This window comes from Paenibacillus sp. MMS20-IR301 (assembly GCF_032302195.1).
Classification (GTDB): Bacteria; Bacillota; Bacilli; order Paenibacillales; family Paenibacillaceae; genus Paenibacillus_AQ.
Window position 1 is genome coordinate 1,787,817 of sequence record NZ_CP135275.1, and the last position, 115,343, is coordinate 1,903,159.

88 protein-coding genes (2 of these 88 cut by a window edge) are annotated in these 115,343 nt (G+C 50.2%); 19 read left to right on the forward strand and 69 right to left on the reverse strand.

The window, feature by feature from the left end; all coding sequences use genetic code 11:
• A protein-coding gene (locus tag LOS79_RS07940) for an ATP-binding protein (RefSeq protein ID WP_315417849.1) crosses the window boundary here: on the forward strand, nucleotides 1–859 show its 3' portion. 2,249 nt of this gene lie to the left of the window's left edge; 859 of the gene's 3,108 nt are visible here — the last part of the coding sequence; its start codon lies off the left edge, out of view; its stop codon occupies nucleotides 857–859.
• Nucleotides 860–1,070: 211 nt separating this feature from the next.
• On the opposite strand, the gene LOS79_RS07945 is transcribed toward LOS79_RS07940, so the two are convergent.
• The 20 genes from LOS79_RS07945 to LOS79_RS08040 all read right to left on the reverse strand — a co-directional run bounded on the left by LOS79_RS07945 (nucleotide 1,071) and on the right by LOS79_RS08040 (nucleotide 24,082).
• Nucleotides 1,071–2,567: a serine hydrolase domain-containing protein gene (locus LOS79_RS07945; RefSeq protein ID WP_315417853.1), complete on the reverse strand. Its 1,497-nt coding sequence runs from the start codon at nucleotides 2,565–2,567 to the stop codon at nucleotides 1,071–1,073.
• Nucleotides 2,568–2,703: 136 nt separating this feature from the next.
• Nucleotides 2,704–3,390: a hypothetical protein gene (locus LOS79_RS07950; protein ID WP_315417856.1), complete on the reverse strand. Its 687-nt coding sequence runs from the start codon at nucleotides 3,388–3,390 to the stop codon at nucleotides 2,704–2,706.
• A complete protein-coding gene (locus LOS79_RS07955) occupies nucleotides 3,387–4,238 on the reverse strand; it encodes an ATP-binding cassette domain-containing protein (protein ID WP_315417860.1) in 852 nt (283 codons plus the stop codon). Before LOS79_RS07955 ends, LOS79_RS07950 begins: the two co-directional genes overlap by 4 nt.
• On the reverse strand, nucleotides 4,231–4,587 hold the full coding sequence (locus tag LOS79_RS07960) for a GntR family transcriptional regulator (protein WP_315417863.1): 357 nt from the start codon (nucleotides 4,585–4,587) through the stop codon (nucleotides 4,231–4,233). The genes LOS79_RS07955 and LOS79_RS07960 overlap by 8 nt, the downstream gene beginning before the upstream one ends.
• Before the next feature lie 383 nt (nucleotides 4,588–4,970).
• On the reverse strand, nucleotides 4,971–5,669 hold the full coding sequence (locus LOS79_RS07965) for an ABC transporter permease subunit (protein ID WP_315417866.1): 699 nt from the start codon (nucleotides 5,667–5,669) through the stop codon (nucleotides 4,971–4,973).
• Nucleotides 5,669–6,517, reverse strand: coding sequence for an ABC transporter ATP-binding protein (locus LOS79_RS07970; protein WP_315417868.1), 849 nt, complete (start codon nucleotides 6,515–6,517; stop codon nucleotides 5,669–5,671). The genes LOS79_RS07965 and LOS79_RS07970 overlap by 1 nt, the downstream gene beginning before the upstream one ends.
• 102 nt (nucleotides 6,518–6,619) lie before the next feature.
• On the reverse strand, nucleotides 6,620–7,564 hold the full coding sequence (locus tag LOS79_RS07975) for a LytTR family transcriptional regulator DNA-binding domain-containing protein (protein ID WP_315417871.1): 945 nt from the start codon (nucleotides 7,562–7,564) through the stop codon (nucleotides 6,620–6,622).
• Nucleotides 7,565–7,714: 150 nt separating this feature from the next.
• Nucleotides 7,715–9,742, reverse strand: coding sequence for a M13 family metallopeptidase (locus LOS79_RS07980; RefSeq protein WP_315417874.1), 2,028 nt, complete (start codon nucleotides 9,740–9,742; stop codon nucleotides 7,715–7,717).
• A gap of 272 nt (nucleotides 9,743–10,014) precedes the next feature.
• Nucleotides 10,015–10,998 (reverse strand): alpha/beta fold hydrolase, encoded by a 984-nt coding sequence (locus tag LOS79_RS07985; RefSeq protein WP_315417877.1) that lies wholly within the window; start codon nucleotides 10,996–10,998, stop codon nucleotides 10,015–10,017.
• Nucleotides 10,999–11,025: 27 nt separating this feature from the next.
• Nucleotides 11,026–12,006: an alpha/beta fold hydrolase gene (locus LOS79_RS07990; protein WP_315417879.1), complete on the reverse strand. Its 981-nt coding sequence runs from the start codon at nucleotides 12,004–12,006 to the stop codon at nucleotides 11,026–11,028.
• A gap of 194 nt (nucleotides 12,007–12,200) precedes the next feature.
• Nucleotides 12,201–13,898: an ABC transporter ATP-binding protein gene (locus LOS79_RS07995; RefSeq protein ID WP_315417881.1), complete on the reverse strand. Its 1,698-nt coding sequence runs from the start codon at nucleotides 13,896–13,898 to the stop codon at nucleotides 12,201–12,203.
• Between the two features lie 74 nt (nucleotides 13,899–13,972).
• Nucleotides 13,973–15,154 carry an ATP-binding cassette domain-containing protein gene (locus LOS79_RS08000; RefSeq protein WP_315417883.1) on the reverse strand — a complete coding sequence of 394 codons (1,182 nt, stop codon included), beginning with the start codon at nucleotides 15,152–15,154 and terminating at the stop codon, nucleotides 13,973–13,975.
• Between the two features lie 32 nt (nucleotides 15,155–15,186).
• Complete coding sequence (locus tag LOS79_RS08005; protein WP_315417887.1) at nucleotides 15,187–15,744, reverse strand: ABC transporter ATP-binding protein; 558 nt, start codon at nucleotides 15,742–15,744, stop codon at nucleotides 15,187–15,189.
• A gap of 399 nt (nucleotides 15,745–16,143) precedes the next feature.
• Nucleotides 16,144–16,791: a nitroreductase family protein gene (locus tag LOS79_RS08010; RefSeq protein WP_315417889.1), complete on the reverse strand. Its 648-nt coding sequence runs from the start codon at nucleotides 16,789–16,791 to the stop codon at nucleotides 16,144–16,146.
• A 155-nt stretch (nucleotides 16,792–16,946) separates the two neighbouring features.
• Entirely contained in the window at nucleotides 16,947–17,384 is a 438-nt protein-coding gene (locus LOS79_RS08015) for an RrF2 family transcriptional regulator (RefSeq protein ID WP_315417892.1), read from the reverse strand.
• Between the two features lie 115 nt (nucleotides 17,385–17,499).
• Nucleotides 17,500–18,120 (reverse strand): NAD(P)-dependent oxidoreductase, encoded by a 621-nt coding sequence (locus LOS79_RS08020; RefSeq protein ID WP_315417894.1) that lies wholly within the window; start codon nucleotides 18,118–18,120, stop codon nucleotides 17,500–17,502.
• 103 nt (nucleotides 18,121–18,223) lie between these two features.
• Complete coding sequence (locus tag LOS79_RS08025; protein ID WP_315417897.1) at nucleotides 18,224–19,396, reverse strand: MFS transporter; 1,173 nt, start codon at nucleotides 19,394–19,396, stop codon at nucleotides 18,224–18,226.
• 457 nt (nucleotides 19,397–19,853) lie between these two features.
• Nucleotides 19,854–21,107 (reverse strand): ABC transporter permease, encoded by a 1,254-nt coding sequence (locus LOS79_RS08030; protein ID WP_315417900.1) that lies wholly within the window; start codon nucleotides 21,105–21,107, stop codon nucleotides 19,854–19,856.
• Complete coding sequence (locus LOS79_RS08035; RefSeq protein ID WP_315417902.1) at nucleotides 21,104–21,808, reverse strand: ABC transporter ATP-binding protein; 705 nt, start codon at nucleotides 21,806–21,808, stop codon at nucleotides 21,104–21,106. The genes LOS79_RS08030 and LOS79_RS08035 overlap by 4 nt, the downstream gene beginning before the upstream one ends.
• Before the next feature lie 3 nt (nucleotides 21,809–21,811).
• Nucleotides 21,812–24,082: an HlyD family efflux transporter periplasmic adaptor subunit gene (locus LOS79_RS08040; RefSeq protein ID WP_315417905.1), complete on the reverse strand. Its 2,271-nt coding sequence runs from the start codon at nucleotides 24,080–24,082 to the stop codon at nucleotides 21,812–21,814.
• Nucleotides 24,083–24,251: 169 nt separating this feature from the next.
• Between LOS79_RS08040 and LOS79_RS08045 the strand changes: the two genes are divergently transcribed.
• Together LOS79_RS08045 and LOS79_RS08050 are read left to right on the forward strand one after the other, a co-directional pair.
• Nucleotides 24,252–24,950, forward strand: a complete 699-nt coding sequence (locus LOS79_RS08045) for a response regulator transcription factor (protein WP_315417907.1) — start codon at nucleotides 24,252–24,254, stop codon at nucleotides 24,948–24,950.
• Nucleotides 24,943–26,268 (forward strand): HAMP domain-containing sensor histidine kinase, encoded by a 1,326-nt coding sequence (locus LOS79_RS08050; RefSeq protein WP_315417910.1) that lies wholly within the window; start codon nucleotides 24,943–24,945, stop codon nucleotides 26,266–26,268. The genes LOS79_RS08045 and LOS79_RS08050 overlap by 8 nt, the downstream gene beginning before the upstream one ends.
• Here LOS79_RS08050 and LOS79_RS08055 read toward each other — a convergent pair.
• Complete coding sequence (locus tag LOS79_RS08055) at nucleotides 26,265–26,996, reverse strand: TVP38/TMEM64 family protein (protein WP_315417913.1); 732 nt, start codon at nucleotides 26,994–26,996, stop codon at nucleotides 26,265–26,267. The two genes, LOS79_RS08050 and LOS79_RS08055, sit on opposite strands and share 4 nt — an antisense overlap.
• 181 nt (nucleotides 26,997–27,177) lie before the next feature.
• Between LOS79_RS08055 and LOS79_RS08060 the strand changes: the two genes are divergently transcribed.
• The 4 genes from LOS79_RS08060 to LOS79_RS08075 are packed head-to-tail and all read left to right on the forward strand — an operon-like array spanning nucleotide 27,178 to nucleotide 32,125.
• Complete coding sequence (locus tag LOS79_RS08060) at nucleotides 27,178–27,645, forward strand: MarR family winged helix-turn-helix transcriptional regulator (RefSeq protein WP_315417916.1); 468 nt, start codon at nucleotides 27,178–27,180, stop codon at nucleotides 27,643–27,645.
• A 27-nt stretch (nucleotides 27,646–27,672) separates the two neighbouring features.
• Nucleotides 27,673–29,412 (forward strand): ABC transporter ATP-binding protein, encoded by a 1,740-nt coding sequence (locus LOS79_RS08065; RefSeq protein ID WP_315417919.1) that lies wholly within the window; start codon nucleotides 27,673–27,675, stop codon nucleotides 29,410–29,412.
• The gene (locus tag LOS79_RS08070; RefSeq protein ID WP_315417921.1) at nucleotides 29,409–31,253 is read left to right on the forward strand and encodes an ABC transporter ATP-binding protein; all 1,845 of its coding nucleotides are present in this window, start codon (nucleotides 29,409–29,411) and stop codon (nucleotides 31,251–31,253) included. Before LOS79_RS08065 ends, LOS79_RS08070 begins: the two co-directional genes overlap by 4 nt.
• A 35-nt stretch (nucleotides 31,254–31,288) precedes the next feature.
• On the forward strand, nucleotides 31,289–32,125 hold the full coding sequence (locus LOS79_RS08075; RefSeq protein ID WP_315417924.1) for a helix-turn-helix transcriptional regulator: 837 nt from the start codon (nucleotides 31,289–31,291) through the stop codon (nucleotides 32,123–32,125).
• Here LOS79_RS08075 and LOS79_RS08080 read toward each other — a convergent pair.
• The 8 genes from LOS79_RS08080 to LOS79_RS08115 form a co-directional block, all read right to left on the reverse strand.
• Nucleotides 32,073–33,743: a beta-L-arabinofuranosidase domain-containing protein gene (locus LOS79_RS08080; RefSeq protein WP_315417927.1), complete on the reverse strand. Its 1,671-nt coding sequence runs from the start codon at nucleotides 33,741–33,743 to the stop codon at nucleotides 32,073–32,075. The genes LOS79_RS08075 and LOS79_RS08080 overlap by 53 nt on opposite strands.
• 112 nt (nucleotides 33,744–33,855) lie before the next feature.
• Entirely contained in the window at nucleotides 33,856–34,800 is a 945-nt protein-coding gene (locus LOS79_RS08085; RefSeq protein ID WP_315417930.1) for a hypothetical protein, read from the reverse strand.
• Between the two features lie 678 nt (nucleotides 34,801–35,478).
• Complete coding sequence (locus LOS79_RS08090; RefSeq protein ID WP_315417933.1) at nucleotides 35,479–37,926, reverse strand: EAL domain-containing protein; 2,448 nt, start codon at nucleotides 37,924–37,926, stop codon at nucleotides 35,479–35,481.
• 232 nt (nucleotides 37,927–38,158) lie between these two features.
• Complete coding sequence (locus LOS79_RS08095) at nucleotides 38,159–40,087, reverse strand: ABC transporter substrate-binding protein (protein ID WP_315417936.1); 1,929 nt, start codon at nucleotides 40,085–40,087, stop codon at nucleotides 38,159–38,161.
• A 133-nt stretch (nucleotides 40,088–40,220) separates the two neighbouring features.
• Nucleotides 40,221–41,921 (reverse strand): ABC transporter substrate-binding protein, encoded by a 1,701-nt coding sequence (locus tag LOS79_RS08100; protein ID WP_315422066.1) that lies wholly within the window; start codon nucleotides 41,919–41,921, stop codon nucleotides 40,221–40,223.
• A 77-nt stretch (nucleotides 41,922–41,998) separates the two neighbouring features.
• Nucleotides 41,999–42,898, reverse strand: coding sequence for a carbohydrate ABC transporter permease (locus tag LOS79_RS08105; RefSeq protein ID WP_315422069.1), 900 nt, complete (start codon nucleotides 42,896–42,898; stop codon nucleotides 41,999–42,001).
• A gap of 21 nt (nucleotides 42,899–42,919) precedes the next feature.
• Complete coding sequence (locus LOS79_RS08110) at nucleotides 42,920–43,783, reverse strand: ABC transporter permease (RefSeq protein WP_315422072.1); 864 nt, start codon at nucleotides 43,781–43,783, stop codon at nucleotides 42,920–42,922.
• 307 nt (nucleotides 43,784–44,090) lie between these two features.
• Nucleotides 44,091–45,623: a glycoside hydrolase family 43 protein gene (locus tag LOS79_RS08115; RefSeq protein ID WP_315417937.1), complete on the reverse strand. Its 1,533-nt coding sequence runs from the start codon at nucleotides 45,621–45,623 to the stop codon at nucleotides 44,091–44,093.
• A 234-nt stretch (nucleotides 45,624–45,857) separates the two neighbouring features.
• Between LOS79_RS08115 and LOS79_RS08120 the strand changes: the two genes are divergently transcribed.
• Together LOS79_RS08120 and LOS79_RS08125 are read left to right on the forward strand one after the other, a co-directional pair.
• A complete protein-coding gene (locus LOS79_RS08120; protein WP_315417939.1) occupies nucleotides 45,858–46,805 on the forward strand; it encodes a hypothetical protein in 948 nt (315 codons plus the stop codon).
• Nucleotides 46,802–53,425, forward strand: coding sequence for an Ig-like domain-containing protein (locus LOS79_RS08125; RefSeq protein ID WP_315417942.1), 6,624 nt, complete (start codon nucleotides 46,802–46,804; stop codon nucleotides 53,423–53,425). Before LOS79_RS08120 ends, LOS79_RS08125 begins: the two co-directional genes overlap by 4 nt.
• Before the next feature lie 125 nt (nucleotides 53,426–53,550).
• On the opposite strand, the gene LOS79_RS08130 is transcribed toward LOS79_RS08125, so the two are convergent.
• The 4 genes from LOS79_RS08130 to LOS79_RS08145 form a co-directional block, all read right to left on the reverse strand.
• Nucleotides 53,551–54,423 carry a methyltransferase domain-containing protein gene (locus LOS79_RS08130; protein WP_315417945.1) on the reverse strand — a complete coding sequence of 291 codons (873 nt, stop codon included), beginning with the start codon at nucleotides 54,421–54,423 and terminating at the stop codon, nucleotides 53,551–53,553.
• Between the two features lie 188 nt (nucleotides 54,424–54,611).
• Nucleotides 54,612–54,800 carry a hypothetical protein gene (locus LOS79_RS08135; RefSeq protein WP_315417947.1) on the reverse strand — a complete coding sequence of 63 codons (189 nt, stop codon included), beginning with the start codon at nucleotides 54,798–54,800 and terminating at the stop codon, nucleotides 54,612–54,614.
• A 204-nt stretch (nucleotides 54,801–55,004) separates the two neighbouring features.
• On the reverse strand, nucleotides 55,005–55,946 hold the full coding sequence (locus LOS79_RS08140; protein ID WP_315417950.1) for a carbohydrate kinase family protein: 942 nt from the start codon (nucleotides 55,944–55,946) through the stop codon (nucleotides 55,005–55,007).
• A 152-nt stretch (nucleotides 55,947–56,098) separates the two neighbouring features.
• Entirely contained in the window at nucleotides 56,099–56,965 is an 867-nt protein-coding gene (locus tag LOS79_RS08145; RefSeq protein ID WP_315417953.1) for an AraC family transcriptional regulator, read from the reverse strand.
• A 172-nt stretch (nucleotides 56,966–57,137) separates the two neighbouring features.
• Between LOS79_RS08145 and LOS79_RS08150 the strand changes: the two genes are divergently transcribed.
• Entirely contained in the window at nucleotides 57,138–58,436 is a 1,299-nt protein-coding gene (locus tag LOS79_RS08150) for an alpha-glucosidase/alpha-galactosidase (RefSeq protein ID WP_315417956.1), read from the forward strand.
• A gap of 407 nt (nucleotides 58,437–58,843) precedes the next feature.
• On the opposite strand, the gene LOS79_RS08155 is transcribed toward LOS79_RS08150, so the two are convergent.
• The 5 genes from LOS79_RS08155 to LOS79_RS08175 all read right to left on the reverse strand — a co-directional run bounded on the left by LOS79_RS08155 (nucleotide 58,844) and on the right by LOS79_RS08175 (nucleotide 69,742).
• Nucleotides 58,844–65,230 carry a rhamnogalacturonan lyase family protein gene (locus tag LOS79_RS08155; protein ID WP_315417959.1) on the reverse strand — a complete coding sequence of 2,129 codons (6,387 nt, stop codon included), beginning with the start codon at nucleotides 65,228–65,230 and terminating at the stop codon, nucleotides 58,844–58,846.
• A 312-nt stretch (nucleotides 65,231–65,542) separates the two neighbouring features.
• The gene (locus tag LOS79_RS08160) at nucleotides 65,543–65,827 is read right to left on the reverse strand and encodes a metal-sensing transcriptional repressor (RefSeq protein ID WP_315417962.1); all 285 of its coding nucleotides are present in this window, start codon (nucleotides 65,825–65,827) and stop codon (nucleotides 65,543–65,545) included.
• Nucleotides 65,828–65,921: 94 nt separating this feature from the next.
• A complete protein-coding gene (gene ppsA, locus LOS79_RS08165) occupies nucleotides 65,922–68,528 on the reverse strand; it encodes a phosphoenolpyruvate synthase (RefSeq protein ID WP_315417965.1) in 2,607 nt (868 codons plus the stop codon).
• 247 nt (nucleotides 68,529–68,775) lie between these two features.
• Nucleotides 68,776–69,240 (reverse strand): DUF8821 family protein, encoded by a 465-nt coding sequence (locus LOS79_RS08170; RefSeq protein ID WP_315417969.1) that lies wholly within the window; start codon nucleotides 69,238–69,240, stop codon nucleotides 68,776–68,778.
• A gap of 22 nt (nucleotides 69,241–69,262) precedes the next feature.
• Nucleotides 69,263–69,742, reverse strand: coding sequence for a GyrI-like domain-containing protein (locus LOS79_RS08175; RefSeq protein WP_315417971.1), 480 nt, complete (start codon nucleotides 69,740–69,742; stop codon nucleotides 69,263–69,265).
• Between the two features lie 97 nt (nucleotides 69,743–69,839).
• Between LOS79_RS08175 and LOS79_RS08180 the strand changes: the two genes are divergently transcribed.
• The 3 genes from LOS79_RS08180 (at nucleotide 69,840) to LOS79_RS08190 (ending at nucleotide 72,993) form a co-directional block, all read left to right on the forward strand.
• A complete protein-coding gene (locus LOS79_RS08180; RefSeq protein WP_315417974.1) occupies nucleotides 69,840–70,802 on the forward strand; it encodes a helix-turn-helix transcriptional regulator in 963 nt (320 codons plus the stop codon).
• Between the two features lie 145 nt (nucleotides 70,803–70,947).
• Entirely contained in the window at nucleotides 70,948–71,733 is a 786-nt protein-coding gene (locus LOS79_RS08185) for a TrmB family transcriptional regulator (protein WP_315417976.1), read from the forward strand.
• 33 nt (nucleotides 71,734–71,766) lie between these two features.
• Nucleotides 71,767–72,993, forward strand: a complete 1,227-nt coding sequence (locus LOS79_RS08190; protein WP_315417978.1) for an MFS transporter — start codon at nucleotides 71,767–71,769, stop codon at nucleotides 72,991–72,993.
• Nucleotides 72,994–73,023: 30 nt separating this feature from the next.
• Here LOS79_RS08190 and LOS79_RS08195 read toward each other — a convergent pair whose 3' ends face one another.
• From LOS79_RS08195 to LOS79_RS08250, 12 genes are all read right to left on the reverse strand, one after another.
• Nucleotides 73,024–73,554 (reverse strand): flavodoxin family protein, encoded by a 531-nt coding sequence (locus LOS79_RS08195; protein WP_315417980.1) that lies wholly within the window; start codon nucleotides 73,552–73,554, stop codon nucleotides 73,024–73,026.
• 15 nt (nucleotides 73,555–73,569) lie between these two features.
• Nucleotides 73,570–74,061: an FMN-binding protein gene (locus tag LOS79_RS08200; RefSeq protein ID WP_315417982.1), complete on the reverse strand. Its 492-nt coding sequence runs from the start codon at nucleotides 74,059–74,061 to the stop codon at nucleotides 73,570–73,572.
• A gap of 89 nt (nucleotides 74,062–74,150) precedes the next feature.
• Nucleotides 74,151–74,729 (reverse strand): TetR/AcrR family transcriptional regulator, encoded by a 579-nt coding sequence (locus tag LOS79_RS08205; protein WP_315417984.1) that lies wholly within the window; start codon nucleotides 74,727–74,729, stop codon nucleotides 74,151–74,153.
• 517 nt (nucleotides 74,730–75,246) lie between these two features.
• Nucleotides 75,247–76,782 (reverse strand): ABC transporter substrate-binding protein, encoded by a 1,536-nt coding sequence (locus LOS79_RS08210; RefSeq protein ID WP_315417987.1) that lies wholly within the window; start codon nucleotides 76,780–76,782, stop codon nucleotides 75,247–75,249.
• 56 nt (nucleotides 76,783–76,838) lie between these two features.
• Nucleotides 76,839–77,774 (reverse strand): carbohydrate ABC transporter permease, encoded by a 936-nt coding sequence (locus tag LOS79_RS08215; protein ID WP_315417990.1) that lies wholly within the window; start codon nucleotides 77,772–77,774, stop codon nucleotides 76,839–76,841.
• A 13-nt stretch (nucleotides 77,775–77,787) separates the two neighbouring features.
• Nucleotides 77,788–78,747, reverse strand: a complete 960-nt coding sequence (locus LOS79_RS08220; protein WP_397386743.1) for an ABC transporter permease — start codon at nucleotides 78,745–78,747, stop codon at nucleotides 77,788–77,790.
• A 118-nt stretch (nucleotides 78,748–78,865) separates the two neighbouring features.
• Nucleotides 78,866–82,213 carry a glycoside hydrolase family 9 protein gene (locus LOS79_RS08225; protein ID WP_315417995.1) on the reverse strand — a complete coding sequence of 1,116 codons (3,348 nt, stop codon included), beginning with the start codon at nucleotides 82,211–82,213 and terminating at the stop codon, nucleotides 78,866–78,868.
• A 119-nt stretch (nucleotides 82,214–82,332) separates the two neighbouring features.
• On the reverse strand, nucleotides 82,333–84,057 hold the full coding sequence (locus LOS79_RS08230) for an extracellular solute-binding protein (protein ID WP_315417998.1): 1,725 nt from the start codon (nucleotides 84,055–84,057) through the stop codon (nucleotides 82,333–82,335).
• Between the two features lie 8 nt (nucleotides 84,058–84,065).
• Complete coding sequence (locus tag LOS79_RS08235) at nucleotides 84,066–85,649, reverse strand: response regulator transcription factor (RefSeq protein WP_315418000.1); 1,584 nt, start codon at nucleotides 85,647–85,649, stop codon at nucleotides 84,066–84,068.
• A gap of 2 nt (nucleotides 85,650–85,651) precedes the next feature.
• Entirely contained in the window at nucleotides 85,652–87,388 is a 1,737-nt protein-coding gene (locus LOS79_RS08240) for a sensor histidine kinase (RefSeq protein WP_315418002.1), read from the reverse strand.
• Between the two features lie 88 nt (nucleotides 87,389–87,476).
• A complete protein-coding gene (locus tag LOS79_RS08245; protein ID WP_315418006.1) occupies nucleotides 87,477–87,992 on the reverse strand; it encodes a spermidine/spermine N(1)-acetyltransferase in 516 nt (171 codons plus the stop codon).
• Nucleotides 87,993–88,016: 24 nt separating this feature from the next.
• Nucleotides 88,017–88,469: a MarR family winged helix-turn-helix transcriptional regulator gene (locus LOS79_RS08250; RefSeq protein ID WP_315418008.1), complete on the reverse strand. Its 453-nt coding sequence runs from the start codon at nucleotides 88,467–88,469 to the stop codon at nucleotides 88,017–88,019.
• A 302-nt stretch (nucleotides 88,470–88,771) separates the two neighbouring features.
• On the opposite strand from LOS79_RS08250, the gene LOS79_RS08255 reads away from it, so the two are divergent.
• Nucleotides 88,772–89,656, forward strand: coding sequence for a MerR family transcriptional regulator (locus tag LOS79_RS08255; RefSeq protein ID WP_315418010.1), 885 nt, complete (start codon nucleotides 88,772–88,774; stop codon nucleotides 89,654–89,656).
• Nucleotides 89,657–89,731: 75 nt separating this feature from the next.
• On the opposite strand, the gene LOS79_RS08260 is transcribed toward LOS79_RS08255, so the two are convergent.
• Together LOS79_RS08260 and LOS79_RS08265 are read right to left on the reverse strand one after the other, a co-directional pair.
• Nucleotides 89,732–90,586 carry an aldo/keto reductase gene (locus LOS79_RS08260; RefSeq protein ID WP_315418013.1) on the reverse strand — a complete coding sequence of 285 codons (855 nt, stop codon included), beginning with the start codon at nucleotides 90,584–90,586 and terminating at the stop codon, nucleotides 89,732–89,734.
• A 195-nt stretch (nucleotides 90,587–90,781) separates the two neighbouring features.
• A complete protein-coding gene (locus LOS79_RS08265; RefSeq protein ID WP_315418015.1) occupies nucleotides 90,782–92,215 on the reverse strand; it encodes a glycoside hydrolase family 1 protein in 1,434 nt (477 codons plus the stop codon).
• An 85-nt stretch (nucleotides 92,216–92,300) separates the two neighbouring features.
• On the opposite strand from LOS79_RS08265, the gene LOS79_RS08270 reads away from it, so the two are divergent.
• Nucleotides 92,301–93,227: a helix-turn-helix transcriptional regulator gene (locus LOS79_RS08270; protein WP_315418018.1), complete on the forward strand. Its 927-nt coding sequence runs from the start codon at nucleotides 92,301–92,303 to the stop codon at nucleotides 93,225–93,227.
• A 52-nt stretch (nucleotides 93,228–93,279) separates the two neighbouring features.
• Here LOS79_RS08270 and LOS79_RS08275 read toward each other — a convergent pair whose 3' ends face one another.
• On the reverse strand, nucleotides 93,280–95,961 hold the full coding sequence (locus tag LOS79_RS08275) for a family 78 glycoside hydrolase catalytic domain (RefSeq protein WP_315418020.1): 2,682 nt from the start codon (nucleotides 95,959–95,961) through the stop codon (nucleotides 93,280–93,282).
• A gap of 245 nt (nucleotides 95,962–96,206) precedes the next feature.
• On the opposite strand from LOS79_RS08275, the gene LOS79_RS08280 reads away from it, so the two are divergent.
• Nucleotides 96,207–97,100, forward strand: coding sequence for an AraC family transcriptional regulator (locus LOS79_RS08280; RefSeq protein WP_315418022.1), 894 nt, complete (start codon nucleotides 96,207–96,209; stop codon nucleotides 97,098–97,100).
• A gap of 216 nt (nucleotides 97,101–97,316) precedes the next feature.
• On the opposite strand, the gene LOS79_RS08285 is transcribed toward LOS79_RS08280, so the two are convergent.
• The 4 genes from LOS79_RS08285 to LOS79_RS08300 form a co-directional block, all read right to left on the reverse strand.
• Entirely contained in the window at nucleotides 97,317–98,849 is a 1,533-nt protein-coding gene (locus LOS79_RS08285) for an FGGY family carbohydrate kinase (protein WP_315418025.1), read from the reverse strand.
• 12 nt (nucleotides 98,850–98,861) lie between these two features.
• Complete coding sequence (locus LOS79_RS08290) at nucleotides 98,862–99,797, reverse strand: transketolase family protein (protein WP_315418027.1); 936 nt, start codon at nucleotides 99,795–99,797, stop codon at nucleotides 98,862–98,864.
• Entirely contained in the window at nucleotides 99,794–100,645 is an 852-nt protein-coding gene (locus LOS79_RS08295; protein WP_315418028.1) for a transketolase, read from the reverse strand. Before LOS79_RS08295 ends, LOS79_RS08290 begins: the two co-directional genes overlap by 4 nt.
• 61 nt (nucleotides 100,646–100,706) lie before the next feature.
• Nucleotides 100,707–102,170 carry an L-fucose/L-arabinose isomerase family protein gene (locus tag LOS79_RS08300; protein WP_315418030.1) on the reverse strand — a complete coding sequence of 488 codons (1,464 nt, stop codon included), beginning with the start codon at nucleotides 102,168–102,170 and terminating at the stop codon, nucleotides 100,707–100,709.
• A 288-nt stretch (nucleotides 102,171–102,458) separates the two neighbouring features.
• Here LOS79_RS08300 and LOS79_RS08305 point away from each other — a divergent pair, with 288 nt between their 5' ends.
• The gene (locus LOS79_RS08305) at nucleotides 102,459–103,493 is read left to right on the forward strand and encodes a LacI family DNA-binding transcriptional regulator (protein ID WP_315418032.1); all 1,035 of its coding nucleotides are present in this window, start codon (nucleotides 102,459–102,461) and stop codon (nucleotides 103,491–103,493) included.
• A 66-nt stretch (nucleotides 103,494–103,559) separates the two neighbouring features.
• Here the strand turns inward: LOS79_RS08305 and LOS79_RS08310 are convergent, their stop codons facing one another.
• The 4 genes from LOS79_RS08310 to LOS79_RS08325 form a co-directional block, all read right to left on the reverse strand.
• Nucleotides 103,560–104,378, reverse strand: a complete 819-nt coding sequence (locus tag LOS79_RS08310; RefSeq protein ID WP_315418034.1) for an endonuclease/exonuclease/phosphatase family protein — start codon at nucleotides 104,376–104,378, stop codon at nucleotides 103,560–103,562.
• Nucleotides 104,379–104,400: 22 nt separating this feature from the next.
• On the reverse strand, nucleotides 104,401–104,655 hold the full coding sequence (locus tag LOS79_RS08315; protein ID WP_315418037.1) for a hypothetical protein: 255 nt from the start codon (nucleotides 104,653–104,655) through the stop codon (nucleotides 104,401–104,403).
• A gap of 86 nt (nucleotides 104,656–104,741) precedes the next feature.
• Nucleotides 104,742–105,095, reverse strand: a complete 354-nt coding sequence (locus LOS79_RS08320; RefSeq protein WP_315422075.1) for a hypothetical protein — start codon at nucleotides 105,093–105,095, stop codon at nucleotides 104,742–104,744.
• Nucleotides 105,096–105,137: 42 nt separating this feature from the next.
• Nucleotides 105,138–106,004 carry a helix-turn-helix domain-containing protein gene (locus tag LOS79_RS08325; RefSeq protein WP_315418040.1) on the reverse strand — a complete coding sequence of 289 codons (867 nt, stop codon included), beginning with the start codon at nucleotides 106,002–106,004 and terminating at the stop codon, nucleotides 105,138–105,140.
• 118 nt (nucleotides 106,005–106,122) lie between these two features.
• Here LOS79_RS08325 and LOS79_RS08330 point away from each other — a divergent pair, with 118 nt between their 5' ends.
• Nucleotides 106,123–107,283, forward strand: coding sequence for an epoxide hydrolase family protein (locus tag LOS79_RS08330; protein WP_315418043.1), 1,161 nt, complete (start codon nucleotides 106,123–106,125; stop codon nucleotides 107,281–107,283).
• A 252-nt stretch (nucleotides 107,284–107,535) separates the two neighbouring features.
• Here LOS79_RS08330 and LOS79_RS08335 read toward each other — a convergent pair whose 3' ends face one another.
• The 8 genes from LOS79_RS08335 to aldA form a co-directional block, all read right to left on the reverse strand.
• A complete protein-coding gene (locus LOS79_RS08335; RefSeq protein ID WP_315418045.1) occupies nucleotides 107,536–107,973 on the reverse strand; it encodes a hypothetical protein in 438 nt (145 codons plus the stop codon).
• Between the two features lie 40 nt (nucleotides 107,974–108,013).
• Nucleotides 108,014–108,817, reverse strand: a complete 804-nt coding sequence (locus LOS79_RS08340) for an AAA family ATPase (RefSeq protein ID WP_315418048.1) — start codon at nucleotides 108,815–108,817, stop codon at nucleotides 108,014–108,016.
• Nucleotides 108,818–108,901: 84 nt separating this feature from the next.
• On the reverse strand, nucleotides 108,902–110,119 hold the full coding sequence (locus LOS79_RS08345) for an MFS transporter (RefSeq protein WP_315418052.1): 1,218 nt from the start codon (nucleotides 110,117–110,119) through the stop codon (nucleotides 108,902–108,904).
• A 43-nt stretch (nucleotides 110,120–110,162) separates the two neighbouring features.
• Nucleotides 110,163–110,546, reverse strand: a complete 384-nt coding sequence (locus LOS79_RS08350; protein WP_315418054.1) for a VOC family protein — start codon at nucleotides 110,544–110,546, stop codon at nucleotides 110,163–110,165.
• A 109-nt stretch (nucleotides 110,547–110,655) separates the two neighbouring features.
• Nucleotides 110,656–111,675: an ROK family protein gene (locus LOS79_RS08355; RefSeq protein ID WP_315418057.1), complete on the reverse strand. Its 1,020-nt coding sequence runs from the start codon at nucleotides 111,673–111,675 to the stop codon at nucleotides 110,656–110,658.
• A 27-nt stretch (nucleotides 111,676–111,702) separates the two neighbouring features.
• On the reverse strand, nucleotides 111,703–112,614 hold the full coding sequence (locus LOS79_RS08360; protein WP_315418060.1) for a glycerophosphodiester phosphodiesterase family protein: 912 nt from the start codon (nucleotides 112,612–112,614) through the stop codon (nucleotides 111,703–111,705).
• 174 nt (nucleotides 112,615–112,788) lie between these two features.
• Nucleotides 112,789–113,391 carry an undecaprenyl phosphate transporter UptA gene (locus tag LOS79_RS08365; RefSeq protein ID WP_315418062.1) on the reverse strand — a complete coding sequence of 201 codons (603 nt, stop codon included), beginning with the start codon at nucleotides 113,389–113,391 and terminating at the stop codon, nucleotides 112,789–112,791.
• Between the two features lie 177 nt (nucleotides 113,392–113,568).
• Nucleotides 113,569–115,014, reverse strand: a complete 1,446-nt coding sequence (aldA, locus tag LOS79_RS08370; protein WP_315418065.1) for an aldehyde dehydrogenase — start codon at nucleotides 115,012–115,014, stop codon at nucleotides 113,569–113,571.
• 169 nt (nucleotides 115,015–115,183) lie between these two features.
• On the opposite strand from aldA, the gene LOS79_RS08375 reads away from it, so the two are divergent.
• Nucleotides 115,184–115,343, forward strand: partial view of a (Fe-S)-binding protein gene (locus LOS79_RS08375; protein WP_315418068.1) — the start only. It continues 590 nt past the right edge of the window; only the first 160 of its 750 coding nucleotides appear in the window; it begins with the start codon at nucleotides 115,184–115,186; its stop codon lies off the right edge, out of view.

The following is a 115,343-nucleotide window of genomic DNA, read 5'->3' on the forward strand; positions in this document are numbered from 1 at the left end:
GCTAATAGCAGATGTAAAATTGCCCCAGATGCCGGAAAATGAGCTTTTGGGACTGGTCAGGCAGCATTACAATGCTACGGAACTGCCTATTCTCCTGTTAATTTCCAGTTTAGCTTCAGAAGAAGTGTATAGGCAGTTTATAAGTAATGCTAATGACTATGTAACGAAGCCCATTGAGAGAGTGGAATTTAAATATAGAGTACAAGCCTTAATTTCGTTAAAACAATCGGTTGACCGAAGTATACGTATGGAAACAGCCTATTTGCAGGCTCAAATCAAGCCGCATTTCCTGTTTAACACCATGAACTCCATAATGGCCCTTAGTGAATTTGACCTGGGACAGATGCGCAAGGTTACGAATGCATTTACCGATTACTTAAAGTACAGTGTTGACTTCATGAATTCCAGTCAGCTGGTTAGTCTGGAGAATGAAATCTCTTTGGTAAAAGCCTATCTATTTATTGAAAAAATACGTTTTGAGGACAGGTTATCTGTAATTTGGGATATTCAGCCGGATATTCAGTTCAAGCTTCCTCCGCTATCCATCCAGCCGCTGGTGGAGAATGCAGTGAGACATGGTTTACTTAGCCGGACCAGAGGCGGAGAACTGATTATACGTATATATGAGACGGAAACTGCTGCATGCGTACAGATTATAGACAATGGAAAAGGAATTGCTGAAGCTGAAATTGAAGCCATCTTAAGCCCGGACCGGAATAACTCTGGCGGAATCGGTCTAAGAAATACTAACCGCCGTTTGATCCAGCGGTATGGTCACGGGCTTCGCCTTCAAAGTAAACTAGGGACAGGTACGACGGTCTCATTCTTAATTCCATTTAACAAAGAAGCCGATGCTTAAGCTGCATTGGCTTCTTTGTTAAGATCGCCTGTCCCAATCAGCCGTTTCGCAGATTTTGGGGCAGGCCTGAAAAAATTTAAAGATCAGGTACTCAACTTGTCCTCGCAGGAAGGAATTCCGAGTGGTCTTGCTTACAGGTTGTGGTCGGTAATTCTTCCTCTTTAGCCGTTCTACTAAGTTCCTGATGTTTGATTACAGATTCTCCTCATACCTACCCCTGTGTTTTGTGAGAGATTGCCAATAATGTGTTATGAGCAAAGAAAAGAATGGCTGTTACGGACAAAAGTATAAAGGCTAGTGGTACAGCAAGCGACATGAAACCTAAAAAGAATTTGCCCCAGAAGTACCCAAAGAAAGATGGGAATATTGCTGAGAATACTATAGCAAAAGTAGAAACAATAGAAGTTATCCCGATTATTATAAATCCCTTTACGGTAGGTAAGCCGAATTTATGAGAATTGGAAACTATTCTAGATACTCTTCTGATTATCAAAAATGTTAAAAGACAAATTGCAATAAACAAGACAATACTCGCGGCTGACGTGATCGTGTCCAAAACTGCAAAGATGGAATCGCCAGGCATGGTCGGTTTGCCGCCATGAAGCAATACATTAATTCCTTTTGCAACGTCTGGGGCAAAAATGGATGAAGAGTTTGCAAGAACACTAATCGTAACCCCTTCGTCCGGAAGTATAATAACACGGGAGTTAAAACCAGGCACTTCGCCATCATGATGTATCATAGAACCATCTTCAGTTATCATCCATCCGGCGGCGTAATAAGACCCGTCAACCGCTTCAACGCTTGTATCCGGCGTTAATGCACGTTTTACAAGGGCAGTCCAAAAATCTGAAATATAAGTTTTGCCTGAGAAAATATTAAGCCATCTGGATATGCCCTCGGAAGAGGCTAATATAAAGCCTGTTGATTTGCTACCATCGACCAAGGCAGCTGGCATGACTAAAGAGCGTGTTCCGAAAAACGCAGGTTTATGGCCTACAGCTAAATTGCCCGCAGCGTTTTCTTGAAAAAGCAGCGTATTTTCGTGTAAGCCTAATGGCTCAAGAATTTCTTCAGTCATAAACGTTGCAAAGCTTTTACCCGTAACAGTCTCTATTAGGTAGGCTAGTACATTGTAATTCGGAGAACCGTATTCGTATTGGCTCGATGGCTCAAAAGCCAGGTCAGCACCAACTAGCGCACGAACATTTTGTTCAAGAATATCCTCAGAGTTTTCCATTACACTTAGTTTCAAATGCTTTTTGTTTGTGAGACCGCTTGTGTGATATAAAAAGTTGGCAATTGTAACTTGAGAACCGCTATATTCCTGTCCGTTTAGGCGGAAGTTAAGCCATGGTATATACTTTGTTATAGGTTCATTAATGTCTATTTCGCCACGTTCGTCCAGGAACATTATTGCAAATCCTGTGTAGGATTTACTAACTGAGCCTAGAAAAAAAAATGTATTGGGGTCTACACTGGTCTTTTTACTTTTATCAGTGTAACCGTACGAGTAGAATTCCGTACCACTTTTGGTTGTAACAGATGCCGAAATTCCTGGCGTATGGCTTGCTTTTGCACTATCCTCAGTGTAACTTTGAATCGTAGACTGACCATTCGCCGATGCATTAAGGCTAGGAGTTAGGCATGCTGCCACCGCAATTAGTGTTAGTGTAATTGCTGCCATAAAGCGTTTAATTGTTTTCATTTTTATTTCTCCTTATAAATATTTTTTTTACAATAGTTGTTTTAGCTCCCTCATTCACATTTGAGGCGCACCTAACCAGGCCCCTACCATATGTAAGGCGCCAAGAGAGGATATTAAACTGAATTTACGAGTTATGCTATATTTGCTTACTCTTGATCGGAATTAAGCTGGCGGAGTAAACAGCCGCTCCCAGTATCAGGCAGAGTAGGATTTGTACGATGGAATCATTGTGGAAGATAATCAAATTGAAAAACCATATCAATGCTACACGTAATGAAGCAAACGGAGTAAAGATGCTGATGATCGCTATGATAAGGACATCGACTACCCAGCCATACCAGCGGCCCTGTATCAAGGTCAGTGTGTGCAAAACACAACAGGACAGCGTTAGGAAGGCGAACATCTGGATAAATGCTAATACTGGCCCATGCGCCCAAAAACCAAACACATCCATTAGAATGATTATGTCCATTCCACTGTTAAGCAGTAAAGGATACAGGGTGGGATACAATACGGTACTTACCAAGGTCACAATCGCAATGACGGACAGATAGGCCATGATGCAGGACTTGAAAAAATCCATACGCTGGCCGCCTAAATTCATCAGTTTGGTAAAATGCTGTGACGGAATTAAAATGGCCATAAGCAGCGGGAGTAGGTACAGATAATCCCCCATTGCAATCGTATTATCGCTCCCCGGACCCAATATGGCTGTGGTTATGATGTCACCTGAAATCGACAGAAGAAGCACCACGCCGACGATATAATATGAAATCTTCGTTTGTTTCAGGCCGATTTTAGCCATGTTCAAAGCTGTTTTCATACGGGTTGCCCCCTTTCATCACCCACTAAGGCGATAAAAAAATCCTGCAAACTCAAAGCGGCCACGGAATAGCGGTCTCCATCGTCAATGCGCTTATCGTACACATGACGCGAAAGAAAGCCTCCCGCCGTTATTTCTCCAATCACGTTGAGACCCTCGGTTGCTGATTTAACCTGCTCGGCAGGGCCGGTAACGCTGTAGGCTTTCTCGTCAATTTCTGACATGGCGCAATGAACCACCAACCGCCCGTGATCGATTATAAGCAACCGCTCGGCGACCTTCTCAATTTCATCAATGATATGCGTGGACACAATGATAATTTTGGACTTTCCCGCGCAGTTTTCTTCCAATAGCTCATAAAATGTTTTACGCATTACAGGGTCAATACCAAGCATCGGTTCATCCAATAGTAATATTTCTTTGTTGGAAGCCAAAGCAATCAGCGTGTTCGTCAGAGCCTTCATGCCAAAAGAAAGCTGTTTGTATCGCTTCTCCAAATCCAACCGCAATCGCTTCGCCAGTTTCAGCGCGAAGTCGGTGTCAAAGCTATTGTTGATTTCAGCGGCAATATGAAATAATTCTTTCAGCTTAACATTAAATTGTGAGGCTGCGCTTCCCGCAAAATATACATTCTGCGGCATGGCCATCATACTTACCTGATTGTTATTTACCGCAACCGAGCCGGAAGTGGCTTCGATATGCCCAGCAAGCATTTTAAGCATCGTCGTCTTCCCCGCGCCATTTCGCCCCAGCAGGCAATAAATACCGGGCTGCTCAATAGTCATCGAAAAATCATTGAAGGCAACAGTTCTGCTGTAGTCTTTGGTGACATTCCTAAACTCAATCATGCAAATTCTCCTTTAAAATCTGTAATAGCTCCGTATCGGAAATACCGATTTTTTTCGCTCCGTTGATAAACTCTTGTACAACCTTTTCATAAAATTCCTTTTTTCGCTCGTTTAAAATCATCTCTCTCGCCTCTTTGGTCACAGCCATACCAACACCACGCTTTTTGTAGATGACACCACGGTCGGTCAGTACACCGATGGCCCGTTGTGCCGTAGTGGGGTTCACCGACAGTAGCTTTGATATTTGCGGCGTTGAGATAATCAGATCATCCACGCCGTAGGTGCCGGAGAGAATATCGTCCTCTATCATTTCAATGATCTGAACAAATACAGGCTTCTCACCTTTCAATGCTATTTTCCTCCCTGCATTATTGGTTAAATGGTTAATGATCTAAGTCATTAACTAATTTATAACCCATTCTCTGTCTTTTGTCGAGAGGAATTTATCTTTCCATGCCAAAGTAATTGTAAATAATTCACTAACAAAAAAGTGGAAGGGGCAGGGGTTACGGTTTTAGAGATCTGTTGTCGGGCGGATCGTTAAGAAGGATTCGCGCACAAAGCTAATCCATATCGAGCAGAAGGGCGGAGATACTGAAAGGGTGCCTTCATGGATATCATGAAGGTGAATGTAGCTTTTTGATGACAAATGGATACGAATGGTAATATACAAAAGAGCCGTATGGGAAAGCATCCCTGCGGCTCTTCATTTAGTTTATACATAAATTCATTTCAGTCATCCATTCTCGTCTTCCGGAAACAAAGATACGTAAAGATGGCTGCGCCAAGTACCCATATCCCTATAATGCCCATCGGCATCCACGAGCTGGTATCGTGAGCCTGGACAGCCTGCATCACAGGAAACTTATCGAGGATTCTGAGCCCGATGCTGTTGTCGGCAAGCAGACCCAGCGTACCGATCATCGGTGTGAAGCCGAACAGGAATGTGAACGGCATCAGATAAGCAGTGGTTCCGGCAACCGATTTGGCGGACAGCGCAAACCCTATGCCAAGCAGCAGGAAGAACAAGAGCAGTAAGACTAGTCCAAGCACAGCCTTCAGGTCCAGAAAGGGGCCTATGCCGACAATCAGCAGTGACACTATTAATGTAAATAAGGTTGCGAGGACGGTGACCAGACTTTTTCCGATAATAATATCCAGCAACGAAGCAGGGGACTGAATTAATCCGCGCAGGGTCTTCTTCTCATTCTCCTCTGCCATCATGCTCATGATCGTGCCTGTTGTTACTACGGCAAAGGTCCCTCCGACAATGATATAGACCATCGCTAGGGTAAGCTCGGCGCCATTACGGACACGTCCAAGTACTAACGCAATAATAATAGGAGTAAACATCGTAATTAACATCGTTAAGTTCTTCATAAGGTCTTTGATGTCTTTTTCAAAAATTGCATTGATACGCCGGATACTCATTAGTCCAGCTCCTTTCCGGTCACTTTTAAAAAAATCTGCCCGAGGGTTGGATCATCGGTGTGCATGTTCTTTACTTGACCGCTGGCGACCAGCTCTCTGATCTGCTCCGCGTGTTCCGGCTTATTGGCAATGACCAGCCTGTCTCCGGTACGGGTCTCCACATGAAAAGCATGCGTCGAGTATTTATAGCGCAGGGCAGCCGGACTGTCCAGCTCCTGAAGCTCGCCGTTATGCAGGAAGGCCACACGGTCACATAAAGCCGTTGCTTCCTCCATATTATGTGTGGTCAAAAAAACTGTAGTTCCTGCTTCGTTCAGCCTCTGTAGGCCTCTGTGAATATGTGTCATATTTCCGGGGTCCAGCGCCGAGGTCGGTTCATCCAGAAAGACCAGCTGAGGGTTATGAATCAGTGCTTTAGCCAGCAGTACGCGCTGCTTCATGCCTTTTGACAACTTAGAGACAGTCTTGGCCCCCTCATCCTGCAGGTTCACTACGCCCAGAATCTCTCTAATACGGTTTAGCGGTACATCATACAATTTGCAGAATAGCTTCAGGTTATCGTAGACACTCAGCCGTTCGTACAGTGCACTGTTATCTGATAGAATTCCGATTCTGGATTTGAAATCTGCCGTGTCAAATTGTGCTGGTTCAAAGCCAAGCACTTTCAATTTACCGGCCGTCGGCGCAAGCTCACCGGTTAAAATTTTGATGGTTGTTGTTTTGCCTGAGCCGCTGGGTCCAAGCAGCCCGAAGATTTCACCTCTTTTCACATCAAAACTTAGCTGCCTGAGGGCCGTATTACTACCGAATACTCTCTGCATCCCTTGCACTTCAATTGAATTCTGCATGTGTCTTCCTCCTTCGTTCAACTTACTTCAAGCATATCGAACGCAGCAGGAAGTGTCTGCCGCCTGGGGATGTAATGTACCGTGCAAAGGGTTGAACTGTACCTATTCCAGGCTGAATTTATCCAGAACTTCCTGCAGTCTGGTCCGGGAGAGCGGAATGGTGGACTGCACTTTGTTGTCAATCCGCAGGGAATATGTATTTTTTGACCAGGTAATAATTTCACGGACCTTCTGCAGATTTACAATATAAGAGCGGTGGCAGCGGTAAAATCCATATACCTCCAGTTTCTTTTCGACTTCCGCCAGAGTAGAATCCATCGCGTACTTCTCATTGTTGATGACAATCACGGCCTTCCCATCCTGGCCTTCGATGTAGTCAATCTCCGGGGGATCGAACAGAATGATTTTATCGTCCACTTTAGCGGGTATTTTGAACAGCTTTACCGTCTTCGGTGTCAGGATTTCTGCTTCAGGCACTGCTCCCTCTTCGATAATTTCAATCTGCTGTATACCGTTTGGCTGGAGCTTGTAAGCATTATCCCCGAGAATCAGCGCATGCTCCATGCTCGATACCAGAATGAGTACAGCGCTGTGCTGATGCTTCATGATGTTCAGCATATTGATGAAGCTATTAATCGTTCGTACATCAACCCCCTGGATAGGCTCGCAGAACACCATATTCTGAACCCCGCTCATATAATACTTGGCATAACAGACCCGGCGGATTTCAGATTCTGAGCACTTATGCAGCGGGCGCTTAACACAGTATTGCAGCTCGAATTGCACAAGAATTTCAGACAACGGGATTGTGCAGCCGAACCATTTATGAAAAAAAGCGATATTATTCTCTACCGTCAGGCGCATGTATAAGCCGTCCTCACTATCTAGCACCGGGATCCCCGTCTTGCTGCGCAGAGCCTTTACCAGTTCAGCCTGCAGATCGGTATCGCTATAAACAGCGGTTACCAGCAAGTCATTCAGGGTAAGCGAAAACGCGGGAAGTGCCTCACTGCCTAACATTTCCGAATCAATACTAAAACCTGCCATTCTTTATTCCCCTTCCTGACAGCTTAAGTTGCTTCTTCTATTTCTACGCAACATTGAGACTTATGGACTCAAGTTTACAAAGTAAAGACACCTCTAAATCTTGACGTTGGCAAGATTTAGAGGTGTCAGAGAAAATCTGTTATGACAGTATTACCATACCTTCACCCGCTTCTCAGGCGCAAGGTACATACCGTCCCCCTCGTGTACATCATAGACGTCATAGAATCCATAAAGGTTCTGGACCTGTCTGTTCACGCGCAGCTTGTAAGGAGCATGGGGGTCACTTGTCAGCAAATATTGTACCGTTTCGGGAGTCGCTTTAAAACGCCAGAGAGTGGCCCAGCCTTCGAAAAATTCCTTTAGATTGCCACCAGGCAGTTTTTTAACGAGCTCGAATGTACTGGACAGGCCGCCGGCATCGGACACATTCTCATTTGCAGTCAGCTTGCCATCCACCTTACCTCCCCCGGAGGGCAGGCCATCAAACAGCGTTACCATCGAAGCAGTACGCTCCTGATAAGCTTTATAGTCCGCTTTAGTCCACCAGTCGCGCAGACCTCCGTACTGATCATATCGGGCACCGTTGGTATCAAAGCCATGGGTGATCTCATGGGCGATGACCGCGCCGATACTGCCATAAAGGCGGCTGAGCGAATACTTGGGGCTATAGACGGGTTCACCCAGTATACCCGCTGCTATAAAGACCGCATTGCCCTGCAGATAATGGGCAGCGTTAGCAACATGTGCCGGGAAATACCATTCATCACGGTTCACCTTTTGTCCGCATCTTTTCAAGAAATCTATGCTATGCACCCGCAGGAGACTGACATAGTTATCGAGCAGATTACCATCTTTGACATGCAGCTCTGAATAGAACGGGCTGATGTAATCCGGATAGCCGATATGCATTTTCATTGCTTTCACCTTGGTAACCGCCATCTTGATCGTCTCCTTGCTCAGCCAATCATTGGCTTGCAGGCGGCGGATATATTCTGAGCGGATATTCTCCGCCATATCGGTCAGCTTGTGCTTGGCATCTTCGCGGAGGTAAGTGCGGCCATAGTATTCGCCCACCAACTGGTCAAAGGGAGCTGAAGCTAAGCGGTAAGCCAGCTTCTTAGGATCGGTAAGCTCTGTTGATCCCAACACCGACATGTTATAGGACTCCGCTGTGTTTGCCATCTCTTCTGTTAGGGCCAGAGCAGAGCCGAAAACCGTTTGCCCGTAAAGCCATCCCTTGAGTAACGGAAAATTTTTCTCGTTAAATATTTTATCCAGCGAGTTGTAGAAACGTGGATTTCTAAGAACGACAGTAGTAGGTGACTTAGGCACCAATGCAGATATTAACGCCTTGATGTCAACTGATTTGGAGCTGGCGGCAAGATCTTTGAGCAGAACTGGATTGTATACGGATTGACTGGCGAGTTTCTCTGTTAAAGATGGAGCATATGCCTGTAGCACACGGTCAAAGGCAAGCGTCTGATCCGCGATTTGAGCCGCCTTCTTGGGCTTACATCCGCTCAACTTCAAGAGCTTTAGCAAGTGTTCCTTATAACTTGCCAACCTCTTCCTACCTGCAGGCGTATCATACAGGCTCGCATCATTCAATATGACGTTGGGCATTTCCAATTGCAGAGAGTTGTACTGTGCATTCTTCATATCCTGAACCGCAATGATCGTAAATGGTGAGGCCATTTGCACCAGGAAGGGAGGCAGCTGTGGCAATGAACTTCCTTTGAGAACAAGTTCTGGCAAGGCTTTGTTAAAATCCTTCAGGTTTTGCAGCTTGTCAATGACCTTCAGGTACGGCCGCAGCGGTGCCGCACCATCCTTGTTCCGCTTTTCATAATCTAATGTCCTGTCGTAAAATTTCAAAAATTCCGATAATTTTTCAGCATTGGGGGATTTCGGGGTTATTGTCGCAAAATCCGCCATGAGCCGGTCTTCTATATCGCCGCCCAGATCTTCAAGCCCGCCTACTGCTATTTTCCCGGCGGGGATTTTGGCCGAGGCTAACCATTGCTCATTGACTGCTGCATACAGGTCATCCTGCAGCCGGATAGAAGCAGAAGCGTTCGCTTCGGAAGTATCCATAACACCAGCGGCAAGAACCACCGGGCTTATGAGCATGATACTGGCAGTAAGCAGTACGATTTTTTTCCAGGGTCTGTTCTTCATCTTGTTCCAACCCCCTGTTCCGATTCGCCAGCCATTGGCGTAAGCTCACCGGTTAAGATTGTAATGGTTGAATTCTGCAATTGACTTCCTCCTTCGTTCGACTTGCTCAAAGCATATCGAACCAGGCAGGAACCGTCAGCTATTTGGGGGTGGAATGTACACATGGTGAGGTGAACTGTACCTATTAACCAATAAGTCGACTTTGCCATAACAAAGCCTGCCCCAATCAGCCGTGTTGCGGCTTTTGGGGCAGGCCTGGAATAATGTTAGGATCAGGTTTTGTCAGCGGTGAAATCCCGTATTTTCTCAGCGATATCTTCGGGATGGGAACGGTACAGATAATGATCCGCATACAGTAAGGCAATTTCTCCATGCAGAGAATGCCCGATTTGCTTCTCGTGTTCCGGAACCCACTGGTCCGTCACCGGGTGATTCGCCTGGAGAATGAACAGGACTGGTAATTTGGCGGGAAAGCTCAGCTGTTCTGCTGCGTTATAGTTGGAGTACATGCTCACTGCCTCATTTAATTGAGTTGAATTATACATATTTTTACGCATCAGAATGCGGATCTGTTCTTTGGTCTGCTCATCATAGGCCAGGCCTTCATAAGAGTCGGCACTCAGCTTCAGCTGGATGCGGGCGAAGCCAAGATTGCGGAACCATTTTACCGGACCTATGTCAGATGAAGTAATCCTCTGTTCTCTTAATGTAGGAACACTGCTGTCCAGCCCGATATAAGCACTCACTTCATCTGGGTACTGGTTCACATAATTCAGACTATAAAGTCCTGAGATGGAGTGAGCCATCAGAATGTAACGATCGATCTGCAGACTTTGCAGCGCTTCATGAATTTCACTTACAATGTTTGCGGTAGTGCGTTCCTTCCCGGTCAGGTCACTTAATCCATAACCAAAAGGCTCAACCACTACTACTTTATAATGCGGGCTTAGCTCTGATATGAGCGGCTTGAAATCGAGTGCAGGTGCTGCTGTACCATAACCAGGCAGAAGCACGATGGTTTCTTCACCCTGGCCTGCAATGAACACATTCATCTGCTTACCGTCTACAGGTACAAGCTGGCCATAAGGCTCCGTTCTTTTTTGTTCCGAATAGGTGCTGATCTTGTTAACCGCAAATACGCTGGCGATCCCAAGCAGGACGAGTATCAATAATGCGGCGATTATTTTCAGTACAATATGAAGCACTCTTTTGATAGTGAAACGGTTCTTTGCGTTCTCTCCCTTTGGGTTAGTCATACGTCTCTTCACCTCTTGGTGTCTGTATTATTGGATTTGCTGCATATACTCTTTGAATGCCTTGGCGATTTCCTTGTATTTCGTATGATGCAGATAATGTGAGCCTTCCATCGGGATCATCAGGCCTTGCGACGATAGTTTGACCTGTGCCTCATGCAGCGGAACCCACTGCTCATTGTGTTCGTTGTTCGATTGGACAAAGAGAAGCACCGGCAGATCATTTGGATATGTCAGCTGCTCCCCATTCTTGAAATTGGATCCGAGATGTTTGAGCTCGTCCATCATTGTTGCATTCCCTGCGACTTGATTTGAAATGAGCGTCATCTGTTCTTTGGTATGCTCATCGTAGTCAAGTGACGCATAGGGATCACCGCTAACTTTTTGGAGCAGTCTCATCAGACCTGATTGCTGCAGAAACTGCATCGATTTCAGCGGTAACTTAACATCCATCCCCGGCTGATTCGGAACACTGCTGTCGATGCCGACAAAAGCAAGAACCTCGTCAGGATAGCTGTTCACATAAGACACACCGTAAAGTCCGGTGATCGAATGTCCCATAAGAATGTAACGGCCGATCCCCAGCTGCTGCACAGCTTCGTGAATTTCGCTGACGATATTCTCCGTAGTTCTTGCCTTCTCCGTTGGGTCACTGAGTCCGTATCCGAAGGGTTCAATGGCGACCACCCGGTAATCGGGAGACAATTCATCTATCAGCAATTTAAAATCAAGCACAGGTGACGGGGTCCCCTGCCCTGGAAGAAGGACAATCGTCTGCCCGCCGCTGCCTTGAATGAACACATTCATCTGCTTGCCGTCCACAGCGACGTATTGGCCGTACGGTTCAATTTTCTTTTTCTCGACCCCTTTACTGATCACATTAACGATAAATAGAACACCCATGAACAACACAAGCACCCCAAGGATTCCTCCAATTATCTTTAACCCCAGTCTCCGTTTCTTGCGGATTCCGGTCCCGTTCTTGATTTCCATCGTCTCTGTCACGTTCATCTTCTCCTGTCTCTTTATCTGTAGCACCGCTTTAGCGGCATATTTAAAGTGTAAACAGGCAATATGTCCCCTTCGTGACGTCAGTATGAACGGAGTATGAACAGGTACACAAAAAAGAGGCGTTACATCTAAATGATGTATGCACCTCCTTATCAAAGCGTTGATTTCGATCAAGCCTTTCAGCTATTCAGCCATCAATTCGTATACCATTGCTCCTGAGACTGGTAGAGGCGGGCATATTCACCACGCTGTGAAATCAACTCGTCATGTGTCCCCTGCTCGACCAGCCGGCCGGCCTTCATCACAATGATGCGGTCAGCAAGCTTTACCGAGCCGAGTCTGTGAGTGACGATGATGGCGGTCTTATCTCTCGATATTTCTGCAAAACGCTTATACACCTTTGTCTCTTCAACCGGGTCGATGGCCGCTGTTGGCTCGTCGAGAACAATGAGCTTGTGATGGCGGAAAAAAGCCCGGGCGATGGCGATTCTCTGCCACTGGCCGCCGGACAAGTCCACGCCGTCAAATTCCCGCGACAGCATCGTGTCATATCCGTTCGAGAAGCTCCGGCCGTCCTTGTCTAGTCCTGACTTGACGCTTATCGCATCCAATTCGGCTTCACCTGCCACGGCGTTGGTGTCACTAATCCCGATATTTTCACGCAGGGTCATCTGATACCGCTGGAATTTCTGGAATACGGCAGAGGTGTTCTTGAACAGCGAGGCCATGGAAACCTCTCCGGTCCTGGCCTCGCCATACAGGACTTCGCCTTTGTCCGGCAGGTAGAGGCCGGTGATTAAGCGAACGAGGGAGGTCTTGCCCGAGCCGTTTTCCCCGACCAAGGCAACCGTCTCGCCGTCCTTGATGGTCAAGGACAGATCTTCAACCGCATTCCGGGTCACGTTGGGGTAGGAGTAATACACGTCCCGCAAGGCTATGTCAACATCCGCAGGCATTTCAATATCCATGCCTCCCCGCTCCGGCATCTGCAAAAACCTGAGGTAGCATTGAACCCTGCCGAAATCTCGGGCGATAGCCCCCCATTTGTCGGAGATTAATTGATCCATAAGCTTAAACATCGTATCTACAGAAGCAAAGATCGCTGCAAAGGCACCAACACTGATCTCCTCCTTCATCAGCCCGTCAAGCAGCAAGAGGAGGATTCCGGCAGTGCCGCCAAGTGACAGCAGCTGCACTCCGAACTGCGTCAAATCAGACTTAGCGGCTGCACGAAACCTCAGCTTGTTCAACAAAGCCAGCGAATCGGCATAGAGCTCCCTGAAATAGGGAAAGGCGCCTAGAATCCGGGTCTCCTTGAAGTATTCCCTCCCGCTCATGCAGCTCTCATAATAATCGGCCTTCCTGCGTACCGGTGCCGATTTGTCCTCGGCCTTGGCGAAAATTTGCATCCGGAAAATCTGTGTCAACAAAACCGGCACGAAGACAAGCACCAAGCTCACAACCAAAATCGGCTTGACCCGGAACAAGTAGACCGACATGATGACAAAGTAAGGAAGGTAGAAGGTGAAAGTGTTCAACATATTCCCGGTAAACAAGACGGCCTCCTTCTTCCCTTGGAGCGCCTTGTTCATATCGTCAAGGATCCGGGCGTCTTCAAAGCATACCGGTGCAATCTTGCTGACTTTATCATGCACCTCTATGGAAAGGAGTCCATCCGCCTTCTGGTAATATATTGTCATACAGAAATGGACAAAGCCGTTGATCGCGCTTCTGCCAATCTGAAACACCCCCAGCAGGACCAAGCCTATAGCGGCAAAGGTCAGCCCCGCTTTGCCGGCAGCATAATCAGTTGCTCTGTCAAAAAACAATTGCATGACAGGGGCAAGCAGACCGATGAGAATACCCTGCACCACAGCGGAAAGCATCCACATTGAAAACAGCCCCGGGGAAACTCGTACCATTTTCGGGAGCATCGTCATAAAAGCCCGGAACAGTCGGAAATTCTTCAAATATACCACCCCCGTTGCGCCTCGAACATTTCGGCATAAATGCCTCCCTTGTCCATGAGTTCCTTATGTGTGCCCTGCTCGGCCATGCGGCCGTCAGCGATGACAAAGACTTCATCCGCAATCCGGGCCGCGCCAAGCCGATGCGTAATCAAGATCGTTGACTTGTCTTGACTTGCCTTTCTGAACAATTCGTACAATTCACTCTCGGCTGCCGGGTCAAGGGCGGCGGTAGGCTCATCCAGGATATGTATCGGGGCGCGGCTCACGAGAGAGCGTGCAATGGCCACCTTCTGCCACTGGCCCCCGGATAAATCTATACCAGCTTCATGTATTCTGCCGAGCGGCGTCTTGATTCCTGAGTGCATCCTGGACACCGCCTGCTCAAGCCCCAGCACATTGAGCGGGCGGTCCAAGTTCTCCATAGGCATGTCTCGCACATCCCCCAAGCCGATGCTGTCAACCACGGGAACCTGGTACCTGGCATAGTCCTGGTACACAATTGAGAACAATGACTTTAATTCCGCTTGTGCAAAGTTACGGATGTTTCTCCCGTCGATGAGGATTTCCCCGGCATAATTATCGTATAGGCCCGTCAAAAGCTTGGTTATCGTGGTCTTTCCGGCCCCATTGACTCCAACGAAGGCATAAAGCCTCTTGGAGAATAATTTCAGGCTGAGGCCTTTAAGGATCATCACGTCCGTTCCGGGGTAGGCAAAGGAAACGTCACGTAGCTCGATGCACTGCGGCACGGCCATTTGCTTGGCTGGCAGGTCTGTCGCGCCCGGCGTTTCGGAGAGCCCGCTGAACGCCGTCAGGTCACGCATGTATTCCCGGCCATTTGCCATGTCGTTTGTGGCGTTCGTCAAATCAAAAACGATGATGGGCACCAGCCCAAGGGTGGTGGTCACAAGCCCCATGAACATGCCGGTGCTGATCTGGCCGGAGCCAAGCGGCGCAAGCAGCACTCCTGCGACCAGAATTGCGACCAAGACAGTAATCATGCCGGAGCCGCTCATCTTCATATAGCGGCTGCGCTGCATTTTCATGTTTATGCCATACGCAGTCAGAAACTTGTCCTTGTAACGCTCGTTCAGTTCGCCCGAATAGCCAAAAAGCGCCCGCTCCTCCACATAGTCCCGCCCAGTCAGCACGTCCTGGTAGTACGTGGCCCGGCGCATGTGTTTTGCTGCCTCTTTGGCGGCTTCGTAACTTAACTTTCCCGCCTGAGCAAGGGAATGGAGAACGCCACAATCACAAACGGCGCCCACCAGACGCGGAGAAGCAGGATCATCAAAATGGAGCCGATACGAATGAAGAGACCGGCCATAATCACCAGGTTCCGAAAGCCTTTGCCTATTTGCCCGGCAGGGTCCTTTCCGACGCGTTCAACCAGGTCCCACGTCTCGTTGTTCTCCACATGGCGGTATTCCAGTCGGGCGCGTTTCTCTGTCACCGCGGCCCGAAAGGCTTTAGTCAGATTCAGGTTCAGCTTTTCACGTACTAATCCCATAAGGACCATCCAATAGTTATATGAAACGAAAAGCAAGACCCAAAAGAGAGGCAGGACGATCCGGCTTCTGTCCGCCTGCCCTTGGAATATCCGGATGGCCGTGTCTATGAAGCTTGCCGTTGCAAGCACTTGGAAGGTCGGCACCAGGGAGCTGATGATTCCATCGAATAAGACTTGCAGTAGCACCATTCCCGGTGAGATGGAGAGCGGGATCTTCACGAAATCCAGCATTTTGTATGTACGGTTCTCTATCTTCATCGTATTCTCCTACATCCTTCTCTCCAATTACAACTTTTGCACAACGTAGATATATCTTCCTGAACCTGCACCAATCTCTAAAACTTTATCAGTCAAATTAATATAGCGCTTCAAAATATCAAGATGTACCTGATATAAAAAGTTCGCCATGCCCGTCTTTTTCAAGACGTGTCCATTCACGGTCACTATAGTTATCATATCGTCTTCTTGGAATTTCGGGGTTGTAGCTCATACAATCATCTCCTTAGAATCCGTTTGCAACCATTATACTAAGATTAGCAAAAAATCCCATTCTCATTTTTCACAATTCAGCCTTCTCTTTACGAAAAAAACAAAAAAAGCAGCCAGCTTCCGCTGCCTGCTTCTTGAACATATAAATTCACGGGATTCCCTGCAGAATTACTCTGCAAATCCGTTCCAATGCGTTACCTCCGCGAGGGGCAATCTTGCTGTGGAGTGGGCTTCTACGGCTGCCTTGCCTACGGAGATGAGCATTACCGGCTCGTAACGGCCAGGAAGATTGAACAGCTCACGCAGCCCGTCTGGATTGAAGCCGCCCATAGGTACGGTATCGTAGCCTCTTGCTTTGGCTGCCAGCATCAGCTGCATGGAGACCAGGCCGCCGTCGACAAGAGCGATTTCTTTCAGCTTCGCTGCCGGCAGTTTGGAATAACCGTCACTGCTGCGTTTAGCCATCGCTGCCCCTACTTCTGCGGTTATGTACCCGGCAGCTACCGCATCTTCACTAATCCGTTCTGCATTACGGTAGGCTTCAGTGTCACCGACCACGACGATCGTAGCCGATGCCTCGACAACCTGCTGCTGATTATAAGCGATAGACAATAACTGCTCCTTCAGCGCCTGATCTGTAACCACAATGAAACGCCAAGGTTGTAAATTTGATGAGGATGGAGCCAAAATAGCGTCCCCCAGAATCTCTTTAATGTCTTCCTCGGAAATCTTCCAGGCTGAGTCATACTTCCGCACCGAATGCCGCTCCCGGATCACCTTGTTGAATTCCACTTCTGCCTTCAGTTCTGTAGCCATTGTCTAACGCCTCCTCTTCCTGATCCAGTATAATTGTATTCTGTGTGTATAAACGCACAGTTAACTCCAAAAAAATATACATTCCTGTAATAGAGCCATAGCGGCAGTTAACTGTGATTTATTATGCACAGTATAACCCGCATAAAAGCACTCCGTCAACAACCTAACTTGCGTAATAGGTCAGCCAGTGTATATTTTTCCAGTACGGCCATCATACTCCGGTCCATTTCCTCAGCGATATCGCTATAAGCCTCCAGCATCTGCTCACCCAGTACATTGCCGTGCATCGTCTCATTCACCGTCTTAGTACATGATTCGCCTGTCTCAAGCGCCTGATAAATTTCGGCAAGCGTCAGCTCTTCAGCGTTGCGGTTAAGGCCGTAGCCGCCGTCGCGCCCTTCTTTGGTTACCAGGATCTGGGCACGCGTCAGCTTTGCCATCGTCCTTCTCAGCAGTGTCGCCTCGGAGGAGAGCAGCTCGGCCATTTCACAGCTTGAGCAGGTATCACCTTTACGGGCCAGCACCACAAGCGCCTGCAGCACCAGTCCGAAGGATTTATGCTGGAAAACACCGCCGGTTCGTGTTTTGATCATGCTGTTGCCCCCTTCTGCCTCTTTGTTGTACGTTAAGTATAGAACGCCGGAGCCTATTTTGGCAAAAAGAAAGCTCTGCCTTAACGAACCATAAGTCCGGACAGGGATAGTTAGCTCAGTAAGAAATCCCTACACGACACTTGATATATTGGCTGTCTTGCATCTGATGGTACGCAAATTCTGCTGTATCCATTACAGAGATCTGTGTACCGCCTTCAGGTAAATAATCTCGCTCCACACGGTAATTCCCCGTATATTCTCCATAAGGTAAATAGGTTGGGCATACTATGGTCCATTCCAGGGCTGATGGTTTGAGTAACGAATATACCCTGTGATGTTCTTCTGCTGCACGGGTGGATTTGCGTCTGGATTCACTGGATTGATACCGCAGCATATTGGGGCTGACCCTGCTCTGCAGGATACCGGCAGTACCTATAGTGATGATCCGCCGTATATTTTCATGATACATCGCTTCAATGATTAACGGGATGCTGCCTGACAACGTTGTTGTTTCATCAGTATTCAGGGCACTAATGACAATATCAGTTCCAGGAATGGCGCAATCGATATCCGCCTGAACCAGCACATTGCCTTGGATAATCTTTAAGTTCTCATCATGCACCTGAATTCGCTCCGGTGTTCTGACCAATGCCGTCACATGATGCCCGCCTTTAAGCGCGAGTGCAGTGATATGGCTCCCTACCCGTCCGGTTGCCCCTAGTATTAATAGATGCATAGTACTCTCCTATCTGCATAAGCTGATTAATTATATCTCCAGATAGATACGCACTCCTTGTCTGATAGTAGCGCTACAGGATGAACTTCCCCTTAATTTGCCCTCACATCATTTCCTGTGATCTTGTATGTGAACGTTCCCGGACGATCGATACAGCTGCAATAGCGGCTGCAATCATTACCGATCCGGCGCTGATCCAGGGAATATCCAGGATAGACAAGCTCCTGATGGAGATCCCCCCTGCTCCCGCGCCTGCTGCAAATCCGAGCTGCACAAATGAACTGTTCAGGCTTAGGGCGATACTGGAGGCTTCCGGTGCAAGCGAGACCAGATTGAAGTTCTGGGTTGGGCCAAATATCCAGACCGCAATCTCCCAGACCACAAGAAGCAGAATCATCCCGATGATCCAACCGGATACGGAATTCAGCAGTACCAGAGCAAGCGCTTGGACAGCCATCGCACAGAGCAGTGTTCTAAGTATGCCGATCCGGTCCGCCAGAAAGCCGCCCAATCTCGATCCCAGCAGACTTCCTAACCCTAAGATCAGCAGAATGGCGCTTATTCTGTTCTCCATCGCGGGCATTGCTGCCGCCAGAAAAGGTGTAATATACGTATCGACTACCGAGAATCCGATGAATACAAAAAAGGTTACGCCCATAGTAAATGCGATCTGCGGCTGCTTCAGGAAGTCCAGGCGGCGGGATAACGGGATAGCAGCTTCCCCGTCCATCACTGGTATATATTTGACTACTACAATGACTGCCGCCAGGCATAATACGCCTATGCCCCAGAACAGGGTCTTCCAGTCATAAGACACTGCAATGATCCGGCCGAGCGGAACGCCGAGCACCAGCGAGGAGCTGAAGCCCATAGCCACATTGGACATCGCAGAGCCTTGCTTTCCGGGTACAGCCAGCTTTGAGGCCAGCGAGTAGGCTGTAACTATGAAAATACCGGTTCCGAGACCCAGAATCACCCGGGATACCATCAATAACGCAAAGCCCGGAAGCGAAAGGGTTGCAGTGATGCCTATCAGGATAATGATAAGCGCCATCAACAATTGCTTGCGCTGATTCATCTGCGCAGTAGCAATCATTACAATGGGTGTACCTATCGCGTTACCGAGTGCGAAGACTGTAATCAGCTGACCGGCAGTAGATACGGATACACCGGCTGAGCTGGCTATTTTGTCAAGCATCCCTACAATACTGAACTGCGTTGTTCCTACCAGGAAACTAATTAAAGCGAGCATATATATCTTCCAGCTGTTTCTCATTACGGTGACTGTTCCTCCTGTTTCCATTGTGGGCCTAAAGCTAATTATGCAGGAAAAAACATATCACCGTTATCCCGATCGTATTGAATGATTGCCTATTCCTGTCACAGAGAATTCCAAGCCCGGCAATAGCAGCAGCCCAAAAAGCCGCATATGGATGCGGCTTCTGTAATGGGAAATACAATGTTGTGGAGTGCTTACACTTCTATAATAATCTGACCCTTACGGACATCACAGCCTTTATTCGCTCAAAAAAAGCCTCTTGGGCTGGTTTACGGACATCACAGCCCTTATCCGCCGCTTTTCCACATCTTAAAATCTCTCCAGTCCGTAACGCTAAGCTAGTCACTTGAACAACCGTTGTGTGACTGGTTACTTTCTTAATAGAGCGCAGAAGCGCTCATCGTAATTCTGAGTTCCTGTGCACTCTTATATTTCTTGCAAACGCCCTCCCCTATTATTCATACCGCAAGGCATCTATCGGATTAAGCTTAGCCGCCTGGTTGGCCGGATAATATCCAAAGAACACGCCGATGCTCATGGAGAATAAGACGGTACCGCCAATGACTGCAGGTGAGAAAACAGCATGGGTATTCATCAGCAGGGCCCCTCCGGCCCCGGCTAATAAACCTATCATAATCCCGATGATGCCGCCAACCAGCGACAGCATCATCGCCTCAGCAACAAATTGCTGGCGGATTTGATGATCCCGTGCCCCCAATGCTTTCCGTACACCAATTTCATGGGTACGCTCCGTAACGGACACCAGCATAATATTCATTACACCAATCCCCCCGACCAGCAGGGAAATTCCGGCTATGACCGCGACGGCAACGGATAAGGTTCTCATCATCGTGGTCATTGATTCAACTTCACTTTGCATATTAAAAGCATAACCTTCCCAGTCTGAATTACTCTGAGTCAGATGCTTAACATACGTATCCAGCTTGCCGGTAATCAGATTAATATCTGTATTCTTATGGGGCATAATCGTAATCATGGCAAAATTCTTGAAGGCTGCTTCCTTCTTGGCGCTGGTTACGGGGATGAACCCGTTCGTTTCAATATCTCTGCTGGAGGATGTCATGAACTGTGACTGCTCATAACGATAGATGCCTATAATTGTAAACTGTTTGATCGCCCGCTCCATATATACGCTAACGTTACCACCGATTGCCGAACCGGAGGAGCCGTAAAGGGCTTGCGCCGTTTGATCCGAAATCACAATGACACTGCGGTTCCCCTGTACATCTGCATCACTGATAGTTCTGCCCTGCAGCAGCTTTATATTGTTGACCCGGCTGTACCCGGGATTCACTCCTATTAAAGACATATTGCTGTACTTACGCCCGATGCGGGCCTTCCCTCTTCCCAGCTCCTCCGTTAGGGAGATCGCTTCAATATCCGGATAGTTGGCCAGCATGGATTCAATTTGCTGCATGGAGAAGCGGTCTTTATCCTTCGGCTGCACAGCACTTAGGGTCTCGTCGTAGGGAGAAGGAGCCTCTTCAGAGCGCAAATGTACGCCGACGGTAACATTATTGACTCCAAGCCCCTGCATCTGGTTTGTAACTGAAGCAGTAACTACATTCCCCAGGGAAATGATTGAAATTACTGAGGATATCCCGATAATAATACCCAGCATCGTGAGGAACGAGCGCAGCTTATTCGCTCTCAGACTTTCAAGGGCAAGCAGAAGATTATCAATCATTGATGAATCCCTCCGGAATTGCCGCCCGGTTCATCAGAAACGATAACACCGTCTCTAAGCGTAACGATCCGCGGGCATAGCTGTGCAAGCTCAACCGAGTGAGTAATGAACAGAATTGTTTTCCGGTCCTCGCGGTTAATCCGCAGGAACAGGTCCATCACCAGATTTCCGGTCACTGAATCGAGTGCGCCGGTAGGCTCATCAGCCAGTATAATGGATGGGTTGTTCGCCAGCGCCCGGGCAATCGCCACACGCTGCATCTGTCCGCCGGAGAGCTCATTCGGCTGATGATGAAGCCGCTCCCCCATCCCGACCATTTCTAATAGTTCTTTCCCGCGTTTTGATCGTTCAGCTGCCTTCATGCCGGCATACATCATAGGCAGCTCTACGTTCTTCAGTGCACTGTTGCGGGGGATGAGGTTGAAGGATTGAAACACAAAGCCGATCTTCTGATTACGGATGTGAGCCAGCTCCTCCCGGCTTAGCCGCTCAAGCGGCATTCCATCCAGGACATATCCGCCGCTCGTTGGCTGATCTAGGGCACCGATAATGTTCATTAAAGTTGATTTCCCTGAACCCGATTGCCCGACTATGGCTACGAATTCCCCTTCAGCTATACTAAGATTCACGTGATTGAGCACGGTGATTTCATTTGCTGTGCCTGTGTAATACTTCTTAACCAGATCACTGATCTCAATCATGCCTCATTCCTCCCAGCGTAAGCTTGGTGAAGTTGCCAGCAGCTCTGCAGCAGCTTGACCGTTCGCTTCAATAATCATACCAGGCTCGAGGGCAGCCGCCGTTATTTCCACCAGGATGTCATTTTGAATTCCTGATGCTACCGGAAGCTTCTGGAGCTTATCTGCCCGGCGCACATAGATGGCCTCACCTTGCGCATCATTAACTACAGCTTCAATGGGGACGGCAAAGACATTATCTTTTTCCTGCAGTACAATGTTCATCCGGGCATTCATACCTATGCGGATGCGCGGGTCAGCTTGAATCAGGTCAACTTTAGCTGCGAACTGCACATTAGTGCTTCCGGAGGTCTCGCCTGTTGCCGTCTTATCGGCCGCGCTGGCAAGAAAACCTACTTGTGCCTTGAATTCCTCTTCAGCGGTACCATCGGTTTTGATCACTGCTTGTTGTCCAAGCTGCATCACCCCGATATCGGATTCGCCTACTGTAGTGGTTACGGTCAGGTGGTCGGCATCCTCGACTACAAACATTAATCCTGTGGCAAACTGGCCAGCTGTAGAGTTGCTGAAAGTTACAGTTCCCGAAATAGGAGCCAGGAGGACTGCATCTGTCAGCTGTTTATTCAGCTTATCCAGTGTAACCTGCTGCAGATCAATGCTTAGCTGCGCTGCCTCAACCGTTTTCTGCTCAGACGCCTGCAGACTTAATTTTGCGGAGGAATAGCTGTTCTCAGCACGCTGAAGCGCCGTATTTGCGGTGGTATAGGCATCGCTTTGATTTTTCAAAGCACTCTCATAGTTAATATTTGCCCGTTCCAGTGAATCCTTAGCGGTAGTCAGTGTATCCTGTGTGCCGCTTACAGCACTTGAATACGCATTTTGTGCTCTTTGCAGCGTATCCTTGGCCGTGCCCAGAGCATCCCTGGAGGCTTTGAGCGCATGATCATAGGCCTGCTGTGCTTTGTCTAAGCTGTCACGTGAGTTGATCAATCCCTCGCCGGCTGCGGCCACCGCGGAGTCATAACTAATTTGCGCCCGTTCTATGGCAAGTCTGGCCTGTTCCAGATTATCATCAGAACTTTCAACGGATTGTTTATACTCAAGTTCTGCAGATTTCATGGATTCTTCTGCCGATTTGATGCTCTGCTTCATTTCTTCAGTAGCCGCAGTAACAGCAGCCTGCTTCTCACTTACAATAGCCAGGTTCTGCTTGACAACCTCTTGCAGGGCGGGGTCTCCGTCCGGGTTCTCTACAGATCTGCCGGCTTCGTATTTGGTTACCGCTTCATTATAATTCCGCTGGGCATTCTGCAAATCATTGGCCGCCTGGTTTAATTTGGGGTTGGACTGGGCCTGGCGGTGAGCTTCTATTGCGGTGTTGTAACGGTTCTGGGTAGCACGTACGCTAAGTGAAACATTATTCTGCTTCAATTGAGTGTACTTGTTAACCGCAGCATTCAGCTCTGAACGTGCGCTCTTAACTGCTGCTGTATTATCAGATTGGGCCTGCAGGGAATTATAGACACGCTGAGCCGTTTCCAGCTCCTTTTGCGCTGTAGCTACATTCTCCGTCCGTTCACCTTGAGAGTACAGCTGTTCATATGTCCGCTCGGCAACCGCAAGCTCAGTCTTGACTGACAATCCGGCAGCACCCGTATTCCCTTCAGCGTGGGATTTAGCTGTACTGTATTGCCGGCTAGCGATTTCCAGCTCGGCTTTAGCAGTCTGAACCGCGGCATTGGGGTTTGATTCTGCTTCTCTTCTTGCTTCCTTGTACTGGCGCTGTGCTGAATCCAGTTCAAGCTTTGCAGCTTTCAGGCTGGCAGCATTGGTGGAAATGGTATTCTTAATTTCAATCCCGGCGGTTTCCTTCGAATTCATGGCAGTCAATAAATTCAACCGGGCTGTCCGGATATCCATCTCCAGATCGGCCGTATCCAGCTTAGCCAATACTTGTCCGCTGCTCACGTGCTCACCCTTCTTAACCAGCACCTCTAGTACTTTTAACGAAGAAGGTGCATATACCTGCCGTGAGTTTTGGCTGTTTACGGTACCTGACAGCAGCAGTGTGCGGGATATCCGCTGCTTCTCCAGCTGCAGGGTAGTCAGGTTATTGAGTGCCTGCCCTTGCCGCTGGCTGCCCGTTACCAAGAATGAGATAAGCTGCCACACCACCAGGATCAGCACAACACTTAGCACCAGAACTCTTTTTTTCTTGAAAAACCTTCTGCCGGTGCCGTCAGATTTCCGGATATTATCCAAATTCGCAGTATTCATCCTCTATTGCCGCTCCCCCATAATTCATTAATTTAAATAGTACCTTCACTGTAGCGGAGGAATCTTAAGAACGGCCCATACCAGATCTTAAGAATTCTTAAGTTGCCGAAATAGTGTAGTTTCTTGTCAGACTGCATACTATACTGAGGTTACGACTGGAGGGAAACGGATGGACACAACGCACAATATCTTAATTGCCGATGATAACGACGAAATCAGGGAAATTGTCCGGGTCTTACTGGAGAGTGAGAACTATAATGTCACTGAGGCTGTAAACGGTGATGATGCAGTCAACAAGGTGGATGAACACACGGATTTAATCATTCTTGATATTATGATGCCGATAAAATCCGGGTTTAAGGCTTGTGTAGAAATCCGCGAAAAAACAAGTGCACCTATCTTATTTTTAACCGCTAAAACTCAGGATTCAGATAAATATATGGCCTTTTCTGCCGGGAGCGATGATTACTTATCCAAGCCATTTTCGTATACAGAGCTGGTATCCCGCGTAAAGGCCTTGTTAAGAAGATATTACGTCTACAAAGGCAAGGATAAGCCGCAGTCTGCTGATCATCTTTCGCTCCATGAAATCAGTATTAATACAGCAATTAACGAGGTGTTCGCCGGGGATAAAGAAGTCCAGTTAACAGAGATTGAGTACCGGATCCTCTTACTGCTTGGACAGCACCAGAAGAAAATTTTCTCAGCCCAGAATTTGTACGAGAGCGTATGGGGAGAACCCTACTACTACAGCTGTAACAACACCGTAATGGTGCACATCCGGAATCTCCGCAGCAAGCTGGAGCAGGATCCGCAAAACCCTAAGTTAATCAAAACCGTTTGGGGAAAGGGGTATCGGATTGAGTAAGGACTTCTTCAGGGGAAAATTAAAAATCGAGCTGATCCTGTGTCTAATCCTTTCATTTGCTGCAGCAGTCGGTTTGTTTTTTGTATTACAGGCAACAGGAGAAGGCTTGCTGGATAACTATTTTAGTAAATCTACCTATATTGAAGATCAGAGAAAACAGGTGGTTAATGATTTCAAACAGTATGTATCAGATAAGCATCTAACCGTCTATGATGAGGAGGAAATTGCACGCTGGGTTAAAAATGAACGTTATATCAGTCTGTATATGTTTGTAGAAGACAAGCTTATCTTCAGTTCCACAGAAAATGAATCGGAGCCGGGCGGAAGTGACATCCTTATGTCTCCCCTGTTGATGAACAAGCCTCTCTACGACGTTCCATTTAACGGTACCGTTGCCCAGACCTATATTGACAGCTACTTTGAGTATAAGTACTACTTTGTTGTTTCATTTATCGGCATTTCAATCGCTTTTCTGTTTTTTATCTTTGTCATGCTCTTCTTTATCAACCGGAAGACCTCTTATATTGCTGTGCTTGACAAGGAAATTAAGATCCTGGAAGGCGGAGAATTGGATTATCCGATTACCAGCAGAGGCAAGGACGAGCTTGCTTCATTAGCGCAAAGTATTAACGAGATGCGGAAATCCTTTATTGAACGGCTGGACAGCGAGGATAAAGCCCGGAATGCCAACAGTGAGCTGGTCACGGCGATGTCACATGATTTACGTACCCCGCTCACCGCGCTCATTGGTTATTTAGATATCATCGAGTACCGGAAGTATAAAACGGATGAGCATTTAATGCAGTACATCCATAACAGCAGAGAAAAAGCCTATCAGATTAAACAGCTCTCCGATAAGCTTTTTGAGTATTTTACGGTTTCTAATCTTACAGAGGATCATTTGGAACTTGAATCCTATGACGGAATCCAGCTGCTCGACCAGCTTTTGGATGATCAACTTTTAATCCTGCAAAATAGCGGTTTTCAGTTTCAATACATCCCGTCCGATCGCCCTTTCCAACTTGAGCTGAACGTGATTTCTATGCGCAGGGTATTTGATAATATTTTCTCAAACATTACAAAGTATGCCGATAAAGCTTCATCTGTCATCATTAAGTACCAGTTACGGAATCAGATGCTGCTGATAAGCATTTCTAACGAGATTAGCCGGACCTCAAGAGACATAACAGGCACAGGAATCGGGGTAAAGACATGTACCCGGATTATCGAGCAGCATAACGGGAAATTAGCTATAACCAAGGGAGAGCATACGTATTCCATTCATATCAGTTTGCCTGCTGCCCTCACTCCGGTTTAACGAAGGAATTCATTTCCATTCTCATACCTCTCTTCTTTTTTTATTTTGTTCCGTTTGGTAAGTTGATGAATGAGCTTGTCTTTATATAGCCACCCGAGCAGAAAAGCGAGAACGGACAGGACCGATATAACCACTGTTGTTACATAATTCTGCTGATAAATAGTAGAGCCTACGCTTGCCGATAGAATAATCCAGGGCATTCTTCCCAGCAGTAAAATTATAAAAAACTTTAGCGGCTTGATTGGGGTCAGTGCAGCGAGATAGATGAACAAATCCTTAGGCAGCCCTGGTATAACAAAAAAGATAAAAAGAATAACCGGGAAATGCTCATGGTGCATGATGTTAGTCATCCAGCGGGACTTGCTCTTGCTCAGCAGCTGTTCTACGAAAGAACGGGCCATATACCGGGTGAAAAAGAATGCGATTACCGCGCCAATGAGCATTCCTGCGGTTGTGTACAGGCTTCCTATTGACGTACCGTAGATATATCCGCCGGCGATTTGAACAACTTCCCCCGGAATGGGGGCAACGACGGTCTGAAGAATCTGAAATCCTATGAAAACAGCGGGTCCCCAGTGTCCGGAAGACAGAATGAATTCTCTGAACTTTGGTATGGACACTGTAATTTCGAGGATGCGAGGCAAATGAATAAGAATCACTGTCAGAATAGTAACGCCCACTATAGTCAGCAGTATTTTGCTTGCTATTGCTTTTTTGGTTTTAGCCACAGTAAGTAGGCCTCCCTCTTATCTCTTTGTATATAAATAAAGTTTAGACAACACTTCTTAAGTTCAGCATATCGAGGATCTTAAGAATTCTTAAGTAAGGCTTGCCGTGTGTGACAATAGCTTAAATCTATGTTATTATTAGTCCGAAATCAGACTATTATAAATGAAAAGGAGTCTATAAATGTCAAATGATATAAAAGAAATGATTCGCGGTTACTATGATGTGTACTTTAATATTGGTGCCATATATGAAGAATTCGCTAAAATGCATGGACTTACCTCAAGCTCTCTCTTTGTACTCTACATCGTTCATCAGCAGCCTGAGCAATGCACCCAAGCAACCATTGTAGAACAGCTATTCTATCCCAAGCAGACCGTTAGCAGCATCCTTAATTCATTCGACAAACTGGGTTACATCACGAAGAATATTTCTGTCCAGGACAGACGGATCAGGCACATCTCCCTTACAGAAGCGGGGCAGCAATTCGCCGGTCAGGTGATTGCGGATATGTTAGAGCTTGAGGAAACGGCCTTTATTCGTATGAAAGATGCGGAGCGGAAAGGAATGCTTCAAGGGGAACAGGCTTTTCTTAAGCAGCTTACCTGGTCTATGGAAACTTTACAGGCCGCAAAACATGCCTCGGACTAAAAAATCACAGGAGGATTTGGGTGTACTATGAAATATTTAATTCAATTCTTAAAAAGCCGCAAGAAATTACTCTTTCTGATTGTGTTTACTGCTTTAATTCAAGCGTTCGGGACGTTAATGGTACCGTACTATGTTTCTGAAATGATAGACGTTGGGATTGCGAAAGAAAACATTTCGGCCATTGTAAGGATCGGGGTGCAGATGCTGGCGGCCATCGGGATCACGGCACTGGTTTCATTATGGGGGAGTTATCTTTGTGCTGATCTGGCTGCCTTGGCGGGAAAACATTTCCGGGACCGGATTTTTGATAAAACACAGTTGCTCTCTATAAAAGAGTTCAATTCATTCGGCACTTCCTCGCTGATCACCCGGACTACCGGAGATATTACGATCATACAGCAAACTCTGATTATGATTACTCAGATGGTGTTGCCTACACCGCTTATCGTGCTTGCCGGTATTATTCTGACCGCTGCTATTAGCCCAGCCTTAATTTATATCCCCTTAACAGCTATGCTTATTTTTTTTGTCTTTGTCTATCTCTTGTTCAAGAAGGCTGCACCTGTGTCGAGAACTATACAAAACCGTGTAGACTCGGTTAACCGTGTTGTCCGTGAATCTATTTTAGGTCTCCGGGTCATTCGTGCATTTGATAATACAGAGTTCGAGCGGGAACGTTCAAATGATGTTTTTACCAAATATGCCAATAACGTAATCAAGTTAAACCGGACCTTCGCCCTCTTCAATCCGACAGTATGGATGGTTATGGGGCTTGTGATGGCTGCAGTAGTCTGGTTTGGCGGGTACCAGGTACTTAAGGAAACGATCGGTGTGGGAAGTATCTCCGCTGTGACTGAGTACACGCTTATGATGCTGATGTTTTTGATGATGTCAGCGATGGCTCTAGTCATGCTGCCAAGAATGCTGACCTGTCTTTCACGGATTGAAGAAGTTCTGGATATAGTTCCGGAAATCAGAGATGATGCCGAAACCGCTGGCACGCCTGATGCTGCAGATTCCCGGAAGATTGTATTCAATGATGTGGACTTCTCCTACAACGGGACAGACAAGTCCGTATTAGAAGGAATCAGCTTTACTTGCCTGAAAGGCGAGACAACCGCAATTGTTGGCGGAACAGGCGCAGGGAAAAGTACTCTGGCTGCTCTGATGCTGCGTCTGTATGATGTTCAAGCCGGCGGAATTCTGTTTGAAGGACAAGATATCCGGCGGATCTCTCAGCACGAGTTACGGGAACGGATCGGCTATGTGCCCCAGAGGGCATTCTTATTCAGTGGAACGATTGCGGATAATCTCCGCTCGGGCAACACCGATGCGTCCCATGAGGAGCTCCGGCATGCTGCGGCAATTGCTCAAGCAGACTCTTTCATTTCATCGCTTGAGCTAGGTTATGACAGCCCTGTTGCACAGGCAGGTACGAACTTTTCCGGTGGGCAAAAGCAAAGGCTCTGCATCGCCCGTGCCTTAGCCAAGAAAGCCCCTGTGTACATCTTTGATGACAGCTTCTCCGCCCTGGATTATAAGACGGACGCCTCTCTGCGGGAAGCTTTGAAGCTCGAGATGTCGGAAGCGGCCGTTGTGATCATCGCTCAGCGAATCAGCACTATTATGGACGCAGATCAGATTATTGTCTTAGATAACGGTAAAATCGCAGGCATCGGCAAGCATGAAGTGTTAATGGAAACCTGCAGCGTGTACAAAGAAATAGCAGACTCTCAGTTTATAGATAGGGAGACACAAGTGGTATGAAAAAAATCAGGAAACAACGCAAAGACAGAGTAATCCACTCTGCAGAAATGACGGATGTCCCCAAAAACTCAAAAGCTACGATCAAGCGGCTGCTGGAACTGCTGATGCTTCAAAAAGGCCCGCTGAGCCTGATTGTTTTTGCAACTTTTGTAAGCATAGGATTGTATACAGTTACCCCATTAATCTTGGGAAGAGCGATCGATCAGCTGATTGAAGGCATTCAAGAACAAGGACTTAGCGGCGGGTTTGGTATGCTCTATAATACAATCGGCGCATCACTGCTATTGTTAGTTGGCTTTTATATGCTAAGTGCTGGCTTCTCATTCATACAAGAATATACGATGGCCAGTGTTGGAGAACGCCTGGTTTTGTCCTTACGTAAAAAGATGAGCGAGAAAATTACTAAATTACCTTTGAGTTACTACGATTCCCGCCAGACTGGTGATCTGCTTAGCCGGGTGACTAACGACCTGGATAAAGTGGCAGAGGTGTTAAAGACCGGTTCGCTGCAATTTATGAATGCTATCTTTAATATTACACTTAGTGTTATTCTGATGCTGACTCAAAGCTCTCTGCTCACGGTGTTAATTCTGGTATCCTTGTCTATAAGTGTATTTGCAACCAAATGGATTTCCGGTAAAAATTATAAGGTTGCCTCCGAGAACCAGACGGTGCTGGGTGAGCTGAACGGTAAAATTGAAGAATACTATACAGGTAATTTGATTATCAAAAGCTTTAATCAGCAGGAACAAATCACAGAGACTATGAGAGAAATCAGTCAAAGACAATACAGTGCCAATAAAAAGTCCCAGTTTGTGCTCTATGCCATTTATCCCGCTATCCGTTTTCTAACCCAGCTTGCTTTTGTTGTTACAGCTGTTGTCGGCGGAATCTTCGCAGTAAACGGACGGATAACTATAGGTACCATTCAAGCCTTCCTGCAGTATGTGAACCAAATTTCCGACCCGATCACCCAATCGTCTTACTTCTTAAATTCACTGCAGTCCGCCCTGGCCTCTGCTGAACGGGTTTTTGAATTTCTGGATGAACCAGAAGAAGTTCAGGATACGGATTCACCCAAACTAATCTCCTCTCCTCAAGGTGCGGTAAGCTTTGAGCATGTTCAGTTTGGTTATCATCCGGATAAGCTTTTAATGCAGGATATCAGCTTTAAGGTCGAACCTAATCAAATGGTAGCGATCGTCGGCCCGACGGGTGCGGGCAAAACCACGCTTATTAACCTGCTGATGCGGTTTTATGAATTGAATGGCGGACGAATTCTGATTGACGGTACGGACATTAAGGAATTGCCCAAGAGCGGACTGCGTACAATGATTGGCATGGTCCTGCAGGATACCTGGCTGTTCAAAGGCACAATCGCCCAAAATATCGCTTACGGCAAAATGAATGCTTCCCGTGATGAAATCATTCAGGCCGCCAAAGCCGCTAGATGTGACGCATTTATTAGAACTTTAGAACATGGCTATGACACAATCATATCCAGTGAAACCGGAAGCATCTCACAAGGCCAAATGCAATTATTGACCATAGCCCGGGCGATGTTAGCTGATCCTGCACTGATGATTCTTGATGAAGCGACTTCCAGCGTGGATACCCGAACAGAAGTGGAAATTCAAAAAGCTATGGCGGAGATGATGAAGGGCAAAACCAGCTTTGTGATTGCGCACCGGCTCTCTACGATCCGGTCTGCTGATATCATTCTGGTGATGAAGAATGGAACAATCATCGAAACGGGGACGCATGAGGAGCTTCTTGCAGGCGAGACCTTCTATGCGGATTTGTATAACAGCCAGTTCGCTAATGGCGGAATGCCGGCATAACCAGATACCATTATTAGAACCAGGGTGATCATTTTATGAAGTATTATTATACCTGCTCATCAGAGCCGCTAATGTACTCGACATGCGGAAATCTGATGAGTAAGGACGGGTTTCTTCACCACAGACGGAGATTTGACTATCATGTGCTGATTTTCGTTCTTGAAGGAACCTTGAACATTACCCAGTCGGAAGTTAGCCATGCAGTGGCCCCGGGGCAATATATTGTCCTCAAAAGCGGAGAAGAGCATTACGGGCATCAGCCCTCCACCGGCCGGCTTGCTTATTTGTGGGTGCACTTTGCTTCCGGGACCCCGTGGGAAACCGGCCGGTATGGTAGCAGCCTTAAGCTTCCAGAGGCCTACTCCTACTTAATTCCTGAGCATGGAATCTCCGGAAGCCTCCAGCGTATAAGCATGTTATTCCATCAGCTTATTGATTTCTCACGCCAGGAGACCCGTTATACTGAAGCCATCCTAAACTATGCTATGAGTCTGCTTGCTATGGAGATCACGCAGCAGTTTCTTGACGGTCTGTATAACCGCAACCACAATATTTCACCTACGATTTACACGGTCATGGAATGGATTAAGTCCAACTGTCACAAGCCGCTTACCTTGCCTGAAATTGCCGGGGAATTTCATTATAATCCGGAATACCTGTCCTCGCTGTTCAAGAAGGAAACCGGTATGAAGCTTATCTTCTTCCTGAATAAGTCCCGAATTGAGATCTCCAAGAACCTTCTGTCCAGCAACAATATTACAATCAAAGAAGCCGCATATTCATGCGGCTTCCAGGACGAAAAATACTATATGAAACTGTTTAAAACCTACGAAGGGATGACTCCCCTGCAAGTCCGCAGTCGCTGTCCGTAAGGCCGGCAAGGACAATCGGCCCGTCAACTACGGCTGCCAGCTCAGGCATGTCAGGGAGCGGTTCCATAACGAGTGCACTCGGGAAGAAAATATTAATGGTGTCGTCCTTCCATTCTCCCGTAACAATCAAGTATCCGCCGTTAATCTCCGGTGAGGAGATCACTTGCCCGTTAACATGGACTACAGGACTACCTTTAACCCAAGCAGGCACACGGAAGAGTACAGTGAATGATTCTGCTACAGAAGCTGTGATCTTGAATTTCAATGACCACCGCGACATTTGACTGTCATCCTGCTCATCGAAGAAGGCTTGAGCATTATAGTATTTCATATCCGTAGTCTGCTCAATACATACATCCGCTCCGCCGCGCCGATACTCCATCCGCGATGGAATGTACTGGCTGATAATCAGCTTGCCTGCCCCGGCATCCTCTAAGTATATTAAGTCATTATACATCGATTGTGCCTGAACCATGGTCCCGTGGCAGCACCAGAAATCTCTTGTTTTGCTGCCCCACTTTTTACGGCTCCCTGCAGCCAGGGGAAGAAAATAAGCGGGCATTCCTGTCTGTGCATTGTGCTGGGCCAGGAAGCCGTTGTACAGATTTTTTTCAATATAATCCGCATATTCTGTATTGCCTGTCCATTTGTACAGATACGAAGCTGTCCGGACCATGTTGTACACTGTGCAGAACTCCTGATTCCGCTCACCGAGGAACTGCCCTGACATGAACGGGGGCTGCCAGAATTCGCCGGCGTTTTGTCCGCATGTACAATAAGTCCCCCGGTCGGTTACGGCATTCTTCCAGAACAGCTCTGTAATCTGCCGCCATTTCTCATCTCCGGTTATTTCATACAGCACTGCCGCTCCATGCGAGAACGGGATACTTGCATTGGCATGACAGTTGGTTAGCGCATCTTTACCCTCCAGAAGCTTGCGGAACAGGCTTGGATTCCAGTAACGCTCCGCCAGGTGCATATACTTCGCATTCTTGGTAACATCGTACAGGACCGCCCATATTTCAAGCATTCCTGCCTCTTCACCGCTGTACACGGCATGAGGATTCTTCAGCAGCATCGCATCGATCCAGCGGACATACCAGTCGCTCAGCCGGTCCAATATTTGAAGTGCCTGTTCATTGCCGGCATCTATATATGCGTGAGTAAGCCCCATAATGGTTTTGTGCATTACGTATTGCGGAGACCATATATGCTGATTGTTCTCCAGCTTCTCGAAATACTTCTCAGGTATGGACCCGATCCATTCCCCGCCGTTCAGCTCCTGGCATCTCGCGAGCTCCGCGATGATTGTATCCAGCTTGGCCTTCAGCTCCATATCACGCTCAGAAGCAACGTAGGCAGCCGCAGCAGAGAGCCAGTGGCCGAGGAAATGCCCTCTTAGCTGGCAAGTGGGAGCTTCCCAGCCCCAGTGGAGCTTCGCGGTTTCCGGATTATCGACTACCTGCAGCCCGGGAATAATAATCCCCGCCTCCAGATAGAAGTTTTGCAGCAGGCACTGGGTATCGAGCTCCATCAGGTATTCTCTGTTCACGCTCATCCGCTCCCGGAATATCCCCGGCAGCAGCTTAACATTCCGTTTATCGATTGTTGATAGCAATGTCTCATCCTCCGCATATCTGAAATAGATTAAGTAAGATCATCTTAATTTAATATCACGGATATGTCGGTAGACAAAAACCCAGAAAGGGTCGAGAGAAATTGGCACTTTCTTATGTCTTGTTCCTTCTGAACAAATAGACTGCATTCTCGGCAGAAGGCGGAAGAATTAACGAGGATAAGTGCTCACTGAGCTCCATACTAAATAATCCATTATTTAGATACGTATCGAAATCACCAGTGGAGTCCGGATTTCTTGTGCCGATGACAATATACAGCTCTACCGAAGATTTTTTAAACACATGTCTTTCATAATTGTTGCGGGGGACCGGCCATGAACATAAGACTACCTCGGGAGAATATTTGAGCAACGCGGCCTTCGCGTCTAGCCGTTCTACAAATTCGGGATAGTCAATATAATGCTCCCAGCTGTAATCATCCGTTGCAGTACATTGTACATGCTTATCCCTCAGGATTCTTGTCAGCGTTCCGTCTCCTGCGCCGATCTCAATACAGCGCTTATTCCCGATCAGTTTGGCAAGCTCATTAATCAGAGGCTTGGAATAAAAGCAGTAAATCCCCTTCTTGTTAACCAGCGGCATCAGTACCTTCTTATCCTTAATGAGCTTCCAGAAGAATTTGAAGCTCGTTAAGGAGACTGCTTTCCTTTCCAGGCCCTTCTTGAATAACAGCCTTTGCAGAATTGTTCCGTCCCACAGATTGAAGCGGATGTTATCCTTTGCCGTACTGGAGGACAGCTTAACCGTTATTTGCTCCAGCAAATAAATAGCCATCCGTGCCTTTATGACCTTCGGCAAGAAAGTATTAATGGCAGTTTCATTGAAGCCGCTCTTGTGAATCTTACTTCCGGCCATCCGGGCGCTGGCAGTATATTTATCCATCATGGCTTGAACCAGCTTATCCGCATGCCTGCTTTTGAGTACCCCGATTTCTTTGAGGACTTCCTCCTGGTATTCAGGATAATTGTCTAATAACGTGTTTACTTTAATCTGGTTTGTTAAAATGTTCTCAGCTGTTTCTTTGGAAAAATTCTTCATTCGTACACTCCGCTTAGTTATTGGTTACCGGTTCAATTACAACCCAATTCTGGGCTCTTATGGACACCACAGCCCTTATTCGCTCAAAATAGGCCTTTTGGGCGGTTTTACGGACACCACGGCCCTTATCCGCCGCTTTTCATGGGATAACTCCACTTTTCAGGTGAAATAACGGCGCTGGTGTCCGCAAGTCTGGCACTCTGCTGCCTTTCCATTGGCTTAACGCCTCTCCTGTCCGTAACGCTTAGCTAGTCGCTTGAACAACCGTTAAGTGACTGGCTGCTTTCTTAACAGGGGGACCATTCAGTCCATAGATTTATATTTATATCTATATAGGTTAAATAGTAACGCTGTCTGAACCTCACGGTCAATCTTTCAAATAAACACAGCCTTATGTTTCTTACGGTTGTAGCTGATCATTACAGATTCACCGGTCCGAACCGGATTCAGCAACTTGTCGGCATAGCCTGCCGCAAGATCATCACCGCTATAGTATAGAATATCACTGCCCAGCAGCTTATGGAATTCAGTCCCGCTACCGGTAAAATTCTCAAAAGGGATCTGTTCCAGTAGAGCAGTGGCGTCTTGAAATTGTTGAATATCCCAAGGTGCATTTTCATCCGCAGGTTACGGTTAAGATTGTGGGGAACGGGGTGCTGAACTGACCTGTTCAACCGCTTATCTGCTCTCCCGCAGACGCTGGGGCACAAAAAATAACTGCTCCACTTCATCAGCCGGTAACGGCTTGCTGTAATAATAGCCCTGCACATCCTTGCAATCCTGTTCAATGATAATGTCGAGCTGGGCTTTGGTCTCAATACCTTCAGCAATAACACCCATATTCAATTGTCTGGCCATGGCTATCATCGTTGAGACAATGGCTCTGTCATTGGGGTTAACCGCTATATGCTCAACAAAAGAGCGGTCTATTTTCACCTTGTGAATGGGGAACATCTTCAGGTAGTTAAAGGAGCTGTACCCTGTTCCGAAATCATCCAGACTGATGCGGATTCCCAGCTCTGTCAGCTGATTGAGGATATCAATGGATGCCATGGCATCCATCATCATGCTTTCAGTGATTTCCAGCTCCAGGTATTCCGGGCTTAAGCCTGTGTCCTGTAAGATTTCCTGGATCTGTTCCACCAGATTGGGCTGATGGAATTGCCGTGAAGACAGATTGACCCCGATGGAAATAAGCGGTCCTCCGGCCTCATGCCACTGCTTCATCTGCTTACAGGCTTCATGCAGCACCCAATACCCGAGCTCGGCAATCATGCCGGTCTCTTCGGCCACGGAAATGAATGTCCCCGGAGCCAGCAAGCCCCTAGTGGGATGATTCCAGCGGACCAGGGCCTCCACACCGACCATGCTTCCCTGATCAGCGCGTATCTGCGGCTGGAAGTAGAGCTCGAACTCTTCACGCTCCAGGGCTTTTCTCAGATCATTCTCCAGATTCATGCTTTCCTGCAGCTGTGCCTTCAGCGCATCTGAGAATACAAGATATCCGTTCTTACCATTCTTCTTCACCTCATACATGGCGATGTCCGCATTCTTCAGCAGATGCAAAGCATCTTCGCCATGCTCAGGATAAACCGCAATTCCGATGCTGCCGGTTACGTGGAACTCACTATCCATTACAACATAAGGCACTTCAATTACCCGGGTCATTCGCTCAGCCAGCTCTTTCATATGCGCTTCTGATATGTATTCCGGAAGGAGTACAGCAAATTCGTCTCCGCCCATTCGGGCCAGGATAGTTTCTTCATTTTTCAGTTCATTCTTGAGCCTTCTGCCCATTTCCTGCAAGGTCAGATCACCATAGATATGTCCTACGGAATCATTGATAATTTTGAAACGGTCAAGGTCGATAATCATCACAATGAACTTCTTCTGCTCATGAAGATGGGTATCTATCGTCTTAGATAACATATGGTTCAGCATTCTGCGGTTAGGCAGTCCGGTTAGTTCATCATGAAAGGCCATGTGCTGGTTCTTCAGCTTCATCCGCTTGTCCTCGGTTATATCCCTCATGATGATGTAGTTTCCTGTGACCTGTTCATCTACAATGACAGGTGCAATCAATACTGCGATTTCAATCCGTTCCTGTTCACCAATGTACAGGGTGGTCTCACTCTTCATCTCTTCCCCTCTGGCGAAGGCAGCTGCGAACATCAGTCTGATCCGCTTCCGTTCCTCCTCTGCAATGAGGGGCAGCAATGCTCCAATCTTTTGAAACAGGAAATCCTGCTCGTCTATGCCGCCAATCCGGATAGCTGCAGGGTTAATTCCGATAATCCGCCCCTCCAGATCTACAGAGATAATGCCGTCCTGATTATGCTCATAAAGTGACTTGTACCATTTCTCATTTACCAGCCGTTCAGATTCTTTATGGGCAAACAGCCTTGAGATATACACGCCCACCAGGGACAGGATAAGCGTCAGCAAGCTACCGGCGGAGATGATATAGGCGAGCCGCTTCTGGTCAAAGATGATGTTTAATGACGGAAACAGCCGGACCGGAACGACCCCTGTTCTGATCTCTACGCCTAACATTCCTACATAATGCATGCCTGCAATGGCTGCTCCCATAATGAGGGCACTGCCAGCCTTCTTCAGGACAATGCCTGAAGCTCCGGACTGAAGGAAATAAGCGGATAAGCATAATGCTGAGATGGAAGCTGCAAAGGCAATTAGTATGGAGAGAACAACGTACAATGGATCGTAATGAATCTGCACCTGCATTGAATACATGCCGCTGTAATGCATGAGTACTATACCGAGTGCGAACAGGCATGCTCCTCCGAGCAGCTGCAGCAAGGGTACTTTGGGCCTGGACACCACCAGCAGAGCCAGCAGCGATGCTAACATGGCAATCCCTACAGAGATTAAGACAATTCCAAGATCATACGATACAGGGGTCTGGAAGGACATGGCCATCATACCGACAAAATGCATCGACCAAATCCCCATTCCCATGGCAAATGCTCCAAATAACAGCCAGATCCAGCGGCTTCTGCCGTGAGTCCTGCTGATTCTGCCGGTAAGATCAAGCACAGTGTAGGAGGCTACAACTGCGATCAGGTAAGATATCAGGACGAGTACATTATCATGTTCATGTGACCCCACAGTATGCCAAACTCCATGATGAAGCGGATGTTCCATTATTGCTACCTCTCATTCTCTCTCTGTATGTAACTTACTCTATTAAAAAGTTTACATCTAATAATAAGCTTTTCCTGTGTAGAAGGAAATCATTTAAATATTTAATTTCAATGATTTGAGTATTTACAATACATAATTAAAACAAAAAAATCCGCTTACGCGGATTAAATTGTATATTCAGATGGACAATGTTTTATTACTTGCTGCCGCCCAGTAACAGATTCACTATCGTATCCAGCTGCAGCTCCAAAGAATAGGGATCTTCCATTACGAACTCATCATGATAATTATCACCGTACAAATATACTTTGCCGTTCTTCACAGCGGGTACAGTCTGCCATATTTCACTGCTCATCGCGCTGCTTGTAACTCCGGCATCGCCATTATATACAAAGATATAATCGCCTAAATATTCAGGAAGCACTTCAAGTGAGATCGCTTCGAAGCCCTCGGACATCTTCTTGGCACTTTCTGTAGCCGGCAGCTCCAGCATTTCGTATACGGTAGAAGAACCATAATTGCCGCCAGTTGCCGCTAAGACATATACGGCCTTTTCCGTAAATTGAATGATAGACACGGTTTCCCCTTCTTTAATGACTCCGGAAATTTTGGTCTTAGCATCGGCAACCTTCTGTTCGTATTCTGCAATCCATGCTTCTGCTTCTTGGTCTTTCCCGAAGATATGGGCTACATTTCGGAACTTATCCAGCGGGCCTGCCGTTGACAGCTCTTCCCAATAGGGAAGAAATACAGTGGTGCCAATCTTCTCATATTGATCGATATAATCTTCAATCGAACCGATAATAAGGTCCGGTTCAAGCATGGTCAACTTCTCCAGGTTCATAGGGAAGTCTCCCAGATCTTCGATCTTGTCGAGTGTTTCCTGGGGGATATCCGCCTTCTCCATCCAGCCCTCGTCCAGCATGAACGATCTTACCCCGACAGGTACAATACCTAATTTCAATAAATGCCCCATATATTGGTCTGCTGCCACTTTTACCGGCTCTGCGGGCACTTCCACCTCTCCTCTGGGCGTCGATATCATCCGGGTCTGCGGACTCTCTTCAGCTACGGCTTGACTCCCATTCCCATTCACATTCCCGTTGCTTTGCTCCTGCGCGGTACCCGTCCCGTTTGAGCAAGCACCCAGTAACAGAGAGCCGCATAGCAGCATCGCTGCCATAGATTGTGATTTTGCGTGTTTAAACATATGTAATTCCCCTTTTTCAGCATTATTGTGATAATGATTATCATTTACAATATACTGATCTTCGCTATTTTCAGAAATAGAGGATATGGGGATGTTTAATGGACTTTCAGCAACTTTGTGCCGCTCTGTCTCTCTTAACCGGTAATGGGCAGGTGATACGCCTCTTCTTTTTTTGAAAATCCGGCTGAAATAATATACGTCCTTATATCCAACGCTTGCTGCAATTTCACCGACTGAAGCCTCAGTTGTTCTTAGCAGCTCTGATGCTACTTCGAGCCGGAAGCGGATCAAATAGTCGATCGGGCTAACACCGGTATGCTCCTTGAATAAGGAGGACAAATGATAGGCGCTGAAATTGAAAACTTCTGCAAGTGAATCTAATGTGACCGGCTCTGCATAATACTCCTGAATATAAGTAATTACCTGCACGGCAATACTGCTCTGCCGCATCTTTGGCTCTCCTCTGTGCAGCTCCTGCAATACCTGATGGATAAATTTATAAAAGTGTGATTTCACGTTAAGCCGTTCTTCCGGCTCGTTCCATTTACAGTGCATCACCTGCATATGGTTATACAGCGCAATAGGATTATCTGGTGTAATACAAAATGGATTCTGGAAAGGCTCCTTTTGCTGGATCCATGCACGGTAATAAAGGATATAGTACACAAACCTCTTGCTTGTTGGAACAATATCCAGGATGGCCCCTTTTCCGCCATGGAGAAGTTGAAAGCCTGTGCATGCAAATTCAGCCTGATCCAGCCCCACTTGCGCGCTTCCCTGTACGGAGAGTAAAAAAACACTGGCGGGTACCTTGTATCTATGAAGAAACTCACCTTCCGCCATTTCGATCTGCCGCATATCGATCAGCTTGACTGCAGCCTGCTCCCAAAGTGCGATGTGATTACTTAACTGCATAATTACTGCCCCTCCGTTTTCTGTCTACTTACCATCATAAATGATAACCATTATCATTAACAGTCAAGGCAACTAAAAAAACCGGGCAGCCCCTTAACAGGAGCCATCCGGTAAAATATTTCATTACACAATTCTATTCATTCCACAGTTTCACGAGTGCCTGGACGTACTGCGTCTGGCTTGCTTCCATCTTTTCTACGCCGGCATCAATCAGCTCCTGCTGGTATTCATCCCAGAGCTTATCGAATTCCTCCGGCTTCGCCATAATGACCTTGGGAATCCGTTTCCAGGTAATGTCCTTCATCTTGGTGCCATAGATATTAGCATCACTGTCACTCGGAACAGGAATATTCCATACCGCTCCCCAAGGCTTCACAGGGAACTCCTCTGCTTTCGGGAACAGGTCAAGCCATGTAGTAGCACCATACGCGGCAAGGGTTTCTTTATCGGCTGCTGAATATCCCTGGACGATTTGTTCCGGGAAGCTCTTGGTGAAATAATTGCCGGTAGAGTCCTTAACCCCGTCTCCATAATGGGCGCCAATATTTACATAAAGACCCAGACCGGATTCCTTGGTATAAGCCGCACCGCCGTTATCAATCAGGTTCTGGATATCCTCAGGTACGACCCGGGTCCCGTTCTCTACAACATACTGCTTGCCTTCGACACCCCAGTTAATCAGAACCTGGCCCTGCTCAGAGGCGAGGAAGTCGAGGAATTTGATCGCCCGTACCGGGTCCTCGCATGACTTGGTAATCCCTATCCCCCAGCCTGCCATGAAGCCTGTCGACTGCATGCGGTTATCCTTGAATTGATCGGACACGGTTACAGAATAATGGCCGTAGGTCTGGTCGAACTTTCCTTCTGATTTCAATACCTTCTCACCGTCGTTATAATCCCAGTCTGCATCGATCAAGCCAATGACGCGGCCGGAGGCGACCTTGGCCAGATATTCATCATACTTTTGTACGAAGCTGTCTTTGTCCAGCAGGCCGGTATTAAACATATGATTCAGCCATTTGAAGTACTCTTTCTCCCCTTCGGTCCGGAAATGATAAGTGGCCTCATACGTTTCGGGATCAATATAATACTCTCCGTCACCGGATTTGCCCGTTGTTTCTGCAGCCGGATTCGTTACTGAAATGTACATCCGCCAGTCATCAGCATTTAAGCTGAGTCCGATATTCTTATTGCCGTTCTCATCGGTCGGATACTTATCCAGATAAGCCTTGATGACGTTCTCATAATCCTGAAGCGTCTTCACCTCCGGGTAACCTGCCTCCTTCACTGCACGGTGCTGAAGCTCGAAGCCGCCGCCTGCGACGAAACTAGCAGCGTCGACACCGGAGTAGGTAGGGATTACATAGATAGCCTGGTCCTCGCTGCTGTACCGCAGACGCTTGATCTGATCGCCAAAGAGCTTCTTGATATTCGGGGCATGCTTGTCGATCAAATCGGTGAGATCCAGCATCGCTCCTGCATTCACCAGCTTATTCAATTCGCCTGTCGGGCTAATGAGATCCGGGTAATCGCCGCTTGAGGCAATCAGGGCGATTTTCTGCGCCTTATCCCCTACTTCTGCTTCCCCATCCAGCGTAACACCGGTAAATTTGGTAATTTCTTTGCCGATATCATCCTGCATTTTGTTCCAATTGGAGCCTACACTGTAAAAGGAAAATGTGATTGGCGATGTATCGTCCGTCTGATTGTTGCCTGCTGCTGCATTTGTACTTGCCGGATCGGCTGTACTGCTGCCTTGGTTTGCATTATTGCTGTTCCCTCCGCAGCCTGCAAGCAGGCCAAGTGCAAGTGTCAGTGCCAAGCTGATCTTCATGAAGCCTTTTTGTCTATTCACCTGAAATCCCCCATAATCGTTATATTGTATAAACAGGTTAGCCTGCTGATACCAAATTAGCTTTTCACTGCGCCAAGCGTCATGCCTTTAACAAAGTAACGTTGCAGAAAAGGGTACACCAGCAGAATGGGAACGGTGACGATAATCGTAATGGCCATCTTGACTGATTCAGGTGAAATCCGGCTCATTACCTGGTTCATGCTTTGACCGTTGACACCGCCGCTGGTGGAGCCGGCCTGCGTACTCTGCAATACCTTCATCAGTTCGAACTGCAATGTGGTTAAATGCTCTTTCGAGCCGTTATACATGTAGGTATCAAACCATGAGTTCCACTGCCCGACTGCCAGGAATAAAGCGATGGTTGCCAGTGCGGGTAAGGTTAACGGAAGAACAACCCTCCAGTAGATCGTGAAATCATTGGCCCCGTCGATCGTAGCGGACTCCTGCAGAGCATAGGGCAGCCCGTCAATAAATGAACGGATAACAAAGATATTGAAGGCGCTTACCAGTCCGGGTAAAACATAGACCGAAAACGTTCCAAGCATATGAATATCCCGCAGCAGAAGATAAAACGGAATCAGGCCTCCGGACACGTACATCGTAAGAGCAAGAAAGGTCGAGATAAATCTCCGTCCGTCAAAATCGGCACGGCTCAGTACGTAAGCGACCATAGATGAAGCAGCCAGCCCCAGCAGAGTGCCGATAACCGTCCGCAGCACGGATATTTTCAGCCCGGTCAACAGACCGTCAAAGGAAAAAATGAGCGAGTAATTCTCCAGCGTGAACTGGCGCGGAATCACTGTAATCCCGCCTTTGATTGTGTCAGATGAGTTGTTAAGCGAAATCGCCAGGACATTTAGAAACGGATACAGCGTAACTATAATGACAAACCCGACTACAATATAAACTATGAGATCAAAGACCCGGTCCGATAGCGGAGTTCCGGATCGTTTTATATTCGTCAACCCAAGTCCCCCCTACATGATGCTCTCTTTAGTAACCTTTTTGAAAATGCCGTTGGCCAGGAATAACAGCATTAAACTGACTACTGAATTGAAGATGTTAATGGCTGTACCAAATGAATACCGCCCCATTCCGAGCCCGTAATTCAGAGCATAGAGATCGAGTACCTCTGACTTCTCCTGCACCAGATGATTGCCAAGGAGGAACTGCTTCTCAAAGCCGATACTGACGAGGTGGCCGATAGACATAATAAGCAGAATAATTACCGTTGAGCGGATACCCGGCAGTGTAATATGCCAGATTTGTCTCAGCCGGCTGGCACCGTCTACACGGCAAGCTTCATACAATTCAGGTCCGATTCCGGCAATCGCTGCCAGATAGATAATCGCATTCCAGCCGGTCTCCTTCCAGATATCAGCGCTGGTGACGATATACCAGAACAGATTTTCTTTGGCCATAAATTGAATCGGCTCCTGGATGATGTGCAGCTGCAGCAGAAGCTGGTTGACCGCACCATTATCTGTTGCGAGCATTTTGGTCACGATGCCGGCTACGACCACCCAGGAGACAAAGTGCGGCAGGTATGAAACCGTTTGAGCAAATCTCTTCAGGAAAGAGGAGCGTACTTCATTAATCAGGATTGCAAAAATAATAGGTACCATAAATCCTGCAATCAGCCCCATAAAGCTCATTGCCAGCGTATTGCGGAGTGCATTGAAGAACTGGGAATCCTGAAACAGCTCCTTGAAATTATCCAGTCCAACCCATGTCTGGTCAAAAAACGGCTTGCCGATCTGGAACTTTTGAAAGGCCATCGTCCAGCCCCAAAGAGGGAGATAGCTAAACACAAAGGCCCAAATTACAAAAGGTACGGACATCAGATACAGATACTTCTGCCGGGCCACCCGGTGCCAGAAGTTCCTTCCCCGGCTTACCTTCTGCTCATTCTGTACTAACGGTATTTCAGACAAAACCCCACCACTCCTTGTTGTTCTTATTCACGCTTCCGTCATTTACTATATAGCAGATCATTATCCGCGGCCTTAATAACATGGACACGGTTTAGCATAATACGGACATTTTCAATTTTTTTGTACGAATTACGAATGCTGGGTTAATAAAAAAAGACCCGTTAATAAACGGATCTCATCCTTTATTACAGGAAATGCAGGAGACTGGCATAACCTAACATAACTCCTGGTAATCGAACCAGTCAAAGTGAGCCGGAGCCTGCGAACACTTCCCGTTGCCTGTAGCGTACATTGCTATAAATACCCCGGTAAAACCGCCTGCTACTTCAGTGGACAACAGCCCGCTTTCCCCCTGTCCGATGATTACCGGCTCGCTCCCGCCATCCGAGTAATTGAAGACATATTGAGACTTGTCAGCACAGATGGTCAGTACGGCAGTATCTGATGCCCACGGGATCTCCTGCTCAATCCTCCATAGTGTCCCCAGTCGTCTGCGGAAAATCAGTACGCGTACGCCGCCAAGCTGTGTTACTGCAAGCTCATAATGAAACCGTTCGTTCATAAAAACTGTAAGTCCGGCTTCTTCACCGTCCTGCTGCGGTGCAAACGTCAAATGCGCTGCGAAGCGGCCTGCGAAGTGCTGCTGTCTGCGCCCGACAAATGCAGGGGTGGCTGCTTCATTCAATGTAACCGGCGAACCGTGCAGTGTCAGACTGCCGCTCTTCTCTGTAAGTGACCAGTTCTCACGGTCAGGGGTACGCAGGAAGGTCCAGCAGGGAGCCAGCTCCTTGGCTTCGAAATCATCCCGGACCGGAGCCGCTGGCAGCGGCTGCAGCCTCAGACCGTCTGCGGGCATGAGCTCGCTGACTATTCCGTTATCGCCGATGACCGGCCAGCCGTCAGCTGTCCAGCTCACCGGCGCCAGGAATGTTTCCCGGCCCAAATGATGCTGCATCGGATAGCCGACAGGCCGGATTCCCAGGAATACCGCCCACCAGCCTCCGTCCGGTGCTTGAATCAGATCCCCGTGTCCTGTAGCCTGGATCGGGCTCAGCAGGCTCCGGTGGGAGAGGATCGGATTATGCGGACAGCCTTCAAACGGGCCGTCCGGCCGCTTGCTCCGGGCAATAGTGACCATATGCCCGTATTCGGTTCCGCCTTCGGCGATCATCAGATAATACCATTCGCCAATATGGTAGAGGTGCGGTGCTTCAGGATGCTGGCCGCCGCTCCCCTTCCATACGAGCTGAATATCCGTCAGGCGTTCGCCCGTCTTCACATCAATCCGGCTCTGATAAGCCCCTTGGCCCCCGGCGTCGTGTGCACTGGTATAATAGACCGCCCCGTCCTCATCGAAGAACAGATCCGGATCGATCCCCGGCTGATCCACATAGACCGGATCGGACCATTCTCCCCAAGGATCGTCTGTGTAGACGAAGAAGTTGCCCCCGCCTGAGACATTGGTAGTTGTCATGTAGAACCTGCCGGCGTGATGCCGGATGGTAGGTGCGTAAATACCTCCTGAGCTCCCGGTATTACGCAGATTCAATTGCGAAGTCCGTGTCAGGACATGGCCAAGCTGCTGCCAGTTCACCAGATCTGTACTATGAAACAGCGGCACCCCCGGGAAATATTCAAACGAACTGGTTACTAAAAAATAATCTTCTCCTACCCGGCAGATGCTGGGATCGGGATGAAACCCGCTGATTACGGGATTCCTGTAGCTTACAGGCAGCTGAACAGCCAAAATGGTACCACTCCTCTAAATAGGTAGATTTCATAACTATTATAGAGAAGCGGCTGTTTCTAATCCTTGATTATAAGGCCTAAAGTTAGCATGATCAGGCCATAAGCGAAGTGTGTGTCTTCACTAAATCAACACGCATTTTTTGGATATCTACGGAATATTACAACCATCCGCCCAAATATACATGTGGAGATATGGAGCAAATTTCTAATCTGCGGAGGGAGAAAAGTATATATGGCGTTTCAGCTCAGGTATAACACGACCATGAACGGAGCAATGACGTTCACGGGCAACACGCTCGGGCTTAACAAAACAACAAACCAGAATAACCAGGGGATCGTTGGCTCGATAGGCGCCTTCTCTACGACCAATAACACACTTCAAGCCGGCAACTTCCCGCTAGGGACAACGCTGAATTACACGTTGAACTCATCTTCGGCTATTCTGAGCCTGCCGGCAGGAGCCAGCGTCCTCTATGCTGAACTGGTCTGGTCGGCCAGCTACAACACCGGAGGCAACAACCTGATCGGCAGCATCGGGAATTCCATCACATTCACTACACCGGCAGGCGTATTCTCAGTTGCTCCAGATCCGGCAACGGCAGTCAACACGGCTCCTGCAGCTCCTGACTATGTCAATTCTGCCAATGTAACGGCCCTTGTCCAGCAGGGTGGAGCAGGCACTTACACTACTGGCAATGTGGTCGGTACCGTCTCAGCTTCTGAGAACAATGCAAACTTTGCCGGGTGGACGCTCGCTGTGGTGTATTCCAGTCCGTATCTGCCCTCCCGCAATATGAGTGTCTTTGTAGGCGCGGAAGTGGTCAACCAGGCCATTGGCTCTTCGTCTGCAACGATCAGCGGATTTGCAACACCTGTCACGGGAGCAGTTAGCGGTCGTCTCATGGTGAGTGCCGGTGAAGGCGATCCGCAGATCGTAGGCGACCAGGTGTTATTCGGTCCGACTGCCGGCTCACTAACCGCCATCTCCGGACCAAACAACCCGATCAACAACTTTTTTTGCTCGCAGATCAATAACGACCAAGGACTGCTCGATACGAACGGTACGTTCGGCAGTCTGAATTCAACTCCAGGCACCGCCAGAATCGGCGCACGCCAAGGGTGGGATATCACGAACGTCAACGTCTCCCCGCAGCTTAGCAACTCTCAGACTCTGCCGTGATTCAGGTAACCTCACAAGGCGATGCGTATGTGGTCAGCAGTCTTGGGCTCCAGGTGGATGTCAATGCTCCGTTATTTGTGTTTAACAAAAGCTCTAATGTATCCTCCGCCCTTGTCGGTGACAATATCCAGTACACCATTACAGCGAGCAATAACGGCACTGCTTCCGCTACGCTTGTTCTGCTGCAGGACAGCTTCCCGGCCTCCGGTGTATTTGTTCCCGGCTCCCTCTCGGTCAACGGAATTAACCAGCCGGCTGCCAATCCGGTCACAGGCCTGAATCTGGGAGTCATAGCTCCAGGGCAGACCGTTACGATAGTGTATTCAGTACAGATTGTATCCCGCCCGGCCGGTTCTACCCAATCCAATGTCGCTAACCTGACCTACAACTTCCAGAGCCTTCCTAACGGTCCTGTCTTCAGCGGTATGGCACGCTCAAACGGCAACAATGTGGCTATAGGCAATAGGCCGCCTACAGTTCCTAACTATGCGCTTACTACAACTGAAGGTGTGGCTGTCTCGGGTCAGGTAGTGGGTGCAGATATCGACGGTGATCCGCTGACCTATTCTCAGAACTCTGTTCCCACGAATGGAACGGCCAGCGTTAATCCGGACGGCACATTCACGTATACCCCCAATCCCGGTTTCGTCGGTATGGATTCCTTCACTGTGCTGGTCAGTGACCAGCAGGGCGGAACAGCTATTTCGACGATTACAATTACTATAGTGAATCAGCCGCCGGTTGCCCAGAGCCTTAATCTGACCACTAATAAAAACGTGCCGGTTCCAGGCCAGGTCATTGCAACCGATCCGGATGGCGACCCGCTTGTGTATGCGCTGAACACTCCGCCGGGGAACGGCAGCGTAGTTGTTAATGTGGATGGCTCTTTCACCTACACGCCTAACCCCGGCTTCGCCGGTACCGATATGTTTACGGTGCTTGTCAGCGATCCGAATGGCGGTACAGCGCTGTCTACGGTAACCATTCAAGTTATTAATTTGCCTCCGGTTACCAGTAATTTGAATCTGACAACACCTGAAAATATTGCCCTTCCCGGCCAGGTGACCGGGACTGATCCGGATGGCGATCCCCTAACCTTCACGCTCGCTTCCCCGCCGGTAAACGGGACGGTAGTAGTTAATCCAAACGGAACGTTCACGTATACACCGGACTTGAACTTCATAGGAACTGACACCTTCACCGTACAGGTAAGTGATCCCAGCGGCGGAGTCGCCATCGCCACAGTCACAGTTCAGGTCATTAACCTTCCACCGGTTACCAGTAATGTTACCGTATCTACCCTGCAGAATACACCTGTTCCCGGGCAGGTCACAGCAACCGATCCTAACGCAGATCCATTAACCTTCTCGCAGAACTCGCTCCCGGCAAACGGAACTGCTGTTGTGAATCCCGACGGCACATTCCTTTATACGCCGAACCTTGGTTTTGTCGGAGTTGATTCCTTCACTGTACTGGTCAGTGACGGCAGAGGCGGAACGGCACTTGCCACCGTAACGGTCAATGTAGCCAATCAGGCACCGGTTGCCCAGAATTTGACGATTACCACGAATGGTAACACCCCTGCTGCCGGCCAGGTCATAGCTACCGATCCGGATGGCAATCCGCTCACCTTCACACTGAACACCAGCCCGGTAAATGGAACGGTCCTGGTGAATCCGGATGGTACATTCGTCTACACGCCTAGCACCGGCTTCACCGGTACAGATTCCTTTACGGTTACGGTCTCTGATGGGCTCGGCGGTACAACAGTGGCCTCTGTAACGGTTAATGTGCTTGATCTGCCGCCGGTGACCAGCGATGTAGCACTCTCCACCCTTCAGAATATCCCGGCTTCCGGGCAGGTTACCGCTACCGATCCTAACGCAGATCCGCTCGTCTTCTCTTTGCTGACTCCGCCAGTGAACGGAAGTGCAGCAGTGGGCCCGGATGGTTCATTTGTCTACACGCCAAATACGGGCTTTGTGGGTCCGGATTCGTTCTCGGTGCTGGTCAGTGACGGACGGGGCGGAACAGCGGTCTCCACCGTTACGATTAACGTGCTCAATCAGAACCCGGTGGTACAGAATCAATCTCTGGCTACACCGCAGAATACGCCTCTGGCCGGCCAGGTAGTCGCTACGGATCCGGACGGTGATGCGCTGGCCTATGTCCTGCATTCTTCACCAGGGAACGGTACTGCCGTAGTGAACCCGGATGGGTCCTTCACTTATACCCCGAATATCGGATTTGTCGGAACCGATTCCTTCACCGTGCTGGTCACGGACGGGAAAGGCGGCTTAGCCGTTGGTACCGTCGTCGTTAATGTATTTAACCGTCCGCCGGTCGCACAGGATCTTTCGCTGGTCACACCGGTCAATGCACCTGTAGCCGGGCAGATTCCGGCCACAGATCCGGATGGCGATATTCTTACCTACACAGTGTCTGCACCGCCGGCAAACGGTACGGTTGTGCTTAACCCGGACGGCTCCTTTACGTATACGCCGAATTTCAATTTCATCGGAGTAGACACCTTCTCTGTGCTGGTCAGTGACGGCAAGGGCGGTACGGCAACTTCCAATGTTACGGTTGCCATTCCGGTGGCTGCACCGGTCACTTCTGATCTCACTGTCACTACCACTACTAATATTCCTGTAGGCGGCCAGGTCATTGCAACTGATCCGCAGGGGCAAACGCTGACGTATACCCTCTCTGTTCCACCGGCTAATGGTTCAGTTGTTCTTAACCCGGCAACCGGTACCTTCGTCTACACGCCTAATCTCGGTTTTGCCGGCACGGATACCTTCTCCGTACTCGTTACGAATACGAGCGGCGTATTTGTTACTTCAGTAGTTACAGCGAACGTATCAAATACACCGCCTGTTGCCCAGAATCTGACGCTGAACACACTGCAGAATACACCGACAGGCGGACAGATTCCTGCGGTTGACCCGGATGGCAATCCGCTGACGTATACATTATCTGTTCCTCCTGCACTTGGAACTGTGCTGCTGAATCCGGATGGTTCGTTCACCTATACACCTAATGCCGGAGTAGTTGGAACCGATACGTTCAGTGTGCTGGTCAGTGACGGCAGAGGCGGTACCGCTACCTCCGTGGTAACGGTTAATATTATCGATCAGCCGCCAATTACGCAAAATGTACAGCTCAGCACACCGGCCAATACACCGGTGGCCGGCGCAGTAACCGCCATCGACCCTGATGGGGATGCGCTCACCTTTACATTGAATGCTGCCCCTGTCTTCGGTACTGCGGTGGTGAATCCGGACGGTACTTTTACCTTTACCCCGGATGTTAATTATATCGGACCTGATTCGTTCACCGTACTCGTCAGTGACGGCAAAGGCGGAAATGCTGTTTCTACGGTGTTCATTAATGTGTTCAATAACCCGCCCGTAGCTGTCGGAACCAGTGTAACTACACCGGAGAATGTCCCTGTGGCTGGTGCAGTAACGGCAACCGACCCGGAAGGCAATCCGATTACGTTCACGCTGCTGAACCCGCCGGTTAGCGGAACGGTTGTCGTTAATCCGGATGGTACGTTCCTGTATACACCTGACTCAACGTTTGTCGGCCAGGATAACTTCACTGTACTTGCAAGCGACGGGCTGGGCGGTACAGCAATCGCTCCGGTCATCGTAACCGTAACCGACATTCCGCCAATTGCTGCAGACACTTCAATCAGCACGAACATTAACACTCCGGCCTCGGGGCAGATTATTGCGGTTGATCCGGGCGGTGACCCGCTCACATTCAGCCTGCAGTCACCGCCGGTTAATGGTACAGCTGTAGTTAACCCGGACGGCACTTTCACCTATACACCGAATACAGGCTATTCTGGTACCGATGCCTTCACAGTCCTTGTCAATGACAATCAGGGCGGTACCGTTGTTGCAACAGTGCGGGTTAATGTCGTGAATCAGCTGCCGGTAGTTCAGAATGCTACATTGAATACTACTCAGCCTCTGCCGGTCAGCGGAGCTATCATCGCATTTGACCCTGACGGCGATCCGTTGACGTATGCTATCGGTACCCCTCCAGCATCGGGTACAGTAGTGCTGAACCCGGATGGCATCTTCACCTATACGCCTGACCCGGCTTTTGTAGGCACAGATTTCTTCACAGTAGCAGTCAGCGATGGACGCGGCGGCACTACCCTCGCCACCGTTACTGTGAATGTAGCCCCTAATCCTCCGGTCGCCACGGATGTAACATTGACGACAGGCAGCAACACCCCTGTAGCAGGCCAGATTACAGCAGTAGATCCGGACGGGAATCCATTCAGCTTCACCCTGCTGTCACCGCCGGTAAACGGCACTGTAATTGTTAATCCGGACGGTACCTTTACGTATACACCTAATCCGAATTTCATTGGCACGGACAGCTTCACTGTTCTGGTTACTGACAGCACAGGAGCAACCAGCACTGGAACGGTTACCATTAATGTGGTCAATCTGCCGCCAGTCGCCATTGGTACCTCGCTGACTACGAACGAGAATATTCCAGTCAGCGGTGCTGTTACAGCTACCGATCCGGACGGTAATCTGCTGACCTTCACCCTAGGTATGCCACCGGCAAACGGCACTGCGGTGGTTAATCCGGATGGAACATTCACCTACACACCAAATCCGGGCTTCGCGGGTACAGATGTATTCGCTGTTCTCGTCAGTGACGGATTAGGCGGAACCGCAATGGCCAGTGCAATTATAACAGTGTTGAATCTGCCGCCGACCGCACAGGACCTGTCTATTGGCGGTATCCCCAATACTCCGGTTAACGGGCAGGTTATCGCATCTGATCCAAGTGGAGATCCCTTAACGTATACAATCAATTCATTCCCTGTCAACGGAACCGCCGTGCTGAATCCGGATGGTTCATTCACTTATACACCTGCGTTCGGGTTCACGGGAATTGATTCCTTCACAGTTCTGGTGACTGACAGCAACGGGGCAAGCGCCTTATCTACAGTAATGATAACCATCCCGCTGCTCCCGCCAGTGATTACAGATGAGGTGTATGATACCTTCGCTGATGTGCCGGTAGCCGGACAGATTACCGCTGTTGATCCTGAAGGCTCCGCATTAACCTTTACGCTGGCAGGACTGCCGTCAAATGGCGTTGCCGTTGTCAATCCTGACGGGACCTTCACGTATGTTCCGAATATGGGCTTCGTTGGTGTAGACAGCTTCACGGTTACCGCAACAGATATCTATGGTGCATCAGCTACCGGAACAGTCACTATTCAGGTTATTGCTGTACCTCCGGTTGCGCCGGATATTGCACTTACCACGCCTGTCGGCACATCAGTCAGCGGCCAGGCTGCAGCGACCGACCCGGATACGACTGTCTTGCTATATACGCTCTATGTCCCGGGACCGGCCAACGGGGTTGCAGTTGTGAATCAGGATGGAACATTCACGTATACGCCGAACCCTGGCTTTCTCGGCGTAGATACGTTCCCGATCATCGTAACCGATACCTTCGGGCTTAATGACATTGCTGTTGTCACTGTAACTGTCGTTGCTGACGTACCTGTAGCTTCACCAGTTGCTGTCAGTACCTCTGCTGGTCAACCGATTACCGGTGCTGTAATCGCAACTGATCCGGCCGGGCTGGCCTTGACCTATAGTTTGGGGACACCTCCGGCGAACGGAACAGTTGTGGTCAACCCGGACGGCACCTTCACGTATACGCCAAATCCGGGCTTCGCGGGTACAGACAGCTTCACAGTCATTGTAACGAACAGTGCCGGTGTCAGTATTACCGTCACAGTAACGGTTACTGTGACGCCGCTGGGCGGGCCGGTTACGACCAATATCGGAATTGGAACCATACAGAACCAGCCGGTATCCGGGCGGCTGCCTGCAACCAGCCCGGCGGGCCTGCCGTTGATATATTCGGCAGGTTCCCAGCCGGCTAACGGTACGGTTGTTGTGAATCCGGACGGCACCTTCACATATGTGCCTAATCCCGGATTCTTCGGCACCGACAGCTTCATTATTACCGTTACTGACAGCTTGGGACGAAGCGCTCAGGCTACCATCACTGTTATCGTCTATGACCCGCCGAGTCCCGCTCCGATTGTCCTGAATGCCGGACTTAGTACGCCTGAAGGAACGCCAGTTAGCGGTGTTGCGCCAGGCGGAGCCGGTGCCGCATATGCTCTCTTGACGCCTCCAGTTCATGGCGTGCTTGGTTTTGGCGCAAACGGCTCGTTCGTATATACACCGAATGCCGGATTTACAGGTACCGACACCTTCATTCTGCGGATTACCGATGCGCTGGGCAATGTATATCTCTACACTGTCGCCGTTACAGTCATCCCTGTTGCAGGTGCTTTGACCGTCAACTACTCTACAGAGGCGAATGCAGCCTTGACTGGTAACCTGAACAACATCGGTCTGGGCGGCATTACCGGAGCAGAGCTGGTAGCTGCACCGGGCAACGCCAGTCTGTCCCTTAATGCGGACGGCACCTTCACCCTGATTCCGAACACCGATTATGTCGGTCAGAACCAGTTCACGCTGGGGGTCACCGACAAGGACGGCAAGAAATATAAAGTTGTCGGTAAAGTCGATACACTTCCGGAAGGTGAAGAGTAATCTGCTGTAATGATTAGCTGCAAGGCAGGAATGGCAACGCCAGAAGCAACAAAAGCAGGGGCGGTCCCGGAACCGGAAACGGTTCTGGGATCGCCCCTTGCTGCATTCCTCTTGGTCCACCAGCTTTACCTGCCCGCTGCCTGGGTCCGCCGTTTGCCGGAAGACGGCCTGGTTTTGCTCCGCTGAGCCGGTTTACGCCGGGAGGTGCTGAGTCTTTTATTGCGCGTTCTGCTGTTGCCCCTGCTTCTGGCCGGCCGGCTTACCGGCAGTTTGACCGGCTCCAATCTGCCGGCCTGCTCCGCTGTTTCCGCTGCAAGATGATCCAGATAAAAAGGCGGATCCCCTCCTTCATCCATTCCACTCTGCATGCGCTGGGCCTGGATATATGCAGGCTCTTCAAATTTCAGCTTGGCCCGGAAGCCGGACAGCTCACCAGGTGATACCGGCTCTTTGACTACAAGCAAATGATACATAATCTGATAAGCGACATTCAGCTGGGATTGCCGCAGCAGCGCCAGCTCCGCCTGGCTGTAGAAGCCATGATATGCAGGATAATAGAAAAATTCCATCCGCAAGAGGCGGAAATCAACCAGTGGATCGTTAAGCTCCCCCTCATAAGAACGCGCCTGCGGACCGGTCAGCGGGAATTCGTCGGCATACAGTGTATCATCCGGATGGGCAGTCCAATATTTAGGCAGATGCTCGTCGAACTGCTGTTTATATTCGGGATTGACTCTGCTCGCTGTGGCATGGGCATAAGGAGCAACAATGACGACAACCGCGCTGTGACGGCAAACCCGGTAAATTTCCGCCATTACCTGTTGCAGATTATCCACATAGCACAGGCTGTTCGAGGCCATAACAAAGTCCACACTGCTGTCGGCCAGCGGTATCGGCAGATTGAAGTCATGAATCAGGTCGGTTCCCTTGTAGCCCACGCGGTCAATCCCGATGCAGTTGGCATGCTTGCTCCTTCCGCTGCCCAGATCGATTCTCATGCAGCTCCCTACCTTCTTTTTGCTGATTTCCCATTAGTGTATTCCGGGCAGGGTATTTGTGTATGAGCATTCACCCCGGCCCAGCCGGACGGATTCATGAAATTTGCTTCGTGCGGGAATCAACTGCGAACATAACAAAACCCGCGCAACGCGCGGGTTCCAATTACCTCAATCAGCCTGCCTGACAATCAGGTGCGTTTGTTCTCCACCGATTTCATCCGGTTCTGATCGTCAGGCACCCGGTCGACACTGAACTCCTGGCCGGCCTCCACCTCACCGTCGCTGCTGACATTCCGGGCGAAATTGGTGAACTGACGTTTCTGCTCATCCTGTGCATGCTTAAGTTTAAGAAGCTCCTGCGGATCCTGATTTGTCATTATGCACCTCTCATTTATGGAATTATGCATGAATCGCACAAATAAAGTTTTCCATAATAGGGCGGTGCTTATGCAGGGGATGGTTATTTCTTTTGCAGACAAAATCAATCAAACACCTGCCGTAATCGCTCTGTCCTTCACCGTGTCCCTGCGGGTCCGGCATCCGGGGTTAATCCTCCTTTGGAGTAGAACGCCGGATATCAATTACTCAGCAAAAGTATGCTCCTCCATAAAGCTCCGCACTTCCTCAACCGCCGGCGCTTTGCTGGCACCACCGATCCGCAGCGTAGCCATTGCTCCGCAGGCCGAAGCGAAATCCAGGCTCTCCGCCGGCGACAGTCCCTGAAGATGTGCATAGATCAGCCCGGCATTGAAGGAGTCTCCGGCACCCGTTGTATCGATAGGCGTGATGCGGTAGGCCGGGCGTTCCAGCAGCAGCCCGTCTTTGGTCCGGATGAGTGCACCTGCAGATCCCCGCTTGACTGCAACGGTTCCGTTCTCTGCGGGCAACTTCTGCAGAGCTTCGTGCTCATCTCCTACACCGTAGATGGCTGTCAGCTCGTCCCGGCTGGGGATAAACAGTGTGGTGAACGGCAACAGCTCACTGATACTCTCCGGCAGCCACTCTTCACGGATGTCCCAGCCTGTGTCGAAGGAGGTGCTGCAGCCCTGCTGCCGTGCCTTGCCGAACACATCCTTCCAATGCTCCCGCATGCCATCCTGTAAATAATAGGAGCCGAAGTGAATATGATCGGCCTGTTCGTACAGCTCTTCAGGGAGATGCTCCGGCTGCAGCAGCGGAATTGTTCCCAAGTAGGTCAGCAGCGCCCGGTCCTTTTCACCAGACAGTGAGAGCGTGACACCGGTCGCACGGCTAGGGTCAAACACCACTCTGCTTGTATCCACATTCATAGCGGTAAGTGCATCCACACAGAACCGTCCGAGGGCATCATCGCCGACGATACTGACGAACCGCACATCCAGGCCTAAGCCGGCAAGCACTACTGCTGTAATGGCCGAGGAGGAGCCGAGCACAAGATTAAAGCGTTCCAGCAGCTTCTCCTTGTTCCATTCCGGCGTCACATCCCGTCCACCGGCAATCATATCCACATTGAGTTCTCCAAGCACGTATACGGTTTTTGCCATTTACTTAATGCCTCTCTTTCTGGCGCAGCACAGGTATGCAGACCCGCTCTGCTTCGTGATTGTATCAAAGCCCGTTCACCCATTATAGCCCGCGCCGCAGCAGCGTTCCAGCAGAACCATCCACTTGCGGACAAATATAGAGATAGAATGAATTAGTTTCTGAACCCGGAACGGTATTCACTCGGCGGCATCCCGGTAGCTTTGCGGAATTGCTTCGAGAAATAGAGGGCATCATTGAAGCCTACAGAAGAGGCAACCTGCTCAATGGTCAGCGGCCCCTCCAGCAGTTCTCTCGCTTTGTCCATCCGCATTTTGAGCAGGAATTGCTTGGGTGACAGTCCGGTTCTCTGCTTGAAAGCCTTGGATAGATGAACCCGGTGGTATCCGAGCGAGGAGGCCAGATGATCGATGCTGATCTGCTGATGAAATTGCAGCGATATCCAGCGGATCGCCTGATCGATCTGCCGGTCGATGATCTCCGGCATTGCCGCCAGATGTTCAGGCAGCGCATTCAGATTGCCCCGTCCGAACTGATGCAGCAGCAGCCGTACCCAGCCCGAAGCCTCCAGACTTTCCAGCCGCGGGTATGCTGACTGCTGGAAAGAAAGCCGGATCCGCGTATATAGAGTATGGAGTTCAGCGGCGTTACCCTCATGGAGAAAAGGCTGGTTACGGGTAATGCCAACCGCCGCCAGCAGCTCATGAATCCCTGTGCCCTGCAAAGCTACCCAGGCATAATGCCAAGGGGTATCCTGATCCGCCTGATAGCTGAAGAGCGAGCCGGGGAAAATAACGAAGGTATCCCCCGCCCGGCAGCGTGCCGAGAAAGTCCCGCTCTGAAACTGCCCCCCGCCTTCCAGCACGGTATGGATCAGATAATAATCGTGAACAGACGGGCCGATCTTGTGGCCGGGATGCGGCCTCCCCTCTCCGCTGAACAGCACCGAAAGCTCCTGCTCATCCGGAGTAAGATTAATACCGATCATGAAATCATAATGTTCGGGATTCAAATGCAACATTCCTCCATATCTATCTTGTCTTTCTCCATAGTCATGCTTTGCCTTCTAATCTATAGTAATTATAGACGACAACAGCGAAGAAAGCTTCTGCCACAGCGGAATTCGCCAATATTTCATTTATAATCAAGTCGGGCAGAAGCTGGTTCCGCAACTTATAGGAGGCTAAATTCCAATGTCCAAGATTACATTTATCGGTGCCGGAAGTACAGTGTTTGCCAAAAACGTCCTGGGGGATATCATGGCTACCCCTGCTCTGCAAGGATCTGAGCTGGCTCTGTTTGATATCGATCTGCAGCGCCTGAAGGATTCCGAGAATATGCTGAATAATCTGAAGAACAGCGGCGGCAGCACCTGCACCGTTACTGCTTACACCGACCGCAAGGAAGCGCTGCGCGGGGCCAAATATGTAATTAATGCGATTCAGGTCGGCGGTTATGATCCGTGTACCATTACCGATTTTGAAATTCCGAAGAAATACGGTTTGCGCCAGACCATTGCAGACACAGCAGGTATCGGCGGCCTCTTCCGCAACTTGCGTACGATCCCGGTTATGCTAGACTTCGCCGCGGATATCCGTGAAGTGTGCCCGGATGCGCTGTTCCTCAATTACACCAACCCGATGGCAGTACTGACGAATGTAATGAATACTTACGGCGGCGTCAATACTGTGGGATTATGCCACAGCGTGCAGGTGTGTGTTCCCGGCATGTTCGAGCATCTTGGAATGGACCAGACCGGTGTGCAGGCCAAGATTGCCGGCATCAACCACATGGCCTGGCTGCTCGAAGTGACCAAAGACGGCAAGGATCTGTATCCGGAGATCAAGCGCCGTGCTGCAGAGAAGCAGCTGGAGCCGCATGGCGACATGGTCCGCTATGAGATGATGCTGAAATTCGGCTACTATATTACGGAATCCTCCGAGCATAATGCGGAATACCATCCGTATTTTATCAAAAGAAACTATCCTGAGCTGATCGAACGGTTCCAGATTCCGCTGGACGAATATCCGCGACGCTGTGTAGAGCAGATCAGCCGCTGGGAGCAGATGCGCGGGGAGCTGGTGAATAATCAGGAGCTGAAGCATGAGCGTTCCCATGAGTATGCTTCTTACATTCTGGAAGCCATGGAGACCAATATCCCGTACAAGATTGGCGGTAATGTTATGAACACCGGACTGATTACGAATCTGCCAAGAGAAGCCTGTGTTGAGGTCCCTTGTCTTGTGGATGCAAGCGGCGTAACGCCAACCTATGTCGGTGATCTTCCGCCGCAATGTGCTGCGCTTAACCGGACGAATATCAACACCCAGCTGCTGACGATTGAGGCGGCGGTCACCCGCAAGAAGGAGCATATCTATCACGCGGCTATGCTCGATCCGCATACCGCAGCCGAGCTGTCCATGGATGATATCGTAAGCATGTGTGACGAGCTGATTGCAGCACACGGCAGCTGGCTGCCTGAGTATAAATAACGGAAATCTGCTGTAACCGCCGATGCGGATTGCAGTGAATACCTCTGCAACCCGCATCGGCGGTGCCTGGAATTAGTTGGATTTTCTCCACTTATTCTTGAACGGCAACGTCCATTTCAAACAGCAGTTGGATAAATAGCACTTAATTCAAGGCCAATCAGCCTGAATAGAGGAAATGCATCAATTTAAATGACGTTTATCCAACTCATTCCCGCAATCTCTCCAAAACCGCTTAATTAAGATACGTTTCTCCAATTATTTATAACGCCTTAGGATTGGAACCCGAAGTTGGGGTTCCGAATCCTATTCGGGCGGATAATGTTCATTAAATAAGCAGCCCAATCCTCCAAGAGGATGGGCTGCTTGTGTTGCGGATCTTTGCGGGCTTACTAGCTGCCGCTATTCCTCTATCGCACCGTCACAATCATCTTCACAGACTTCGTCTCTCCTGCCGCATTACGCAGCACACCTTCATATTCGTACATACCTGGAGCCTTGCCGGAGATATTCGTTACGGCCGACTGGGCGCCCGGGGTGCGCGCCTGCAGCGCTTGGGTATCTACCAGCTTGCCGTTCTCATAGAGTGCATATTCAGCAGCATTGGTTCCCCACCACAGATTCATGGTGACGTGATAGCTGCCGTCTCCATCCCAGTTATCGTGTGACAGTACCCCTTGACCCGGAGCGGCATCCGTGACGGTTACCATAAGCGGATCACTCTTCGTCACTCCCAGTGCATTAATCAGTTCAGCTGTATAGACATACGTACCGTTACGCTTGCCTGCAATCACAGTCTGTACCGATTGGGCTGACGGAGACTGGTCTGCCAGCGGCACATCCTTGATCAGCTCCCCGTTCTCATACAGCTTGAACCGGGTACCGTTGCTGCCCCACCAGAGATTCATTGTAACTGTATAATCCCCGTCCCTAAGACCGGTGTCATACCCGTTATTATCGGACAATACCGGAGTGCCCGGAGCACTGCTTGCCAGCGGTGTTGCCTGGCTGAGCCATGCTGCCCACTTCAACAGTGCTGCAACTTGTTCCGAAGCAAATATGTTGCTTCTACTGGCTTCGTTGCTGTAGGCTGCGAGCAGCTGGCGTGCTCTCGCCCCATCATGCGACTCTGCTGCTGCTTCCGCTTCCTGAAGCTTAGCAGCAAGCTGCCCGGCAAATGCAGCTGCGCCGGGGTCAGAAGATTCTGCTGCGAAGGCACGCGTCAGCTCAGCAAGGCTTGCGAAGGTAGCCGTAACTCCGAAGCTGAACTCGGCAATGCTCTCCCGGCCGGCAAGGTCAGACACGGATGCAGTGACTTGATTAAGACCGGGCTCCAGCGTATAAGCCGGTGCATTCAGCAGTGCACCTTCTGGCTCGGCCACGCCGGAGGCTGTATCGGAGGCAGTGTAAGCAATCTCTACATGCTCTGCTATAGAGTACTCCGTTTGACCTTGAATAGAGATGACCGGAGGCGCAAGATCGATGCGGACCGCAAGTGTCTTAGCTGCTTCCTTATTGCCCTGCTTATCGACACTCCAGTAAGTAATGCTGTGCGGTCCTTCTTCACTAAGTGTCAGCTGCAGCCCGCTTGCTGCCTCACTTCCGTCAACCTGGTAGTACGTGGCATCCACTCCTGAACCTTCGTCGGCCGCAGTAAACTTCACTTCAACCGCTGAAGTATACCAGCCGTTCCGCTGCTCTCCCTCAACAGCTGCTATGGTATGCGGAGCGGTGGTATCAGATGGCTCTTCTTCAAGGGTAACGAGGGCAGACAGCGGAATATCCAGCTGCTGTACCAGCCGTGCCACCATTTCGGCCACCTTGACCGCACCGTTCATCTGGAGATGTGTATTATCCTCAGCCGCTCCTACCCACATAAAGATCGATTTGGTTCCTTCGGTGCCAAGCTCCTGGAAATATTCCCAGCTGACCTGATTCAGATCAATCAACAGCGTACCTGTTTCCTGTGCCGTTTCTTTCATGGCCTGCACATATTCCGGGAAGCTCTTATTCAAGACCTCTCCTGTAAAATCACGTCTATTAACCGGTGTAACCAGCACCGGAGTTGCGCCTCTTTGCACCGTACCGTTAATGTAATCCTTCAGATACACCTTAAATTGCTCGGGTGTAAGATAACGCTCCGGACGGGACGGCGTGGAATCATTATGCGACCACTGCATGAACAGATAATCTCCCTCATGAATATCCAGCAGAATATCGTTAAGATAACCGCCGACAAGGAAGGTCTTGCTGCTGAGTCCGCTGACCGCCCGGTTATCGATGCTGGTCTGGGTCAGATCGAAGTAACCGCCCAGCGTCTCACCCCAGCCGGTCTGCGGACGATAGCTCTCCGCATAATTGGCCACTGTAGAGTCGCTCGCCAGATAAATGACCGGCTGGCTGCCCGTACCGTTCTCCGGGAGCCGTTCAATCGTCAATGCATTGATCTTCGGTGCGCTGCCCTGGAAGGTAAAATCAAAGATACCGTCAATCAGAGCAATGTCATAGGACACTTCGGTAAACTGGCCTTTGGCTATTGCAGTAACCGGGAACTTTGGCATCTGCTCGACAGTAACGCCCGCATTGGACGTTTCCTGTGCGTCACCCAGGGTCAGCGTTACCCGGTAATTGGCCGGTTGCATTTCCACCAGGAAGGAGGAGCCGTTGATCCGGACGAAATCCCCGGTCAGTGCATTTCCGGTCGCCCTGTTCTCATCCTGGACCAGTGCCGTGTCGGCAAAGCCATAACCGTTTCCTTCGATGTAAGCCTGCTTGGCATCAACTTTGGTATATCCCGGAGCAGCGTCCCCGGAGCCGAAGTCGAATTTGTAGATACGGATATCTCCCGCCGGCTGACTGCGCAGTGAATTCTTGGCTATAGTCAGCATATTGAAGATATGATTGACCTGAGCTTGAGTCGCTTCCTTGCCAATAACGGCTTCTGCTGCAGCTAAAGCTTTATTCAGTACAGCAATGGATGCTTCGGTATAAGCTGACAGATCCAGCGCTTTTACTGCGGCATGGAGTGCGATCAAGGCCTTCTGATCACCGGCTACCGGCGGCAGCATTTTGCCCTCAAGCTTTACATTATCGATTTGCGTAGTCCAGCTAAGTGTGCCGCCGCCGCCTTTTCTAGTACCGAGGAAGCGGATTCCCCTTACATTATTGGCGTAGACACCCGGATTCATTGGAATATCCTTAATCATCTGCGTCACAGAAGGATCAGCAAGGCTCGTTAATGTAAGATCAATGGTCTTCGCAGCAAAGTTAATATTAGCATTTACGTTGACCCACTGGTTCTTCAGAAGTTCCGTCGCAATTCCGCCATCAGGAACTGCTGTAGTGCCGGTTCCGTAATCTGGGGTGTACGGGCCGACAAAATAATGGATTTTGGCAGCAGGACTTGCAGTTTCGGTCTTGGTCAGCAAGGTGAGGATAATATTCTCATTCGCATCCTGCAGCGACAGATGACCTTCAGACGGGGAGGCCCCTACATTGCCGGAATGCCAGTCGAAATTGACATTGACGATATCACCGTTCACAGCATCGAACAGTCTGAATACCTTCGCGCGGTTGCCTGAGCCGGACCCGGTCACGGACAGCGCCTTGTTTCCATTCTGCGTGGTCACGGTTCCCGTCATCTGCCCGGCAATGCCTGTGGCATTAACCATTGAATATTGTGCCGCTGAAGCATCACCTTCAAAATCCTCTTCATAGACCTGAACCTCCGGTTCCGGCTCCGGTTCAGTAAGATCCGGGTCAATAACATACGGCGAAATGCTCAAATTCAGCTCTTTCACTGCTCCAGCAACCAATCCGGCAATGACCTGTGCGCCGTAGCTGCTGAAATGCGTATTATCGCCAACGCCGTTCGGGTATTTCGGATATTCGCCGGGGTTGGCGTACAGGAAGATTTTCTCCGTAGCGCTTAGACCCACCTTATCATAGTAAGCGATGCTTAACTGGCTCAAGTCAATCAGCGGTACATTCAATTCGGTTGCTACCTCTTTGGCAGCTTTCACATATTCCGGGAAGCTTACGTTGAACTCCTGGGTGATGGTATTGAAATCTCTGCGGCCTACCGGAGTAAGCAGCACGGGCGAAGCCCCGCGCGCTCTGGCGCCATCCACATAGCGGGTGAGGTAGGTTTTGTAATCAGCCGGTGAGGCATACCGGTCAGGAATTCCTGCGCTGGCATCATTGTGGCCGAAGGAAATGAAGAAATAATCTCCCGGCTTAATCCGCTGCAGAATGGAATCCAGACGGCCGTCAACCATAAATGACTTGCTGCTTCTGCCGCCGATCGATTCATTCTGGATCACAACACCATTTGCAAAATACTTCCCGAACTGCTGCCCCCAGCCTTCCTGCGGAGCTTGTGCCGCACTATAGGACTGCATGGTGGAGTCACCGGCCATATAGATGGTCGTCGCATCTCCTTTTGTTTTCTCCGGGTACTTAGCAATGGTGATCCCCTGTACATCTATGGCTGAGCCGGAGAAGACAAACTCCAGCTGTCCGTCTACCAGGGCAATATCATAGGAATAGACGAGCGGCTGCCCCGCCTCTATATCCGTCACAGCCAGCTTCTGCACGAATTCCGACTTCACACCTACCTTGGAATTACGGGCTTCGGACCCGAGCCTGAGTGTAACCTTATAATTGGCATCCGGCAGGTCGACAACGAATCTGGCATTCTCCGGCAGCGTGGCGTGATTAGCATCCACCGTGATTCCGGTTGAATCCTCGAAGCCGTATCCCGCTGCCGGAGTGTATAGAGTATCCTGTACTCCGGTGGTTCCAGCAGCTGGTTCCGTACTAAATGCAAAATCATACACCTGTTCCGGCTGTGCCTGTGCTCCGGTCAGTGACAGATTCGCCTTAGGGAATCCGGTTGCTTCTGTCCCGAGATAGAATCCGGTGTGCGGCGGCTGGTTATAACCTACACACTGCCAGGCTACACCGAGACGGTACACCGGGTCCTGCATCAATGTTGGAATTCTATAAGATGTAGGGATAGTCGTTGTATAGAGCCGGTATTCCGAGCTGTCCTCGCTGCGCAGCAGAATCTCCTCGCGCCAATCACCGAGCAGATCTGCCTGCAGGACCGGATTCCCCTTGGTGTGGTTATTGGTTAAGGTTCCCGTTGCCCGGAAAAGCTCCTTCAGCTGCTTGTTCGCATAATCCCACTTGTAAACCAGCGGTATGCCTTGGGCTGTAGTGTTATTCCATTCATGGTCGAACAGCTCGCGCTGCAGGTCCCCGTCCCACCAGATTGCAAAGTTGGCGCTGCGCGGAACCTCAGTCTGTTCATAGATAACCTCGCCGTTCGCTGCATATCCGCGGGATAACGGGTCCATCTGTCCGTCCACAATGGTGGAGGCCCAGGATTCGTAACCCGGGTAATTCGGATCAATATCCGCCGACATTCCGCGTCCGGTATCCTTGCCTGTATACTGGCCCCAGAGAATCTCCCCTGTAGCCGCATCACGCATCTCAAGCCCGTATTCGGCATTCGTGTGCTCATGGACACTTACAATCTGATAGCCGTCCCGGTCAGGATCAAGCTTACCGGCGTGCATCGCATCGCCGTGACCGAGTCCGGTGCTGTACATCAGGGTTCCGTCGTCATCAATAGCGAGTGAGCCGTACATAATTTCATCTTTGCCGTCATTATCGGCATCCAGCACACTCAGATTATGATTGCCCTGTCCTTCATACTGTGAGCCGGCTTCCTTGGTATCAAATACCCAGCGCTGTACCAGCTTGCCACCTACATAGTCAAAAGCTGCCAGCACAGTGCGCGTGTAGTAGCCGCGTGCCATCACCACACTCGGCTTCACACCGTCCAGATAGGCAATTGTTCCGAGGAAACGGTCTACCCGGTTGCCGTAAGCATCACCCCAGGCGCTGACATCACCTCTTGGCGGAACATAGTCGACGGTGGATACGGCTGCGCCGGTCATTCCGTCAAACAGCGTCAGATATTCCGGCCCGCTCAGGATATATCCGCCGTCATTGCGGTAATCCTTAGTGCCGTCACCGATTACCGTGCCCTGGCCGTCCTTCGTGCCGTCCGCTGTTTTGACGACAACCTCAGCTTTGCCGTTGCCGTCCAGATCATACACCATGAGCTGGGTATAGTGTGCTCCGGCACGGATGTTGACGCCCAGGTCGATCCGCCAGAGCTTCGTACCGTCCAGCTCGACAGCATCAATATAGACATTGCCGGTATAACCGGCCTGTGAGTTGTCCTTCGAATTGCTCGGACTCCACAAGAAAACGATTTCATAATCGCCGTCACCATCGAGGTCTCCTACAGAGGCATCTCCGGCATAATACGAGTATGTCCCTCCGTCTTTGGTCCGGCCGTCAGCCGGTTTATCCAGCGGAATAGGCAGATAATTATGATGCAGCACCGCTGCCGTCTCCGGCTGCATCTCTTCCGTGTTGCCCAGAACCGTGGATATCTGGTATTGCGAGCTGTCTGCGCCGGAGCTGTCCACATAGTTAGTAGAGTCGCTGATTGGAGCCGCATTTACTTTGAGTCCGTTTTTATATACATTGAAAGCGATTTCATCCGAATCCGTATTTAAGTACCGCCAGCTCAAATAGACGCCGTTATCCGTCAGAACTGCAACCAGGCCGCGGTTCAGATACTCCGCCTGCCTAGCAGGCAAAGTGCCTGCAGCTGATTGTGCATATCCCGGAGCCGGGGGGACTACAAGCGATATAACCATGAGTAGTGACATGCAGAACGCAAGTACTGATTTCTTGAGGGAAGCTTTTAAACTCATAAACTTAACTCCTCCTGTTCATCTGAAATCCATGGGTACCGGTCAGGCTTGCCAATCACATCCTTTCGCTGCATCAGTTATATATGGTTATTACTCCCAACCAAATATGCACAATCATATCAATAAATGGGACACGATTCTTCGCAAAAAAGAGCATTTTAGACTTAAAATCGACTATTTAACTTTTGAATTATTTTCCCCTGGCCGCTGGCCGGTCATTATGCAGTTACACTACCTGCGCAGCCTCAGCCTCATCTGACACAGCAAAAAGACCCTGCCAATTAAACAGGGTCCTCTCATCACATTATTTCTTTAGCGGATATAGTTGTTAATGGCGGCATTTAGCTCGGCAATGACCTGCGCTTCATTACCATGATGTACGGCGTCCACCACACAGTTCTCCAAATGGTCCTTCAACAGCAGCTTGGCTGCGCCATCCAGCGCTTTCTGTACAGCAGCAATCTGCAGCAGGATATCCGGACACTGGCGCCCGTTGATGGTCATTTCTTTCACAGATCGGATATGTCCCTCGACCTTCGCCAGACGGTTAATTATTTCTTTCCGGTATTTATGCTCGTGGCTATGCTCTTCAGACATGTGTTCCTTACCTCCCCCGGGCGAATCCTTCTTGAATGCACACTTACTTTAATAGTACCGCTGTCTTGGCAGGCTGTCCAATTCTCCCGGTCCATTACAATATTTCGATGTAACCTTCCGTTCCGTGGACGCGGATGCGCTGCCCGTCTTGAATGATGCTGGTAGCCTGCTCCACTCCCACTACCGCCGGTAATCCGTATTCACGCGCTATTACCGCTCCATGTGTCATCAACCCGCCGACCTCGGTGACCAGTCCTTTGATCGAGACGAACAGCGGGGTCCAGCTCGGATCGGTGAAGGCTGTAACCAGGATATCCCCGGCTTCCAGATTCGCTTCTTCAATCCTCCCGATTACCCGGGCCCGCCCCTCAACCACTCCGGCAGAGACAGGCAGACCGGCAAGCGCCCCCTCGGGCAGATCCCCCCGGTGATAGCGGCCGGTAATAATTTCACCATCTGAGGTCATCATCCGCGGCGGAGTCAGCCTGTCGTAGATTTCGTACTCTTCTTTGCGGTTGCTGATGAGCCGGTAATCCAGTGTACCGGTGCTTACGGTCTCGCGGAGCTCCTGGAACGTAAGATAGAATATATCCTCCACGGTTTGAATATGACCCTCCTGCACGAGCAGCTCCGCTTCCTTAAGCAGCGCCTGCTTATACACGAAGTAACGGTTGACGATGCCGTATTTCGGATATTCCCGGTAGCCGCTGAAATTGCGGATCAGGCTAATCTGCTGCCTGGCTGCTGCAGCTTTCTGCTCCCCGTCCGGTAATTGCATTAAGCGGCTTATCAGCTCCTGCTCCTTGTTCATGGCTTCCTCCAGTCCTCGGGCAAATTTCTGCCTGCTGGCTCCCGGGGCTGCGTTCTTAATGTTATTCAGAATCAGCGGGAACAGGATGGACGGCTGCTCGCTCCAGCGGGTGCGGGTAATATCGATTTCCCCGGTGCAGCGCATTCCGTATTTGTCGAGATAAGCTTGGACTGCTTTCAGTGCTTCCACTCCTCCGTCAAGCTCCGCCATCTCTTCTCTCCACTGACCGGCTTGGAATTGCTGCAAATATCCGATCACCTCAGGGTATGGGCGGATCACATCTGCGACATCAAGCAGTGCCAATCCCATCTCTGAGGTAATGTTGTCCGGAACCGACTGGGACAGCGTATCGGCAGCATTCTTTTCCCCAAGCCACTCGTTCATTTGCTCATTAATCCAAGCGGAAGCATTCATGCCAGCCATTATAAGGCTAATGCTCTGCGGGTCGAACAGAAGCTGCTTCAGCTGCTGAACATCCTCCTGGATATAATCCATCAATACTGCTCCAGATTTCGTCCGGATAGTCTGCCGCAGCTCCTCCACTGAAGCTTCATTGCGCCGAATCAGCAGCTTAACGGCCGCTGGATCAGGTGCCGGAGCGGGCTCGCTCCAGGCAGGCGGCGCAGCTTGGCGGCCTGAACGGCTGTTGTGATCCCTGCCAGCAGTAATGGGAATGAATTCCCGCTCAATTATGGTCTGGATTGCGTCCCTGAACAGCGGGTCTGATCCGCCGAGATTGTTCAATAACAGATCACAGCCTTCCGGTGTGGCTAACATCCGGGCAATATCGACGAACAGCCGGCCTCCGGCTTTGGTCATCGGTGCCGGTGTAATCATCAGGTAGAAGGACAAGCCAAGCGGCTTCATGGAATCCGTCATCATCTGCTGATGCCCTACAGATACATATACATGATTGTCCTGATCATTCACCTCTGGGACCGGGTACAAGGTCGTAACCGGCCGGCTCTGGACGATATAGAACTCATCCCCGGCAAGACACCATTCGATATCCTGCGGACTGCCGAAATAAGCTTCTATCTCTCTACCGGTCCGGGCCAGCCGGAGTACCTGCTCTGCGGTAAGGGCAGGCTCCTGCTGCTGTCCGGGAGCGACGGGCCGGATTTCGGTTCCTCCTTCCTTAAGGGCATAGACCGCTGCTTGCTTGCCGCCTATCCTCTGTTCAAGGATATCTTCCCCTTGTACTTTATAGCTGTCAGGAGTAACCAGACCCGAAACCATTGCTTCTCCTAGTCCGAATCCGGCATCTATAGTTAACAGCTTGCGGCTGCAGGTGACAGGATCCGCAGTGAACATAATTCCGGAAGCCTGCGGAATGATCATTTTTTGAATAATAACGGCTAAATGCACCTGGCTGTGGTCAAATCCGTTCTGAATCCGGTAGACAACTGCACGGTCTGTATACAGGGAGGCCCAGCACTTGCGGATATGCTGCAGGACTGCATCCAGGCTGGTGATATTCAAATACGAATCCTGCTGCCCGGCAAAAGAAGCCTGCGGCAGGTCCTCGGCAGTCGCGCTGGAACGTATGGCATAAGCCTGCTGCTCCCCGAAACGGCTGAGGTAGTGTGCAACAGCGTGTACCACTGTGGATGAAATTTCTGCTTCCAGTATGGCCTGGCGGATCCTTCCGCTAATATCAGCGATCTGTGTGCGGTCTTCGGCGTGTATCAGATTCAGTTTTTGGAGTAAGGCGGGGTACTCCCTGCTGGACAGGAGCGCCTGCTTAAATCCCTCGGTCGTAACACAGAAGCCTTCGGGCACATTGATTCCCGGAATTGCTGCGAGCTTCCCCAGATTCAGACCTTTGCCGCCAACAAGGTGGAGCTGTGTGTCATCCATTTCCTGAAAGCTGAGCACCAAAGTATTCATACCCGATCTCTCCCCCGCACTAAAAATTATTTGACAAGATAATCACTGCATGTTATATTAGATATATAAGATGTATTATTTGTGTTAACATTTATATTGAAAAGTTGCAGACTGATTATATCACCGCATTTGTATATATGCAATATGAAAGAACCTGATCTTCCGATCAGGTTCTTTTTTTGAGCATAACAACCGTTCCCCCGGCAAAGCACTGGTTCTTCAGTTCCCGGGAGAATCCGTACTTCCTCTAATACTCGCCTTTAATAACGAAAAATGAACCGCGGATCGTTCCGGCCAGCTTAGACTTCTGTCTGGCAAATTTAAATTTGCTCGCCAGCTCCTGCGGAATCTCCATCCCTTCAGACAGCTTGAAGCCTACGGCACGTTTCTTCGGGTCATCCACCGTATACATAACGTTCAGCGCCAGTCCATCCTCATAGAATACATAAGTAAACTTAATATTCTCCACTTGAAAACCCGATGTTTCGAGCGGCTTGGCAGCAAACGTAATCTCCCGCTCTTTGGTCAGAATGCTGTTCACGTAATCCAGGGCATCCTGGCTCTCGGCAGCAGGTACAACTGTGAATTCATGCTTGTATTTGTTCATGAAATACCGGGCTTCATTCGCACGCAGACCGGCCAGCGCATCTGCTACCGGCGACGATTCTAGCCCCGCAGTAGACACATTTTTAAAATCCACAATATAGGACATTCTGTTCCCTCCGCTGGTCAGATTACTTTCTTATTACAGGAATCCACATTTCGCCAATGATCTGTCCGCCGCGCCGTTCCAGCTCCACTGTAGTATTGGGACCGCCCACATAGGCAAGATGACCGGCTTCCGGCAGAGCCTGTCCGAACGCAACACCGGCAAGGTTGTTAGCCAGCTCTTCAGATGTCGCAGCTGTTCCTTCCACAACGAGATATTCTCCTTTCGGAAACTGAATCAATCTGGCTTCTTCCGGTGCTGCTGCCGATGTCATTACCCCGGCATAGAACATCATTTTGCCGTTCACCGCTTCATTCACTGCAAAGATATAGTTATTAGATGCGATAGACTTCAAATGCTCGAGCCGGCCATCCCGGCTGACATTCTGCCAAAAGTCTGACTTCTCCTTGCTAATTCCCGCATAATCGGTATATGCACTCTTAAGTTCGGTTCCCAGACCAGCAACGATGAAGCTGTCTTTCTCTACCACAGTGTAATTTGCCATTTTCTTATCCCGCCTTCTCTTAGAGTTGTCTTCTTCACTTCATGTGTTTATGATAGCTGTAAATCATGTCAAATATTGATACTGTTTAGGAGCCGCGATGAAAAAAGTTGAACGGATTAACATCATCATGCGTTACATCAACAACCGTGCCCGTTTTACCATCTCAGAACTCATGCAGGAATTCAATATCTCGCGTTCGACTGCTATTCGGGATATCAGGGAGATTGAAGCGCTGGGCATGCCGCTGGTCGCTGAGGTAGGCCGGGACGGCGGTTATTCGGTCATGCGTAATTCGGTGCTGCCTGTCGTCCGCTTTACGGATAATGAGGTTAAGGCGCTTTTTATAGCTTTCATGGCGACCCGGAACAATCAGCTGCCTTACCTTAAGAGCCGCCAGTCGCTGACAGAGAAGCTGCTGGGTCTGATCTCGGAGAATCAGCAGGAGGACCTCTTCCTGCTCAATCAGCTTCTGCTGTTCGAAGGCACCAATCCGGGGAATCCGGATCTGCTTGATCTGTCCGATCTCCCCCATCCCATGCTGGAGAAGCTGATTCAGACCCTGCTGCAGGACAGGTATCTGCTGCTTACCGTTGAGGTTCAGAATGAAGTTAAGTCTGATTCTGTGTACCTCCTGCAGCTGTACCGCGAGAAGAGCCAGTGGCTGATCGAAGGCTTTGACTTATTGGCAGAACAGAAGCAGATTTATCCCGTTGACCAGCTGACGGATGTAAGCCCCCTCCCGATGCGGAAATGGCCCAGCAGGAAGAAGATATTAGAAACGCTTAGCAAACAGGATGCGGGCGCTAACCTAGTCCTGGAGCTTGGCCCGAAGGCCATCGCCCAGTTCAAAAAGTACCACCCGTTCAAAATGCGGCTTTCCTACACCAATCCTTACCAAACTACAGCTGTTCTAAAGAGTTTTATCAATATCAGTCAGCCAGAAGAAGTGAGCGAAATCTTCAATTGGCTGCTGTTTCTGGGCGATGATATCCGGCTGATAACCGTACCGGATGAGGTCCGGGAAAGGCTGCATGCACGGCTGCATTTATTTTATCCATAAAAAGGGTCAGGCTATCCGTATCACTTCCCGGAGGCTGCAGAAACTTATCTGACAAATGTATTGACAGCTTATATTAATCGAAGTAGTATTTTGGAATACGCCTACAAGTACAAAAAAGAAATAATTATTCTAAGGAGGCCGGATAATGATTGAAGCACTGCGGAAACTGGGCTTGTCCGACCTGGAAGCCCGCTGCTATCTGGCGCTGCACGGCCAGCCGCCCTCTTCGGGCTATGAGGTTGCCAAGCAGGTGTCAGTATCACGCTCCAACGTATACGCAGCCTTGCGCAGTCTGGTGGACAAAGGGGTATGCCGCGCTGTAGAAGGCGAACCGATCACCTTCACGAACATTCCGATCGGGCAGGTGATCAAGCTGCTGCAGGCGGATTTCGAGCATACAGCCCGCCTGCTGGAGAGTGAGCTGACCGCTCTTCCGGCGGCACCTCCCTTCTTCAGCAACTGGAAGGGCGGGCAGCAGGTGGAGCTGGCGGTCCGCCGCCTTACTGCGAACGCCAGGGAGGAGATTCTGGTTGACCTGTGGGCGGAAGACCTGCACCGGGTAGAGGAAGCGCTGCTTGCCGCCGAGCGCCGGGGAATCGCTGTCCACCTGATGGTCATCGGTGAAGCCCCAACTGGTCTGAAGAGAGTTATCGTACATAGTGTACCGCAGGGCGGCCCGCCGAAGTCACGGAATTTCTCACTGCTGCTGGACAAAGAGACGGCAATTCTTGGCAGCTTCAGCAGCCACGCACCGCCATCGGCGCTGGAGAGCAATCATCCGGCGGTACTGAATGTACTCGAGACCTCGTATTACCATGATGTTGTGATGATGCGGATTGAGGCAGATTTCGCAAGTGAACTGGAAGAACGGTACGGGAAGGATTACGACCTGATCCGCCGGGAGCATCCCGAGATGCTGCCGAAGAACTGATTCAATGCCTCACATTTGAAAGGATGACTTAAATTGAATGAAACCGGTCCCTCCGTCCTCCATAACCGCTCGTTCCTGCGGTTATGGATTGCACGGATCTTCTCAACCAGCGCGTTCCAAATGCTGTCAGTCGCTATCGGCTGGCAGATGTACGCCTTAACAGACAGCGCATTTCAGCTCGGCCTGGTCGGGCTGGCCCAATTCCTGCCCATGCTACTGCTGACGCTGCCGGCCGGACAAACTGCAGACCGCTATGACCGCCGCACCATCGTGTATCTCTGCCAGCTGGTGGAGTGCGTTGTGGTGCTGGTGCTTGTCCTTGGCAGCATTCAGGGCTGGCTCGGTGCGGTTCATCTGCTGGTTGCCGCCGCTCTCCTGGGTGCGTCCCGCACCTTTGAGGGCCCGGCTTCAGCGGCACTTGTCCCGGACATTGTGGACCGTGAGCAGCTGCCGAAGGCAGCCGCCTGGTCCGCCTCAGCCATGCAGACGGCGATGATCGTCGGACCGTCGCTTGGCGGTGTGCTTGTCGTCTGGGGTACGGCAGCGGCGTATATCGCTTCCCTGGCAGCCCTTCTGGTATCGACCGTACTGATCTTCTTCGTCAAGACGGTTCACTTCGTGAAGAAGCTGGACGCGGTCAATATGGATACCTTCCTCAGCGGGCTGAAATTCGTGTTTGCCCGCAAAATCATCCTGGGCACCATCTCGCTGGACCTGTTCGCCGTGCTGCTGGGCGGCGCGACAGCCCTGTTGCCGATCTTCGCCGAGGATATCCTGAAGACCGGGTCGCTTGGTCTGGGTCTGCTGCGCTCGGCTCCGGCGGTTGGCGCCATCGTCGTTTCGCTTATTCTGACCCGTTATTCTGTGGAACGGGCCATCGGCAAGACCCTGCTTGCCTCGCTGGTTGTGTTCGCTTTGGCCACGGTGCTGTTCGGTGTCTCCCACAGCTTCTGGCTGTCCCTATTCGCCTTGTTCCTGATCGGCGCATCCGATGTGGTAAGTGTTGTTATCCGTTCGACTCTCGTTCAGGTGAACACGCCGCAGGATATGCAGGGCCGTGTCAACGCGGTCAACTCACTGTTCATCGGCACCTCGAACCAGCTGGGCGAATTCGAGTCGGGCACGATGGCCGGACTTGTCGGAGCGGTACCCGCTACGGTGATCGGCGGTCTCGGCACACTCGCGATCTCTGTCATCTGGTTCTACTGGCTCTTCCCGGTTCTGCGGAATCTGAAGACGTACAGGGCTGAAGAGGTTTAGGATGTAGCAGCTCATCAAGGCTTCAGGATCTTAAACGGGTGCAATAAGCTTTTTTATCTCTTTTATAGCGTTTTCCGAGAGCCGGACTGCATCCGTATCGCTGATTTTATAAGCCGAGGTATCCTGGCGGGTTGGTGGCGAGTCCAGCGTAATATAATCCTTTATGTGCTGGTCCAGCACAATCGCCGGACTGGCTCCAGTCCGTTTCAGCAGCTCTGCCATCAGCTTAGGATTCTCGCCGTCAGCCCCGCCGCTGATTGATAATAAACCATACGCCTGCCGTTTTGATTGCAGAGCATGTAAATAAGCGCGAACCGGTGAAGCTACATTCCCCATCCATACAGGGGCAACAAACAGGATCAGATCATATTGCTGAAGACTATCCGGATGCGGATGCACCTTAGGTGTTCTGGAAAAAATCATATCCAGTACAATACTTTTCATTGCAAAAGGCTTTTGAGTGGTGATTCTAATATGAGTGGCTGGTAACTCACTGGCTAGAGATGCCGCGAACTTATCATTATTACCAGTAAAAGAGTAAGAGACGATTGCGATTTTCATTAATATCCTCCTCCGTCATTTGGGTTGTGCCTGTTTCAACGCATTCTCCAAAGCCTTCAGGTGGGCTTTGGAGGTAAGCGTTGCTCCGCTGATTACATCCACTTGTAATGATTGGTTGTCCAGTACCCTTTGAAATAAGCTGCCTATGGTCATTCCATTGCCCAATTCGGCAGGAACCCCCTTACTGTCCAATGCGCCTTTCAGTATGCGTATCTTGATAATTCTGCCCTCAGATACGGAGGCTTCAACAATTGCATTCCTGGTACTTCCCCTGGTTCCGGCATATTCTCCGACATAGGTTCCATCCTGTAGATGGGCAAAATCGATCCTTTCAATTTCCAGCGCCTGAATTTCCCGGCGTTCTTGCGCATCTGCAAGAAAAGCAACTGCCGTTGCCAGCCCGGCTGCTAGCAGAATAATGCCGATAATAAGCCCTATTCTAAACCTTCTCCTGTTCTTTCTAACTGCTCTCACGAAACTATCCCCCTTCTCTGCACAGCTGCTCATTTAAAGATATGTTTTACCTTCCATTGTGATGAATGAATAATATTATATTCGTTCATTTTCTTTCAAAAAAATGCTGCTCCATTTGATCCCTAGGAGCAGTCCATCAAGCTTGCCATAATAAGCTCCGTCATTAGATGCAGCAGCTCGGGGAAATAATCAATCCCGATTTCCTCTTTATGTGTATCCACATTTATGATTGCCGCGAAAACCATCATAATCATCTTACTGTCAATATCTGTCCGCATTTTCCCTTGCTTCTGCCACAGTGAAATGAGCTCCAGAAAATTGTCATAAAGGAAATCCACACTTTCAACACCGTTTTCTTCACGAAACATTTGTTCCAGCTTTTCAAATACATTTCTGTTGTACCATTCACGCAAAATGGGGTTATTCTTCGTTCCATTTACATTTAATTCAAGCATCTGGCCGATTACATCCATTGGACTCTGTTCCAGATCCAGTGACTGAAAGCATGCCTGCTTGAGCTTGGCATTTTCATCCAGGAAAATTTCCATAAAGAGCTTTTCTTTGGATGGATAATAGTTGTAAAAAGTCCCTACGGCCATCCCGGCTTTTTTTGTGATTTCTGAGATATTGGTATCCTTAAAACCCTTTGTGCTGAATATTTCCTTGGCACATGTATAAATGATTACCTTCTTGTCTTCCAATTGTCAGCCTCCACTTTAAACACAGGAATATGAATGAAAATAAATATGTTCATTCATATTATGGCTGTTACAAATTGTTTTGTCAATAAATAGTAATGCTATACAGCTTGAACTGGAAAGCTATATGTTGATTTAGGATACAAGAATGCCCAAGGAGCTTCTTGCTGAACGGCCGGAATTCATTCTGTTGTATTCAGGGTGGAGCTGGTTATAGAGGGCCAATGCCAGCTGTCTGGTTCAAATCCAATCCCAAGCTGACCCAAACGTCTCTCATGTCCGTAACGCTAAGCTAGTCCCTTGAACAACCGTTGCGTGGCTGGCTGCTTTTCTTAAATGGAGGGCACACTCACCCCATTTACCTGCGAGTGCCAGCTCATTGTACATGATTTTCCGCTTAAAGATGAGACTCTCTTTTTCAAAAGTTTTTTAGTTCTATCTATATATATCAAAAAAGTCCCGGATGATCTGAATTAGCATCAACCGGGACTTGTGATTAGCATACTAATCTATGATCCGATTACTTCTTACTGGCAAGGAATTCATCCAGCTGTCTCTGCTTCTCGGCAATGACTTTATCAAGTCCTGCCGATTTCTGGGCCGCAATATACTTAGGCAGCATTTCATCCAGATCGACCGAACCTGTCTCAAGTGCTTTCTGATATTCTCTTAAGACGTTGGCCAGCGCCCCGACTTCCGACTTGACCGGTTCGCTGTCAAAGGTGAAGCCGAGTGCCGGTGAGGATTTGGCGCCTTCGTTGAATTTCTTGAACTGCTCCCATTTATCCGGTGCCTCTGTGTTCCAGACATAGTTCAGGAATTGGTTACCCAGCTCCCAGGCAACCCCAGGTGCGTACTGGCCGGATTTGTCCGTCTGTGTCATGACATTGCCGGCAAGCGTGAAGTGTGTGCCTTCAATCCCGAAGTTCAGCAGATTGACAATTTCCTGATCGGTATGCAGCAAGTTAATCAGCATCATGGCACGTTCCGGGTTCTTGGATGTTGAAGAGACGGCCAGCATGGCACCCGTGGTCTCCGAGGTTGCGACAGTTTTGCCTGTCAATGTAATCTGGGCAAGCTTGCCGTCAAGCGCTGTGGCCGAGGCGATTTCCTCTGCCTTCCCCGGCTTGAGCGGTTCTACCGTAGAGAATACATTGCCCGTTTTGTAAGCATCAAGCGATGAAGTCTGGGAAGTAGCCGCATCTTTGTTGACATAACCCTTCAGGAAGTAATCACGGGTTACTTTCAGTGCATTTAAATATTGTGGGAAATCCTCTGCAGGTTTGACTACCGCATCTGCCCCATTCTTGTCGATCGCCCCCGGGATGGTTGTATCACCCAGGAAATCCAGCTCCACAAAGGAGTGGGCAGCGAACGTACCGCCGGTCGTGTATAGCGGATACATGTTTGGCTTCTTCTCTTTGACGATTTTATAGACTGCTTCGAGGTCCTCAATCTTCTTTACCTGGCTCATATCGATACCGAGCTCATCGGCAATATCCTTCCGGTATACGATACCTCCAGACGAAGCGAGCTCTTTATTGGTTGGAACGCCATAATTCTTGCCGTTAATCTTAGAACCGTTCAGGAAGGCAGGGTCTAAGCTGTCCTTGATGCCCTGGCCATATTCATCCAGCAATGGCCCAAGATCGAGATAAGCGCCTTTAGCTACATTCTTCGCATAGCCGTTCCATGAAGCGGTAAACAGAACATCCACCGGCTCACGGGAAGCGATCATCAGGTTGATTTTATCATCCCATGCTCCCCAGTCGATAGGGGCGAGATCGATCGTTGCGTTGATTTTCTCTGTCAGCAGCTTGTTCAGCGCTTCTTCGACGATGGCTTCATCCGCCTGCGGTGCGCCTTCGTAGACGAGCTTTAGCTTATAAGGCTCCAGCTTCGGTGTATCGGACGAGGCGTTGTCTGTGGCCGGACTTGCGGTGGAAGCAGGTTCTGCTGTGCCGGAATCATTGGAATTTCCGCAAGCTGTAGCAGCGAGTGACGAGACAATTAACACTGTTAGCAGAAGTGCAGCCTTACTTTTGTTGTGTTTCATTTACAAGTAATCCCCCCATGAATAAGATTAATATTTGGTTGCCGGCCGCCTCGGCGTCAGCCTTTGACAGAACCGACAGTCAAACCTCTGATGAAGTACTTCTGAAAGAACGGGTACGCAAACACGATTGGCCCGACACCTACCACCACCATTGCCATCCGGACAGTCTCACTCGGAAAGTTAATCATTCCCCCGGCCCGGGTAATCTCTGCCATTGCATTCGGGTTGCTGGACAGATACTGAATATTGACCATCATCTTGTACATGAAGTACTGCACCGATATGTTGTGGTTGTCGGTGATAAACACCAGACTCAGGAACCAGTCGTTCCAATAGGTCAGGGTCTGGAACAATGCGACTGTCGCCAGAACCGGAAGGGACAGCGGAAGTACGATCCGGATGAAGATCCGCAGCTCTCCGGCACCGTCAATTTTGGCGGATTCCAGCACAGCTTCCGGAACGGTCTCCTTGAAGAAGGTACGCATGATCAGCACCCAGAATGCAGACATAATCAGCGGCATAATAAGTGACCACAGCGTATCCTTCAAGTCCAGCATCTGCACGTAGACCAGATACCAGGGAACCAGACCGCCGGAGATCAGCATCGTCAGAAAAACAAAGAAGGTGAAGAACTTGGCCTGCGGGAAGTTATTCCGCGAAATGGGATAAGCGTATAATGCGATTGCCATGACACTGAGGAGCGTACCAACCACCGTTACAGTGATAGATATCCCATAGGAATGAACGATCTGGTCAATATCTTTTATCAGGAACCGGTACGCCGCCAGATTGAAGTTTTCCGGGAGGAAACGGTACCCGTGTGTCATTACCGACTGCTCATCGGAGAGCGAGACGGAAATAATCAGCAGCAGCGGCACGATGCAGAGCGCTGAATAGATTACGAAGAAAATATTAATCAGGAGCGATGCTGTCCCGGACAGCTGATTCTTGGAATTGGTACTGGTCATAAATTCACTTTTAGTATTGGCCATAGGAAATCCTCTCTTAGAACAGCGCGTTCTCGGGATTGATGCGGCGGACGACCCAGTTGGACAGGAAGACGAGCATGAAACCGACGACCGACTGGAACAGGCCTGCCGCTGACGAAAGTCCGATATCCCCGACCGTCAGGAAGGTGCGGTAGACATAGGTATCGATAACATTCGTCACAGGGAATAGGGCTCCCGATTCACGCGGTACCTGAAAGAAGAGGCCGAAATCAGCATTGAAGATCTTACCGATCTGCAATAGCGTCATAATCGTAATAACCGGCAGAATTAACGGAATCGTGATCTTTTTCATCTGCTGCCATTTGTTCGCTCCGTCGATAGTTGCCGCTTCATAGAACTCTTCATCGATGCCGATAATAGCCGCCATATATACAACTGTGTAGTAGCCCATGTTCTTCCATGTATTAATGATCGGCAGAATGACCGGCCACACTTCCTTCGTGAAATACCAGCGCACTGGCTCAAGCCCCATCGCCGGCAGCAGCGTACCATTGAAGTAGCCGCGCTCATCGCTCATGAATCCGTAGACCAGATAAGAGATCACGATCATCGAGAGAAAATACGGCAGGAACATTATTGTCTGATGCAGCTTCGAGAGGAAACGGTTCTTCATCTCGTTAAGCATCAGCGCAAAGGCCAGCGGAAGCCCCAGGTTCAATACAATGAACAGGGAATTATAGAGCAGTGTATTACGGATGATGATATATGAATCTTTGGAAGCAAACAGATATTCGAAGTTCTTCAGTCCCGCCCAGGGACTTCCCAGAATTCCGTCCTGATAATTGATTGTCTTGAATGCAATTACGATCCCGAACATAGGGATATAGTTATTAATCAGAAGCAGAATAATTCCCGGCAGCATCATCACATAAAACATCCAGTACGTCCGGAGATTTCTCGTGACGGATAATTTGCGTCCCGTCCGTACGGACTTCTGGTTCACTGGAAGCGGCATAGCTTTCAATAGAGTTGTTTCATTCCTTTCAATGCTCCCCCCTATCCCGCCGTGAGGCTTCAGGAATAGAGGGGGGCACAGTTCCATTATTTTACGGATATAATGTTCAAGCTATTGTTTAAGGTTCAATTCCCCACTGAAGTGTGCCTGCGATATAAGCGGTTGTTTTGCTCCAGTCCGCATAGGAGGTTCCTGCCGGGACGAAGGAATAATCATCGGCCTGCGAGTAGTTAGACCAGTCATTTTTGCTGATGCGGATCTGGATTTCAATGCTTGCACCTGCAGCCAGACTTCCGGCTCCACTGGTAAATCCCAGCTCGAATAGGGTGTCGGCTCCGCTCACCGGAGCGGCTGGCTTAATGAAGGTGCCTGTCACGTTAGCGCTGCCGACAGTTGACCAGTCACACCAGTAGCTCTGATCCTTCTCCCCGTCAATGCTGTAGTAATAATGCAGCTTCACGTCAGCCAGGTTAATCGCCGAAGTTCCGGTATTCACCAGCTTGATCCGCGGACTCAGTGTATTCCCTGTTGCCGTGGAGTTATACTGCTGAACCTTGATGGACCCGGTTCCGCCTGAGGTTGTATTCACCACAGTAACTGTAAGAGCAGCACTTGCCCCTGCACTGAAGTTGAACGTTAATGTAGTTGTTCCGACCGGCTGGGCTGCCAGATAAGCTTTCTGGAGGGTCACTGCTGCCCCTGAAATAGTGTAATCTGTGCCTTGCACCAGGGACACTGAGCCGTTCTTAATGCCGGTGAGCGTATTGCCGTTCAGTGTCAGGGCTACAGGAATGTCAGCCTGGCTGGCGGTTTTCTTGTCAAAGCTGGCGGTTACCGGACTGATTGCCGAATTGGCAACTGAAGAGTCTGTCACTATAACGGACAGCTGTGCTGACGCTCCGGCACTAAACTCAAAGGTGAGATGGACCGTCCCTGTCTGCTGCCCGGCAAGATAACCTTTAAGCAGCGTGACTGTGTTATTGGAAACCGTATAATCCGTTCCCTCAATCAAAGACGCTGTGCCGTTCCTGATTCCGGTAAGCGTATTGCCGTTCAGCGTCAGGTTTACCGGAATATCGGACTGATTAGCCGGTTTCTTATCAAACGCGGCTGTAACGGGACTGATGGATGAGTTGCTGGTGGTGCTGGTTCCTGTTGCATAAGCAGCTACGAATACGAGCCCTGAATTCCAGTACACGGTATGCTCATTCGTTGTCCATTCCTGGAAGTTGTCGGTATAGTTCTTGCCGGCGAACCGGGAGATCTGGTTCCCTACAGTGATATCATTGGAGTATCTGTTGGGTCCACCAACCAGATAACCCTTAGGCACTCCAGGCAGATTATCTGTGCGGAACATGATGCTGAACGGATACTTCACACTGTTGTCGCCATACCCTGAGACGAAGGATACACCTACCGGGTTCTGGCCGAGAATCCAGTCCAGCTGGCTGTAAGTAACCTCATCAATGACTGCGCGGTTGCTCTCGAAGGTTCCCAGCAGCTTCGTGCCGATAATCATTTCCATCGGAGTGTCCGCCACCTGCATGGTGATCCCCCAGTAGTAGTTACCGTCTTTAATCACGCTTTTCCAGGCGCTGTCGTTGTATCTGCTTACTTTGTCATTGAACCATTGCTGGAATTTGTCGGTATACCAGCTGACAACGGCGGAATCCGGAGCAGCAGCTTTCAGATAGCTGAAGAAGCCTGTGTTCCAGGTGTTCGCCCAGCCGCTGGCGAAATCCAGCGCATCCTCGAAGAAGATGGCCATATCCGCATAATGGGCCAGGAAATAATTATTGTACTCAGCTGCACCTGTTGAACGGTACAGGGAGCCTGCCGCCCACAGACGGTTCGAAGCATCATCTGTTACATCGTAAGGCCATCTGCCTGTGTTAGGTGTACGGATATTCTCCGGATGCGCCTCCAGATATCCCCATGCCGCTTCAGCTGCATCCAGGCAGCTCTGTGCAAATGCCGGATCGATATTCTGATAGATCAGGTAAGCATGTGCAAGCACACCGGCTGCTGTAGCCGTATCGGCGGTTGTCTTAATCCCTGTCCGGGAGCTAACCGTATCCTTATCAATAATCTGTCTGTCAACCATATTGTCATCATCCTGGAAGGTTACACGCGCATAGAAGCCTCCCGTAGCCTCATCCTGCATCTTGAGCATCCATTCCAGTTCCCAGCGTGATTCGTCCAGAATATCCGGAATACCGTTCCCGCTCTCCGGAATATTGAACTGGCTGTCAGTGAATTTCTCCGGCATAAGTTCATAGGCCCAGAAGAGATCGGATAAGGCTTTGGCGCCGGCATTGACGTACTTGCCTTTATCGCCTGCATCATACCAGCCTTTGGATACATCTTTGCGGATTGAAGGGTTGGACATTAACGGCACTGAGGTATCCGGGGTGAAATCGGTTCTTTGATAATTCTGGGTGTACGGGCTGGTAATATTGATCCCGGTTCTCTGGTAATAGAAATACCGCGTTACGTCATTCAGAAAAGGTTCATACAGGCTGCCGGCATCCCCGATCGTGAATTTGGGTGAATTCTGCAGACCCTGCACTGCAACATAGTATTGTCCCGGAGCGGTTAAGCCGGTAAAATCGGCGGTGAAGATCCGCTCCCCGCTGTCGATGGCATCATAATTGCTGGTGAGCACAAGCGCTCCGGTGAAAGCAGCGGTATTCGTTGCCGTGTTAATGACCTTGAACGGGGTACCCGCATCAGCAGTGAGAACATCCTCAAAGCCGGTGACGAGCGCCTGCTTCACCCCGTCTGCGGGATAACCCAGCTGATTAACCTTGATAGGTGCGTACTCCTTCTCCTTATCCGGAGAGGTAACCCTGATGTCATTAAGCCAGACCTTTAGCGGCTGAAAGCCGTTATTCTTAAGAGATAAGGCATCGATGGAGGAAATGTTGATGCCTTGCGAGACCTGCATCAAATCCTTCAGCGGGATCTTCACATGCTTCCAGGCTGTAGTGATGCTGGTATAGCTGTTAATGTTGACGGTTGTAGTGATTTCATTGCCGGCAGCCCGTTCGAAGACTCTGTCCTTGAAGCCCAGCAGGAAGGTCTCTCCGCCCGCGTTCCCCTTGATATTGAACTCAAGGTATCCATTGGGATAATACGAGGTGAAGTCATACGCTTTCCATCCGGCAACCGTAATCAGGGCGTTGTACCAGGACGGGCTGGAAGGTGTCTTCGTATTGAGCAGCAGCGAAGGCAATCCATTATAAACCGCAGCATTGTCAATCGGCAGCTTGCTGTCCACCGTCTCCAGCCCAAATCCGCTGTCACCGGCCCAGCCGTCCGAAATTGTACTGAAGATACGGTAGTCCACTAAGTCTCTCCACCCGGCGGGCGCTTCGCTTACTGCAGCCTCTGTCTTTGCCGGAACCGAAAAAAGAATAGTCGCAAATAAGGTAACCGCCAAAAACAAACTTACTTTTTTCCTCAATTCGCTCTCCTCCTGCTTGATAGATTTGAAAACGTTTTCCATATATCTATTCTAAATCGCGCCCAGGATGTAGTTAAATAGAAGAAATGAGCGAATATAGAAGAAAACAAGCCATTCGGTCATGGCTTGTTCTCCTGGTACCACTCATTCACTTCATCCGTGATGACATCGCCGCCATTCTTATAGAAGAGGTCCACGAACTGATCAAAATAAGATAGCGGCTTCTCGCCGTATATAATACTGATATAACTTTCTGTGGCGAGCTTCTGCAGGAAGACCCCGTTCTTCTCCATCCCGTCGGTTAATGGTCCGTGATAGCGGTTCGGGATTTCCAGCTCCTGCTCGGAAACGGCAAGTCTGGCTGCGGCCAGCTGTGCTGAATTGAGACCTTTGATGCTCTGTTCAATCGGCGTGCTCACTTCAGTACCCGATTGCTCCGACAGCTTCCGGATGGCCTCAGAGCTCATATAGGGCAGCACCAGTGCGCCGCCTGTCAGCGGATAGAGCATCCAGCGCATATCTATGGACGATCCGTCTGCAAGCGGCCATTGGTCTCTCGGCACTCCTTCCGCTGCGAAATTAACGGTAATGATCTTCCCGTCCCTGATTACATAATCGTAGCCTTCGTGATATCCTGTAGCGAACCGCGGGTCGAAGTAAGGATCCTGCGGGCCGAAATTTTTGGCAAGCAGCTTGTTATAATAAGCGAACCAGGCTTCTATATTCGTGAAATCCTTGCTGAACACGGTATAGATCCCGTGGAGCGCCTTCTGCGCCTTCCCCTTCAGCCCGTCCGGCCCTGCTGGAAGCGGGTATGCCTGCCACTCGGCTCCCGGGGCGTTCTTAACCGTATCGCCCAGCGGCCAGGCCCCCATCCAGAACGGGCCGAACATTACACCGGCCGTTCCTTTAACGGCCAGCTCGGCGGCTTTACTGGAATCCTGGATGCCGGCATCCCGGTCTATATAGCCTTTTGCCATCCAGGAGGCCATGATCTCCAGATATTTGCGGGCATCCGGATGTACAGCGCCATAGACCAGCTTGCCGCTCCCGTCATCATTCCAGAACAGCTTAATATCTGATGTGCAGAGCATCTGGGTCGAGAAGGCACCTGCGATTGCATCTGTCTGCCCCATCCAGCTCCACGGACCCTCCTTCAGCGGAACGGCCAGCCCGGTTTCATCATCTATGCCATTTCCATTGGGATCCTGCTCGGAGAAAGCCTTCAGTACATTCTCCAGCTCACCGATCGTTGCTGGCGGGTCCAGCGACAGCTTCTCCAGCCAATCCTTGCGGATCCACATTACCGTCCCTTCATCACCTGCGACGAAACGGGGAAGGCCATAGCTCTTGCCGTCAATAGTCACCTCAGCCATGGAATAAGCATATTTCTTAATCGCTTCCTTGAGCTTCGGGTGGGCGTATTTCTCAATCGCCTCATCCAACGGCAGCAGCCGGCCTGCCTTGAGCAGGTTCTTCAGGATATCCCCTTCAGCATAGAAGGTATCCGGCAGCTTCCCGTTCACCGCGAGCGCGAGCCGGATTTTGGTGTCGTAATCATCGAACTTGCTGACAATCCAGTCAAATTTCGTGATGATCCCCAGGTTCTCCTCCATCCAGCGGGTATGCACGTTGTCTGTCAGACTCTCACCCGGCTTGAAGGCGTTCGGCCGGTTCTCATCCACAATCGCCGTTGTAATTGTAATCGGCGGATCATATTTGAAATCCCATAACGGCTTCACGTCACCGCTACCCGGATTGTCCGCCGCCGCTGTTCCGCCGCTGTCCCTGCAGCCTGCCAGAGCTGCCAGCAGCAGCAATGCCCCGCTTCTTTTCCTGATCATCCGTGCGCTCACTCCATTCCTGCCCGGGTTCTGTCCCTGTATTCCTGCGGCGTCATCTGATACAAGTCGCGGAATTTCCGGATAAACCAGTTCGTATTGGGATAACCGATACTTTCGCCAATACAGTAGATTTTATCATTAGTGGCTTTGAGCAGATCGCAGGCCTTGAGCATCCGCTGTTCATAGATATACTGGGATACTGTGGAGTTCGTAAATTGCTTGAAGAGCTTGGATAGATGGTTGGGATGGATGAAGACCAGCCTGGCCAGCATCGTAAGCGACAAATCCTTGCCCGGCTCCTTGCGGATATACTCCTGTGTCCTGCGGACAATGGCCTGATTATGGTCCTCCGTCACTTCTCCCAGCTGGCCGCGGAGCGTAGCCAGAGCATCCAGCCCCCAGCTCTCCAGCTGAGATGCGTGCAGCATAGCTTTGCCCTTCATGAACGCAGACTGGCCGGGGGTAAGCACCTGAGCCAGTGTTCTGCCGCTGCGGTTCGCAATATACTGGAAGCTGTTCGACAGAAAGAGAAAGACATCGCGCATCAGATCGGGCGAGCCGGTATGCAGCAGCGGCGAGACGAATGCGCGGATCTTGGCTTCCGCCGCCGCCCACTGCTCTGTCTCCAGCAGATGGGTCAGCAGCGGCGCTTCGTACAGCTTGCGCATGAGCTGCTGCTCCTCGGCGCTGCCCTCCAGCAGCTGCCCGGAATGGAAGCCTCCCGTTCCGAGCCGTGATTTGGCCTTCATATATCCGGCCTGCAGCCCTTCCGGAAAGTGACATTCCGCTTCGCTTGCAGATATCTCACCCTTCAGAAGATTCTGGACCTCCTGGCACAGCAGGCCCATCCGCTCATGTACCCAATCCGCCGCCGGCGGCGCACCGGACAGGTCGTACACCAGCACCAGCAGGTTTCCCTCCTCATCTGCCGCAGGCCAGCAGTCATAACGCTCCATCAGCAGCTCTTCCAGCATATTCGTCACTGCGAACCGGATCAGGAACTGCGAATAGAGATCCTGGCTGCAGAACGGCGGGCCAAGACTGATCAGACAGAGCAGGACAGAGCCGGGTACAGGAATGGGAAGATCGAACAGCTTCAGCTTTCCGGCGAGAGCTTCACCGTTCAGCTTCCCGCTTAGTACCTTAAGCAGCAGACCCGCTTTCAGCTCTGTACTATTATCCCGGTAGATCCGGAAGCCCTGCTCCATGGAGCGCTCCTGCTCCAGCTGCCTCACGATCCGGCCCATGGCATCAAGCAGCTGCTCATCCTTGGCCGGCTTGATCAGGTAGTGCAATGCCTGCAGCTCAATAGCCTTGCGGGCATAATCAAAGTCTGCGTAACCCGTGAGCAGCAGGCATTTAAGTCCCGGAATGAGCTCTCTCGCCTGCTCGATCAGCTCCAGCCCGTTCATGCGCGGCATCCGGATGTCGGTCATCAGAATGTCGACGGGTGAAGACTGGATCAAGGCAAGCGCCTCACTTGCACTATAAGCTTTGAGAACATGGGATATGCCCAGCGTCCCCCAGGGAACCGTCTCCGCGAGACTGTCTGCATAATGCTTCTCGTCATCCACCACAAGCAGGTGAAGCATGGCTATCCCTCCTCCGTTTCTTCTACCGTTCCTATTCTCCAGAGCAGCTGTACACTTAACCCGCCCAGCGTGGAGCGGCTGATGATAATTTGGGCATCCGGCCCGAAGTTGCCCTGCAGCCGCTGGTACACATTCCAGAGACCGCAGCCGGCATATTCACCTGCCGGGATAAGCAGCTCGGCGTGCAGACGGCTGATCTGCTCATCGCTGAGGCCTTTGCCGTTATCAGCCACCTGAAGCTGAAGCAGGCCTTCCTTCACTGAGACACTGATCTCCACTCTGCCCGGATAATCAACATTCTCAAGCCCGTGCACAATTGCATTCTCTACCATCGGCTGGACCAGCAGCCGCGGAATCCGCAGCCCCGATAATCCTTCCGGGAGCTCGATGCTATAGCTCAGCGTGTCGTTGCGCAGCCGGAGAATTTCCAGGTGAACGCTTACAAAAGCCAGCTCCTCATCCATACTGACGCCCTGATTATCCATACGGGTCGTATAGCGGTAATAATCAGCCAGATGATAGGCCATATCCATAACGGCCTTCTTGTGCCCCATCTTGGTCATATTAATGATGTAGCCCAGGCAATTGTAGAGAAAATGAGGGTGGATCTGCGCCTGCAGCTGCTTCAGGGTAGCATCCCTTGCCAGAATGCGGGATTGCAGGACATTCTCGATCAGATCCTGGATCTGTGTTGCCATCTCGTTGAAATTCTGCATAAGGAAGGTGAATTCATTACTTGATTTCTTCGGCAGCCGGTATGCGTAGTCGCCGCTCTTGATCCGCTGCACGGCGCGTACCAGCTGGAAGATCGGCCGGTGTACGTTCCAGTACAAGGCAGAGGCGGCGGTGATCCCGGTTAAAAGCAGAATGACCGAGGATGCACCGAATAATAACCTTTGCTGCCTGATCGGCCCGATGATCTGGTCAAGCGGTACAGAATCGACCAGATGCCACTCCAGGAGACTGGAGTAATAGTAGGTAATCAGGTATGATCTTCCGCTGTACGAATGGATCAGGTAGCCGGAATCCCGGCCGCTGACCCGTTCGCCCAGGTCTCTGATTACTTCATCCACTGCCGGTCCCCCCGCAGAGCGGCTGGCAATGAAGGGCCGGCCTTTTTTGTAGAAGAACGGGTTGTCCGAATGGCCGGATTTGTAGGTGTCGAGCAGATTCTCGAAGCTCCATTTGTAGAGGTTAACCCGGACAGCAACATCCAGATCCTCAGAACGGGCCGGTTTGTAGCCGGTGGTAACATAGGTGCGGGTGAAGCCGGAGCCGATCTCAAGGTCTTCGCTATAGCTCCAGCTAAGGGAGAAGCGGCGCTCGAATTCCTGCGGATCATACTCATAAGAGGGGGATGAAGAGATGCTGTCATGTGCCTGCGGGAAATAGACTGTCACATCGTTGCGCCAGTTGCCCGATGCGCTGGCCAGGGACAGCTTTTCCTGGATCAGCATTCTTGACTTCATTAGAGCATAGTCGCTCATTTCGAGGTTATACAGGTATTCCAGCACGCTTGTATCTACAAGCATCGGGGCGGAGGCCAGATCGAATTTCTCAATACTGGCGTCCATCTGTGCCACGAACAGCTCCATCCGGTTCAGGCTTGCCTTGATCAGCTCGTCCTGGATGACACTAATGCTCTTGGATGTAGAATAATAGTACAGCGCCACGACCGGCGTCAGCAGAATCAGCAGCAATACTAGCATTTTCTGAAAAATGCTGAATTTGATCCGCATGTTATTCCCATCCTTGTTTCGTAATCGCACTTTACCCTGTATTTTACAATATATTGTAAGCGTATACTATATTAATCTTTCATTTAGTTTAGAGTACTTTGGTCATGATATAATCCGTCTGCTCGTCATCCCCCATAACGAAGGAGTGGGCACCAGTCTGCACGAACCCCATCCGCTCATAAAAAGCGCAGGCGTTTACATTATGCTCCCAGACGCCAAGCCATAACTTCTGCTTATTCTGTCCGTTTGCGAACTCCACAGCTTTACTCAGCAGTATTCTGCCAAGCCCGTGCTTCTGAAATTTACGCCGGATATAGATCCGCTCCAGCTCAAGCGTGTCATCCCCCATGGATTCAGATTGGGCACCATTAATATTGACCTTGGCATAACCGGCCACTTCCTGATCAAGCTCAACGAACATGAATTGAGATTCAGGATTGGCCAGCTCCTGCTGCAGCTGGGGCAGATTAAAGGCCTTATCCATATAAGCCTTCATATTCTCCGGTGTATTTTGCTCCTTAAAGGTCTCGCTAAATGTCTCAATGCTGACTGCTTGAAGCTCAAGCAAATCCTCCGGTGTACAAGCTCTAATGTGTATGCTCATGAATGCTGCAGCTCCTTAGTAGAATCAATAGTTTCGCAAATTGCCTTTTTTCACGTATTCCCAGTCCTTCTCGACGTTAGCCCGCATCTTCTGCAGCAGCCGGGACAGGGTTTCTGTCTCTTCAGCGGAGAAGCCGGTCAGCGCAACAGCGTCGGTATGTTCATGTTCTCTTCTGAGAAAAGGATAGACCTGCTCCCCCTTCTCTGTCGGGAAAAGCTTCTTGATTTTTTTGTTCAGCGCGTCATCTTTCTTGACTATAAATCCGCTCGTCTCCAGCTTCTGCACCGCACGGGCCGCCGTGGTCCGGTCAACCTTGAGCATCTCGGCCACTTTCTCCTGAATAATCCCCGGATGCTCGCAAATCCGCACAAGGTACAGGTATTGTCCTTTGGTCAGGTCATATTCTTTGAATTCGATATTGCTGATGGAATCTAATGCTCTGGCAATCATGCCGATTTCCCGGAGGATTTGCTGCATAAGGTTCTCCTTTGGTTTTATTGTTGCACTCTCTATAAAGCACTTGAAGGTACTATATCTGAATTTTGTTGTAAATGCAACGATATTCTGCGGCTGGGTACGCGTTAAGCCCGGCATATTTGCCTACCAGATTCGAAATTGTACGTAATAAAATCATTGTATCTTTCCGCTGGAAACTATTTGAACCTGTAGTCGTTTAAAAAAGTATTGACTCTAACGGGACGTCATAGTGTAAAACTAACATTGGATAATGACAAAAGCCACTGCCGGCAGAGGAAAAAAACAGAAACGGAGGTTCAGCCATGAGAACGGTAAAGCAAGTTTCCGATTTGACCAGAATCAGTGTGCGCACACTGCATTATTACGATGAAATCGGACTGTTGAAACCAAGTGAAATTACTGACGCGGGTTACAGGCTTTATGACGATGAGGCTCTGGAAGCCCTGCAGCAGATCCTGTTTTTTAAAGAGCTTGATTTCCCATTAAAAGCGGTTAAGGAAATCATGACAGGTCCGTATTATGACAAAATACAAGCACTGAATCAGCATAGAAAACTGTTGATACTGAAACGGGATAGGCTGAATGGTTTAATAGAGCTTGTCAATCAAACCATACAAGGAGATAAGACCATGAGTTTTGAAGAATTTGATATGAGTCTGTATTTTCAGGCATTGGTTGAATTTAAACGGGAGCATGAGCATGAAATAACGAAGTATTTCGGCAGTGTGGATCAATTTAATGAGCTGGTGGAGGATCTCAGATCGAGGGAGTGGACGATTGCCAAAAATGCGATACAAGAGTTCGGGAGCCTGGAGAAATTTACTGATTACGCAAAGAACAATCTCGGAAATCTGCCAACTATCATGGAGCAGTACGATCAGTTCAAGAAAGTATATTTGGAAGAGCAGCTCCGTAAAGGAAATGAACTTCAACAGGTCCTTACCTCTGACTTAAGCAAAGATCCGTCAGCAGAGGAAATTCAAAGAATTGTGGGGGATATTGTCCGCTTGAGTACGGAAAACCATCAGCTTCTGAAAATCGAAATGCCGGACAACTATTGGGGCTATATGATCGGGAATTATTTGTCAGAGCCGGCCTTCATCGAAGCAACCGACAAGAAATATGGCGATGGTGCATCTCAGTTCATTGCAGAAGCTATGAAAACTTATTTCAAGTATACAAGCTGAAGAGGCAGGAAGCCCCTGATTCCACGAGGGCACGGGGGCTTCCTGCTGCCGGGCATGGTTTTCCGCTTGCCGGATCTACAAACCTTGCTTACCGTAACCGGTTAAAGCTTCTACAGTCTGCGGGTCATAGTGGGAGAAGAACACACTTTCTCCGGTATCCAGCGCTGTGATCTGCTCCATATCGGCTGCGCTCAGCACGAAATCAAACACATTAAAGTTAATCTCCATCCGGTCTTTGCTGACTGTCTTCGGAATCACAACCACACCCCGCTGAATCAGGAAACGGAGCGCGACCTGGGCAGTTGTCTTATTATACCGGCTGCCGATCTCCTGTAATGTTGGGTTAGCGAACAAATCCTTCCGCCCTTCCGCAAACGGGCCCCAGGATTCAATCTGCGTATTGTATTTCTGCATAATTTCCTGCGCCTGGTGCTGCTGGTTGAAGACATGGGTCTCCACCTGGTTCACGGCCGGAACCACTTTATTGAACTGTACAAGGTCGATATAGCGGTCCGGATAGAAATTGCTGACACCGATTGCCTTAAGTATGCCAGCCTCATACAGTTCCTCCATCGCCCGGTATGTTCCGTAATAGTCCCCAAACGGCTGATGAATCAGCAGCAAATCCAGATAATCCAGCTGCAGCTTGCGCAAAGACTCCTGAATGGAGGCCTTCGCCTGCTCATAGCCGGCATTCGAGATCCATACCTTAGTCGTAATGAAGAATTCTTCCCTCGGCACGCCGCTGCGCTTGATTGCCCGGCCGACAGCTTCCTCGTTCCGGTAAGCCTGTGCTGTATCAATCGAGCGGTAGCCGGTTTCAATTGCGTCCAGCACGCAGCGCTCGCATTCTTCCTGATCCGGTATCTGGTACACGCCGTAGCCGAGAATCGGCATCCGTACCCCGTTATTGAGTGTTACATATTCCAACTTAATTCCTCCTCTTAGGCGATGAATATTTCTCGCAGAACGTTATCTTATTATGCTGCAAGTGCCGGGCTGACCGTTATCCCATTCATCTTAAATCCTTGCCTAATCCTATCTTAAAATCGTACTTTTATCTTACTCAAATCACAAAAATAAGCCCTGCCGGTCGCAATAACCGGGCAGGACTTGCCGCCAAATTTACAGCTGTTCGCCGTTAGTCTCAATTACGTTTTTGTACCAGTAGAAGCTCTTCTTCGGTGTTCTGCTCAGGTCACCGTTACCTTCATTGTCCTTGTTGACATGAATGAAGCCGTAACGCTTCTTCATCTCCCCGGTGGAGGCACTGACAAGGTCAATACAGCCCCACATGGTATAGGCAATCAGATCCACACCGTCCGCCACAGCTTCTTTCATCTGTATGATATGGTCACGCAGGTAATTGATGCGGTAATCATCGTTAATGGAACCGTCCTCTTCCACGACATCAACTGCACCAAGACCGTTCTCTACGACCATCAGCGGAATCTGGTAACGGTCGTACAGATGGTTCAGCGTATATCTCAGACCCTGCGGGTCAATCTGCCAGCCCCAGTCGGACGCCTGCAGATAAGGATTTTTTACACCGCCAAGCAGGTTGCCGCCGACCTTTTCCACAGCAGGATCAGCACTTTCTACCAGTGACATGTAATAGCTGAAGGAATAGAAATCAACACAGCCCTCTTTCAGGATCTGCTCATCGTCCGGGTGCTGCTCAAGCTTGATGCCCTGCTCGGAGAAGAAGCGTTTGGCGAAACCAGGGTAAGCTCCGCGAACCTGAACGTCGCCGCAGATCATGTTGGAAATCTGGTCTTTCTTTTGCGCAAGTACAATGTCATCCGGGTTGCAGGTATTAGGATACGTAGTCATGAAGGCGATCATACAGCCGATCTGGAAATCCGGATTGATCTGATGGCCCAGCTTCACTGCCTTGGCACTGGCCACGAACTGGTGGTGCAATGCCTGGAACCGGGTCTGGGGGTTGTCCACGCCATCGGTCAGCGAGGTTTTGCCGTCAAACAGGACACCTGCAGCCATATAAGCGCCGAGCGGCATGGTCAGACAGTTGATTTCGTTGAAAGTCAGCCAGTATTTGACCACATCCTTGTAACGGTTGAAGATCGTGTCACAGTAGCGCACATAACAATCAATCACTTCACGGGAAGCCCAGCCGTTGTACTTCTCTGTAAGACCGAATGGCGTTTCGTAGTGGGAGATCGTCACCAGCGGCTCGATATGATGCTTGCGCAGCTCGGCAAACACCTTATCATAGAATTTCAAGCCTTCCTCATTAGGTTCCAGGTCATAACCGTTCGGATAGATACGCGACCAGTTGATCGACATGCGGAACATTTTGAAGCCCATCTCCGCCATCATCGCGATGTCTTCCTGGTAATGCCCGTAGAAATCAACCGCCTCATGGCTCGGGTAATACGTGCCTTCTTCCAGAACCGGTGTGATACGGCGCGGTGTCGTATGGGTTCCCCCTGTCATCATATCAGAGGTGCTTGGCCCTTTACCGCCCTGGTTCCATCCGCCTTCAAACTGATTGGCTGCCGTAGCCCCGCCCCAAAAGAATCCTTCTCTCATCTTCATGCATCTAACCTCCTCGAATTGTTAAGCTCACAGGACTAGTGTATCACCCATACCCTGACAGAGTTTGTCATGGTATAATCTTGGCATGGAATATAACCGATTATTCAGAATGCTGCTGCTGCTGCTCGACAAAAAGAAAACAACCGCTCCGGAGCTGGCACGCCTGTTCGAAATTTCTGTGCGTACCGTCTACCGGGATCTTGACCGCCTTAGCGCGGCTGGTATTCCCGTGTACACGACAACCGGCAAATACGGCGGCATCCATCTCATGGACAACTATGTCATGGACAAGTCGCTGCTCAGTGAGGATGAACAGAATGAAATTCTGCTCGGCCTGTACAGCGTAAGCTCCATTCCCCACCTCAACAGCGCCCATATGCTGTCCAGACTGACTACATTATTCGGCCATAAGCTGGACTGGATCGAATTCGAACACTCTCCCACAGGTAGTATTCCTGACAAGGAGCTGTTTAACCTGGTGAAGCAGGCTATCTTTGCGCGTCACCCCGTTTCATTTCATTATGTAGATTCTAACGGGAAGGCAAGCATAGAAACGGCGCAGCCGGTCAAGCTTGTATTTAAGAACAACACCTGGTACTTCAGAGGCCTGAAGCAGAATGAACAGGGACACGGAAGCATGGACACGTTCAAAATCAGCCGGATCACCGAGCTGCGCTTCGTTCACGGCGGGTATGCTGCTGATGCTGCTGTTTCCGGCATAGGCATAGAAGATATGGAACAGACTCCTGCGGATCAGATCCGGATCGATCTGCTGTTCTCCGGCTCTATGGCCTACAGGGTACAGGATTTCATTGATCCGCTGCTGATTCAGCATGAGCAGGACGGGCGGCTGCGTGTGTTCATTCATGCAGGGGAAGGTGAACGGCTGTACTCTTTCCTGATGTCCTTCGGTGCGGATGTGACGGTCGTCGAACCGGTGCGTGTGCGTGATGAACTGCTGCGGCGACACCGTTTGGCGGTGGCGCATTTGCTGGCTGTACAGGCGCCGTGAGACAGCAAACAACCGCCTCCCGGGGCGGTTGTTTGTGTTAGCTGCGGAGCGGTTACGCTTCCTGATTCAACTGATTCATTGGAAAGGTGAAAAGATAGCTGCCCGACCCGACGTTCAGCTTATAGCCCTGGCGGGCAGGCACAATCGCGGTTACACCTGCCGCGTCAGCAAGCGGTACGCCACTCTCCCGAATACCGTCCTGCCGGCTGGCCGGGATGATAATCTCGGCGGCTGTGTTGGCCGGGACTTCAACCTTCAGCTCCGCGGTATGATCTGCTCCTGTCTTCCATGCGGAACGGATCGTGCCGTAAACCGAATCATAAGAAGCCTCAACCCAGGTCAGATGCTTGCTGATCTGCGGCTCGATGCGGATTTTTTTGTAGCCCGGCTCCAGCAGCTCGATACCAGCCGCATGGCGGTACAGCCAGTCTCCGATCGCCCCGTAGGCATAATGATTATAGGAGTTCATATCATCGCTCCAGAAGGAGCCGTCCTGCTTGATGCCGTCCCAATGCTCCCAGATGGTGGTAGCCCCTTGAATAACGGAGTACAGCCAGGACGGGTACTCCTTCTGCAAGACCAGCTGATAAGCGAGATCGGTGTAACCGAACCTTGTAAGCACCAGGCACAGGTATGGCGTTCCGACAAAACCTGTCGTCAGATGAATGCCGTTCTCCCGGATATGCTCAGCTAACATTCCGGCTGTCCGCGGACGGTCCTCTTCTTCCAGCAGATCAAACATCAAGGCAAGCACATAGGCGGTCTGTGTCGGAGAGGCCACCCGGCCGGCCGGCGTGACGAATTCTGTACGGAAGGCCGTGACAATCTGCGAATGCAGTGCCGTGTAGGTTGCCGCATCTGTGGTCCGGCCAAGCAGTTTGGCCGTCCGGGCCACTAGTTCAGTAGAGTAAGCATAGAAGGCTGAAGCGATCAGATCTTTAGGTGTGGCTCCGATATAGCTGTTCTCCTTGGCATCCAGGCCCAGCCAATCCCCGAAATGGAAGCCTGTATTCCATAGATGCTCGTTATCGCCCTGCGCCCGGATATATTCCACCCAGGCACACATGCTCGGGTATTGAGTCTCCAGGACACGAATGTCCCCATAACATTGATACAGTGTCCACGGACAGATGACGGCGGCATCCCCCCAGGCAGATGATCCATAGCCGGCAACCGGGACATCCGGAACGACATGCGGCACACGTCCATCCGCTTCCTGATCGGCAGCCAGATCCTTCAGCCACTTCCCGAAAAACGGCACAACATTCATATTATAAGCAGCCGTGCGGATGAATACCTGAGCGTCCCCGGTCCAGCCCAGGCGCTCGTCGCGCTGCGGGCAATCGGTTGGAACATCAAGGAAGTTGCCCTTCTGTCCCCACAGGATATTGTGCTGAAGCTGGTTTATCAGTTCATTGGAGCAGCTGAAGCTGCCCGTTTGTCTCAGATCCGTATGGATTACGCAGCCTGTGAATTGCTCCAGCAAGCCCTCCTGCGGCACTCCCGACACTTTCACATACCGGAAGCCCTGGAAGGATAAGTACGGCTCATACGATTCGATTCCGCCGCCACGGCAGGTATAAGTAACCGTCTGTTTAGCGGAACGCAGATTGCCTGTATAAAAGTTCCCCTCGCGGTCCAGCACCTCGGCATGCTCCAGCGTAATCACATTACCGGCTTCGGCCTGCACGCTGAATCTCATCCAGCCCACCATATTTTGCCCCAGATCTAGAACAGTCTCACCTTTAGGTGTAGTTATGACCGCTACCGGTTTAAGCGTTTCAGTTATTCTTACCGGCTCATTCTCTTGAGCGACCAGCACCGTCAACGGCGGACTCAGGGTAACAGCTGCACACCAGGCCTGATCGTCAAACCCGGCTGATGCCCACCCGTCTTGTTCAAGCCGGGCATCATAAGTTTCACCGTGATACAGCTCTGACATCAGCAGCGGTCCTGACGAGCTCCGCCAGCTCTCATCTGAAACGATGATTTGCTCTGAACCGTCGGCAAGTGTCACATGCAGCTGGAGCAGCAGTGCCCGTGATTTGCCGTAAAGGTCCTTCTTCCCTTCCCAGGCTAAGGGGCCTTTATACCATCCGTTGCCGATTAAGGCACCGATGGCATTATTGCCTGAAGTAAGCAGCGGCGTCACATCATAAGTCTGGTATTGCAGACGTTTGTTGTAGCTGGTCCATCCGGGTGTGAACAGTGTATCGTCAGCCGGAACGCCGTTAACATACAGCCGGTACAGCCCCAGCGAGGTCGCATATATCCGTGCAGATACTGCGGCCTCGGGTATTGTGAATGCTGTCCGTAGATAATCGCAAGGCTCTGCGGCATCAGCAGGCATTGCATCTGCAGGCCTGCTGATCCAGCTTGCCTGCCATTCTCCGGCTGAGAGGAAGGCTGTCTCCCAGCTGCCGGCTTCACTCCAGGCGGAGACCTCGCCCTTCATGTCCCAGGCACGGACTCTGAAATAATAACAGGTACGGGACTGCAGGGCGGGCCCCTCGTATCCAATATGGATATTATCCTCTGTTTCCACCTGACCGCTGTCCCAGACAAGTTCAGCTGAGAAGTCAGGCAACAGGGCTACCTGGATTTGATAAGCAGTCTGGACGAAAGTTCTGCTCTCCGAGCTGATCCGCCAGCTGATCCGGGGCCAGGTGTCATCGATGCCAAGGGGATTGCTCCGGTAATTTACACTGAGATCTGTAACTGCAAACTGGGTCATGATTATCGCTCCTAGTTATGGATTTTTGAGATTGTGCTGCTACATTCATTGTAAGGGGCGGATTCCTTGCCTTCAGGGGATGATACTGACATTTTTATAGGGGGATCTGGACATTATGCAAGCGATTTCGTACGATAAACACAGAGTGGTACGCCGGGTGCGGGAGTGGGTATGGAGAGTTTTATGGAGAGATTAGTTAAGAGCTTAAAGGCGAATTTTGAGGAGTATTCAAAGGGAGTGTAGCTATGAGTATCAGACACAGCACATATACGATGACTGGAGAGGGATTCTTCGAACCGGGCGTGCCAATCTTTGTTAACCGTGCGTTCGAGACATTCGATCTATCAGAGCATTCCCATGAGTTTGTTGAGATCACCTACGTCAGTGAGGGCTCAGGCGTGCATTATATTGGGGGTGAAGCTGTTCCGGTCCAGCATGGAACCTTGTTCTTCATTCCGGTTGGGCGAAGTCATGTGTTCCGGCCGATGACGCTTAAGAAAGACCGGCCGCTTATCGTGTACAATTGCTTGTTTCCGGTGCACTTTCTTGCAGATCTTAAGGCCGGATTTCCGCAGTTCGCTGAAGTTTACCGGATCTTTGAGCATGAAGAGCTATCCTGGTTCGCAGTGAAGGACACCACCGGCGAATACCACGGGATGTTCCGGGAGATGTACCGTGAATTCTCGGCTAAGCCTCCAGGTTATCTGCCCGTATTGGCATCTCTTGTTGTGCGGGTCTTAACCGGCTTATACCGGCACCGGATGCAGCCTGCGGATACGGCAGCAGATAAACCGCAATGGCTGACCGTCGACGAGGCTATTGCCTACATTGACGGCAACTATGCATCCGTACTCAGGCTGGGTGAGTTCGCCGCCAAAGCCAATCTCAGCGAGCGGCAATTCAGCCGCTTATTCCGGCAGCAGACCGGTATGAGCTTCATTGACTATGTGCAGGGCAGCCGGATGGATGCCGCCTGCCGGCTGCTTACGGCCAGCCGTTTAAGCGTAACGGAGATTGCAGACACCGTCGGGTATACTGATATGAAGTTTTTTCACCAGCTGTTTAAGAAGAAGATCGGAACCACTCCCCGGGAGTACCGCAATACGCTTCAGGCGGGGCCTGGGGGTTCGCGGAGATAAAGGGGATTTGCCCTTTATTATCGTGTTCGCGGCACCCTTCCGGCTCGAATAGAGGGAAAAATCCTATTATATTGCTCATATCAGCCTGATTTGGGTTTGAATAAAGGGAATTTTCCCTTTATTCTCGTGTTCGCAGCACTCTTTCAGATCAAAAAGAGACCCTGCCATCATAAATGGCGGGCCTCTTCTTTGTTTAACGCATAGTTGGCTGGTTACTTAAGACGAGGTTGTAACAACTCGCTTAGTCCGCTCCGCCTTGCCCGTAACCGCCTCCACCGCCTCCTGCCAGCCGGAGTAGTTCCGCGCCCGGGCAGTCTCATCCATATGAGGGAGATAATCCTCGTATTGCGAAGCTTCGGCTTGAATCGCTTCCGGATTAGGCCAGAAGCCGGTGCCCAGTCCGCCGAGATACACGGAGCCCATCGCCGATAATTCCGCGCAGCCGGAACGTTTGACCGGGCGGCCGAGAATATCGGCCTGGAAGGACATCAGCCACGGATTGGCAGAGGCGCCCCCGTCGGTGCGCAGATCAAGCAGCCGGGTGCCGGAACGCTCCTGGATGAATTCAACGGCGTCACGCACCTGGTAGGCGGTGCTCTCCAGCGCTGCGCGGAGGATATGCCCCCTGCCGGTGCCGCGGTTCATCCCGAGGATCGCTGCCCGGGCATCCGGCTCCCAGTAAGGGGCGCCTAATCCGACGAATGCGGGCACAAGGTACACGCCTTCATTATTGTCCGTACCGTCCACCAGCTGCTGCATTTCAGCAAAGCTGGAGAACAGCCCCAGATTGTCCCGTGTCCACTTGATGCTGTCGCCGGTCGTGCGGATAACCGCTTCCAGGGCATAGGTTACCGTTCCGCCTGCTCCCCAGGCAATGGCCGTTACCAGTCCCTCTCCGCCATCGACAGGCCGGCTGCCGATATTCATCATCACGGAGGTTCCGGTACCGTAAGTAGCCTTGGCACATCCCAGATCGAAGCAGAGATGTCCGTAAAGCGCTCCCTGCGAATCACCGATTACCCCGGAGACCGGCACCTGTTCAGCGAACAGATCGGGGTCTGCCGTATACCCGAACACCGTATCGGAGGCTCTGACCTCCGGCAGGATGGAGAGCGGTACACCGAAAATAGCTGACAGCTGCTCATCCCAAGCCAGCGTATGAATGTTATACAGGGAGGTCCGGCTGGCATTGCTGTAATCTGTAGTATGGCTTGCTCCGCCGGTCAGCTTCCAGATCAGCCAGCTGTCCATCGTCCCGGCCAGCAGCCGGTCTTCACTAAGCAGCTGAGCGGCACCGTCAGCATGGTCAAGAATCCATTTAAACTTGGCAGCAGAGAAATAGGGGTCCAGCATCAGGCCGGTGGCGGCCCGCACAGCTGATTCATGACCCTCCTGCTTCAGCCGGGCGCAAGTCTCAGCGGTCCGCTGGCATTGCCAGACCACTGCATGATGTACCGGAAGGCCGGTTACTTTATCCCACATGAGCGCGGTTTCCCTCTGGTTCGTTATCGTTAACGCAGCGAGCGCAGATGGTGCAACACCGGCCTGGGCCAGCACCAGCCGGGCGGTTTCTTTTACATTACCGTAGATCTCCAGCGGATCATGCTCAACCCAGCCGGGCTGCGGATAATATTGCCGGTGCTCCTTGCCGGCGCGGGCAATAATCTCACCCTGATGATTGACTAATAAAGCTTTAGTTCCAGAGGTGCTTTGATCGATTGCCAGGATATATTGATGTGCAAGCTCCATAGTCTCCGCCCTTTACTTCTTTGTCAGTTCCAGCGCAACCGCTTTGAGATTGTCCCCGGTAATTCCGTAATGGCTGAACACCTCAGAGGTCTTCCCGGCAATCGCCGGTTCATCCGGAATGCCGATGATCTTCATCGGGACCGGAGCATTCTGGGTAACAACCTCGGCAACCGCCGCACCAAGCCCGCCGTAAATGCTGTGCTCCTCAACCGTAATAATCCGTCCGGTCTCCCGGGCAGCCGCAATGATCGCTGCTTCATCGAGCGGCTTAATGGTATGCATGTTGAGCACCCGGCAGGATACACCTTCACCAGCCAGCAGTTCAGCGGCATCGAGCGCAACGCGCACGGTTTCCCCGGTGGCAATAATCGTCAAGTCACTGCCCTGCTTCAAGGTGACTGCTTTGCCGATCTCAAAGTGGTAATCAGCAGAGTCATATACATCCTCTACCGCATTACGGCCGATCCGCACATACACTCCGCCTTCATAGTTCACCAGCGCTTCAGTCATCTTCTTTGTTTCGTGACGGTCAGCCGGCAAAACAATGGCCAGTCCCGGGATGGCCCGGGCCACCGCAATATCCTGCACCGAGTGATGGGACATGCCCAGTGCGCCATAGCTTACACCGCCGCTGATCCCGATCAGCTTCACATTCGTGTGTGAATAAGCGACATCCACCTTCACTTGCTCTATGCTGCGCATACTGAGGAAGCAAGCCGGCGAGGTGACGAACGGCTTTTTGCCGCTGTGGGCCAGTCCGGCTGACATCCCGACAATGTTCTGCTCTGCGATACCGACCTCTACGAATTGCTCAGGATAAGTGTTTGCGAAGGGAGCCATAGCCGCAGACCCCCGGGAGTCACTGGCCAGCACCATAATGTCGCGGTCATCCTTCGCCAGCTCCAGCAGCGTCTCACAGATCACCTGACGGTTGGGGATTGTATTCATTGTTCAGCCACCATCCCTTCCTGTTGTAATTGTCCGATGTATGCCGTCAGTTCACTATGGGCCAGCGCCAGCTGCTCATCGCTTGGGACATGATGATGCCATGCCGGAACATTCTCGGCGAACGATACACCTTTACCTTTAACCGTATTAGCCATTACCAGTGTCGGTTTGCCCGGAGCAGCCGGAGCTTCACGGAATACATTGACAAGCGCTTCCATATCGTTGCCGTCAATCGAAACGACATTCCAGCCGAATGCCGCCCACTTATCCTCCAGCGGCTCCAGACCCATTACCTCTTCCGTTGAGCCGCTGATCTGCAGCCGGTTACGGTCGATGATCCCGGTCAGATTATCCAGCTTATAATGTGCACCGGCCATGGCTGCTTCCCAGTTGGAGCCTTCGGCTTGTTCGCCGTCCCCCATCAGGCAGAACACGCGGTAAGGGCGCCCGTCACGCTTCGCCGCCAGTGCCATACCCACCGATATCGGCAGCCCGTGTCCGAGTGCACCGGTATTCATCTCAATACCCGGCACCTTATTGTTCGGATGGCCGATTAGCCGTGTACCGAACTGGCTGTATGTTTCCAGCTCCTCTTTCGGGAAAAAACCCTTGTCTGCCAGAATACACCACAGCGATTCCACAGAATGCCCTTTACTTGCTACGAACCGGTCACGGTCCGCAAGCTTCGGCTGTGCCGGATCAACCTTCATAATCTCATAATAAAGTGCAGTCAGAATGTCCGTGTTGCTCAGGGACCCGCCGGTATGTCCGGTTTTCGCCCGGTGAATGATCGTCATAAGATCCATCCGGATTTGGGCGGCCTTAATTTTCAGTTCCGTAATATCCATGTTGTCCTCCTTGAAAGAAATAATGGAATGAAGAAGAATATGTTATTAAAATTAAAATCCTCTAGATAAGAACATTCGGACGGGACGAACGGGCCAGATCAGAGCCCCGCAGCCAGCGCTGGATTTCCTGTTCGGTCGGATCAACCGGATCAGGGGTCAGGCCGGGAATATAATTGCAGGCTTCGTAAATCGCCGGAATGACATTGGCATGGATACCGACAGAGTGATGGACATACGGGCCTTTCACTAGCTTTTCTTCCCACAGCGGCCAGTCGTTTACCTCTACCCATACATATGAACCACGGGTGTACGGGCCTTCAATACCGCGTGCTTTGCCCAGGAACATGGAATATTCACCGTGGTCGCCGTCGAAGCGGGCAATCGTCATATCGCCGCCCTTTACCTGGCCCTCATGGGTACCTGGAGCATGGTCATCAAACAGGAAATGCTTGCGCAGCTTAGGCTTGTCTTCAACAGACATCGATACCGGGAAATTCCCGCAGTGGAACAGCAGCTCGCCGTTGTCGTTCTCCGGATGCCGGACCGTAATATCAGCGAAGAAGGTAGGCTGCTCATTCATGGCTGCCGCCTGTACCATAATGGAAGTAATCGCACCGTGAATATCGGTTTCACAGGTCACCGGAATCTGCTCATCGGTCAGGATCGCATTCGCCAGACAAGGCATAATCGACATTGCCTCCTGCAGGGAAGACCAGCACTGGATAGCAATTGCGCTGCTGCCGGTTTCGCGGGCGAAGGATTTCATTGCTACCTTCAGTGCGGCAATCCGCTTGACATCATCCTCAGTCACTTCGCTGTAATCAAGCTTCGCTTTGATGTAATCGACCGTTTCCAGCAGCTCTGCGCTATTTCCGGAAGCGATCTTCCGTGTCCGCAGCTGGATGTCAACCAGCGTAATCGGATGAATCTCAATGCCGAAGCGCTCCAGCAGCTCTCCCTCATTGCACATCATGGTCCAGAAGGAAGCCGGACGCGGGCCGATTTGCAGAATGCGCAGACTCTTGAACTGGCGTACAACATTGGCTGCAGCTACGAAGTTCGTGAAGCCCCGCTCGAAGACAGGGTCTGTTACCCAGCTGTTCGTTATATAGGTGAAGGGTACATTGAAGCGGCGCAGCACTTTACCTGTTGCGAAGATACCGCACTGCGTATCACGCAGGCGCATGCCGTCTGCCAGAGGCGCTTCATCACGCGGTCCCCAGAGCAGTGCCGGCTTGCCCAGCTCCTTGGCTACACGCGCGACTGTGTCTTCCGTCCCGAAGTTACAGTGCGGGAAAAAGACTGCATCCACTTCCTCCTTCTTGAAATGTCTGGCAATCTGCTCTGCATTAATGTGGTCGTCATAGAGCAGGCCTTCCTCGTTCAAGCCTTCCAGATCAACAATGTCAATATCCATGCCGAAGCTTTCAATCTGCTTGCGGATTTCCACTTTGTACTTGAACGCATCCTCTGCACTGAACGTGAACCGGCGGGTCGGGGCGTATCCCAGTTTTAGCTTTTTCATCAAAAAGACTCCTCATCAGTTTTTAGCTGAAACCAACTTAAATTAACTTAACTAAATTAACGAAAATTATTATATACCCTTACACTTTCAAAGTGTAGCACCCGAATACAAGGGGGTCAACAGTATTTTTAGCGATTATTAAGTTTAATTTAGTTGTTTATCGCTTAATTAACACTAAAATGCTGTAATAAAACTAAACTTCATTGTTTAATTCTTGCTTAGTTAAGCTAAATACTATAAAATTCAGGTAACGTTTATCTCAATTGTTTGGATGGAGGAAGAACGAGAATGAAAATGGAAGACATCGCCAGAATCGCTAATGTGTCGAAGGCCGCCGTGTCTCTTGCCTTCAGCGGCAAGCCGGGGATCGGAGAAGAGACCCGCGAACGCATTCTGCAAATTGCGCATGAATCAGGATATAAGCCCAGAAACCGGGTTACGGCTGCTGCAGCCCAAGTGCATAAATCTTTGCTTTTCCTTGTGTTTACGAACTCGGGGATTGTGACAGAGGATTATTATCAGCAGCCTTTTTTCAAGGAGCTGATTCAATTTATCGGTGAGCGCTGCCGGGCGAAAGGGTATGAGCTGGTCTTTTCCACCATAGATATCGGTTCGTTTGACGAGGGGATTCAGAATCTGGCGGAGGATAACCGCAGTGACGGGGTCATTGTGCTGGGGACGAACTTAACACGCGGGCAGATTACGGCCATTGGGGATAAGGTTGCCAACCTGGTCGTGCTGGATACCTGTTATGAGATGCTCCCGCTGCAGTTCATTCAGATCAATAATGTAATGGGCGCTTACCGGGCGGGCAGCTATTTAATCGAACACGGGCATACTGAGATCGGTTACATCGCCTCCAATGTGCGGATTCATAATTTCGAGGAACGTGAGCGGGGGTTCCTTAAGGCCTTGAGTGAACATGAGATAACTGAAGCCTGCCGGCTGTCTGTGGCTCCGACCATTCTCAGCTCGCAGGAATCCCTGAAGCAGCAGCTCAGCGCCTTTTTAAGCGAGGGTCATCCCCTGCCTACTGCCTGGTTCTGCGAGTGTGACTATATTGCTATCAGTGCGATGAAGACCATGTCCGAGCTTGGCATCCGTGTTCCCCAGGATTGTTCAATTATCGGTTTTGACAATATTACCGAGTCCTTAATCGTCACCCCGGAGCTGACTACCGTTCATGTGGACAAAGAAAAGCTGGCTGCGCTGGCCGTCGACCTGCTGGCAGATTACATCAACCATCCGCAAGACGCTCCAAAAACAAAGTTTATGATTGACACCAAGTTCATCGAGCGCAGCTCCTCGGTCGTCAGACAGTAGTTACGAAACAGAGGTGCTTCCGGCATGCAGCATGCGGGAGCACCTCTGTTTGTTTGTTGTGCGGAATCAGATTTCTGCAGCAACACCATAATGATCGGATACAACCGGACCGTTCGTGCCGTTCAGTGCAACCCTCACGCTAACTGCCTCTACCTGGTGATTCGCAAAAATATAATCAATGCGCAGCGGCTCACTATTCCCTGCCCACCCGCCAATGGCTTTGACTACGGTAGCCCCGTCATCTTTGTGAAGAGTACTCACATACAAGTCATTCCAGCCATACCGCAGAATATAGTCGTATCCCTGTCCTCTGACCTCCGCGACATTGTTGAAATCCCCCATAATGAAAAGAGGCTGTCCCATATAAGGCGCCAGCTTGTCCTCGGTCAGCTCCCATTGCCCCTTGAACGGTTCCTGCTCATCATCCCACCAGTTGAAATGTCCGTTAACAAATGTAATCAGCTTATCTCCGATAGTTGTTTGGATACCAAGGATTTTGCGCGTACGGTAGTTGCTGTAATCCCTCATGTGGGATACATATTCGGCGAAGGCCCCTTCAATCGGAGTACGGCTGAGAATGGCCAGTCCCTCATCATATTGGGAGAATCCGGTATGGGTCGGTATCCAGGTCCAGTAATAGGGTTGATCCAGCTGTCCGAGCAGAACACAGGCATAGTTGTCTTGCCTAATAACCGTATGCTCTTCTGCCACATAATAACGCTCCAGTTCAGCTGCCGGCAGCAGCTCAGTATTCATGGATTGATTTACCTCCTGCAAAGCGATAACATCGAACTGCTCTGCATTGATGTACCGGGCCAGGCCGGTAATCTTGGCCAACTGCTCCTCTTCCATCCAGGAGTGGGTATTGAGTGTCAGCAGTTTCATGATCGTCTCTCCCTCCTTATCTTTAACCTCTGACAGCTATACTAATATCCGAAAAACGAGCTTTTGATAATATTCCGCTTAGCAATCTGCTTGCTCTGTACATAACTGCCTGGAGCATCAAGCTCCTCCCGGTACAGAGGCGCCTTGTTGCTGTCCAGTCTATGTTTTGATTATTCGCAAATACGAAGGTATGCACCTGATCCCCCTCCCTATAGGATTCCACTAATTCAATCTCCTGTTTGGTGAACATCTTGAGCAAATCCCCGAAAAATCCCATGCTCCATCCCCTTTCATAATGTGAAATATTAAGTTAGCTAAAGCGCGTTACACTTTACCTTCCGGTCCGTGATCAGTCCGGATTTCTTAATCCAGCTCAATCATTTCATTCACAGCATCCCTAAACCAGTCCCAGAAACCGGCATATTCTTTCCGCTGCTCGTAACCTGGGGAAGCATAATCATGAATGAGTTGCACTCGTTCCCCGTTCAGGGGTTCAAAGCACGCTATATCGTCGTTATCCCATCTTCTTGCAAAAGGGATAAGTGTTCTATCAGGGTACCGCTCCTGCAGCCCCTTTATTCTTGAGATAACTTGTTCATTGTTCATAATAACCCAAGGATCGAGATCTATTAAATTCAGCCGGACGACCTTTAATAACGATTCCGGGTAATTAAATCCACTAGGTAAAGCTGATTGATCAGGTAACCTGAAATCCATTTTAATCACTATTTCACCTCTGATTTTATTGCTCGCTATCCTTTAGATCGCGGTAGCTGCTTTGCGGGTGGTTTTCCGGTAGGCGGTGGGTGACATTCCTTTTTTGGCTGTAAATTGCTTGATGAAATAAGTGTCATACTCAAACCCGGTGGACCGGGCAATATCGTTCAGATTCATATCGGTATGGGTCAAAAGCTCTCCGGCAACCTTAAGCCGGTGCGCAAGCAGGTACCCCATTGCGGTAGTCCTGCACCGCTCTTGAAACATTTTGTTCAGGGACACCCGGTTCAACAGTGCGCATTTGGTCAAATCCGCCAAAGAAATCTTGTCCGTATAATGGGTGTGGATATACTCAAGAACCAGATCGACAGGTGAGTGTTCCTGAGCAGAGTTCAAATCCTCCAGCAAGCCTAACAATTTAATGAAATACTTCTTGATTCTGCAGGCCCAGCGTTCATCGCTTTGGGCAGATACCTCTGTTCCCAGCACGAAAAACCACTCCAGCAGCAGAGGGAAGGCGGCAGCGGTAACCCGCGGCACACCCGAACAGCGGGAATTTCCGCCAAACAGCGAAAGTCCGGTTTGAATCCTTGGGATAGCTGTATAAGCTTCCAGGGAGTCAGAAAGATAAGTGCTGTTGAGAAAGTCGGCATGGAAGCTGAAGGATTGCGCGGCCAGCTGCTCTCTCTCCGATATGTTAACTGCGTCACCTTCGGCCAGGCAGAGAATGCCGGGAGCTGCTACAGATATTGGACGGTCATTCACTGTCCCGCCGACTCTTCCGGATGTTATAAAGATCAGCGTATACCGCTGCGGATACGGCAGTGAAGTGAGCTCCTCGACCGGCTGAAATTCAATATTCACGATGCGGTTTTTGTGGCGGTCCCATTGCGGCATGTTCTTCGTCACCTGTCAGATAGTATAGTGTAATGCTTCATTTATGACAGTGTATCATATATGCCCAAGGGATATAATGACAGTGAAATCTAATAAGTTATCCAAAAAGCTTGCAGATGGAGGAATTCCTATGGCTGTTGAACGTTTTCATATCGGGGTCGCAGATGAAATTCTTGAGGATTTGAAATGGAGATTGAAGCATACCCGCTGGCCGGAGCAATTAAGTGATGTCTCCTGGGAACGCGGAACTGAATTAACCTATTTGCAGTCACTCGTATCCTACTGGCAGCACCAGTATGACTGGCGAGAGCAGGAAGCGAAGCTGAACCGCTTCAACCAGTTCCGCTGTAACATTGACGGGATTGACATTCATTTCGTACATGAGCGGGGCCGGGGGCCGAATCCGCTCCCTCTGATACTGACTCACGGATGGCCGGACAGCTATTTGCGTTATCAGTCCATCATTCCGCTGCTTACCGATCCTGCCCGCTACGGCGGCAATCCGGAGGATGCCTTCGATGTCATTGTCCCTTCCCTGCCCGGCTTCGGCTTCTCCGGCCGCCCTGCCCAAAGCGGAATTAATAATGAACGCGTCTCTGAGCTGTGGGTGAAACTGATGACGGAGGAGCTTGGTTATACCCGGTTTGGTGCGGCTGGCGGAGATCTTGGGTCTGGAGTCACCAGATATCTTGCCTTCAATCATCCTGAGCTGCTGACCGGTATTCATCTTACTGATATCGGCATCCTCCGCGATCTTATGAATACACCCGTTTCGGCTGAGCTTACAGAAGAGGAGCTCCGCTATAAGCGGAATGCGCAGGAGTGGATAGCCCAGGAGGGGGCGTATATGTCGGCTCAATCGACAAGACCGCAGACGATTGCTTACGGGCTGACCGATTCACCAGTGGGACTGGCTGCCTGGCTGATAGAGAAATTCCGGGCCTGGAGCGGCTGTAATGGTGACCTCCAGCGAGTCTTCAGCATGGACGAGCTGCTCACCCACATTATGCTCTACTGGGTCACAGGGACGGCGGGTTCTGCAGCGCATATGTATTATGAGAACGCCCATTCCTTGCCGCCGCTTGGCCGGATTGAGGTGCCGGCAGGCATAGCAATTTTCCGGGCAGATGTCTTGCAGCCACCCCGGAAATGGGCAGCGCGCAATCTGAACATTACCCGCTGGACCTCCATTCCCCGTGGCGGACATTTCACTGCCATGGAAGAACCGGAGCTGTTTACTGAAGATATCAGGGCTTTCTACCGGACATTAAGAGGGGGAACTGACCGCTAGCGGAAAGGGTTAGGAGGATTGGCTGTGCTGCAGCTAAGAGCTTATTGTTGTACAAACTGCAACTTAGCTGGCACAAACCATGTGATTACGGGAGATTGTTGCAGAGAATGCAGCAATATCTTGATCAAACGGCTGCAACGAAGAGAAATCCTGCATCGCATACAACAATTCCTCCTTAGATCCGATTATGGATAGGAATTGTTGTATTCTGGGCAGGATTATCAGGTGGATAGGGAGGTTATTCTAACCTACCTAGTAATGGGCTCGTATCAGCTTAAAGCTTTGTGCAGATGTTATTTTTTCTATCTCAATTACATCGGCTTCATCCGGATTTAGGAGCTCGATTGCATATTTAGCAAAACCCGCAGGCCAGATATACTTCAATTCGTTCAGTGATACGAGCGAGCAGCAGCAAGGCGTGGTTACCAGCAGATCATTGAATTTATTCGAACTGCTCACATCCACTTGCTCTGCCCACCACCCGGTATCTAATTCACGAAGGCAGTGATTACAAGCTATCCCTTCGAAATTAGCTCCAGCATCTATAAAAGTGACTTCATCATACAGCCGTTCAATGATCTCCGTAGAGGAAGTTACTTCTTTTAATTGATTGATGATACTTGTCCGTTCTGTTTGTGAGGGAACAATCTTATCGTTCTCCGGTATAATTTTCACAATATATGAGGACATCGCTCGCTCTCCTCTTCTCCCAATTACACAGCTGCCAGCTTCAAAGCGAAGGGCTATACTCTTCATAGGAAGCAGTAATATGCTCGCGGGTCAGCGGACCCTGCTCGATGATGGCTTTGCGCTTCGCCTTAAGGACAATTTGTTCAATATCGGCGAAGCTGCAGCCGGCCAGGCGTGCACAGACTTCTTCTGTCAGTCCTGCCTCGCCGGCGAAGCTATTAATCAGCAGCTCTACATACTGGCGTCTGCTGTGCTCGTCCGGCAGCGAATAGATCATCTTCGTATCGAACCTGCGCCAGATGGCACGGTCCAGCTCATGCTCCAGATTGGTCGCAGCCACGAATATGCTGCTGTCCCAGAAATCATCGAGACATTGCAGCAGGGTGTTCACCGCCCGCGCCATCTCCTTCACTTCATCATTGCTTTCCCTTGTTCTTGCGATGGCATCGAATTCATCCAGGAAGAGTACGCAAGGGGTGGCCTTCGCATAGTCAAAAATTTTACGGATATTGCTTCCCGTCTCCCCCAAATGGCTGTGAATCACCGCATCCAGCCGGACGAGAATCAGCGGCAGTTCCAGCATCTGCGCCATGTGGAAGGCGGTTAAGGTTTTCCCGGTGCCCGGCGGGCCATACATTACTACCTTATTGGGGATAGGTACGCCATTCTGCTCGAAGGTGTCACGCATTCCCAGAATGGTGATGAACTCCTGCACAATCTTCCGGTTCATCTCAGGCAGGACAAGATGTCTGACCTTCCGGGCACATTCCTTGGGCGAATAGACCGTTGCCATATCTATGCCTTTGGCCCGCGGAAGCCGCTGGCTGCTGCTGTTCTTGTTCATTATATGTGAAGCTCCTTAGTATGCAAAGTTTATTTCGTAATAATTACGAATAAACAATATCATACCGTTTAGACAATTCTGTTGTCAACCTGCAGCCTGCTTTTTCCGGATCACACGGTTTACACTCTCGGCACTCAGGAACATAAACACGAGGAACAGGATTACCGCAACCGGAAAAATAGCAACACTCGTACGGGTAGCAATCAGGCCGAACAGCGGCGGCAGCAGTGTTGAACCCGTATAGGCAACAGCCATCTGGTATCCCATCAGCCGGGAGGAATTGCCCGCGCCAAACCGCGCCGGAGTTTCATGCAGCAGTCCCGGGTAGATCGGGGCCAGCCCGATACCGATCAGAATGAGACCGGCTAAGGCGAAGTAATCCGGCAGCGGCAGCAGGATCAGAAGCCCGCCGGCCATGGCCGTCAGCTGGCCTGTGCGGATCAGCACCAGGTTGCTGACTTTTAGTGTAATGAAGCCGGTGATCAGCCGGCCGACGGTAATTCCGGCGTAATAGAGTGATACCCAGGCAGCGGCCGTCTGTGCGTTAAGTCCCCTGACCCCGACAAGGTAGCTTGCTCCCCATAAGCCTACGGTTAGCTCCAGCCCGCAGTAGAACAGGAAGGCGATCAGCGTATTCTTCACACCTTTGATCTGCAGAACATTCACGCGTCCGCCATTACCGGCAGCAGGTGCCTCTTCTTCGCTGTTTGCCGGTTCGTGGCTGCCGGAAGCGCCACTTTGTTTGTGGATGGCGGCGATTTTGCCCCACAATGGCAGGGTAACAAGCAGAATAATAACCAATCCGAACTGGATGAGCGATACCGCCCCATAGCCGCTCCGCCAGGAGTTGTGCTCTGCAATATAGTAGGACATAATGATCGGCCCCATCGTTGCGCCCACTCCCCAGAAGCAGTGCAGCCAGCTCATGTGATGAGCCTTATAGTGGGTGGCAACGTAATGATTCAGCGCCGCATCTACTGCCCCAGCCCCCAGTCCAAGCGGGATGGCGAGGACAATCAGCCAGAACAGCGAAGGGGCTGCGGAGAATCCGTACAGTGCACCCGCGGTCATCAGGCAGCTGATCAGCGTGATTTTGCCGGTGCCCAGAAGCTCTGTCATCTTCCCGCTGAACAGGCTGGAGACAATGGTCCCGCCTGCGATAATCATTGTAATCAGACCGGCTGAGCCCAGGGAAGCTCCCAGTTCAGGCCGCATCACCGGCCAGGCAGAGCCGAGCAATGAATCCGGCAGCCCCAAACTGATAAAAGCAAGATAAATGATAGTAAGAAACCAAGTTGCCATACGATCCCTCTTCCGCTGCTAAATTAAATTTGAACTTGACAGTTTACTCTGTAATCTCGATCTGGCTGCCCTCTGGTCCTAGGATACAGCTCTCATAATACCCGTCGCCGGTTGTGCGCGGGCCGCTTAACACCTTATAGCCGGCTTCCTTCAGCCGCAGCGTTAGCTCATCCACCTTTGGTCTGCTGCCTGCACTGAACGCGAAATGAATCAAGCCTGTCCGCGTCAGAGACTGTTCAGCTTCTGTCATCTCCGGCCGGTTCATCAGTTCCAGGCGCGGACCCTGTTCAAAGCTCAGGAAGTAAGTCCTTAGCCCGGTTGCCGGGTTATGGTACATTTCGTTGGCTGTGGCCTGAAAAAAATCGATATAGAATTGCTTGTTCAATTCCAGATCCTTAACATACATCGCAAGATGTTCGATTCGCATAACTTCCGCCTCCACTAAATAAAGTGTCTTTATAAAGATGTCGTAATAACTATGCGGCAGGCTGCGGTTTTTGTCAATACATTACATATCAAATCCCCTGAAGATTTCTTCAGAGGACCTGGGCGGTATAACCGGTTACTGCCGGATCAAGCTGATTCAAGATCAGCTGGCGCATTCCGGCTTCATAATCTTCCTGAAAGCTGTCCAGCAGCAAAATCTCCGGATACTGTGGCATCGGCTGTTCCATACGGTATCTCTCCCAGAATGGCGTCCACTCTGCCTCTCCGACGAACTTTTGGTATATTACAATTTTGTCAGGAGCGAGCACGGCATTGACACTTTGGATGATCTGACAGGCAGCATGCATGAAGGCGGACGGAGCAAGCTCAGTATACCAGTCCGCAGCCAGCGGCAGGAATTTAATCTCCCCGGCCATTCCGTTTCTTCCCTTGATGATCCTGCCATCCAGATAAATCCCCATACCGGGCGGATATTTCCCTGGAAAATAAATACCCGCCACCGCTTCGCCCGCTTCAGCCGTCTTCTCCCGGGCTGCGTAGCCGATAATTGCAGCATTCACATCATTCTCCACGATTACCGGCAAGCCGGACTCGTGTCCGATTTCCGTTACAATTGAGGTTCCTTGAAGCTCCTCATGGCTGCTTACAACAATAGTCCCGTCAACGGTCTGCCCGGGTATTCCGAGTCCGATCATTTGAATATCCGGATGCGAGCCCATAAACTGGTGTACGATCTCCCGAAAGAACTGCCGGTCGTATGCAGGAAGAATATATTCCTGTTTCGCAACGGCCCTGTTGCCCAGGTTAACCACGATGGCTGAGGCGAAACGCTCTCCGCCCTGCTCCTTCAAGCAGATGACCAGCGCCTGCCTGAAGTTATAATTATAGCTATAGGTCAGGGCAGGCCTTCCGCCATTCGAAGCCACCACCTGATTCTCATAAATTTCACCGCGCTCCAGCAGCTCTTTGGCCAGCGAATTGATCGTAACCACACTCAGCCTGGTTAACGCGGCGAGCTGCGGCTTGGTAGCCGTCTCCGCCTGCTTCATGACCAGACGGACGAGATTCATGTTCATTTCCTTCATCAGATTGGCATTGGCAATCTTCATCGTAAACTCCTTCCGGGCATCACAATACTACCACCGGGCATTCTCCCTGTTGTTCTCAATCACCTCAAGGAAACGGTCGGGGAAATTAGTGTAGACTCCATCGACTCCCCAGGAATAGGCTTTGTCCATGTTGACCTGATAATTGACCGTATAAGGCATCACCTTAAGTCCGGACCGCTTGATCTGTGACACATACGTAGGCGTAATTCCCTGGAAGTTGGGACTGATCCCGACGGCATAAGTCTTCACCTTATTCAGATAGGATTCAGGGATTCTTGCAGCTGTGTAATCATTCCATACGAGCTGGTACAGCGGAATGTCCGGATTAATGGCATGGAATCGCCGCAGACTGGACTCGCTGAAGGAGTGAACAGCAACCTCATGCTCCAGATCATATTTTATAATCATATCGTTTAATATGGACTCAATATTCACGTTGGGCCTGGCATCCTTGATCTCCAGCATATACCTGATGTCCTTGCCGAACGTCTCGAAGACCTGTTCCAGCGTCGGAACCGGGGTACCCGCATACTGTTCTCTGGCAAACATCGGATACGCCTCATTGAACCAGGTGCCTGCATCCAGCTGCCGGATCTGCTCCAGACTCATATTTTTTACATATCCCTTACCGTTAGTAGTACGGTTCACCGTATCATCATGAATGACTACAGGCACCAGATCCTTCGTTAAGTGGATATCAATCTCCACATATTCTGCTTTCATTTCCTTGGCCAGCTCGATAGCGGGCATTGTATTCTCAGGAGCATAACCGGAAGCGCCGCGGTGGGCAATAGTGTAGACATCATTCGGCGGATCAATGATCTGCTTGACAATGACCCGGATTCCCGGCGAGTATGCATACAATGTGGAGATTAGGAAACCGAACATCAATACGTGAATTCCAATAAAATAAGCTTTGTGCCGGAAAAATTTCATCATTCTGCTGTCCTCATTCTTTGTTAGCCTTAAATTAACGTATGTATCATAGTACCAGTTAGATTAATGAAAATCCACATTTTTCACAATGCGCATCTCACAGATAAGGACACAGACGCAGCAAAAAGAGCAACCGGAGTGTAGCCTGGCTCCCGTTGCTCTTCTAATGTACTGCTATTAATGCACTGTTTTTTTCTTCCGGGTCAGCGTCTTATACAGCACGTAGATTAGCATAAGGCCAATAGCACCCCAGAGAATCGGCTGGGTATAGGGCGCTGCCTTCTCATTAATATTCTCCCAGTTCTCACCCAGAGCTTTGCCGAGAGAGACGAACAGAATTGCCCAGGGAACGGAAGCCAGTCCCGAGAACAGAAGGAACTTGCCCATATTCATCTTCGCGATCCCCGCCGGAATGGAGATGGCTTGCCGGACAACTGGAATGAAACGTGAGGTGAATACTACACCGACTCCGTATTTCTGGAACCAGCGCTCGGTCATATCCACATGCTTCGCTTTGATATGCAGATATTTCCCGTACTTATCGACAAAGGCCCGTCCTCCGTATAGTCCGATCGCATACAGAATGACCTGCTGCAGCAGGCAGCCTATGGTGCCGAAGATAACAGCCTCAACCAGATTAATCTGCCCCTGGTAGACCAGATATCCTGCATAAGCCAGTACAATTTCACTGGGGATGACTTCAAGCGCCAGTCCAAGCAGAATTCCCCAATACCCCATTCCGGTAATGAATTCCAATATGCGATGTATAATTTCCCCCATCGTCTCCACATCCTTCGCTGATTACTGATAACAACTGCGATAACCTTGAACAGTAATTATACTATATCAGACGAAAATTGGGTTTTGATTAAAATATTCTGAAGAACAACAAAAAGGCCCCGGAGGGCCTATGCTGAAAGATAAGAATTGCTGGGTTATTTTATGATTGCTGCGGAATTAATTCACGGACTTGTCATATTGTAGATAGACTACTTGGGTCTGCAGATATTCGTTCAGCCCGTGCTTGCCGTCTGCGCCGCCGATGCCTGATTTACGCCAGCCGGCGTGGAAGCCCTGCATCGCTTCAAAATTCTCACGGTTAATATAGGTTTCACCGTATTTCAGTCGTTTAATAACTTTCATAGCCACATTCAGATTCTGCGTATACAGCGAAGAGGTCAGGCCGAATTCACTGTCATTGGCCAGGGAGATCGCCTCGTCCAGCGTTGAGAAAGCAATTACCGGAATGACCGGTCCGAAGATTTCATCCTGTACGATGTCCATATCGTTGGTCGCACCGGTAATCACTGTCGGCTCGAAAAAGCTGCCCGCCCCCTCTACTTTTTTGCCGCCGAGGGCGATGGTTGCCCCTTCCTGCACTGCACGGTCCACCTTCTGCTGTACTGATTCCTGCGCGGCTTTGTTAATCAGCGGTCCCATGTGAATGTCCTTATCCTGCAGCGGGTCGCCATATTTCACAGCCTTCATGGCTTCAATCAGTCTGGCCGTGAATTCATCCTTGATAGCCTCATGCACATAGACACGCTCCGCACAGTTACAGACCTGCCCTGTATTAATCACCCGGGAGTCAACAATGGCTCTGACCGCCAGATCCAGATCCGCATCATCCATAACGATAGCCGGTGCCTTACCTCCAAGCTCAAGGCTGACCTTGATGATGTTCTCGGCTGCGGCTTCCATAACCTTCTGTCCTGCCGGAACACTGCCTGTGAGACTGACCATTCCGACCTTCGGATTGCTGGCCAGCTCATGCCCGACTTCACCGCCCCGGCCTGTAACGAGGTTGAACACCCCTTGGGGTAATCCGGCTGCGTCGACGATCTTACTGAACGCCACGGCATTATTCGGGGATTCGGCACTTGGCTTGACGACAATCGTATTACCGGTGATCAGCGCAGGAGCCATCTTCCGGGCGATGAGGAAGAACGGGAAATTCCACGGCAGAATGCCTGTGGTGACCCCGATCGCTCTTTTGAATACAAATATATTTTCGTTATCACGGTCGCTCTGGACGATCTCACCTTCATAACGCCGTGCCCATTCAGCCATATAATCCATATAGTCTGCAGTAAAATTAACCTCTACGGTGGATAATTCCAGTGTCTTGCCTACTTCTTCAGAGATCAGCCGGGCGAGGCTGTCTGCCTCCGCACGGATTCCGTCAGCAATGGCATGCAAATACTTGCCGCGAGCTACCGCCGGAGTCTCCTCCCAGGCAGCCTGGGCTGCTTCTGCTGCGTCAATGGCGCGTATGACATCATTCCTTGTAGCCTTGGGAACCTGTGAGATCACTTCATCTGTTGCCGGATTGGTTACTTCGATCCATTCATTATCCTCGGATGCGGTAAATTGGCCGTCAATATACATCAAATGCTTAGTCACTGTTTCTCCCCCTCAAGGTAGATTATTCCAATAGCCCAACCATAGTGTAAACGCTATCAATATTTATTGTCAATAACTTTCACATTTAAGAATTGTTTTTGTGTTGTTTTTCATTGACTTATTGAGTTAAGCTATATTCATAGGGTTACATTGATTGGAGGGATAGGATATGAAAGTCAGTATTTTCTCGACTTGTCTTGTAGACCTCATGGCCCCGAATGTCGGCATAGCTATGGTTCAAGTGCTGGAGAGGCTTGGCTGCGAACTCGATTATCCGGCTTCACAGGTCTGCTGCGGTCAACCGACCTATAACAGCGGATACCTGAAGG

Excerpts from the sequence above, each read along its gene's own strand:
- LOS79_RS08095 (WP_315417936.1), bottom strand. The coding sequence starts at position 40,087 with ATGCAGTTAAGTAATCACATCGCACTTTGGGAGCAGGCTGCAGTCAAG.
- LOS79_RS08315 (WP_315418037.1), bottom strand. The coding sequence starts at position 104,655 with ATGGGATTTTTCGGGGATTTGCTCAAGATGTTCACCAAACAGGAGATT.
- LOS79_RS08195 (WP_315417980.1), bottom strand. The coding sequence starts at position 73,554 with ATGAAAATCGCAATCGTCTCTTACTCTTTTACTGGTAATAATGATAAG.
- LOS79_RS08235 (WP_315418000.1), bottom strand. The coding sequence starts at position 85,649 with ATGCTTCACCTGCTTGTGGTGGATGACGAGAAGCATTATGCAGACAGT.
- LOS79_RS08250 (WP_315418008.1), bottom strand. The coding sequence starts at position 88,469 with ATGCAGCAAATCCTCCGGGAAATCGGCATGATTGCCAGAGCATTAGAT.
- LOS79_RS08230 (WP_315417998.1), bottom strand. The coding sequence starts at position 84,057 with ATGATCAGGAAAAGAAGCGGGGCATTGCTGCTGCTGGCAGCTCTGGCA.
- LOS79_RS08020 (WP_315417894.1), bottom strand. The coding sequence starts at position 18,120 with ATGCATCTATTAATACTAGGGGCAACCGGACGGGTAGGGAGCCATATC.
- LOS79_RS08070 (WP_315417921.1), top strand. The coding sequence starts at position 29,409 with ATGAAAAAAATCAGGAAACAACGCAAAGACAGAGTAATCCACTCTGCA.
- LOS79_RS08035 (WP_315417902.1), bottom strand. The coding sequence starts at position 21,808 with ATGATTGAGATCAGTGATCTGGTTAAGAAGTATTACACAGGCACAGCA.
- LOS79_RS08340 (WP_315418048.1), bottom strand. The coding sequence starts at position 108,817 with ATGAACAAGAACAGCAGCAGCCAGCGGCTTCCGCGGGCCAAAGGCATA.
- LOS79_RS08215 (WP_315417990.1), bottom strand. The coding sequence starts at position 77,774 with ATGGCCAATACTAAAAGTGAATTTATGACCAGTACCAATTCCAAGAAT.
- LOS79_RS08270 (WP_315418018.1), top strand. The coding sequence starts at position 92,301 with ATGGAATATAACCGATTATTCAGAATGCTGCTGCTGCTGCTCGACAAA.
- LOS79_RS08330 (WP_315418043.1), top strand. The coding sequence starts at position 106,123 with ATGGCTGTTGAACGTTTTCATATCGGGGTCGCAGATGAAATTCTTGAG.
- LOS79_RS08245 (WP_315418006.1), bottom strand. The coding sequence starts at position 87,992 with ATGAGCATACACATTAGAGCTTGTACACCGGAGGATTTGCTTGAGCTT.
- LOS79_RS08135 (WP_315417947.1), bottom strand. The coding sequence starts at position 54,800 with ATGACAAATCAGGATCCGCAGGAGCTTCTTAAACTTAAGCATGCACAG.
- LOS79_RS07965 (WP_315417866.1), bottom strand. The coding sequence starts at position 5,669 with ATGAGTATCCGGCGTATCAATGCAATTTTTGAAAAAGACATCAAAGAC.
- LOS79_RS08265 (WP_315418015.1), bottom strand. The coding sequence starts at position 92,215 with ATGAAGATGAGAGAAGGATTCTTTTGGGGCGGGGCTACGGCAGCCAAT.
- LOS79_RS08365 (WP_315418062.1), bottom strand. The coding sequence starts at position 113,391 with ATGGGGGAAATTATACATCGCATATTGGAATTCATTACCGGAATGGGG.
- LOS79_RS07980 (WP_315417874.1), bottom strand. The coding sequence starts at position 9,742 with ATGAAGAACAGACCCTGGAAAAAAATCGTACTGCTTACTGCCAGTATC.
- LOS79_RS08355 (WP_315418057.1), bottom strand. The coding sequence starts at position 111,675 with ATGAAGATTGCCAATGCCAATCTGATGAAGGAAATGAACATGAATCTC.
- LOS79_RS08100 (WP_315422066.1), bottom strand. The coding sequence starts at position 41,921 with ATGAAGATCAGCTTGGCACTGACACTTGCACTTGGCCTGCTTGCAGGC.
- LOS79_RS08200 (WP_315417982.1), bottom strand. The coding sequence starts at position 74,061 with ATGAGCAGCTGTGCAGAGAAGGGGGATAGTTTCGTGAGAGCAGTTAGA.
- LOS79_RS08310 (WP_315418034.1), bottom strand. The coding sequence starts at position 104,378 with ATGAAACTGCTGACACTCAATACCCACTCCTGGATGGAAGAGGAGCAG.
- LOS79_RS08285 (WP_315418025.1), bottom strand. The coding sequence starts at position 98,849 with ATGGAGCTTGCACATCAATATATCCTGGCAATCGATCAAAGCACCTCT.
- LOS79_RS07985 (WP_315417877.1), bottom strand. The coding sequence starts at position 10,998 with ATGACTAACCCAAAGGGAGAGAACGCAAAGAACCGTTTCACTATCAAA.
- LOS79_RS08175 (WP_315417971.1), bottom strand. The coding sequence starts at position 69,742 with ATGGCAAATTACACTGTGGTAGAGAAAGACAGCTTCATCGTTGCTGGT.
- LOS79_RS08145 (WP_315417953.1), bottom strand. The coding sequence starts at position 56,965 with ATGTTGCATTTGAATCCCGAACATTATGATTTCATGATCGGTATTAAT.
- LOS79_RS08185 (WP_315417976.1), top strand. The coding sequence starts at position 70,948 with ATGATTGAAGCACTGCGGAAACTGGGCTTGTCCGACCTGGAAGCCCGC.
- LOS79_RS08155 (WP_315417959.1), bottom strand. The coding sequence starts at position 65,230 with ATGAGTTTAAAAGCTTCCCTCAAGAAATCAGTACTTGCGTTCTGCATG.
- LOS79_RS08280 (WP_315418022.1), top strand. The coding sequence starts at position 96,207 with ATGAGTATCAGACACAGCACATATACGATGACTGGAGAGGGATTCTTC.
- LOS79_RS08040 (WP_315417905.1), bottom strand. The coding sequence starts at position 24,082 with ATGAATACTGCGAATTTGGATAATATCCGGAAATCTGACGGCACCGGC.
- LOS79_RS08065 (WP_315417919.1), top strand. The coding sequence starts at position 27,673 with ATGAAATATTTAATTCAATTCTTAAAAAGCCGCAAGAAATTACTCTTT.
- LOS79_RS08255 (WP_315418010.1), top strand. The coding sequence starts at position 88,772 with ATGAGAACGGTAAAGCAAGTTTCCGATTTGACCAGAATCAGTGTGCGC.
- LOS79_RS08045 (WP_315417907.1), top strand. The coding sequence starts at position 24,252 with ATGGACACAACGCACAATATCTTAATTGCCGATGATAACGACGAAATC.
- LOS79_RS08060 (WP_315417916.1), top strand. The coding sequence starts at position 27,178 with ATGTCAAATGATATAAAAGAAATGATTCGCGGTTACTATGATGTGTAC.
- LOS79_RS07990 (WP_315417879.1), bottom strand. The coding sequence starts at position 12,006 with ATGAACGTGACAGAGACGATGGAAATCAAGAACGGGACCGGAATCCGC.
- LOS79_RS07970 (WP_315417868.1), bottom strand. The coding sequence starts at position 6,517 with ATGCAGAATTCAATTGAAGTGCAAGGGATGCAGAGAGTATTCGGTAGT.
- LOS79_RS07945 (WP_315417853.1), bottom strand. The coding sequence starts at position 2,567 with ATGAAAACAATTAAACGCTTTATGGCAGCAATTACACTAACACTAATT.
- LOS79_RS08295 (WP_315418028.1), bottom strand. The coding sequence starts at position 100,645 with ATGGATATTACGGAACTGAAAATTAAGGCCGCCCAAATCCGGATGGAT.
- LOS79_RS08210 (WP_315417987.1), bottom strand. The coding sequence starts at position 76,782 with ATGAAACACAACAAAAGTAAGGCTGCACTTCTGCTAACAGTGTTAATT.
- LOS79_RS08150 (WP_315417956.1), top strand. The coding sequence starts at position 57,138 with ATGTCCAAGATTACATTTATCGGTGCCGGAAGTACAGTGTTTGCCAAA.
- LOS79_RS07950 (WP_315417856.1), bottom strand. The coding sequence starts at position 3,390 with ATGAAAACAGCTTTGAACATGGCTAAAATCGGCCTGAAACAAACGAAG.
- LOS79_RS08360 (WP_315418060.1), bottom strand. The coding sequence starts at position 112,614 with ATGATGAAATTTTTCCGGCACAAAGCTTATTTTATTGGAATTCACGTA.
- LOS79_RS08010 (WP_315417889.1), bottom strand. The coding sequence starts at position 16,791 with ATGGCTACAGAACTGAAGGCAGAAGTGGAATTCAACAAGGTGATCCGG.
- LOS79_RS07995 (WP_315417881.1), bottom strand. The coding sequence starts at position 13,898 with ATGTGGATGCTTTCCGCTGTGGTGCAGGGTATTCTCATCGGTCTGCTT.
- LOS79_RS08075 (WP_315417924.1), top strand. The coding sequence starts at position 31,289 with ATGAAGTATTATTATACCTGCTCATCAGAGCCGCTAATGTACTCGACA.
- LOS79_RS08240 (WP_315418002.1), bottom strand. The coding sequence starts at position 87,388 with ATGCGGATCAAATTCAGCATTTTTCAGAAAATGCTAGTATTGCTGCTG.
- LOS79_RS08025 (WP_315417897.1), bottom strand. The coding sequence starts at position 19,396 with ATGAGAAACAGCTGGAAGATATATATGCTCGCTTTAATTAGTTTCCTG.
- ppsA (WP_315417965.1), bottom strand. The coding sequence starts at position 68,528 with ATGAATACTTTGGTGCTCAGCTTTCAGGAAATGGATGACACACAGCTC.
- LOS79_RS08005 (WP_315417887.1), bottom strand. The coding sequence starts at position 15,744 with ATGAAGATAGAGAACCGTACATACAAAATGCTGGATTTCGTGAAGATC.
- LOS79_RS07955 (WP_315417860.1), bottom strand. The coding sequence starts at position 4,238 with ATGATTGAGTTTAGGAATGTCACCAAAGACTACAGCAGAACTGTTGCC.
- LOS79_RS08290 (WP_315418027.1), bottom strand. The coding sequence starts at position 99,797 with ATGAATACAATCCCCAACCGTCAGGTGATCTGTGAGACGCTGCTGGAG.
- LOS79_RS08085 (WP_315417930.1), bottom strand. The coding sequence starts at position 34,800 with ATGAAGAATTTTTCCAAAGAAACAGCTGAGAACATTTTAACAAACCAG.
- LOS79_RS08275 (WP_315418020.1), bottom strand. The coding sequence starts at position 95,961 with ATGACCCAGTTTGCAGTTACAGATCTCAGTGTAAATTACCGGAGCAAT.
- LOS79_RS08015 (WP_315417892.1), bottom strand. The coding sequence starts at position 17,384 with ATGATCAAAACACGAACCGGCGGTGTTTTCCAGCATAAATCCTTCGGA.
- LOS79_RS08110 (WP_315422072.1), bottom strand. The coding sequence starts at position 43,783 with ATGTCCGTACCTTTTGTAATTTGGGCCTTTGTGTTTAGCTATCTCCCT.
- LOS79_RS08350 (WP_315418054.1), bottom strand. The coding sequence starts at position 110,546 with ATGCGAATCGAACATCTTGCGATGTATGTTAAGGATCTGGAATTGAAC.
- LOS79_RS08345 (WP_315418052.1), bottom strand. The coding sequence starts at position 110,119 with ATGGCAACTTGGTTTCTTACTATCATTTATCTTGCTTTTATCAGTTTG.
- LOS79_RS08130 (WP_315417945.1), bottom strand. The coding sequence starts at position 54,423 with ATGAGAATCGATCTGGGCAGCGGAAGGAGCAAGCATGCCAACTGCATC.
- LOS79_RS08305 (WP_315418032.1), top strand. The coding sequence starts at position 102,459 with ATGAAAATGGAAGACATCGCCAGAATCGCTAATGTGTCGAAGGCCGCC.
- LOS79_RS08335 (WP_315418045.1), bottom strand. The coding sequence starts at position 107,973 with ATGTCCTCATATATTGTGAAAATTATACCGGAGAACGATAAGATTGTT.
- LOS79_RS08170 (WP_315417969.1), bottom strand. The coding sequence starts at position 69,240 with ATGTCCTATATTGTGGATTTTAAAAATGTGTCTACTGCGGGGCTAGAA.
- LOS79_RS08030 (WP_315417900.1), bottom strand. The coding sequence starts at position 21,107 with ATGATTGATAATCTTCTGCTTGCCCTTGAAAGTCTGAGAGCGAATAAG.
- LOS79_RS08120 (WP_315417939.1), top strand. The coding sequence starts at position 45,858 with ATGGCGTTTCAGCTCAGGTATAACACGACCATGAACGGAGCAATGACG.
- LOS79_RS08320 (WP_315422075.1), bottom strand. The coding sequence starts at position 105,095 with ATGGATTTCAGGTTACCTGATCAATCAGCTTTACCTAGTGGATTTAAT.
- LOS79_RS08140 (WP_315417950.1), bottom strand. The coding sequence starts at position 55,946 with ATGGCAAAAACCGTATACGTGCTTGGAGAACTCAATGTGGATATGATT.
- LOS79_RS08300 (WP_315418030.1), bottom strand. The coding sequence starts at position 102,170 with ATGAAAAAGCTAAAACTGGGATACGCCCCGACCCGCCGGTTCACGTTC.
- LOS79_RS08160 (WP_315417962.1), bottom strand. The coding sequence starts at position 65,827 with ATGTCTGAAGAGCATAGCCACGAGCATAAATACCGGAAAGAAATAATT.
- LOS79_RS07975 (WP_315417871.1), bottom strand. The coding sequence starts at position 7,564 with ATGGCAGGTTTTAGTATTGATTCGGAAATGTTAGGCAGTGAGGCACTT.
- LOS79_RS08000 (WP_315417883.1), bottom strand. The coding sequence starts at position 15,154 with ATGCGCCGGGCCACGTACTACCAGGACGTGCTGACTGGGCGGGACTAT.
- LOS79_RS08180 (WP_315417974.1), top strand. The coding sequence starts at position 69,840 with ATGAAAAAAGTTGAACGGATTAACATCATCATGCGTTACATCAACAAC.
- LOS79_RS08220 (WP_397386743.1), bottom strand. The coding sequence starts at position 78,747 with ATGCCGCTTCCAGTGAACCAGAAGTCCGTACGGACGGGACGCAAATTA.